Annotated in this window: 96 protein-coding genes, 1 other RNA gene and 1 pseudogene (1 of these 98 running past the window's edge); 26 read left to right on the top strand and 72 right to left on the bottom strand. The window is 62.8% G+C overall.

Annotated elements, in window-relative coordinates:
* Window positions 1-631, bottom strand: the 5' portion of a protein-coding gene (locus tag NCT03_RS06940) for a penicillin-binding protein 1A (RefSeq protein WP_250492330.1). Its footprint begins 1922 nt before the window's first position; 631 of the gene's 2553 nt are visible here — the first part of the coding sequence; the start codon lies at window positions 629-631; its stop codon lies off the left edge, out of view.
* A gap of 547 nt (window positions 632-1178) precedes the next feature.
* Here NCT03_RS06940 and NCT03_RS34365 point away from each other — a divergent pair.
* The 3 genes from NCT03_RS34365 (at window position 1179) to NCT03_RS06925 (ending at window position 3833) form a co-directional block, all read left to right on the top strand.
* Window positions 1179-1568: a plasmid mobilization protein gene (locus NCT03_RS34365; RefSeq protein WP_250509063.1), complete on the top strand. Its 390-nt coding sequence runs from the start codon at window positions 1179-1181 to the stop codon at window positions 1566-1568.
* Between the two features lie 207 nt (window positions 1569-1775).
* Entirely contained in the window at window positions 1776-2456 is a 681-nt protein-coding gene (locus tag NCT03_RS06930; RefSeq protein WP_244825282.1) for a PspA/IM30 family protein, read from the top strand.
* 144 nt (window positions 2457-2600) lie between these two features.
* Entirely contained in the window at window positions 2601-3833 is a 1233-nt protein-coding gene (locus tag NCT03_RS06925; protein WP_250492329.1) for a tetratricopeptide repeat protein, read from the top strand.
* A gap of 507 nt (window positions 3834-4340) precedes the next feature.
* Here the strand turns inward: NCT03_RS06925 and glgX are convergent.
* Complete coding sequence (glgX, locus tag NCT03_RS06920) at window positions 4341-6551, bottom strand: glycogen debranching protein GlgX (RefSeq protein ID WP_250492328.1); 2211 nt, start codon at window positions 6549-6551, stop codon at window positions 4341-4343.
* A gap of 221 nt (window positions 6552-6772) precedes the next feature.
* On the opposite strand from glgX, the gene NCT03_RS06915 reads away from it, so the two are divergent.
* The 4 genes from NCT03_RS06915 to NCT03_RS06900 all read left to right on the top strand — a co-directional run bounded on the left by NCT03_RS06915 (window position 6773) and on the right by NCT03_RS06900 (window position 9971).
* Window positions 6773-8161 carry a DUF2252 domain-containing protein gene (locus NCT03_RS06915; protein ID WP_244825285.1) on the top strand — a complete coding sequence of 463 codons (1389 nt, stop codon included), beginning with the start codon at window positions 6773-6775 and terminating at the stop codon, window positions 8159-8161.
* A 172-nt stretch (window positions 8162-8333) separates the two neighbouring features.
* Window positions 8334-8777, top strand: a complete 444-nt coding sequence (gene mscL, locus NCT03_RS06910; RefSeq protein WP_244825286.1) for a large conductance mechanosensitive channel protein MscL — start codon at window positions 8334-8336, stop codon at window positions 8775-8777.
* Window positions 8778-9095: 318 nt separating this feature from the next.
* The gene (locus NCT03_RS06905; protein WP_250492327.1) at window positions 9096-9587 is read left to right on the top strand and encodes a hypothetical protein; all 492 of its coding nucleotides are present in this window, start codon (window positions 9096-9098) and stop codon (window positions 9585-9587) included.
* Between the two features lie 174 nt (window positions 9588-9761).
* Window positions 9762-9971, top strand: a complete 210-nt coding sequence (locus NCT03_RS06900; RefSeq protein WP_244825288.1) for a dodecin — start codon at window positions 9762-9764, stop codon at window positions 9969-9971.
* Between the two features lie 73 nt (window positions 9972-10044).
* Here the strand turns inward: NCT03_RS06900 and NCT03_RS06895 are convergent, their stop codons facing one another.
* The 4 genes from NCT03_RS06895 to NCT03_RS06880 form a co-directional block, all read right to left on the bottom strand.
* Window positions 10045-11130: a BMP family ABC transporter substrate-binding protein gene (locus tag NCT03_RS06895; protein WP_244825289.1), complete on the bottom strand. Its 1086-nt coding sequence runs from the start codon at window positions 11128-11130 to the stop codon at window positions 10045-10047.
* A 156-nt stretch (window positions 11131-11286) separates the two neighbouring features.
* Entirely contained in the window at window positions 11287-12216 is a 930-nt protein-coding gene (locus NCT03_RS06890; RefSeq protein ID WP_244825290.1) for an ABC transporter permease, read from the bottom strand.
* 13 nt (window positions 12217-12229) lie between these two features.
* Window positions 12230-13336, bottom strand: coding sequence for an ABC transporter permease (locus NCT03_RS06885; protein WP_244825291.1), 1107 nt, complete (start codon window positions 13334-13336; stop codon window positions 12230-12232).
* Window positions 13337-13338: 2 nt separating this feature from the next.
* A complete protein-coding gene (locus NCT03_RS06880; protein ID WP_250492326.1) occupies window positions 13339-14910 on the bottom strand; it encodes an ABC transporter ATP-binding protein in 1572 nt (523 codons plus the stop codon).
* Between the two features lie 280 nt (window positions 14911-15190).
* Between NCT03_RS06880 and NCT03_RS06875 the strand changes: the two genes are divergently transcribed.
* Window positions 15191-16123 carry a LysR substrate-binding domain-containing protein gene (locus tag NCT03_RS06875; RefSeq protein WP_244825293.1) on the top strand — a complete coding sequence of 311 codons (933 nt, stop codon included), beginning with the start codon at window positions 15191-15193 and terminating at the stop codon, window positions 16121-16123.
* A gap of 69 nt (window positions 16124-16192) precedes the next feature.
* Here the strand turns inward: NCT03_RS06875 and NCT03_RS06870 are convergent, their stop codons facing one another.
* On the bottom strand, window positions 16193-17560 hold the full coding sequence (locus tag NCT03_RS06870) for an 8-oxoguanine deaminase (RefSeq protein WP_250492325.1): 1368 nt from the start codon (window positions 17558-17560) through the stop codon (window positions 16193-16195).
* Between the two features lie 485 nt (window positions 17561-18045).
* Between NCT03_RS06870 and uraH the strand changes: the two genes are divergently transcribed.
* From uraH to NCT03_RS06855, 3 genes are all read left to right on the top strand, one after another.
* A complete protein-coding gene (uraH, locus tag NCT03_RS06865; protein ID WP_244825295.1) occupies window positions 18046-18399 on the top strand; it encodes a hydroxyisourate hydrolase in 354 nt (117 codons plus the stop codon).
* A 119-nt stretch (window positions 18400-18518) separates the two neighbouring features.
* Window positions 18519-19712, top strand: a complete 1194-nt coding sequence (locus tag NCT03_RS06860) for a urate hydroxylase PuuD (protein ID WP_244825296.1) — start codon at window positions 18519-18521, stop codon at window positions 19710-19712.
* Window positions 19713-19995: 283 nt separating this feature from the next.
* Window positions 19996-20757, top strand: a complete 762-nt coding sequence (locus NCT03_RS06855; RefSeq protein ID WP_250492324.1) for an SDR family oxidoreductase — start codon at window positions 19996-19998, stop codon at window positions 20755-20757.
* A 90-nt stretch (window positions 20758-20847) separates the two neighbouring features.
* Here NCT03_RS06855 and ltaE read toward each other — a convergent pair whose 3' ends face one another.
* The 28 genes from ltaE to NCT03_RS06715 all read right to left on the bottom strand — a co-directional run bounded on the left by ltaE (window position 20848) and on the right by NCT03_RS06715 (window position 50416).
* On the bottom strand, window positions 20848-21855 hold the full coding sequence (gene ltaE, locus NCT03_RS06850; protein WP_250492323.1) for a low-specificity L-threonine aldolase: 1008 nt from the start codon (window positions 21853-21855) through the stop codon (window positions 20848-20850).
* 126 nt (window positions 21856-21981) lie between these two features.
* On the bottom strand, window positions 21982-22482 hold the full coding sequence (locus NCT03_RS06845) for an ureidoglycolate lyase (protein WP_244828042.1): 501 nt from the start codon (window positions 22480-22482) through the stop codon (window positions 21982-21984).
* Window positions 22482-23492, bottom strand: a complete 1011-nt coding sequence (gene alc, locus NCT03_RS06840; RefSeq protein ID WP_244825299.1) for an allantoicase — start codon at window positions 23490-23492, stop codon at window positions 22482-22484. The genes NCT03_RS06845 and alc overlap by 1 nt, the downstream gene beginning before the upstream one ends.
* 34 nt (window positions 23493-23526) lie before the next feature.
* On the bottom strand, window positions 23527-24048 hold the full coding sequence (uraD, locus tag NCT03_RS06835; protein ID WP_244825300.1) for a 2-oxo-4-hydroxy-4-carboxy-5-ureidoimidazoline decarboxylase: 522 nt from the start codon (window positions 24046-24048) through the stop codon (window positions 23527-23529).
* The gene (puuE, locus tag NCT03_RS06830) at window positions 24045-24992 is read right to left on the bottom strand and encodes an allantoinase PuuE (RefSeq protein ID WP_250464920.1); all 948 of its coding nucleotides are present in this window, start codon (window positions 24990-24992) and stop codon (window positions 24045-24047) included. The genes uraD and puuE overlap by 4 nt, the downstream gene beginning before the upstream one ends.
* Before the next feature lie 146 nt (window positions 24993-25138).
* Window positions 25139-25873: an aspartate/glutamate racemase family protein gene (locus tag NCT03_RS06825; RefSeq protein ID WP_250492322.1), complete on the bottom strand. Its 735-nt coding sequence runs from the start codon at window positions 25871-25873 to the stop codon at window positions 25139-25141.
* Between the two features lie 433 nt (window positions 25874-26306).
* The gene (locus tag NCT03_RS06820) at window positions 26307-27803 is read right to left on the bottom strand and encodes an NCS1 family nucleobase:cation symporter-1 (RefSeq protein ID WP_244825303.1); all 1497 of its coding nucleotides are present in this window, start codon (window positions 27801-27803) and stop codon (window positions 26307-26309) included.
* Between the two features lie 291 nt (window positions 27804-28094).
* Entirely contained in the window at window positions 28095-28856 is a 762-nt protein-coding gene (locus NCT03_RS06815; protein WP_250492321.1) for a GntR family transcriptional regulator, read from the bottom strand.
* A 294-nt stretch (window positions 28857-29150) separates the two neighbouring features.
* Complete coding sequence (ldcA, locus tag NCT03_RS06810; protein WP_250492320.1) at window positions 29151-30074, bottom strand: muramoyltetrapeptide carboxypeptidase; 924 nt, start codon at window positions 30072-30074, stop codon at window positions 29151-29153.
* A gap of 5 nt (window positions 30075-30079) precedes the next feature.
* Window positions 30080-30685 carry a tRNA adenosine(34) deaminase TadA gene (gene tadA, locus NCT03_RS06805; protein WP_502800359.1) on the bottom strand — a complete coding sequence of 202 codons (606 nt, stop codon included), beginning with the start codon at window positions 30683-30685 and terminating at the stop codon, window positions 30080-30082.
* A complete protein-coding gene (locus tag NCT03_RS06800; RefSeq protein ID WP_244825306.1) occupies window positions 30682-31068 on the bottom strand; it encodes a DnaJ family domain-containing protein in 387 nt (128 codons plus the stop codon). Before NCT03_RS06800 ends, tadA begins: the two co-directional genes overlap by 4 nt.
* A 207-nt stretch (window positions 31069-31275) precedes the next feature.
* A complete protein-coding gene (locus tag NCT03_RS06795) occupies window positions 31276-32034 on the bottom strand; it encodes an ABC transporter ATP-binding protein (RefSeq protein WP_250492318.1) in 759 nt (252 codons plus the stop codon).
* Window positions 32031-32897, bottom strand: coding sequence for an ABC transporter ATP-binding protein (locus NCT03_RS06790; RefSeq protein ID WP_370652019.1), 867 nt, complete (start codon window positions 32895-32897; stop codon window positions 32031-32033). Before NCT03_RS06790 ends, NCT03_RS06795 begins: the two co-directional genes overlap by 4 nt.
* Before the next feature lies 1 nt (window position 32898).
* Entirely contained in the window at window positions 32899-33837 is a 939-nt protein-coding gene (gene nikC, locus NCT03_RS06785) for a nickel transporter permease (protein ID WP_502800356.1), read from the bottom strand.
* A gap of 18 nt (window positions 33838-33855) precedes the next feature.
* Window positions 33856-34926 carry an ABC transporter permease gene (locus tag NCT03_RS06780; RefSeq protein WP_250492316.1) on the bottom strand — a complete coding sequence of 357 codons (1071 nt, stop codon included), beginning with the start codon at window positions 34924-34926 and terminating at the stop codon, window positions 33856-33858.
* Between the two features lie 19 nt (window positions 34927-34945).
* On the bottom strand, window positions 34946-36547 hold the full coding sequence (locus tag NCT03_RS06775; RefSeq protein WP_250492315.1) for an ABC transporter substrate-binding protein: 1602 nt from the start codon (window positions 36545-36547) through the stop codon (window positions 34946-34948).
* A 29-nt stretch (window positions 36548-36576) separates the two neighbouring features.
* Entirely contained in the window at window positions 36577-37140 is a 564-nt protein-coding gene (ddpX, locus tag NCT03_RS06770; RefSeq protein WP_250492314.1) for a D-alanyl-D-alanine dipeptidase, read from the bottom strand.
* 145 nt (window positions 37141-37285) lie between these two features.
* Window positions 37286-38479, bottom strand: coding sequence for a cystathionine beta-lyase (locus NCT03_RS06765; protein ID WP_250492313.1), 1194 nt, complete (start codon window positions 38477-38479; stop codon window positions 37286-37288).
* A 120-nt stretch (window positions 38480-38599) separates the two neighbouring features.
* Window positions 38600-39235 carry a hypothetical protein gene (locus NCT03_RS06760; RefSeq protein ID WP_502800355.1) on the bottom strand — a complete coding sequence of 212 codons (636 nt, stop codon included), beginning with the start codon at window positions 39233-39235 and terminating at the stop codon, window positions 38600-38602.
* A 29-nt stretch (window positions 39236-39264) separates the two neighbouring features.
* Complete coding sequence (bktB, locus tag NCT03_RS06755; protein WP_250464941.1) at window positions 39265-40449, bottom strand: beta-ketothiolase BktB; 1185 nt, start codon at window positions 40447-40449, stop codon at window positions 39265-39267.
* Window positions 40450-40478: 29 nt separating this feature from the next.
* Window positions 40479-41405 carry a sugar kinase gene (locus NCT03_RS06750; protein WP_250492312.1) on the bottom strand — a complete coding sequence of 309 codons (927 nt, stop codon included), beginning with the start codon at window positions 41403-41405 and terminating at the stop codon, window positions 40479-40481.
* Window positions 41406-41408: 3 nt separating this feature from the next.
* Window positions 41409-42797 carry a 30S ribosomal protein S12 methylthiotransferase RimO gene (gene rimO / locus NCT03_RS06745; protein ID WP_502800354.1) on the bottom strand — a complete coding sequence of 463 codons (1389 nt, stop codon included), beginning with the start codon at window positions 42795-42797 and terminating at the stop codon, window positions 41409-41411.
* A gap of 355 nt (window positions 42798-43152) precedes the next feature.
* A complete protein-coding gene (gene phaR, locus NCT03_RS06740) occupies window positions 43153-43728 on the bottom strand; it encodes a polyhydroxyalkanoate synthesis repressor PhaR (RefSeq protein WP_244825315.1) in 576 nt (191 codons plus the stop codon).
* 170 nt (window positions 43729-43898) lie between these two features.
* Window positions 43899-44639, bottom strand: coding sequence for a 3-ketoacyl-ACP reductase (locus tag NCT03_RS06735; protein ID WP_250492311.1), 741 nt, complete (start codon window positions 44637-44639; stop codon window positions 43899-43901).
* An 82-nt stretch (window positions 44640-44721) separates the two neighbouring features.
* On the bottom strand, window positions 44722-45903 hold the full coding sequence (locus NCT03_RS06730; RefSeq protein ID WP_244825317.1) for an acetyl-CoA C-acetyltransferase: 1182 nt from the start codon (window positions 45901-45903) through the stop codon (window positions 44722-44724).
* A 55-nt stretch (window positions 45904-45958) separates the two neighbouring features.
* Window positions 45959-48034: a class I poly(R)-hydroxyalkanoic acid synthase gene (gene phaC, locus NCT03_RS06725; RefSeq protein ID WP_250492310.1), complete on the bottom strand. Its 2076-nt coding sequence runs from the start codon at window positions 48032-48034 to the stop codon at window positions 45959-45961.
* A gap of 319 nt (window positions 48035-48353) precedes the next feature.
* Window positions 48354-49187 carry a peptidoglycan editing factor PgeF gene (gene pgeF / locus NCT03_RS06720; RefSeq protein WP_250492309.1) on the bottom strand — a complete coding sequence of 278 codons (834 nt, stop codon included), beginning with the start codon at window positions 49185-49187 and terminating at the stop codon, window positions 48354-48356.
* Window positions 49184-50416, bottom strand: a complete 1233-nt coding sequence (locus NCT03_RS06715; protein ID WP_250492308.1) for an RluA family pseudouridine synthase — start codon at window positions 50414-50416, stop codon at window positions 49184-49186. The genes pgeF and NCT03_RS06715 overlap by 4 nt, the downstream gene beginning before the upstream one ends.
* 292 nt (window positions 50417-50708) lie before the next feature.
* Here NCT03_RS06715 and NCT03_RS06710 point away from each other — a divergent pair, with 292 nt between their 5' ends.
* Window positions 50709-51512, top strand: coding sequence for an outer membrane protein assembly factor BamD (locus NCT03_RS06710; protein ID WP_250492397.1), 804 nt, complete (start codon window positions 50709-50711; stop codon window positions 51510-51512).
* 96 nt (window positions 51513-51608) lie between these two features.
* On the opposite strand, the gene yoaA is transcribed toward NCT03_RS06710, so the two are convergent.
* The 3 genes from yoaA to NCT03_RS06695 all read right to left on the bottom strand — a co-directional run bounded on the left by yoaA (window position 51609) and on the right by NCT03_RS06695 (window position 55047).
* Window positions 51609-53837, bottom strand: a complete 2229-nt coding sequence (gene yoaA / locus NCT03_RS06705; RefSeq protein ID WP_250492307.1) for a DNA repair helicase YoaA — start codon at window positions 53835-53837, stop codon at window positions 51609-51611.
* Window positions 53838-53920: 83 nt separating this feature from the next.
* Window positions 53921-54142 carry a DUF465 domain-containing protein gene (locus NCT03_RS06700; protein ID WP_244825322.1) on the bottom strand — a complete coding sequence of 74 codons (222 nt, stop codon included), beginning with the start codon at window positions 54140-54142 and terminating at the stop codon, window positions 53921-53923.
* Window positions 54143-54186: 44 nt separating this feature from the next.
* Window positions 54187-55047 carry a colicin transporter gene (locus NCT03_RS06695; protein ID WP_250492306.1) on the bottom strand — a complete coding sequence of 287 codons (861 nt, stop codon included), beginning with the start codon at window positions 55045-55047 and terminating at the stop codon, window positions 54187-54189.
* 265 nt (window positions 55048-55312) lie between these two features.
* Here NCT03_RS06695 and NCT03_RS06690 point away from each other — a divergent pair, with 265 nt between their 5' ends.
* Window positions 55313-57661 carry a Tex family protein gene (locus tag NCT03_RS06690; protein ID WP_244825324.1) on the top strand — a complete coding sequence of 783 codons (2349 nt, stop codon included), beginning with the start codon at window positions 55313-55315 and terminating at the stop codon, window positions 57659-57661.
* A 72-nt stretch (window positions 57662-57733) separates the two neighbouring features.
* On the opposite strand, the gene NCT03_RS06685 is transcribed toward NCT03_RS06690, so the two are convergent.
* The 17 genes from NCT03_RS06685 to ndk form a co-directional block, all read right to left on the bottom strand.
* Complete coding sequence (locus NCT03_RS06685) at window positions 57734-59626, bottom strand: potassium transporter Kup (RefSeq protein WP_244825325.1); 1893 nt, start codon at window positions 59624-59626, stop codon at window positions 57734-57736.
* A gap of 279 nt (window positions 59627-59905) precedes the next feature.
* Window positions 59906-60466 carry a phosphoribosyltransferase gene (locus NCT03_RS06680; RefSeq protein ID WP_244825326.1) on the bottom strand — a complete coding sequence of 187 codons (561 nt, stop codon included), beginning with the start codon at window positions 60464-60466 and terminating at the stop codon, window positions 59906-59908.
* A gap of 104 nt (window positions 60467-60570) precedes the next feature.
* Window positions 60571-61917: an adenylosuccinate synthase gene (locus tag NCT03_RS06675; protein ID WP_250492305.1), complete on the bottom strand. Its 1347-nt coding sequence runs from the start codon at window positions 61915-61917 to the stop codon at window positions 60571-60573.
* A gap of 143 nt (window positions 61918-62060) precedes the next feature.
* A complete protein-coding gene (locus NCT03_RS06670) occupies window positions 62061-63212 on the bottom strand; it encodes an ATP phosphoribosyltransferase regulatory subunit (protein ID WP_250464955.1) in 1152 nt (383 codons plus the stop codon).
* A gap of 97 nt (window positions 63213-63309) precedes the next feature.
* Window positions 63310-63495, bottom strand: coding sequence for a DUF2065 domain-containing protein (locus NCT03_RS06665; RefSeq protein WP_244825329.1), 186 nt, complete (start codon window positions 63493-63495; stop codon window positions 63310-63312).
* Window positions 63496-63549: 54 nt separating this feature from the next.
* Window positions 63550-64455 (bottom strand): protease modulator HflC, encoded by a 906-nt coding sequence (gene hflC, locus NCT03_RS06660; protein ID WP_250492304.1) that lies wholly within the window; start codon window positions 64453-64455, stop codon window positions 63550-63552.
* Between the two features lie 13 nt (window positions 64456-64468).
* Complete coding sequence (gene hflK / locus NCT03_RS06655; RefSeq protein ID WP_250492303.1) at window positions 64469-65890, bottom strand: FtsH protease activity modulator HflK; 1422 nt, start codon at window positions 65888-65890, stop codon at window positions 64469-64471.
* Between the two features lie 83 nt (window positions 65891-65973).
* On the bottom strand, window positions 65974-67239 hold the full coding sequence (gene hflX, locus NCT03_RS06650) for a GTPase HflX (RefSeq protein ID WP_250492302.1): 1266 nt from the start codon (window positions 67237-67239) through the stop codon (window positions 65974-65976).
* Window positions 67240-67322: 83 nt separating this feature from the next.
* Window positions 67323-67559, bottom strand: coding sequence for an RNA chaperone Hfq (gene hfq / locus NCT03_RS06645; RefSeq protein ID WP_006999489.1), 237 nt, complete (start codon window positions 67557-67559; stop codon window positions 67323-67325).
* Window positions 67560-67708: 149 nt separating this feature from the next.
* On the bottom strand, window positions 67709-69049 hold the full coding sequence (gene der / locus NCT03_RS06640) for a ribosome biogenesis GTPase Der (protein WP_244825333.1): 1341 nt from the start codon (window positions 69047-69049) through the stop codon (window positions 67709-67711).
* A gap of 399 nt (window positions 69050-69448) precedes the next feature.
* A complete protein-coding gene (gene bamB, locus NCT03_RS06635) occupies window positions 69449-70594 on the bottom strand; it encodes an outer membrane protein assembly factor BamB (RefSeq protein WP_244825334.1) in 1146 nt (381 codons plus the stop codon).
* A gap of 128 nt (window positions 70595-70722) precedes the next feature.
* Entirely contained in the window at window positions 70723-71352 is a 630-nt protein-coding gene (locus NCT03_RS06630; RefSeq protein WP_250492301.1) for a tetratricopeptide repeat protein, read from the bottom strand.
* A gap of 111 nt (window positions 71353-71463) precedes the next feature.
* Window positions 71464-72804 (bottom strand): histidine--tRNA ligase, encoded by a 1341-nt coding sequence (hisS, locus tag NCT03_RS06625; RefSeq protein WP_250464961.1) that lies wholly within the window; start codon window positions 72802-72804, stop codon window positions 71464-71466.
* A 6-nt stretch (window positions 72805-72810) separates the two neighbouring features.
* The gene (gene ispG / locus NCT03_RS06620) at window positions 72811-74139 is read right to left on the bottom strand and encodes a flavodoxin-dependent (E)-4-hydroxy-3-methylbut-2-enyl-diphosphate synthase (protein ID WP_250492300.1); all 1329 of its coding nucleotides are present in this window, start codon (window positions 74137-74139) and stop codon (window positions 72811-72813) included.
* A gap of 150 nt (window positions 74140-74289) precedes the next feature.
* A complete protein-coding gene (locus NCT03_RS06615; protein WP_250492299.1) occupies window positions 74290-75378 on the bottom strand; it encodes a helix-turn-helix domain-containing protein in 1089 nt (362 codons plus the stop codon).
* A gap of 187 nt (window positions 75379-75565) precedes the next feature.
* Window positions 75566-76708 carry a dual-specificity RNA methyltransferase RlmN gene (rlmN, locus tag NCT03_RS06610; protein WP_250492298.1) on the bottom strand — a complete coding sequence of 381 codons (1143 nt, stop codon included), beginning with the start codon at window positions 76706-76708 and terminating at the stop codon, window positions 75566-75568.
* Window positions 76709-76872: 164 nt separating this feature from the next.
* On the bottom strand, window positions 76873-77298 hold the full coding sequence (gene ndk / locus NCT03_RS06605; RefSeq protein WP_244825340.1) for a nucleoside-diphosphate kinase: 426 nt from the start codon (window positions 77296-77298) through the stop codon (window positions 76873-76875).
* Window positions 77299-77654: 356 nt separating this feature from the next.
* Here ndk and NCT03_RS06600 point away from each other — a divergent pair, with 356 nt between their 5' ends.
* Complete coding sequence (locus NCT03_RS06600; protein WP_250492297.1) at window positions 77655-78353, top strand: Bax inhibitor-1/YccA family protein; 699 nt, start codon at window positions 77655-77657, stop codon at window positions 78351-78353.
* 71 nt (window positions 78354-78424) lie between these two features.
* Here the strand turns inward: NCT03_RS06600 and rlmD are convergent, their stop codons facing one another.
* From rlmD to surE, 6 genes are all read right to left on the bottom strand, one after another.
* Window positions 78425-79843 (bottom strand): 23S rRNA (uracil(1939)-C(5))-methyltransferase RlmD, encoded by a 1419-nt coding sequence (rlmD, locus tag NCT03_RS06595; protein WP_250492296.1) that lies wholly within the window; start codon window positions 79841-79843, stop codon window positions 78425-78427.
* Window positions 79844-79908: 65 nt separating this feature from the next.
* Window positions 79909-80685 (bottom strand): 3'-5' exonuclease, encoded by a 777-nt coding sequence (locus NCT03_RS06590; RefSeq protein ID WP_250492295.1) that lies wholly within the window; start codon window positions 80683-80685, stop codon window positions 79909-79911.
* Between the two features lie 45 nt (window positions 80686-80730).
* Entirely contained in the window at window positions 80731-81828 is a 1098-nt protein-coding gene (rpoS, locus tag NCT03_RS06585) for an RNA polymerase sigma factor RpoS (RefSeq protein ID WP_250464972.1), read from the bottom strand.
* Window positions 81829-81839: 11 nt separating this feature from the next.
* Entirely contained in the window at window positions 81840-82781 is a 942-nt protein-coding gene (locus NCT03_RS06580) for a peptidoglycan DD-metalloendopeptidase family protein (RefSeq protein WP_244825345.1), read from the bottom strand.
* Window positions 82782-82786: 5 nt separating this feature from the next.
* On the bottom strand, window positions 82787-83884 hold the full coding sequence (locus NCT03_RS06575) for a protein-L-isoaspartate(D-aspartate) O-methyltransferase (protein ID WP_250492294.1): 1098 nt from the start codon (window positions 83882-83884) through the stop codon (window positions 82787-82789).
* Window positions 83881-84639 carry a 5'/3'-nucleotidase SurE gene (gene surE / locus NCT03_RS06570; protein WP_250492293.1) on the bottom strand — a complete coding sequence of 253 codons (759 nt, stop codon included), beginning with the start codon at window positions 84637-84639 and terminating at the stop codon, window positions 83881-83883. Before surE ends, NCT03_RS06575 begins: the two co-directional genes overlap by 4 nt.
* A gap of 103 nt (window positions 84640-84742) precedes the next feature.
* On the opposite strand from surE, the gene NCT03_RS06565 reads away from it, so the two are divergent.
* Window positions 84743-85717: an NADPH:quinone oxidoreductase family protein gene (locus tag NCT03_RS06565; RefSeq protein ID WP_250492292.1), complete on the top strand. Its 975-nt coding sequence runs from the start codon at window positions 84743-84745 to the stop codon at window positions 85715-85717.
* Window positions 85718-85847: 130 nt separating this feature from the next.
* On the opposite strand, the gene NCT03_RS06560 is transcribed toward NCT03_RS06565, so the two are convergent.
* The 6 genes from NCT03_RS06560 to ffs form a co-directional block, all read right to left on the bottom strand.
* Complete coding sequence (locus NCT03_RS06560) at window positions 85848-87053, bottom strand: CaiB/BaiF CoA transferase family protein (RefSeq protein ID WP_244825349.1); 1206 nt, start codon at window positions 87051-87053, stop codon at window positions 85848-85850.
* A 21-nt stretch (window positions 87054-87074) separates the two neighbouring features.
* Entirely contained in the window at window positions 87075-87299 is a 225-nt protein-coding gene (locus NCT03_RS06555) for a DUF1653 domain-containing protein (protein WP_045450705.1), read from the bottom strand.
* Window positions 87300-87321: 22 nt separating this feature from the next.
* On the bottom strand, window positions 87322-87918 hold the full coding sequence (gene recR, locus NCT03_RS06550; RefSeq protein ID WP_244825350.1) for a recombination mediator RecR: 597 nt from the start codon (window positions 87916-87918) through the stop codon (window positions 87322-87324).
* Between the two features lie 59 nt (window positions 87919-87977).
* The gene (locus NCT03_RS06545; RefSeq protein ID WP_244825351.1) at window positions 87978-88304 is read right to left on the bottom strand and encodes a YbaB/EbfC family nucleoid-associated protein; all 327 of its coding nucleotides are present in this window, start codon (window positions 88302-88304) and stop codon (window positions 87978-87980) included.
* A gap of 118 nt (window positions 88305-88422) precedes the next feature.
* A complete protein-coding gene (dnaX, locus tag NCT03_RS06540; RefSeq protein ID WP_250492291.1) occupies window positions 88423-91554 on the bottom strand; it encodes a DNA polymerase III subunit gamma/tau in 3132 nt (1043 codons plus the stop codon).
* A gap of 185 nt (window positions 91555-91739) precedes the next feature.
* Window positions 91740-91838, bottom strand: an RNA gene (gene ffs / locus NCT03_RS06535) — signal recognition particle sRNA small type.
* Window positions 91839-92185: 347 nt separating this feature from the next.
* On the opposite strand from ffs, the gene trxA reads away from it, so the two are divergent.
* From trxA to NCT03_RS06485, 10 genes and pseudogenes are all read left to right on the top strand, one after another.
* On the top strand, window positions 92186-92512 hold the full coding sequence (gene trxA, locus NCT03_RS06530) for a thioredoxin TrxA (protein WP_008349330.1): 327 nt from the start codon (window positions 92186-92188) through the stop codon (window positions 92510-92512).
* Between the two features lie 240 nt (window positions 92513-92752).
* Complete coding sequence (gene rho, locus NCT03_RS06525; RefSeq protein WP_244825353.1) at window positions 92753-94018, top strand: transcription termination factor Rho; 1266 nt, start codon at window positions 92753-92755, stop codon at window positions 94016-94018.
* A 211-nt stretch (window positions 94019-94229) separates the two neighbouring features.
* The gene (locus NCT03_RS06520) at window positions 94230-95054 is read left to right on the top strand and encodes a M90 family metallopeptidase (protein ID WP_250492290.1); all 825 of its coding nucleotides are present in this window, start codon (window positions 94230-94232) and stop codon (window positions 95052-95054) included.
* 134 nt (window positions 95055-95188) lie between these two features.
* Complete coding sequence (locus NCT03_RS06515; protein WP_016345518.1) at window positions 95189-95443, top strand: type B 50S ribosomal protein L31; 255 nt, start codon at window positions 95189-95191, stop codon at window positions 95441-95443.
* A gap of 256 nt (window positions 95444-95699) precedes the next feature.
* Window positions 95700-97463, top strand: coding sequence for an ArnT family glycosyltransferase (locus tag NCT03_RS06510; protein WP_244825355.1), 1764 nt, complete (start codon window positions 95700-95702; stop codon window positions 97461-97463).
* A 39-nt stretch (window positions 97464-97502) separates the two neighbouring features.
* Complete coding sequence (locus NCT03_RS06505; RefSeq protein ID WP_250492396.1) at window positions 97503-98861, top strand: MATE family efflux transporter; 1359 nt, start codon at window positions 97503-97505, stop codon at window positions 98859-98861.
* 95 nt (window positions 98862-98956) lie between these two features.
* Window positions 98957-104986 carry an Ig-like domain-containing alpha-2-macroglobulin family protein gene (locus tag NCT03_RS06500; protein WP_250492289.1) on the top strand — a complete coding sequence of 2010 codons (6030 nt, stop codon included), beginning with the start codon at window positions 98957-98959 and terminating at the stop codon, window positions 104984-104986.
* A gap of 4 nt (window positions 104987-104990) precedes the next feature.
* Window positions 104991-107213, top strand: a complete 2223-nt coding sequence (gene pbpC, locus NCT03_RS06495) for a penicillin-binding protein 1C (RefSeq protein ID WP_250492288.1) — start codon at window positions 104991-104993, stop codon at window positions 107211-107213.
* A 228-nt stretch (window positions 107214-107441) separates the two neighbouring features.
* Complete coding sequence (locus NCT03_RS06490; protein ID WP_250464988.1) at window positions 107442-108050, top strand: ComEA family DNA-binding protein; 609 nt, start codon at window positions 107442-107444, stop codon at window positions 108048-108050.
* A gap of 136 nt (window positions 108051-108186) precedes the next feature.
* Window positions 108187-108672, top strand: a pseudogene (locus NCT03_RS06485) (YidB family protein); the annotation flags it as partial.
* 178 nt (window positions 108673-108850) lie between these two features.
* Here the strand turns inward: NCT03_RS06485 and clpB are convergent.
* Window positions 108851-111448: an ATP-dependent chaperone ClpB gene (gene clpB / locus NCT03_RS06480; RefSeq protein ID WP_250492287.1), complete on the bottom strand. Its 2598-nt coding sequence runs from the start codon at window positions 111446-111448 to the stop codon at window positions 108851-108853.
* A gap of 188 nt (window positions 111449-111636) precedes the next feature.
* Window positions 111637-112122, bottom strand: coding sequence for an Rrf2 family transcriptional regulator (locus NCT03_RS06475; protein WP_250492286.1), 486 nt, complete (start codon window positions 112120-112122; stop codon window positions 111637-111639).
* 312 nt (window positions 112123-112434) lie between these two features.
* On the opposite strand from NCT03_RS06475, the gene NCT03_RS06470 reads away from it, so the two are divergent.
* Window positions 112435-112977 carry a group III truncated hemoglobin gene (locus tag NCT03_RS06470; RefSeq protein WP_250492285.1) on the top strand — a complete coding sequence of 181 codons (543 nt, stop codon included), beginning with the start codon at window positions 112435-112437 and terminating at the stop codon, window positions 112975-112977.
* A gap of 179 nt (window positions 112978-113156) precedes the next feature.
* On the opposite strand, the gene moaE is transcribed toward NCT03_RS06470, so the two are convergent.
* From moaE to NCT03_RS06455, 3 genes are read right to left on the bottom strand one after another with little or no spacing between them, the layout of a single operon-like run.
* Entirely contained in the window at window positions 113157-113621 is a 465-nt protein-coding gene (gene moaE, locus NCT03_RS06465) for a molybdopterin synthase catalytic subunit MoaE (protein WP_244825363.1), read from the bottom strand.
* A 1-nt stretch (window position 113622) separates the two neighbouring features.
* Entirely contained in the window at window positions 113623-113880 is a 258-nt protein-coding gene (gene moaD / locus NCT03_RS06460) for a molybdopterin converting factor subunit 1 (RefSeq protein ID WP_244825364.1), read from the bottom strand.
* An 11-nt stretch (window positions 113881-113891) separates the two neighbouring features.
* Window positions 113892-115130 carry a molybdopterin molybdotransferase MoeA gene (locus NCT03_RS06455; RefSeq protein WP_350030141.1) on the bottom strand — a complete coding sequence of 413 codons (1239 nt, stop codon included), beginning with the start codon at window positions 115128-115130 and terminating at the stop codon, window positions 113892-113894.
* Window positions 115131-115343 lie beyond the last annotated feature (213 nt).

Genomic DNA, 115343 nt, shown 5'->3' with positions numbered 1-115343 from the left:
AGGCGAGCAGCATCTCGTAGATCTTGCGCGTATAAGTCTTTTCGCTCGACAGAAAGAAGTTGCGCGCGACCTGCATGGTGATCGTACTTGCGCCTTGCGACGCGCCGCCGTGCGTGATGTCGCTTACGCCAGCACGCAGAATGCCGATGAAATCGACGCCACCGTGATCGTAAAAGCGGTAATCCTCGATGGCGAGCACCGCCTTCTTCATCTGGTCGGGAATGTCCTGAAAACGCACGAGGCTGCGGCGCTCTTCGCCGAATTCGCCGATCAGCACGTGATCCGACGTGTAGACCCTGAGCGGCACTTTCGGGCGATAGTCGATCAGCGCATCGAGCGAAGGCAGATTCGGCTCCATCACGACGAGCGCATAGCCGACGATCAGCCCGCCCACCACCACGCCGATAGCCGCGAGCCCCGCCAACCACAGCGCGACGCGCGCGAGCGGCGAGCGTCGGGAATCGCGCCCGTCGCGGCCATTCTTTCCATTGCGGCCGCCATTGCCGCCATCGCGTCCGTTGCCGCCGTTGCGTCCATTGCCGCCGCCGGCGTCGTTGGATGAGTCGTTCCAGCGAGGTTCGCGATTCAGTCGCGATGAATTCGTAGAGTCGGGTCGTTTGATGATAGGCATGACTGGGATCGTTCCGCGCGCCTCGAAGCGCGCGCTCTGTGGCGCCTTGGGTATGTCAGCGCCTGAGCACTTTCAGAAAGACGGGACCAAGCGAATGGGCAGGCCGGCTTCGACCGTATGGGACGGGTAACCGTGAATAACAGCGCATTTTAAAGAATTCGCAGGCGACGCTACAAAACCCGTCGCGATTTTTTGTAAGTAATTGCCGATGTGGCGCCCGAAACCCGGTCTTCGGCGGAAAGGGTCGGGGTTGCACCGGGGTTATCCACCGAAAGTGTTGAGAGCCTTGTGGACAACCGTATGAGAAAATAGCCAAGTGGTTGATCGCAGAGCAGTTTTGCGAAATGCCCGAGGATCGTCGCCATGCGATCGCGGCCGCACGCGCGAGCCCGCGAAACCGATATGATTGGTTTTAAGCCACTTCCAGTGGCGCCAGAAGTTGCGGTAAAGAAGTCGTGCCGTTTGATGATAGGGAACGCGGTTCAAGCGCTCACTCGTGCGTACGCGCTTACGCGCTTACAACCGCCCTACTGTTTGCGAGCTGCTCATGACGACCAAGCCTACCGAACGCATCGTTGTTTTCGTGACCCCGGCGCAGAAACTCGCCATCAGCAACACGGCGGATCAGCTCGGCATCAGCGTGAGCGAGCTGATGCGGCGTGCAGTGCTCAACTTCAACGCGACGAGCGAGCAGATCAAGGCAGCGGGTATCGTCGATCGCCTGCGCGCGCCCAAGGCGCCCGATCCACTGACCGTGGCCTTGCGCAGCGTCGCCGCCAAGGCCGCGGCCCGCGAGGCGCGGGAAGCAGCGGCAAGCGCCACCAAGCGCGCGGCCGCGAAGCCTGCGCACCTTCCTGTGCCCGACGAATCCGCAAGTCCCGACGAACCTCTGGACGACGATGCCTCTCTAACCGACGACGGCCGCGCGGACAACTGAAGCACGCGCTGTATTCCGCTTCGTTCGTTTGCACGACGTTACACTCCTTCACCTTGCTTAAGCCCCGATTAAGGCGCGGCATGCTCTAATAAGCGGGGTAAACCCGGTCGTCATCGGCTGGTCAACGACGCTTGCAATCCTGCGCCATGCGCCTCACATTCGAGCCGCGCGGGCTTGCATGCCGCGGTCTTCATCAAGGAGAAATACATGTCGCTTCTGGATTCCATCACGCGCACGGTCAAAGGTCTGCTCAACGACGCAGCCGACACCATGCAGGACCCATCGCGCGATGCGCGGCAGATCGTGCGCGAGCTCGACGACAGCATCGCCAAGGCTGAGAACTCGCTGATCGAAATCGAGGCGCAGGTCGCCACGCAGCAGAGCAAGCGCGACGTCGCGGCCGAGAAAGCGAAGAAGTACGAAGACGGCGCGAAGCGCGCGCTGCAAACCGGCGATGAAAGCCTCGCGCGCGAAGCCCTCGCCGCGCAAGCCAATGCCGAGACGGAACGCGATGCCCTCGCCGGCGAATTGCAGACACTCGTGCCTTCGGTGGAGCATTTGAAGCAGCAGATCAACGACATGCGTCAACGTCGCAACGACTTGAACGCGCGCTCGAACATTCTGCAGGCCAAGCAGCAGATCGCCACCGCGAAAGACACGGCCGCGACCGCGCTGGGCGGCATCGGCGGCAAGAATCTGTCCGAAGACTTCCAAAAGCTCGAAGACAAGGTGCAATTGGCCAACGCGCGCTCGGACGCGCGTCTGAATTCGGCGGATCAGAAGTCGGGCAAGGCGCTCGACGACAAACTCGCGGCGCTCAATCGCGGTCCGTCCGTGGAAGACCGTCTCGAAGCGCTGAAGAAGCAGTTGAATACGCCGGCGCAGTAATATGTTCGTCAGTGCGCGGCGCGGCCCTGGCGGCTCGCGCGCGCGCCGGACGAATCAGCGGGAATCGCGCTTGCATGCAAGCATTCGCTTTCCCCGATTGCAGCTCAGAAAGGAGACGGGTGCTTATCGCGCCCGGCCTGCAACATGAAAAAGACTCTGTCGGCTCTTGCGCTCTCGCTATCCCTGGCCTTTTGCCTGTCGGTTGCGTCGCCGCTCGCCTTCGCCGTGCCAACCGCGCAGCAAGTCGAGCAGTCGATGACGCAAGGCAACTGGCAAAAGGCCGATTCGCAGTTGAGCGAAGTGCTCGACGCGCATCCGAAGAATGCTCATGCGCATTATCTCTATGCGCAGGTGCTCGATCGCGAAGGCCGCTATAGCGACGCGCTTTCGCATCTTCAACAGGCGCAGTCCATCGATCCGGCGCTTGGCTTCACGACGCCCGCGCGCTTCAACGAAACGCAGGCGCGCATTCAGGCCGATGCGAATCGCGCGAGCATCAGCCCAAACGCCGGTAACGAGACGCGCAGTTCGACCGGCGCGGTCGCGACCAATCCGTTCAATCAGGGCGCACAGGTCGCGCCGCAGAAACATGGACCGTCGATCGGCATGTGGATCGGCTTGATCGTGCTGATCGGTGCGATTGCGCTCGTGCTGCGCTGGGGAATGAAGCGCGCCCGCGTCCGTGACGATGGCCGCGCCGACGACGATCGTCGCACGCAACTCAAGCGCGCGACCGAACTGCTGAACGAAGTGCGTTCGCTCAGGCTCGACGTCCGGCTTTCCACGACGCCTGGGCATGAGGCATTGCTAAAGGAAGTGGAAGGCGCCGAGACGCAATTGCGTGAGATGGTCGAGGCGTTGTCGGATGCCAAAAACCCCGTGCCGCCGTATGCGATTCAGGATTTGGAAAATCAGGTGGCGAGTTTGAAGGCGCGCGCCGAAGGCCGCCCGGACCCGAACGCTGCCCAGGCCGCGGCGCAGGGGCAGTCGGCGTATGCGCAAGAAGCGGAGCGCTTCGGGCGCGGTCAGCAGCAGCCTTACGGGCCGCAGGGGCCTTATCCTCAACAGGGTCCGTATCCGCAGCAAGGGCAACAGCCGCCGGTCGTCATTCAGCAAGGCGGCGGTGGATTCGGCGGCGGCATGGGCGGTTTGTTGACTGGCGTGCTGCTTGGCGAAGCGCTGTCGAACGGACGAGAACGCGTAATCGAGCGTGACGTGCCGGTGGAACGTCGCAACGACAACGGCGGCGGCCTGGACTTCGGCAATGGTGGCGGCGGCGGTGGCGGTCTCGACTTCGGCAACGGCTCGAACGATTGGAGCGATGGCGGTGGCGGCGTAGACCTCGGCAGCACGGATGATAGCTGGCGCGATACGTGATTCGCGCGGTTTGAAACTGGCGTTATGAGCCCCGCTTCGTGCGGGGTTTTTTTTGGGGGCGCTCGCTTGGCTTTTCGGCCGGAACGTTCAGCATGTGGAGCGTGCGCTAGAGCTCGATATTTCGAGCATTAGCAGCTATGGAGACCGACCCAGTCCGGCACATCGACCAGTGTTGCTGCCATAAGCCCGCGCAAAAGCTCAATACATCAGGGACGCAAAAGGCTCACCCCCCGCCACCCAAAAACCGCAACAACGCCCACAAGAACTTGAAGAACCCAACCACGAATTCCCAAATGCGTTCGAGCTGATCCCAAGTTGCAACGCGCATCAACGCTTGCAGCATCATGCGCCAGGCGTCGCGCGAAGTCTTTCATGCAACTGCACAGGGAAAAAGAAGCGAAATGGCATGGTTAAAAAAAGAGGCGGCTCTCCGCCGCCTCGTCGTCATCGAGGGAACTGCATGATAACCGCTTGCGTCCGGTCACTACGCAAGGGTCATCTCATTCCTCACGCGGCCGGCTTGTCTTCCGGCGCATCGGGCGGCACGTCATCCGTCAGCGCTTCTTCCAGTCGCTTGAAGATTCGCCGCGTCGCGCCGCGCGCATGCAAGGCCAACAGCAGCAGCGAACGCCCCGTCACCTGATACACGTTGCCCGAGTCGAAATCTTCCAGTTCCTCGCGAATCGGCGCGTTCGTATCGATGAGGCAACTCCACTGATCCGAGCCCGGGATATCAGGCAGCTTGAAGTCCACGACATCGTGATATGAATTGACGATCAGCAGCAACGTCGCATCGGATGCCGGCTTGCGAATGCCCGTCGCCTGCGCGCGACCGTCGAGCACCATGCCGAAGCAGCGCATGTTCGGGTCGCCCCATTGCTCGTCCGACAGTTCCTGGCCGTCCGGACTAAGCCACTTAACGTCCGCGACTTCGAGATCCTGGCGATACTCGCCCGTCAGGAAGCGCTGACGCCGCAGCACGGGCAGCGTATGACGCAAGGTCGTCAATTTGCGGACGAACTCGGTCAGGGCGCGACCTTCGTCGTCGATATCCCAGTTCACCCAGCTGATATCGTCGTCCTGACAATACGCGTTGTTGTTACCCTCTTGCGTGCGGCCGAATTCGTCGCCGGCCAGGATCATCGGCGTGCCTTGCGAGAACAGGAGCGTCGCGAGCAGATTGCGCTTCTGGCGCTCGCGCAGCGCGCGAATCTCGGGATCGTCGGTCGGACCTTCCACGCCGCAGTTCCACGACTTGTTGTCCGAATGGCCGTCCTTGTTGTCTTCGCCGTTCGCGTCGTTATGCTTGTCGTTATAGGAGACGAGATCGTTGAGCGTAAAGCCGTCGTGCGCCGTGATGAAGTTCACGCTCGCCCACGGACGGCGTCCGCGCTTGTTGAACTTGTCGCCCGACGCGGTCATGCGCGTGGCGAGTTCTGGCGCTTCGCCTTCGTCGCCCTTCCAGAAACCGCGCACGGTATCGCGATAACGATCGTTCCATTCCGCCCAGCCCGGCGGGAAACCGCCGACCTGATAGCCGCCCGGACCGCAATCCCACGGCTCCGCAATCAGCTTCACGGTCGCGAGGATAGGGTCCTGACGGCAGCTGTCGAGGAACCCGCCGCCTTCGTCGAATCCATAGGTCTCGCGTCCGAGAATGGTGGCGAGGTCGAAGCGGAAGCCATCGACGTTCATTTCCGTCACCCAGTAACGCAGGCTGTCGGTGACCATCTGCAAGACGCGCGGATGCGAAAGATTGAGCGTGTTGCCCGTGCCCGTATCGTTGATGTAGTAGCGCGGCTCGTCCGGCATCAGCCGATAGTACGACGCGTTGTCGATACCCCGGAACGACAGCGTCGGCCCGCGTTCGTTGCCTTCGGCGGTGTGGTTGTAGACCACGTCGAGGATCACTTCGAGGCCGGCTTCGTGCAGGCGGTCGACCATCTCCTTGAACTCCGCGATCGCACCCGAACCGCGCGCAAAGAAGCGCGGATCGGCAGCGAAAAAGCCGATGGTGTTGTAGCCCCAGTAGTTCGTGAGTCCCTTGTCGAGCAGGTAGCTGTCGTTGACGAACGCCTGAATCGGCATCAGTTCGACGGACGTTACGCCCAGACTCTTGATGTAATCGACGATTTCCTTCTGGCCGAGCCCTTCGAACGTGCCGCGCATATGCTCGGGAATCGCCGGATGGCGTTTCGTGAAGCCGCGCACGTGGGTCTCGTAGAAGATCGTGTGTTCCCAAGGCACGCGGCCACGTGTCGGGTGCGTCCACGAGAACGTCTGATCGACGACCTGGCACTTCTGCATGAAGGGCGCGCTGTCGCGTTCGTCGAAGGTGAGATCGTCGCCTTCCGCGTTCAGCGTGTAGCCGAACACGGCGGGGTCCCACTTAAGTTCGCCAACGTGCGCCTTGGCATATGGGTCGAGCAGCAACTTGTTCGGATTGAAGCGATGTCCCGCTTCGGGCTCGTACGGTCCGTGCACGCGATAACCATAGACCGCGCCAGGCGCCAGGTCGTTGATGTAGACGTGCCAGACTTCGTCGGTATATTCGGGTAATTCGATGCGATGCGTCTCCTGCTCGCCCTTTTCGTCGAAGAGGCACAGCTCGACTTTGGTGGCGTGGGCGGAAAACAGCGCGAAGTTGACGCCTTTTCCGTCCCAGGTCGCGCCGAGCGGAAAGGGAGAGCCCTCGGCAATGCGGAGTTCGTTCGGCATGAGATGATGAGTTCGAATAGAGTGACGCGTAAAGCGTCGGGATGATGTGTCGCATTGGGCGATTCCAGCGGACATGAGTGAGCACATCGCGTGCCCACGCGCACGCAGGCTCCTCCGGCGTGATGCTTGCTTTAGCGCAAGATTAGATCGACACGCCGACCAAGTGAGTGGACGTGCCTTGTAAAAACTATCGGCGCGCAAGCGTCTGAAGGAGAATTCGCTTGCCCACGCGCCCGAACTCCTTGGCATCGACATCATCCGATACGCTTGGCACGGCCGAGGAAAGCCGCGCCAAGGGCCGCGCGCTACGCGACGCCGTGCCCTTCGAAGCCCACGCGGGCTGGCAGCCCGAAGCCAACCGGCCGAACCCTGTCGAGCGCGTGCTCGCCGTCAACGCCGGCCGTCAGGAGCGGCTCATCCCGCTGCGCATGGCGCGCATGGCCGAGTCGCCGTTCGCGTTCCTGCGCGGGTCGGCCACGGTCATGGCCTGGGATCTGGCGAAGTCGCCCTCGATCGGGCACAACGTGATCATCGACGGCGACGCGCACATCAATAACTTCGGACTCTTTCGCACGCCGCGTCAGGACGTGGTGTTCGACCTCAACGATTTCGACGAAACACTCGTCGGTCCGTGGGAGTGGGACCTGAAGCGCCTCACCGCGAGCATCAACGTGGCCGCGCGCGAAAATGGCGTCGATGCGAGCGGTCGCGAGCGCGCGGTGCGTTCGGCATGCGCGGCGTATCGCACGTCCATGGCTTCGCTCTGGCAGGTGAGCCCCTACGATCTCTGGCAAATGCGCTCATACGCAAGCGCCCTCCATATCGACGCGCCGACCAGGCTCGATGCCAGCGAAAAGGAAACCATCACTAAAACGGTCGAGCGCGCAATGAAGCGTTCGCACGCGACCATGCTCGCCAAGGTCGCCGAACCCGCTGGTAAAAGCTGGCGCTTCAAGGTCGATCCGCCGATTCTCACGCGCCTCGACGCCGCTGAGAAGAATCATGTGGTCGATGGCCTGAAGCCGTATCTGCAAACCATCGCGGGCGAATGGCGCATCATGCTGGAGCGCTACGAAGTCGCCGATGTGGCGCATCGCGTGGTGGGCGTCGGCAGTGTCGGCACACGCGCCTATCTCGTGCTCATGCTCGGCCGGGCGCTCGGCGACCCGCTGTTCATCCAGGTGAAGGAAGGCATCGTGCCGGCCGCCGCGCCCTTCGTCGCGCCGCTCGACGAGACGCAGCAGCATCAGGGGCGTCGCGTCGTGCAAGGGCAAAGGCTCATGCAGAGTTCGTCGGATGCGCTGCTTGGCTGGACCACCATCGCCGGGCGCGATTTCTACGTACGCCAGATGAAGCAGATTCGCGGCTCCATTCCGGTCGACTGGCTGCATGGCGCGACCTTCGATTTCTACGCGTGGTGTCTCGGCCTTCTGCTCGCTCGCGCGCACGCCCGCACGGGCGACGCCGCGCTGATCACGGGCTATTGCGGCACCTCCGACAAGTTCGACGCCGCCTACGCAAGCTGGGCCGAACGCTACGGCGCACAGACCGTCGCGGATCACGCGGCTTTCTGCGCGGCTATCAGCGTGGGGCACGTGAGCACGACCTGAAAGGCATGTCCCGCGCGCCGCGCGCACGTTCATCGAGCGAATTGACTATCATGCTCGTGTCTCCGGACGAAGCGCGCGCCTTATGGCGTTTCGTCTGTGGATCAATGGCATAGCCCTTGCTGCCGCTTTTAGCTCGCAAAAAACGTCTCACACCAACCGGAGGAAGCCGCGCATGAGCATGATCGACGAATTCAAGAACTTCGCCCTCAAAGGCAACGTGATGGACCTCGCCGTTGGTGTGATCATCGGCGGCGCTTTCTCGACGATAGTCAACTCCGTCGTGAAGGATCTGATCATGCCAGTGGTCGGTCTGGCCACGGGCGGGCTCGACTTCTCGAACCTTTTCATACGTCTGGGGCAGATACCGCCCAGCTATAAAGGCAATCCCGATTCGTATAAAGACTTGCAGACCGCGGGTGTCGCGGTGTTCGGCTACGGTTCGTTCATTACCGTGCTGATCAACTTCATCATCCTTGCGTTCATCATCTTTCTGATGGTCAAGTTCATCAACAACTTGCGCAAGCCCACCGAAGCGCCGCCGCCGCCCGCCGCGACGCCCGAAGACGTGTTGCTGCTGCGCGAGATCCGCGACGAACTGAAACGGCCGCGCGTCTGATTCGATCACGGCCGCAAGCCCGGTTCGTCGAGCGCGTGAGCGCATTGCATCCGGGCGCACCCACCCGTCAATTGGTGCGCCCCCCCGCTTTTTTCTTTCTTTAGGCTGTTCGACAGGGCAGCAGCGGGACTATTATTGAGATAGATGCTCAGAGGGATGCCAGCGGGCCGCCAAACGGTCATCGGCATGATTCGTGCGCCACGGGTGTGCACCGGTAGCAGAACCCGGCGTGCATTCAAGTTTGCGAATCACCGTGACCGGATCACATCGATGCGCTATAAAAGATCGACGTGCGGCACGCAAGACGGGAGTGGCCGCATGAGGACGCTGCGTTTCTTGCAAATCTTTTTCAGGCGAGTTTTTATGTCCTTCCCGAAAAAGCGTAAACGTGTGAAAGCTGATGGCGACGAGTCTTTCCTCGCCGTGGTGCGGCATTTCAAGCCGTTCGGTCAGCTCGACACGAAAATTGCACGCGCTCGCTCGCAGGACGAGCCTGTGCTCTACGCGCATGTGCTGCCAGGGCTCGATGTCCTGCTATGCAGCGTGCGCGGCGCTCAACCGCCCTATCCCGCCATCGACGAACTGCACAGGCGCTGCGTAGAGTCGATCACGAATGCGCTCGAACAGCCGCTCGACGGTCTGGAGAACGGCGGCTACTGGTACGAAGCGAACGGCTTCGGCTTCCTCGTGTTTGCGAGCCGCGCTCGCACGCAGATCTTGAGCGAATTCGGCGCGACCGTTTCGGCGCGCAGGCGGCGCGGCGCGCGTCGTCAGGATGCGGGCGACGCCGCATCGCGTCCGCTGCGCTGATTTCCGGCTGAATTCCTTCGATGTTTTCCCCCGCGCCTCGCTCTTTCGCGAGGCGCGCGTCTTTCATGCGTCGGCTGTGTGTTGGCGCACGCCTTGCTGCATCGACACCGCGAGTATTTCGCATTGCACCCGTTCGCCACGAGCGATCGCCATGCTTTTCACAAGGAGAACATCATGACGGAACACGTCTACAAGCAGATCGAACTCACCGGCTCGTCGCAGGAATCGAGCGATGACGCCGTGCGCGTCGCACTGTCGAAGGCATCGAAGACGCTGCGCAACATTCACTGGTTCGAAGTGACGGAAACGCGCGGACATGTCGAAGACGGCAAGATCCAGCACTGGCAGGTAACGATCAAGGTCGGCTTGCGTATCGAAGACTGATTGCTTCAATTAAAAACCGCGCGTCGTGGCAGCACGACGCGCGGTTTTTCGTTTCGCAGCCTGCTCGCGAGGCTTACTTCGGCAGCGAGCCGTCCACACCTTCCACGTACCAGTTGATACGCTGCATTTCCGGGTCGGTCAGCGTCTTGCCGGCCGGCACCTTTTCCGCGCCCGACTGATCCTTGATCGGACCCGTGAACACATCCCACTTGCCCGAGTGCAGATCGTCACGCTTCGCCGACACGGCTTGCATGGCCTTCGGCGGAATCGCGCTGCTGTTCAGGTCCTCGAGGTCCACGGCCTTCTGCGGCATGCCGAGCCACACCGGGTCGTTCTTCCACTTGCCATCGAGCACTTGCTGAATGACCGCGTTGTAGTACACGCCCCAGTGCGCGACCACCGAACCCAGATGCGCGTTCGGTCCGAACTTCTTCATGTTCGAATCCCAGCCGAAGGCGAACACGTGCTTCTCGTTCGCGGTGTTGAGCGTGGCGTTCGAGTCGGTGTTCTGCAAGAGCACGTCCGCGCCCTGACCGATCAGCGTTTCGGCAGCCTGCTTTTCCTTGCCCGGATCGAACCAGCTGTTGATCCAGATGACCTTCGTGTGGACCTTCGGATTCACCGAACGCGCGCCCATCGTGAACGCGTTGATGTTGCGGACCACTTCGGGAATCGGCACCGATGCCACGAAGCCCAACGTATTGCTCTTCGTCACATAACCGGCGGCGACGCCTGCCAAGTACGCGCCTTGATACATCCGCACGTCATACGTGCCAAAGTTTTTGGCCTTCTTGAAGCCGGTGGCCGTGAGGAAAATCGTGTCCGGGAAATCCTTCGCCACCTTCAACTGGAAGTCCTGATAGCCGAAGCTCGTGCCGAAGATGACCTTGTTGCCCTTGTTTGCCAGATCGCGGAACACGCGCTCCGAGTCGGCGGATTCCGGCACGTTTTCCACGCGCGTGATCTTGATCTTGTCGCCGAACTTCGCTTCGGCTTCCTTGCTGCCCGCGTCGTGCGCGAAGGTCCAGCCTGCATCGCCCGGATTGCCGAGATAGACGAACGCGACGCCCGGTGCATCCGCCGCTTGCGCGCTCGCCGTCGCGAGCGTGGCGGACAAAGCGACGGTTGCCGCGATTGCCTTCAGCCATGGTTTATTCATTGTGTTTCTCCTGGTCGATGTTGTTTGATGAGCCACGAAATGGAAAACGACGTGCGCCAGTTTCGTCGGAAAAAAATCGCAACGGAACCGTCTGACGGCGCGCGTGCTGCCTCCCTGCAACAGCGGAGAACCGCGCGCGCGTTGCCAAATCGACGTTCAGCTTGCCGCGAAGAACGGCTTGCCAAGCGATGCGGGCGCGTTCAGCTTGATGGTGTTCGGATTGCGCGAGATCAGCACCAGCACGACGATGGTCGCGATATACGGCAGCATCGCGAGAAACTGCGTCGGCACCGGCACGCCGATGGCCTGCGCGTAAAACTGCAAGGCCATCACGGCGCCGAACAAGAGCGCGCCGATCAAAAGACGCCCTGGCCGCCACGTGGCGAACACGACGAGCGCGAGCGCAATCCAGCCGCGTCCGGACGTGAGCTGCTCCTGCCAGACGTGCAAATAGACGATGGAGTAATAGCCGCCCGCGATACCGGCCATCGCGCCGCCGAAGAGCGTTGCGCCGTAGCGCACGCCGACCACGGGAAAGCCCACCGAGTGCGCGACCGAAGGCGATTCGCCGACCGAGCGCAGCACGAGCCCCGCACGCGTCTTGTAAAGAAACCAGCCGATCACGCCAAACATGATGAACGCAAGATAGCCGAGCGGCGTAAGCGAGAAGATAGCCGGGCCGAGCACGGGAATGCTGGCAAGACCCGGAATCGGCATCACGTCGATGCTCGCGCGCACTGCCGCCGACGTGTACGGCTTGCCTACGTAGGCCGAAAAGCCGATGCCGAAGATCGTCAGCGAAAGGCCGGTGGCGACTTGATTCGCAAGCATGGTGATGGTGAGAAAGCCGAACAGCAGCGCCATCGCGATGCCCGCGAAAATCGACGCGACGATGCCGAGCCACGGATTACCCGTGATCGATGTCACCGCGTAGCCGGTGACGGCGCCCATCAGCATCATTCCCTCGACGCCGAGATTGAGCACGCCGGACTTTTCCGCGACGAGTTCGCCCGCGCCCGCGAACATCAGCGGAATGGCCGCGACGACCGCGCTCGAGGCGAGATTGCTGGCTTGATTGATATCCATGTCGTAGGTCTCGTCAGGAAGCGTGATGCGCGATCGCGCGGCGCCGGATGCGGTAATTGACGAACAGGTCGCAACCGAGGAGGCAAAAGAGCAGCAAGCCCTGGAAGACGCCCGCAAGCGCCTGCGGCAGTTGCAGCGAGGTCTGCACCGCTTCGCCGCCGAGGTAGAGCAGCGCCATCAGGAGACTTGCGAGCACGATGCCCACCGGATGCAGCCGTCCCACGAACACGACGATGATCGCCGTGAAGCCGTATCCCGGCGACCAGCCCGCCTGCAATTGCCCGATAGGCCCGGCCACTTCGCCCATGCCCGCGAGCCCGGCGAGGCCGCCCGAGAGCAGGAGCGAGGTCCAGATGGTCTTCTTGTCCGAGAAACCGGCGTAGCGCGCGGCGAGCGGCGCAAGACCGCCCACGTTCATGCGAAAGCCCGCGAAACTCTTGCGCATGAAAACCCACACGAGCGGCACCGCGATGGCCGTGAGAAACACCGACGCGTTGATACGCGTGCCCTTGAGCCACGTCCAGTGCCAGTCGCCGTAGAGACGCGGGAAGAGCGCGTCGTCGCCGAACATCGCCGAGATGGGGAAGTTCATGCCTTCGGGGTCGCGCCACGGGCCGCTCACGAGATAGATCAGCAACTGCGTGGCGACGTAGGTGAGCATGAGGCTCGTCAGAATCTCGTTGGTGTTGAAGCGGCTCTTGAGCAGCGCGGGAATCGCCGCCCAGAGCATGCCGCCCACGACGCCGCCGAGCATCATCAAGGGCAGCGTCCACCAGCCGGAGGTATCGCCGACATGGATGGCGATGCCGCCCGCGACGATGCCGCCGAGAAGCATCTGCCCTTCCGCGCCGATATTCCACACGTTCGCGCGATAACCGACCGCAAGCCCGAGCCCGATCAGGCACAAGGGCGACGCCTTCAGCACGAGCTCCGACCAGCCGTTCACGTTCGAGAGCGGTTCGACGAAGAACGCGTGCATCGCGCGCAGCGGGTCCTGCCCGACGAGACTGAAAATCAGGAAGCCGATGACGAGCGTCGCCACCGCGGCGACCACGGGCACGGCGAGCTGCATGGCGCGCGACGGTGTCGGGCGCGCTTCGAGTCGATAAGGGAAGATCATCTTTACTTGCTCAATGAGTCGAGTTCGGCTGCGGGCGCGCGCTTTCCGTCGAAGAGTCCGGCCATGAACAGGCCGACTTCCTCCGCGTTGGTTTCGCGCGTCTTGCGCACCGGCGACAGTTTGCCGCGCGCGATCACGGCGAGCCGGTCGCAGATGTCGAACAGTTCTTCGAGTTCCTCGGAGATCACGAGAATGGCGACGCCGCGCGCCGCGAGATCGAGCAACTGCTGGCGGATGAAGCCCGCCGCGCCGACATCGACGCCCCAGGTCGGCTGGGCGACGACGAGCACCTTCGGCTCCTGAAGAATCTCGCGGCCGACGATGAACTTCTGCAAATTGCCGCCCGACAGACTTTGCGCGAACGCGCCGCTGCCGCCGCAACGCACGTCGAAGGCCTTGATGCAGCGATCGGCAAAGCTCTTGACCGCGCGCGAGTTGACCCAGCCGCCGCGCACCATGCTCTGCCGATGCGCGGTGAGCAAGCCATTCTCGGCAAGCGACATGGCCGGAACCGCGCCGCGCCCGAGCCGCTCTTCCGGCACGAACGCAAAGCCCAGACGCCGCCGCGCGCCCGCGGACAGCCGCGCGGCTGGCGTGCCGCAGATCGACACGGCGTCCGTTGCGACATGGGAATCGCGAATCTCGCCCGAGAGCGACGCGAGCAATTCCGCCTGACCGTTCCCCGACACGCCCGCGATCCCGAAAATCTCGCCCGCCTGCACGGCAAAGGAGACGTTTTCGAGCGACGTGCCGAACGGATCGGGACTTGCCACCGAGAGGTTCTTCACCGCGAGCCGCACATCGCCCGGCGTGTGTTGGCGACGCTGATAATCCGGCAGCGAATGGCCGACCATCAATTGCGCGAGCGAGGCATCCGTTTCGTTGCGCGGATCGACATTGCCGGTCACGCGGCCGCCGCGCATCACGGTGGCGTTCTCGCAGAGCGCGCGAATTTCGTCGAGCTTGTGACTGATGTAGAGAATGCTGCACCCTTCCGCCGCGAGCCGTCGCAACACGGTGAAGAGCTTCTTGACCGCTTGCGGCGTCAGCACCGAAGTCGGCTCGTCCATGATGAGCAAGCGCGGGGTCTGCAGAAGACAGCGCACGATCTCCACGCGCTGACGTTCGCCGACGGTGAGACTGTGAACGTGACGTTGCGGATCGACATCGAGCCCGTAGTCCGCCGACACATCGCGAATACGCTTGGACAGCGCTTTCATGTCGAACTTGTCGTCGAGCGCGAGCGCGATGTTCTCGCCAACGGTCAACGTCTCGAACAGCGAGAAGTGCTGGAACACCATGCCGATGCCGAGCTTGCGCGCCGCCGCCGGACTGCCGATTTCGACGACTTCGCCCTGCCAGCGAATCTCGCCTTCATCCGGACGCACCGCGCCATAGATGATTTTCATCAGCGTGGACTTGCCCGCGCCGTTCTCGCCGAGCACCGCGTGAATCTCGCCTGGCTTCACGATGAGGTTCACGCCGTCGTTGGCCTTGACGGACGGGTACTGCTTGCTGATGCCGGATAGCGCCAGGCGCGGTGGCGTATCCGTAGGGGTGATGGCGTTGCCCATGAGTTCACGGAGTGCGCCCGGCCACCGGCAGGCCGAGCTGGAAGAAAAGGACCGCAGACGGGTCTTGTGACACAAAGGTGTCGCATCAAACCATACCGCGGGCAGAATTTACAGAATTCGCGACACGAAGTCGATCTCTCAAAATTCGATGCAATGCGCCGCTCTCCCAGTCTTTGCGGGTAAGCCACACCTTGACGTAATCTCTCCGTCATATTAAAAATGATATGCAACACCCTACGAACGATCAGCCAGAACATATACTGGCTATAGCGGAGATAACATGAGTCAGCAGCGCGAGGCGATCGATACATACTTATTGCGCGTCTTGCACACTTTGCTGATGGAACGCAGCGTCACCCGTGCGGCCGTCAAGCTTAATCAGTCGCAACCTGCCATCAGCGCGGCGCTCAGGCGTCTGCGCGACATCACCGGAGATCCGCTGCTCGTGCGCGGCAAGTCCGGGATGGTGCCCACCGAATACGGTCTACGCTTGCTCGAACCCACGCAGAATGCCTTGCGCGAGATCGAGCGAATCAAGGTGCAGCAGCATAATTTCGACCCTTCCACGTCGGTACGGTGTTATCGCATTGGCTGTCCCGACTATCTGAACGTTCTGTTCGTGCCGACGGTTGTCGAGCGCTTCCGGCAGGCCGCGCCCAATGCAACGCTCGAATTCCATTCGCTCGGACCCGCGTTCGATTACGAACTCGCGCTGGAAGACGGCAAGCTCGATATCGTCGTCGGCAACTGGCCCGAACCGCCGGAGCAACTGCATCTGTCGAATCTGTTCGTCGACAAGATCGTGTGTCTCGTCAGCAATCAACATCCGTTCGCCAAGCGCGGCGGTCTCACGCTCGATCAATATCTCAACGCGCCGCATCTTGCGCCCACGCCTTATTCGGTCGGACAGCGCGGGGCGATCGACGTGCATCTGGCGCGCGAGCGGCTCAAGCGTCATGTCGTGGTCACGCTGCCTTACTTCAATCTCGCGCCTTATGTGCTGATCAAGTCGGATCTCGTCTTCACGACTACCCGCCTTTTCGCCGATCATTACGCGAGGTTCCTGCCGCTTGCCGTCGTTCCGGCGCCGCTCGACTTTCCGCCCATGCAGTACTACCAGTTGTGGCACGAGCGCTGTCATTACTCCGATGAGGTTCGGTGGCTGCGCGGTCTCGTCGCGGAAGCAACGCGCTCGCTTATCGATCAGCCTTGAAAGCGGTTCTTGCGGCTCGGAACGCGCCATCCCGGCGCGTTCCGAGCCGCCTTCCCGCGTTTCTAACGCCTACCCGTGACTCGCCAGTTCACCCGCGAGCCGGTTATGCCGCTCTACCACCGCGCCCAGATCCAGCGTCGTCAGGCGCCCTTCCTTCACTACGATTTTCCCATCGATCACGCTCGTCGATACCTGCGACGGCGCGCAGAACACGAGCGCCGCCACCGGATCGTGCAGCGCGCCCGCGAACGCCGGCTGCGACAGGTCGAACGATACGAAATCGGCCGCCATGCCCGGCGCCAGCGCGCCGATGTCGTCGCGATTGAGCACCTTCGCGCCGCCGAGCGTCGCGATTTCCAGTGCTTCGCGCGCGGTCATCGCGTCAGGGCCGAAGCCGACGCGTTGCAGCAGCAACGCCTGCCGCACTTCGCCGACCATCTGCGCGCCATCGTTCGATGCCGAGCCATCCACGCCCAAACCCACGGGCACGCCCGCGTCACGCATCGCGCGAATCGGCGCAATGCCCGACGCGAGACGCATGTTCGAGCATGGACAGTGCGCGACGCCCGTTCCCGTGCGCGCAAAGAGCTCGATGCCCGGCTTGTCAAGCTGAACGCAGTGCGCATGCCATACGTCGTGACCGACCCAGCCCAGGTCTTCCGCGTATTCGGCGGGCGTCATGCCGAACTTCTCGCGGCTGTACGCCACGTCGTTCACGTTCTCCGCGAGATGCGTGTGCAACGACACGCCGTATTCGCGCGCGAGCAGCGCCGAATCGCGCATCAACTCGCGGCTCACCGAAAACGGCGAGCAAGGCGCGACGACCACCCGCAGCATCGCGTAGCGGCCTTCATCGTGATACGTCTCGATCAGGCGCTGCGAGTCCTTCAGAATGGCATCTTCCTTTTCGACGACCGAATCCGGCGGCAAACCGCCGTCTTTCTGACCGACGCTCATGCTGCCGCGCGCCGCATGAAAACGCATGCCGATTTCGCGCGCCGCCTCGATGCTGTCGTCGAGCCGGCTGCCATTCGGATAGATATACAGATGATCGCTCGATGTGGTGCAACCCGAGAGCATGAGTTCGGCCATCGCGGTCTGCGTCGACACGCCGATCATCTCGGGCGTGAGATGCGCCCAGATCTTGTACAGATTCGTGAGCCAGCCGAACAGCTCGGCGTTCTGCGCGGCGGGAATGACGCGCGTCAGGCTCTGATACATGTGGTGATGCGTATTGACGAGGCCGGGAATCACGAGATGACCGCGCATGTCGAGCACGTCGTCGGCGGTTTGCGGCAATTCGCTCGTCGGGCCAACCGCGACGATGCGATTGCCTTCGATATACAAACCGCCATCGGCGATCTCGCGGCGCGTCTCGTCCATCGTGACGAGCATTCGCGCGTTCTTCACCAGCAGACTGCGGGTTTTCGCTTGCATCTGTTTGCCTCCGAAGTTGGAATCGAAAAAGTAACTGGACCGTGTGTAAAGCCCCGGTTACCCAGCTTCGACGCCGTCTTCGGGACGCGGCATGATAAGCGCGCATCGCCACTTTCCGCAGCCAAAAATATCGCGGCAATGGCACAGCCGGCATAGTCGTCTTCAGGCCCGCAATATATTCGCGAATTTTGGCGCGGTTAGCATCGCCCGATAGCCGTGTGGAAGCGCGGCGCGGGCGTCTCGGAAGAAGAACCAAGCTTACGCGCCGCTGTCATGCGCCGGGCATTATCTTTCCTATCGGGGCCGCACAGCGCGTCTCAAATTTCTACAATGCTGATCACGGCGCGCATCTGAAACGCCGACGGGTATGTAGCCACTGACGTGGAGCCTCGATCCGCCGCCGCCGCACCTCGGACTGAGTCCACGGTGCGGGTTTTTCGGATCGATGCGCGAGCCGGTCATCGCACAACTCAAGGAACATGCGAATGGGCAAGCTCACTACCCACGTCCTCGACACCGCGCACGGACGTCCCGGCGCGAACATCAAAGTCGAGCTCTTCGCGCTCACGAACGACACGCGGCGCGCCATCAAAACCACCCTCACCAACGACGACGGCCGCTGCGACGCCCCGCTGCTCGAAGGCGCCGAACTCGTCACGGGCGAATACGAACTCGTCTTTCACGCTGGCGATTACTTCGCCGCGTTCGGCGTCACGGTGCCCGAACCGCGCTTCGTCGATCGCGTGGTGCTGCGCTTCGGTATCGCGGATGCAGACTCGCACTATCACGTGCCGCTGCTCGTCTCGCCGTGGGCCTACAGCACGTATCGCGGAAGCTGAGCGCGAAGCCCAGCCCCAAGCGAGCGTTGAACAGAACACAACGGAACACACCAGCACATCGCGTTCGTCCCCAGACACGCTGACGATGTGCGCATAACGATTCGGTAGTGGAGGAGTAAATGGAAGGCTTTGTCACCGACTGGCTCAATCTGGCGTTGCGTTGTCTGCACGTCATCGTCGCGATCGCGTGGATCGGCGAGTCGTTTTACTTCGTGGCGCTCGACAACAGTCTCAAACCGCCGCAAGACCCCAACGCCCGCCGACGCGGCGTGTTCGGCGACTTCTGGCACGTGCACGGCGGCGGTTTCTACCACATGCAGAAGTACTCGGTCGCGCCGCAAGACATGCCGGAGAATCTGCATTGGTCGTTCTGGCCGTCCTACACCACGTGGATGTCCGGCTTCGGCTTGTTCTTCGTCTTGTATCTGCTTTCGCCGAGCACGTATCTCATCGACAAGAACGTGCTCGACATGGGACCGGTCGTGGCAGTCTCGGCCGCGCTCGGTTTCTTGATGGCCGGTTGGATCGTCTATGACACGCTGTGCCGCGTCTTCGGCAACAACGATCGGCTGCTCGGTATCTGCGTCGGCATCTATGTGCTGGTCGCCGCGTTCGTCGCGTGTCACGTGTTCGCGGGGCGCGCCGCGTATCTGATCACGGGTGCGATGCTCGCGACGATCATGTCGGCGAACGTGTTCTTCGTCATCATTCCGGGCCAGCGCAAGATGGTCGCCGCGATGCTCAAGGGCGAAACGCCCAACGCCATTTACGGCAAGCGCGGCAAGCAGCGCTCGGTGCACAACACGTATTTCACGTTGCCCGTGGTGTTCGCGATGCTGTCGAATCACTACGCGATGACCTACACGCACAAGTTCAACTGGGTTCTGCTCGTGCTCATCATGCTGGCGGGCGCGTTGATCCGTCAGTTCTTCGTGATGCGTCACCGTGGTCAGGTGCTCTGGTACATGCCGGTCGCGGGTCTCGTGCTGGTGCTCGGCGCGTTCGCGTGGACCATGCCTTCGCCGACGATTCCCGTGGCGCAAGCCGCAGGCGCACCGACGCTCAAGGTCGCCGATATCCAGCCGATCATCCAGCAGCGTTGCGCGACGTGCCACTCCGCGCATCCGACCATGATGGGCAGCGCGCCCGCCGGCGTCCTGCTCGATACATCGGCGGAGATCAAGCAGAACGCGCAGCGCGTGCATCAGCAGGCGGTGACGCTGAAGGCGATGCCGCTTGGCAACGTCACGCAGATGACGGACGCGGAACGGCAGAAGATCGCCGCGTGGTTCGACGGAGGCGCGGTGCAGTAACGCTATCGCCCCGCTCTTCGTTGTCGAGAGATAGCCCGATCGATTCGCTTCGATCGGGCTATTTGTTTTGGTGACGACTTGCCGCGGGCGCTCGAACATATCCACTCCCCTCGCGCGACCCAAAAAATGCCTTTCATCGAAAGAGTTTTTCTAACTCGGACCGGCATTTAATCTGCTTTGCCATAGCTTCGGCGCGTGGTTAATCTTGCGTCTGTTTTCGCGGTCGCGATCGTGCCGCAATCGTCTTTGGTCCGAGTCCACCACCACTTTGAAGGTTCGCTAAATGGCTGACATCACCCAGGCGCCTGTGATTTTGATTACGGGTGGAAGCCGTGGCGTAGGCGCGGCGACTGCGCGTCTCGCTGCCGCGCAAGGCTACGATGTGGCGATCAGCTTCGTGTCGAACGAATCCGCCGCACTCGCGGTCGCGGCCGATGTCGAAGCGCTCGGCCGCGGAGCGTTGGCCGTGCGCGCCGATAGCGCGGACCCCGAGCAGGTCGCTCGGCTCTTTGCGGCGATCGACCGCGAGTTCGGCCGCATCGATGTGCTGGTCAACAACGCCGCAATGCTCGCGCGCCAGTCGCGCCTGGAAGATCTGGACTTCGAGCGGATGCAGCGCATCTTCGCGGTCAACTCCATCGGCCCTATTCTCTGCGCGCAGCAGGCGGTAAAGCGCATGTCCTACCGGCACAATGGACGCGGCGGCGTGGTGATCAACATCTCGTCGGCTTCGGCCCGGCTCGGCAGCCCGAATGAGTACGTCGACTATGCGGCGTCGAAGGGTGCCATCGAAACCTTCACGACCGGTTTTGCCAAGGAAGTCGCGCGCGATGGCATACGCGTCAACTGCATTCGCCCTGGGCACATTTACACGGACATGCATGCCAGCGGTGGCGAACCAGGACGAGTGGACCGCGTAAAAGACTCGATTCCGATGGGACGCGGCGGTCAGCCCGAAGAGGTCGCGCGGGCGATTCTATGGCTGGCAAGCGCCGAGGCTTCGTTCATCACCGGCACGTTTCTCGATGTCACCGGCGGCAAGTGAGCGATGCTCTTCGTCGCATGCGTGTCGCTAGTCTCACGCGCACCGCGCGGCCGGCGCCTGACCCACTTGCCCCGCCGCGCGATCTCACGCTCAATGCGCCGCGAAGTAATCCTTCACCGCGCCGATGAACGTGTCGATGTCCTCGCGCGACACATCCCGATGCGTCACGAAGCGCGACGCATAGAGCATCTGCGTAAGGATGCCGCGTTCCTTGAGATACGCCTCCAGCGGCGCGCAATGCGCCTCCGGGATGCGTGCGAACACCATGTTCGTGGCATGCGACTGAATGCCGATGCCATCGATCTGCTTCAACCCTTCAGCGAGACGTGCGGCGTTATCGTGATCTTCGGCGAGCGCATCTACATGATGATCGAGCGCATAAAGACATGCCGCCGCGATCACGCCCGCCTGCCGCATGCCGCCGCCCAGCACCTTGCGCCAGCGATGCGCCACTTCGATCAACGCACGGCTTCCCACCAGCACGGAGCCGACCGGCGCGCCGAGTCCCTTCGAGCAGCAGATGGACACGGAATCGAACGGTGCCGCAAGTTCGCCCACCGGCTTGCCCGATGCGACCGCTGCATTGAAGACGCGCGCGCCATCGAGATGCGTGGCGAGTCCGCGTTCGCGCACGAGCCGGGTCGCGGCCAGCACGTATTCCGCCGGCAGCACTTTTCCGCCGATGGTGTTTTCGAGCGCAAAGAGACGCGAGCGAGCGAAGTGATCGTCAATGGGTTTGATCGCGGCGATGATCTTTTCGAGCGGCAACGAACCATCGGACGCGTTCTCGATAGGCTGCGGCTGAATGCTGCCGAGCACGGCCGCGCCACCGCCTTCGTACTTGTACGTGTGCGCCATCTGGCCGACGATGTATTCGTCGCCGCGCGCGCAATGCGCCATCAGCGCGGCGAGGTTGCTTTGCGTGCCGCTGGGAAAGAACAGGCCCGCTTCCTTGCCGGTGCGCTCGGCGAGCGTGGCCTGAAGCTTGAGCACGGTGGGATCGTCGCCCCAGACGTCGTCGCCGGTTTCGGCGGCGGCCATGGCGGCGAGCATCGGCTGGCTCGGACGGGTGACGGTGTCGCTACGTAGATCGATCATGCGTGGTTCTCGCTTTTCGTGCGTGTCGGTGTCGGGGCGTATATCTTAGTCCCGCCGGGCGCCGCGCGAAAAAAAAGACCGGTCAAGGGCACCGGTCTTCTTGCTCCGACTGAACGCATGAATGCGTTACCGCATGGCCTCAGCGGTCAGCCAGAGCGATTCCTTCAGGTCCTGCTCGTTGAGATTGCGCCCTTCCCCGCCGCGATCGACGACGATGAAATCGCTGACCTTGTCGAGCGCGAGCAGCGGATGATGCCAGACGCCCTTCGCATAGTTCACGCCTTGCCAGCCCTTCGTGACGAACGCGCGAATCTTCGATTCGTCCAGTTCGCCCGCCGGCGCGACGACGACGAGATACGTGCGGTCGTCGAGCGGCAGGAATGCCTGGCTGCCCAGCGGATGCCGTTCCATCATCTTCACTTCGAAAGGCAGCGTGCGCGGCTGCCCGCGAAACAGATTGACGAGCGTATGGCCGCCTTCATCCGTCACATCGACGCGGCACAGATCGTGAAACCGGATCGTCGTGCCGAGGTTGATCGGAATCTCTTTCGCGCCATCGAGTTCGATGACATCGCCGAAAGGCTCGAACGCAGCGCGCGTCAACGGTTCGATAGCGAGCTTCTTCATCATGCAAGCGTTCCGAAAAGACGCAGACGCGATACGCCGCCGTCTGGGAAAATATTGAAGCGCACGTGCGTCACGGGGCCGAGCGCCGCGAGTTCCGATTCGAAGAAATGCTGCTTGTCCATCGCAAGCTTTTGCTCGCCGAGAAGGACCGGCCAGAACATCGCTTGCGTGACGAGCGAGCTGTCCGTGCCGCCTTTTACGTTGGCTGCCTGCAGCGAGCAGCGATCCGGAAAATTGCCCTTGAAGTGCGCGGTATCCACTTCGACTTTCTTGATGATGCCAGGCTGCGCCAGCGCGACGATACACCAGTCGTTGCCAGGTTCGCGGCGGCGGCGCGTTTCCCAGCCGTCGCCCATGTTGACGCCGCGGCCGGGCATCAGCAGCGTGGAAGCGAGCCCGAAATGCTGGTTGTTCGTGCCGACGAGATACGCGCCGTTTTCCATCGCGGCTAGATCGAATAACTGATTGCGATCCGCGTTGCGCCAGTCGAGTTGCGGCTGACCATAAACACGCAATCGCGCGATGCCGCCATCCGGGTAGACATTCACGCGCAAATGCGTGAACGGCTGCTCGACGGCCACATCCAGATAGTGATGGCTATTGCCCTGCAAGGTCGTCGACGGCACGATTTCCGTCCATTGGGTCGACTGATTCGGGGCACCGTCCGTGACATGCGCGCCTTCAATCGATGCCGCCGGCGGGAAGTTGCCCGTAAAGTGGCTCGTATCCAGATCGATGCCCTTGATCACGCCCGGACGCGCGAGCTTGACCACGCACCAGTCGTAGCCGGTCGTGCGCTTGCGGCGCGTTTCCCAGCCGTCCATCCACTTGCCGTGATCGTCGAACTTGCCGGGGATGAACACGGCGGGCTCGGGGTTCAGCATGCGTTCTTTCGGCGCGAAGAAATCGTCGCTCGCCTCCAGTGCCTGCGCGCCCAGACGCGGGTCCGCGAGATTCACATAACGGCGCGTGAATTCGGGCGCGTTGGGATCGAGTGTCGGAATTGCCATTGTCTTCGTCCTTGTCTTTACGGTGAAATGCGGATCAGTGCTGGATCAGGTCGTCGAGCCTGAAACGCGCGATCCGGTAAATCTGATCGAGACTCGCGCGAAGCTCCTCGGCGCGCTCATGCTGCACACGCTTTTCGAAGTTCGCGATGATGCCGTGGCGGTCGTAACCCCTCACGGCGAGAATGAACGGAAAGCCGAACTTCTGACCGTACTGCTGGTTCAGCGACTGCAGGCGGTCGAACTCGTCCTGCGTGCAGAGATCGAGGCCCGCGCCGCTTTGCTCGCGCGTGGATTCTGCCGTCAGTTCGCCGCGCACCGCCGCCTTGCCCGCGAGTTCCGGGTGAGCGTTGATGAGCGCAAGTTGCTTCTCCTCACCCGCCGTTTCGACGGCTTGCGACATGGTCGCGTGCAGACTGTCGATGTCCGCGAACGGGCGCTTTGCCGCCGCGATTTCCGCAACCCACGGCGAATGTTCGAAGATGCCTGCGAGCACCGTCACGAAAGTGTCGGCGGGCATGGAGTTGAGTTGGTCGAGTGTGTATTGCATCGCCTTCATGCCGCCGTCCCGTTTGTTTGTTGATGAGGATGATGCTCGCGCCAGTGCTTCGCGATATCGACGCGCCGCGAGACCCACACGCGGTCGTGTTTCTCGATGTGATCGAGAAACTTCTGCAGGCCGCGGAAGCGCCCCGGGCGTCCGAGCAGCCGGCAGTGCATGCCGATGGAAAGCATCTTCGGCGCTTCGTCGCCCTCTTCGTACAGAACGTCGAAGGCATCGCGCAGATACGTGAAAAAGTGTTCGCCCGTATTGAAGCCTTGCGGCGTGGCGAAGCGCATGTCGTTGGTGTCGAGCGTGTACGGCACGATCAGATGCGGCTTCTTCTCGCCGCCCGTGACTTCGACTTCGGTCCAGAACGGGAGGTCGTCGCCGTAATAGTCCGAGTCGTAGAGAAAGCCGCCGTATTCCGCCACCAGCCGATGCGTGTTCGGGCTATCGCGGCCCGTGTACCAGCCGAGCGGACGCACGCCGGTGACACGCTCGATGGCTTCCATGCCGAGGCGCATGTGCTCGGCTTCGCGCTCGGGCGACATGTCCTGATAGTGAATCCAGCGATAGCCGTGGCAGGCGATCTCATGCCCCAGTTCGACGAAAGCCCTGGAAAGCTCCGGATGCCGCTCCATGGCCATGCCGACGCCGAAGATGGTGAGCGGCAACCCGCGCTTTTCGAATTCGCGCAAAATGCGCCACACGCCTGCGCGCGAGCCGTATTCGTAGATCGACTCCATGCTCATGTGACGCGACGGATAAGCTGCCGCGCCCACGATTTCCGACAGAAACTGCTCCGAGCCCGGATCGCCATGCAACACGCAGTTTTCGCCGCCTTCCTCGTAATTGAGCACGAACTGCACGGCGACGCGCGCGCGCCCCGGCCAGTTCGCCTGCACGGGATGGCGGCCGTAGCCAATCAGGTCGCGGGGGTAGTTCGGATCGTGTGACATGGCGAGGGATAGTGTCGATGGGCAAAAAATGCGTCGAATCAACGATTCTGCGGTGTTTCAGTGTAACGAAAAGCCCCGGACGCGCCCATACAGCGGCGCAGATAATCCGGGTCACGGCAGGTGTATGTAGATCGGCGTTTTTGCCATCAGCGCAGGCTGAAATCCGACAGCACGCCGTCGTAGCGCTTGGCGAGCGGGCGGGCGAAGTCGCCGCGTTTGGCCGTATGGAGTTTGAGCGCGACGAGCGCTTCCGCCCATTTCACGGCCGCCGTCACGCCTTCCACGACCGGTGCGCCGATCGCATCCTCGACTTCGCGGCAGAACTCGGCCATGCCCGCGCAGCCGAGAACGATGGCGTCCGAGCCGTCTTCGTCGAGTGCGCGCCGACATTCTTCGATGATCGTCTGGCGCGCGGCCGAACCGGGCTCGTCGAGTTCGAGCACGGCGACATCGGTGGCGCGCACGTTCTTGCAGAAGCGTGTCATGCCGTATCGCTCCGCGAGATGCCAGGCCATGCCGCAGGTGCGCTGCAACGTCGTCACGACCGAGAAGCCCGGTGCGATCACGCTCGCGGCATGCATGGCGGCTTCCGCGATACCGATCACCGGGCCGCGCGCAAGTTCGCGTGCTGCATACAGCGCGGGGTCGCCGAAGCAGGCGATCACATAGCCGTCGATACCCTGCCGCTCACCCGCTTCCACTTCGGCGAGAAGTCCGAGCGAGGCGACGGCTTCGTCGTAATAGCCTTCGATGGAAGGCGGGCCCATCGTCGGACTGACCGCGATGATCTCCGTGCCGGGCGCGGCGACTTCGCGGGCGCAACGGCCCATGGCGTCGGTCATGCGCTGGGTGGTGTTGGGGTTGATCAGTTTGATGCGCATTACGGTTCTCCTTGCTGCTTCTGGCTTGCTGCGGTTCTAAGGCTTTGCATCTTGCATCTTGCATGCCTTCGGATGGGATGCGGTCTTTTGCATGCCATCCGAAGGCGTATGGTCTTTTGCATGCTTCGATTGCTTCGCTCGCGGTTTCGACGCTTTGCATCTCGCGTTTTGCATGCCTTCGGTTGGCATGCGGTATTTGCATGCCGCCCGCTGGCATCCGGCATTTGGTCCTTTAGATACAGTCGGCCGGCGTACAGTCCTCTGCATGCTTCGCTTGCTGCGCTCGCGGTTCTAAGGCTTTGCGTCTTGCGTCCTGCAGGCCTTCGGGTGGCATACGGTCTTTTGCATGCCACCCGCTGACATCTTGTCTTTTGCATGCAGCCGGCCGACATACAGTCATTTGCATGCCAGCCGGCCGACATCGCAATACGCGTCAAACCCGCTTCCGATCTGCCAATACGTAATAAAACACCGCCGCCAATCCCGCGCCGATGAACCACGAAAAGTTCGCGGAGCTTTCCAGCGACGGCAGCATCACACAAAGAATCGCGATCACCGCAGCGGGCAACAACGCCATCACCGCGCGGCGATTCACGCCCTTCGTGTACCAGTATCGACCGCTCTCTGAAGTCGTGTAGAGGTCATCGACCACGAGTTTGCCGCGCTTCATCAAATAGAAATCCACGATCAGGACGCCATATAGCGGCCCGATGAAGCTGCCGAGAATATCCAGCGTGTAATGAATCACGGCCGGATTGTTGAACAGGTTCCAGGGCGTGATGAAAATCGATGCCGTCGCGGCCATCATCCCGCCTGCGCGCCAGCTGATCAGACGCGGCGCCACGTTCGAAAAGTCGAACGCCGGCGACACGAAGTTCGCCACGATATTGATGCCGATGGTCGCAATCGTGAACGTCAGCGCGCCGAGAATCACAGCCGTCGGATGATCGATACGGCCGACCGTTTCCACCGGATCGGTGATCAATTGTCCGAACACCGGCAGCGTCGCGGCAGTCGTGACGACGGTCACGAGCGAGAACGCCAGGAAGTTGACCGGCAAGCCCCAGAAATTGCCGCGCTTCACGCTGCGAAAGCTCTTGCAATAGCGCGAGAAGTCGCCGAAGTTCAGCATCGGACCGGAGAAGTAGGAGACCACCAGGGAGATCGCGGTGATCATCACCGGCACCACTTCCATGCCGTGATACTTCACGCCGCCCAGATTCAGCCCAATGTTCTGAATGCCCGCACGCCACACCATGTAGCCCGCAAGAATAAACATCACGACATACACAGCTGGACCGGCGAAGTCGATGAACTTCTTGATCATCTCCATGCCGCGCCAGAACACGATGGCCTGCAGCACCCACAGCAACATGAAGCCCGCCCAGCCGAGCGCGGACAGCCCGACGAAGCCATACCGATGCACATCCGCGTAAGGCATGAGCGAGGGCACGAATTTCAGCACGACGATAACCAGCGCGCTCGATGCCAGATAAGTTTGGATGCCGTACCACGCCACCGCGATCAGCCCGCGAATGACCGCCGGAATATTCGCGCCGAGCACGCCGAAGGTCGCGCGGCACGCAACCGGATACGGCACGCCCGCGACCTGACTCGGTTTCGCGATGAGATTGCACAACACGTTGACGAGCCCGATGCCGATCAACAACGACACGAGCACTTGCCAGCTCGTGAGGCCGAGCGCGAACAGACTGCCCGCGAAAACATAACCGCCGACGCTATGCACGTCCGACATCCAGAACGCGAAGATGTTGTACGCGCCCCAGGTCTGATTTTTTAGCGGAGCGAGGTCTTCGTTATAGAGCCGGTCGCTATAACCGGCAGGCATACCAGAATGGTCGCCGTCTCCTTGAAACTCGCTTTCGTACGGCGGCAGAGCTGAGCTGCCGGATGCACTGAACTGGCCCATGACGTCTCCTTCGATAGGCTGCTTGCGTGATGAAAAAAGGCAAATGCTCGTGCGTGACTGGGATCAGTCGGATACCTTCGCCGGCCTTCGGATTTCACTCGGGCTCTGACGCGGTACTCTTGGGTTTGCTGGTTCGCCGGGAGCGTGATGACAAAAACGCGCGGGCACTTGCCTTCGCGCCTGCCGCCACGGCGATTTTCATTGCGCGCTCGTCTATTTCACGAGCGGTCATTCAGTGCAGCATGACGCGCGTTGGATGGCGCGCGCATTGCAGACTTAAGGCGTTGCTTGCTACCGGTCGACCGGGTCGACGGGGTCGAGAATCGACGCGCTTTCGGCCGGCCGCGCAAAGACTTCTTTCAGATCGACCGCGCCGCGCGCTGGCCGCTCCAACATTTTCAATTCGACATCGCGCAGATGCTGCGCCATCAGATTCGCGGCATTCGCGGCATCGCCGGCGTCGAGTGCGGCGAGAATCGCTTCGTGATCTTCGAACGAGCAAGAACTCCTGCCGAGCGATTCATACAGCGCCGAGATCAGCGTCGAGCGTGCAACGAGTCCGGACAGACATTCGCACAGCACGGTGTTGCCGGTGAGTGCGGCGAGCTCCGTGTGAAACTCGCCGGAAAGGCGAATCCACTGCGAAAAGTCCCGGCTCTCGAACGCACGCCGCTCCCGCCCGATAGTCGTGCTGATCGACTTGAGCCGACGCATGCCGTGCCCCTTGCCGATGCGCTCCACCACCGCCAGTTCGATGATGCGTCGCATCTCGAACACCTCATGCACTTCCTGCAGCGACGGACTCGCGACGAAGGCGCCGCGGTTCGGCTCCAGATCGACCAGTCGCTCGTTCGCCAGTTGCGCGAGCGCCTGACGTACCGTGCCGCGTTTCACATCGAACACTTCGCATAACTGCGCTTCGGTCAGCTTGGCCCCAGGCGCAAGCCGATGCTCGAGGATCGCGGCGCGGATGTTCTCGGCGATCGACTCGGCATTCGCTCCGCCATTCAGGCTCGAAGCGATCGATGCTGCACTCGGTTTGGGTTCGGACATGATGTGCTCGCTTGCATGTTGACCATCTTAGAATCGACATAAAGATTGTCAACAATTTGTTGTAAAAAGCCGCGATGAATCGGGCGTACAGGGACGACCCATTGTTCGCACAGCCGTTTCCCACGGGCCTGAGCGAGGATTCATCGACGTTTTGTCAGCATTGTTCGCACTTTTTTGTCGACAATTGAGCAAAGGAAGTGAGCCGATATCAACTCGCGTGGAAATATAGAAGAGACAGTTAGTTGCGATATGCGTATAAAGAAAGGCGCTATGACAAGCGCCCTCGTTCCCCGATCAAACCAGATGCGGATAATCGGACATCGTCAACTTGAACCCGCGCTCGTTCGATACGAGATGCGCCGACGCGCCGAACGGCAACGTAAGCAGGTTATCGACGTGTCCGAACTGCAAGCCGGTGACGACGGGAATTCCCGTTACTGCTCTCACCTGATCGATCATCGCGTCGAGTGAATAGCCGTTGTCGTATTCGGACAAGCGTCCGCCCGAGAACTCGCCCATCACGATAGCCTGCTGCCGCCCAAGCACGCCCGACTGATGCAGCTGATAAATCATCCGTTCAATGCGAAACGGATGCTCGTTCACATCCTCGATGAACAGAATGCCGTCCTCGACCGGCGGCAGATACGGCGTGCCGACCAGCGACGCAAGTATGGCCAGATTGCCGCCCCACAACATGCCGCTCACATCGACGGATTGATGCTGCGGCTCATGACTCGTCACGGTCAGCGTGGGATGCGAGATCGCCTGCCAGAAGTGCGTCATCGTGAAAATGCTCAGATGCTCCGCGCCGAAGTCGCCCGCGAACATGGGGCCGCCGAAGGTCTTGACGCCCGCTTGCGCAAAAAGCGCGCATTGGATGGCGGTGAAATCGCTATGGCCGACGAGCGCGACAGGTTGATCGCGCAGCCTGTCGCGCAAGCCGTCGTAATCGAGACCATGAAGAATGCGCGACGCGCCATAGCCGCCGCGCACGGCGAGCACCACGTCCGGCAAACGACGCGACGGATTGGCGAGCCGGTTCAAATCGGCCGCGCGCTCGCTGTCGGTGCCGCCAAAACGCTGGAAACGGCGCCGCGTGGCATCGACGTTTTCGAGCTTGTGCCCTTGAGCTTTCAACCTGCCGATGCCGCGCTCGACAGCCGCCGGATCGTTCGGATAGCCCGAAGGCGCGATCAGATCGATGGTGCGTGATTTCACGTTTATCAGTTCGTTTTGTTGAAGGAAACGGCGAACTCGCCGCCCTGCCCGGCTTCGCGCGCGCGCCGCAAATCGCGTTCTTCGCGCGCCAGACGCCTTCGTTCCGCAAAGAAGTTCTTGAGCGACCGGCCGCATTCGTCCGCAAGCACGCCGCCTGTCACGCTGGTGTGATGATTGAGCCGCTCGTTGGCGAACACGTCGACCACGCTGCCGCATGCGCCCGTTTTCGGATCGGCCGCGCCGAACACCACGCGCGCGATCCGAGCATGCATGATTGCGCCCGCGCACATGAGGCACGGCTCGAGCGTGACATAAAGCTCGCAGCCCGGCAGCCGGTAGTTTTCGAGCGATTGCGCCGCCGCGCGCAAAGCGGCCATTTCGGCGTGCGCGGACGGGTCGTGTCCGCCAATGGGATGATTGAAGCCCGTCGCGATGACTTCACCACCACGAACGATCACCGCACCCACGGGCACTTCGCCCGCGCGGCGCGCTTCGTCGGCGGCTTGTTGCGCGAGCGCCATGAAGCGGCGATCGCGTTCGTCGGAGGAATCGACGGATGCGGTGGAAAAGGAAGCGTCGGAAAGGTCGGGAAGATCGGGCGACAAGATCAGCCCATCTCGCTGCGGCCCTGAGCGCGCTCGGACAGCCGCTCGGCAATGCGCCGCCTGTATTCATGCGGCACGCAACCGCCGCCGCGCAAGGATTCGAGCGCCATGTCGAGCGCGAGCATCTTCACCTGAATACGGCAGCGCGCGGCCGGGTCGGTCACGCGGTCCAGCTCGTCCTGAAGCCCGCGCAATGCGCGCAGCTGTTCGACGGCTGGCGGGACGAAACCCGCGTTCTTGAGAATACGATTGGCGACGCGCACTTCCTCCGGCACGAGGAGATCGTCGTCCAAGGCGAGGGGCGCGCCTGCGCCGGGAAGATCGTTGAATTCGCCGCGCGAGGCGGCTTCGTTGATCCGCTGTTCGACCAAAGCATCTAGCAATTTCATCGGGGGATTCGACCGGCTCTCACTGGTTGGCGGGCGCGGTCTGTCGCGATTTCCGTGGGTTAGCCTGAAGTCGGATGGCAGCCGGAAATACCACGCTTGAAGCGCTGTTCGGCAGATCCCGACAATCCAATTCCTATTCTAACAGCGGCTGGCACGCTGTTTTCATCGCGCGGCCAGAGCGCGATCGGGCTGCATTGTATACCGGCTTTATGCGTTATTTTCGCCACATTCGATGGCGTCGTTTCGACGAATGTGCTTGCGCGTATAGCCTTCGGTCGCCCGCATGAGGCTGCGCGTGTATTCGTGCTTCACGTCGCGCGCGCGGACGGCTTCCACATCGAGTTGCTCGACGATCTCGCCATTTTTCATGACCGCGACGCGCTGACACAGAAAACCGACCACGGCGAGGTTGTGACTCACGAGCATCATCGTGAGCTTGCGCTCCGTGTGCAAGCGACGCAGCAAGTTGAGGATTTCGGCTTGCACGGAGACATCCAGCGCGGACGTCGGTTCATCGAGCAAGAGCACGCGCGGACCCACGATCAACGCGCGCGCAATCGACACGCGCTGCCGCTGCCCGCCCGACAATTGATGCGGATACCGAAATCTGAACGCCGGTCCGAGCCCGACCTCGGCGAGCGCGGCCAAAATGCGCGCGTCTTCATCGCCGATACCGTTGATCGCGAGCGGCTCGCGCAAGGTCTTGTCGACCGTGAAGCGCGGATGCAGCGCCGCGTACGGATCCTGAAACACCATCTGCGGACGGCTATCGCTGACTCGCAGGCTTCCGCTCGACAGTGGCACGAGGCCGGCAAGTGCGCGCAGCAAGGTCGACTTGCCGCTGCCCGATTCGCCGACGAGCCCGAACACCTCGCCCTCCTCCACGCGAAAAGTCACGTCGCGCACGGCATCGACGTGACCGGTCTTCGTGCGGAAACGAATGCTCGCGCGGTCGATATCGATCATCGTGCGCTGTCTCCTTCGAACGATTCCGTGAGCCACGCCGGATCGCGCCGCAAGGTCGGCAACTCGGCGGGTGGATCGACGAGCGGCGGATTGGCCGCCAGCAAGCCGCGCGTGTACGGATGCTTTGCGTGCGCGAGATCCGCCGCCGCGCATGTCTCGACGATCCGCCCGCCGTACATCACTGCCACGCGGTCGCAAAACGACATCACGAGCGGCAGGTCGTGGCTGATAAAGACGAGTCCTGTGTCGTGACGCTCGATCATCTCGTCGAGCACGGCAAGCACTTGCATGGAGACGAGCACGTCGAGCGCGCTGGTGGGTTCGTCGGCGATCAAGAGGCGCGGGCCGGCGAAGACCATCATCGCGATCATCACGCGCTGGCCCATGCCGCCCGACAGCTCTTGCGGATACGCATCCGCCACGCGCTCCGGATCGCGGATATGCACCGCCGACAACGCCTCGACGATACGCGCGCGCATGGCCTTGCGGCCGAGGCGTTCGCCTTGCCGCGCGAAGGTTTCGCGCATTTGTTGCGCGACGGTCATGACCGGGTTCAACGAGAATTTCGGGTCTTGCAGAATCATGCTCATCTGCGTGCCGCATAAACGCCGGCGCTCGTTCGGCTTCATCGCGAGCAAGTCCTGGCCGTCGAAACGCAGGGCTTTCGCGGACCACTTCGCCCCTTGCGGCAAGAGACCGAGCAGCGCGCGGCCGGTAAGCGACTTGCCCGAACCGGATTCCCCGACGATACCCAACCGTTCGCCGCGCTCGACCGACAACGAGACGCCGCGCACGGCGGGCATTGGCACGCCGTCGTGGCTGGCGAAAGAAATATCGAGTCCATCGATCTCGCACAAGGACATGTCAGCCTCCGTGACGGGGATCGAAGACATCGCGCAAACCGTCGCCGAGCAGATTGAACGCAAGGCTCACGGCGAGAATGGCGAGGCCGGGAATAGTTGCGACCCACCATGCATCGAGCAGCACATTGCGGCCAGAGGCAACCATGTAACCCCATTCGGGACTCGGCGGCTGCGCGCCCAGCCCCAGAAATCCGAGCCCCGCGACGGCGAGGATGATGCCCGCCATGTCGAGCGTCGCGCGCACGATCACCGACGACGAACACAGCGGCACGATATAGCGCAACAGAATGCGCGCGGGCGACGCGCCCTGCAGACGCGCCGCGTGGATGAAGTCGGCCTGCGCGAGCCGCAGCGATTCGGCACGCGCGAGCCGCGCATACGGCGGCCACGCCGTGATCGAAATGGCGATGACCGCGTTGAGCACGCCCGGCCCGAGCGCGGCCGCGAACGCGAGCGCGAGCACGATCTTCGGAAACGCGAGCGCGACATCGGTAATGCGCATGAGCACGGTATCGACGAAACCGCCGCAATAACCCGCCACCGTGCCCATGAGCAAACCCACGGGCACGACGAGCACCACGACCAGCATGGCGATACTCAACGTGAGCCGCGAGCCGTGCACGAGCCTCGACAGGATGTCGCGGCCGAGTTGATCGGTGCCGAACCAGTGCGCGGCGTTGGGCGGCGTAAGGCGTTCGGCGAGCACCTGCTGCAACGGGTCGCGCGTGACGACGAGCGGCCCGAAGATCGCCACCACGACGAGCAGCACGAGTATTGCCAGACCGAACATGCTGAGCGGATTCGCCGAGAACGCGCGCCAGCGCCGATAAGCGCGCCCGAGCGCCGCCTGACGCGGCGACGCGGGCGTGTCGGTGAGCAACCACGCGCGCCAGTGCACCCGCGCGGGTTTCATCGGCGTGCGCTCGACGGGCGAATGCATCGACAAGCGTCCTCCATGTCAGCGTGCGCGCGGATCGAACACGCGGTAAAGCGCGTCGGTCAGCAAATTGAGCGCAATGAACGTCGCGCCGATCACGAGCGTGCTGCCGAGCACCGCGTTCATGTCCGCGTTCAAAAGCGCGCCCGTCAGATACGAGCCGATGCCCGGCCACGCGAACACGATTTCTGTCAGCACCGAGCCTTCGAGCAGATAGCTGTACGCCAACGCGATCACCGTCAGCAACGGCACCGCGATATTGCCAAACGCGTGCCGCCAGATCACGCGCCGCTCGGACAAGCCCTTCGCGCGCGCGGTCGTCACGTATTCCTGGCTCAGTTGTTCGAGCATGAACGAGCGCGTCATGCGGCTCAGATAAGCGATGGAATAGAACGCCAGCACGCCCGCCGGCAACGCGATATGCGAGAACGCGTTTCTAAAGACGTCCCACTCGCCCGCGAGGAGCGAATCGATTAGTAGGCTGCCGGTGCGCGTATCGACCATGCCGTCGTACATCGGGTCGATGCGGCCCGGACCCGAAACCCAATGAAGGCGCGCATAGAACAGCAACAGACCCATTAGCGCGAGCCAGAATACGGGCACCGAACTGCCCGCGAGCCCGATGAAGCGCGCGATGTGATCGACCATGCGGTTGTGCTTCACGGCCGCAATCACGCCGAGCGGCACGCCGATGGAAACGCCGACGAAAGTGGAGAGCGTCGCCAGTTCGAGCGTCGCGGGAAACACGCGTTTGATGTCGTCGATGACGGGATTCGCCGTCAAGAGCGACACGCCCAGATTGCCGTGCAGGACGTCGCGCGCGTAGATCATGAACTGCTCGATGAGCGGCTTGTCGAGCCCGAGCTGCAAATGCGCCGCCGCATACGCCGCCGCCGATGCGCGGTCGCCGAGAATGGCGAGCACGGGATCGATGGGAATCTTGCGGCCGATGAAGAACGTGATCGCAAGCAGCCCGGTGAATGTTACCGCGAGCATGATGATCCAGCGCACGAGTGCAAGCACGAAGCGCACGCCCCTTCGCCGGCCGCTCGCGGCGCGCATTCGGTCGAAAAACGTGGGCGTGACGGACATTCGGAGGCTGCTTCGCTGGTTATTGCTTTTTGATGTCTTTGTAAGAGACGAGATCGTTGATCGGCCCGACTTCCAGCCCGCTCACGCCCGGCCGCGACGCCACCTGCGACACCTTCTGGAACATGATGACGAAGGGCGACTTCGCGAGCACTTCGCGCTGCATGGTCTCGTAGCTCTGCGCGCGCTTTTTCGTATCGCTTTCGGCGAGCGCGGCGTTCGTTTCCTTCGTCAGTTGCGCAATGTCCCAGGCGTTGCGCCACGCAAGCATTTTGTAGCTCGACGCATCCGAGTTGTCCGGATTCCACACGAAGCCCTGCGCGTTGCTATGCGGATCGATATAGTCCGCCGACCATTCGCCGATATAGATGTCATGCGCGCGCGCCCGGTAGCGCCCGAGCGTCTGCTTGTTGTCGCTCGGCATGAGTTGAACCTTGATGTTGGCAAGCGCGAGGTTCGCCTGCACCGCCTGCGCAATCTCGCTGTATGGATAGTCGTTGCGCACGTCCATCTTCACGGTGAAGCCATTCGCAAGACCGGCCTTGGCCAGCAACGCCTTGGCCTTCGCGACATCCTGGTGATACGGATTGTCATTGAGCGCGCCCAGGAATCCCTCGGGCAGGAAGGTTTCGTGCACCTTGTACGTCGTGCGGATGACGTTCTTCTGAATGCCCTGATAGTCGATCAGCCACTTCATCGCCTCCCAGACTTCGGGCTTCGCCAGATTCGGATTCTTGTTGTTGAGGCCGAGATACATGAGCGTTGCCTGCGGCACGGCGTTCACCTTGATCTTGCCGGCCTTGGCAAGCGTGTCGAGGTCGTCGGGGCTCAGATCGCGTGCCACGTCGATGTCGCCGTTCTCGATCATCAGACGCTGGCTCGCCGCTTCGGTCACATGGCGCAGCACGATGCGCTTCATGGCAAGCGGCGCGCGATACCCGTCGAAACGTTGCAATACGATGCTGTCGTTGGCCGTCCACTTCACGAGCTTGTAAGCGCCCGAACCGGCCTCGTTCGTCTTGAGCCATTCGTTGCCGTAGTCGCTGCCCTTCTGATGCGATTCGAGCAGCTTGCGATCCACCACCGACGCCGGCCACGAGCCGAGCACGTTCAACACGAAAGTCGGCGCGTAGCGTTGATCGGTGGTTATGGCGACGGTCGTATCGTCGATCTTCTTCACGTTCTGCAGCGCGTTGGCCTTCGTGAGCCCGATGCCCGCAAGCACGGCGGCCGCACCCTTGTCCAGCAACGCGGTGCGCTGGATGGACCAGGCGACGTCGTCAGCGGAAAGCGGATTTCCTGAGTGGAACTTGAGGCCGGGGCGAATCTTGAACGTGAACGTCAGACCGTCCTGACTGACCGACCACGACTGCGCGACGTCACCGTTGAACTTCGACGGGTCTTTCAGATCGACGCGCACCAGCCGGTCGTACGTGTTCGCGACGTATTCCTCGGGCACGAGTTCGTAGATTTCGCCGGGATCGAGCGAGGTGAACTCGTCGAGCAGCGTTGCCATGACGAACATGTCCTTTGGCGTGGCGGCCTGCGCGAGTGTCAGTGTTCCCGCGCCCGCCAAAACCAGAGCCGTTGCCAGTGCCGCCGCGACTGCCTTGCGCAAGACCATGTGTTTTTCCGTTCGAAGTGAGGTTGGGTTCACATCAGCCGCAACGGGCCGCTTTCTTCGTTGTCGATGAGAGCAAGTTCGCGCGAGCCCGGCAATTCGTAATGCCACCACTCGCTGGGAATATGCGCGAAGCCCGCGCCGTGCATCACGCCGAGCAGCAGCGTGCGGTTGTGCTGTACGTGCCTCGGCAAACCCGCGTGAAAGTGCGCGGACTCGGGGACCATTGCGTCGAAGCCCGTGCCCATGTCGAGCTCGCTGCCGTTTTCATCGACGAGCGTGAGGTCTACTGCCGTGCCGCGGCTGTGATTCGAGCCGCGCTTGAGATCGGCGATGAAGGTCGGGTCGGGCAGAAAGTCCCAGAGCACCTGCTGCGCTTGCGGCGGCCGATAGGCGTCGAAAATCTTGAGCGTCATGCCGAAGCTTTGCGCGATGGCGACCGCGCGGCGCAAGGCCGCCTCGGCGGGTTCGAGCAGCAGACAATGCTGCGCTTTGTAGATGGGTTTGCCGGTGAGATTGCGATCGGTCGCGTAGACGAGATCGATCTCCACCTGATGCGTCCGTGGCGTGATGTGCAGCAAGGAGAATCGAGTCATGTTTCTGGATGCGGGAGCTGCGGTCCGTTTCATTCCGATAGACGAACCTTAACCCGATAGAAAAATCCGCGAAACTGTTTGTTTGGGTGGTTTTGTTTCGGCCGACGGGTTGGGTCAGGCGAGCAAGCGCCACCGGGCGAGCATCTCACCCCAACGCCTTCTCCAACGCCCTTTCCACGTCCGCCCTCAGATCGCTCTCGCACTCCAGCCCGATATAAAGCCGCACCAGCACGCCCTCATGCGGCCACTTCGACGCCGTGCGCATCGACCGGATGTCGTAGGGCATCGCAAGGCTGTGCGCCCCGCCCCAGCTCCAGCCGATGGAAAAAAGCTCGAGCGCCTCGACGAACGCATCGACTTGCGCCGCGCCATGGCGCGCGTCGAACACGAACGAAAACAAACCGCCCGCGCCGCCCGAAAAGTCGCGCTTAAAGAACTCGTGGCCAGGACAATCGTCCAGCGCCGGATGCAGCACCGCCGCGACTTCCGGGCGCGTCTTCAGCCATTTCGCCAAAGCAAGCGCGGAACGGTCATGGGCCTCGTAGCGCAGTTGCATCGTCGGCAAGCTGCGCAACACGAGCGATGCGTCGTCGGACGACACACCCACGCCCACCCGCATGCGCGCGCGCTTGAGCTTCTTATGCAGCTCGAAATCGCGAACGATGGTCGCGCCCATCAGAATGTCGCTGCCGCCCGACTGATATTTCGTCAGCGCCTGCACCGAGATATCGACGCCATGTTCGAACGGCTTGAACGCGAGCCCCGCCGAATACGTGTTGTCGATCGCCGTCACGATGCCGCGCGCGCGCGCCACGGCAACCATGGCCGGCACGTCCTGAACTTCCATCGTCACCGAGCCGGGCGCTTCGAGCCAGATGAGCTTCGTGTTGTCACGGATGTCATCGGCAATGCCCGCGCCCTTCATCGGATCGTAGTAGGTCACCTCCACGCCGAAGTCGCTCGCGAGCCAGTCTGCGTGATCGCGATTCGGTCCATACACGTTGTCCGGCACGAGCACGTGATCGCCCGACTTGACCAACGCGAAGTACACGTTCGAAATGGCCGCGAGCCCGGACGGTTGCAACAGTGCGTGCTCGCCGCCTTCGATCGTCGCAAGCCGCTGCGCAAGCGCGACCGTCGTAGGCGTGCCGTGCAGCCCGTAGCGCCATTTCGAATCGTCGCTCCAGACGAGTTCGCGCATGGTGGCGAGGTCTGGAAACACCACGGTCGAGGCGCGCGTAACCGGCACTGAAAAGGACTCGAAGCCCGGCGTGATGCGGTCATCTGGCTGGACGATACGGGTTTGCAGGTCGCGTTCGGAGTTGCTTGAATCGGTCATGTCGAAGCAGAGTTGAGTGGTTGATGCGCGGGAGTGTCGCCAACGCTCGGCCGAGGAATAGAAGTGGGAAGGTTCGCAATGGGCGTCGTGTCGAGCACTGACGCCCGCTTCGAACGACCATCACTCACCGATGATCACGTTGCTCGTCCCGCCCACCGCATTACGCGGCGGCGCAGGTTCGAGCGAAGGCGCGGGCGGCGCACTGCGCGTGAGAGGCGCACCCTGCACAGCGGGCAGCGTCGCTCCCGCCACTGCGGGACGAAGATCGAATGGCCTGGAATTGGAATCGTCCGGGTCCATGCGCTCGCCCGACACGCTGCCGTCCGCCGCGAACTTTCCCACCCAGTTGCCAGTGATATGCGTGCCGTCGTTCGATTCCTCGATCTCCAGCGTATCGCCATCGCGATCGCCAGCAACGAGGATCACCGACGGGCTGTCCGCGAACCGATACTCGCCATGCACGCCCGAGGGATCGTCGGTCTTCGCGCCGAGCCTCATTTCGATTTGCCGGTCGCCGAGCGTGCCGACATAACGCGGAAAGCGCGCGTATTCCGGGTTCGGCGTGAGCGGCTTTTGCGGTGGCAAGGCAAGCGTTTCGATAGCCTGCTGCGCGCCATGCGACTCGCCCTTCACGCTGACAGGCGCATTCGCCGCGGCCGTCGACGCATCCGGCGGCATTGGAGAATTACAGCCGGCAAACGCGAATGCGGCGCCTGCGATCGTCGCCCAGTGCAAGCGCTTCATTGTTTCGATCATCCTTCGTTCCTTGACCCAAGCTCCGAGCGTCAGATGCGCTCGAAAATCGCCGCGATACCCTGACCGCCGCCGATGCACATCGTCACGAGCGCATACCGCCCGCCAATGCGCTGCAACTCGTACAGCGCCTTCACGGTGATGAGCGCGCCCGTCGCGCCGATCGGATGCCCAAGCGAAATGCCCGAACCGTTCGGATTGACCTTCGCCGGATCGAGCTTCAGTTCCTGCGTGACCGCGCAGGCTTGCGCGGCGAAGGCTTCGTTCGCTTCGATCACGTCGAGATCGGCGACGCTCAGTCCCGCGCGCTCCAGCGCCTTTTGCGTGGCGGGGACGGGGCCAATGCCCATGATTTTCGGATCGACGCCCGCATGCGCGTAAGCGACGAGGCGCGCGAGCGGCTTCACGCCGCGCTTCTCGGCGACGCCGCGCTCCATCAGCACGACGGCCGCGGCCGCGTCGTTGATACCCGATGCATTGCCCGCCGTGACCGTGCCGTTTTCCTTCGCGAACACAGGACGCAGCTTCGAAAAATCTTCGGCCGTCGCGTTCATGCGCACGTGCTCGTCGCGATCGAAAACGGTGTCGCCCTTCTTCGATGCCAGCGTGATCGGCAGAATCTGTTCCTTGAAGTAACCGGCTTCGATAGCTCGCGCCGCGCGCCGGTGCGATTCGAGCGCGAGCGCGTCCTGCGCCTCGCGCGTGATGCCGTACTTGTTCGCGACGTTCTCGGCCGTCACGCCCATGTGGATCTTGTCGAACGGGTCGTTCAACGCGCCGAGCATCATGTCGACGACGCGTGCATCGCCCATGCGCTGGCCGAAGCGCGCGGCGGGCATGACGTAAGGCGCGCGGCTCATGCTTTCCGCGCCACCGCCGATGGCGATCTCGGCGTCGCCCAGCAAGATGGATTGCGACGCGGACACGATGGCCTGCAAGCCCGAGCCGCACAGACGGTTTACCGTGAGCGCGGGCGCGTGTTGCGTCACGCCACCGTCGAGCGCGGCCACGCGCGCGAGATACATGTCACGCGGCTCGGTCTGGATCACGTTGCCGAACACGACATGGCCGACCTCGTCGCCCTGCACGTTTGCACGCGACAACACTTCGCGCACCACGCGCGCGCCGAGATCGGTCGGCGTGAAATCCTTGAGCGCGCCGCCGAAGTCGCCGATTGCCGTGCGTACACCGCTTACCACCACTACTTCTCGCGTCATGTCTTGTCTCCTGAGTTTGCGTGGGTCTTTTACTCCGCGAGCGCGGACTCCACTGTCTTTCTGGTCGGAATGGGGGCTACCGCGCCGAAACCTTGCGTCGATAACGCCGCCGCCACGTTGGCATAACGCGCCGCCATAAAAGGATCGTCACCCGCGACGATACGCGCGATGAACGCGCCGCCGAAGCAATCTCCGGCGCCGGTGGCATCGACCGCATTCACGACGCGGCCCGGCACCACGCGCCGCTCATTGGGTGTCGCGATATACGCGCCTTCCCGGCCGAGCTTGAGCGCGACGACTTTCGAGCCGAGCGCGAGCAGGAAGTCGACGATGGCGTCCTTGTCTTCATGGCCCGTGATGACGGTCACGTCGTCCCAGCTCGGCAGGCAGATGTCCGTCATGCGCAGCGCTTCGAGCATCACCGCGCGGGCGCGCGCGAGCGGCCACAGCTTCAGGCGCAGGTTCGTGTCGAAACTCACCTTTGCGCCGTGCGAGCGCGCGTGATCCATCGCGGTAAAAGCGGCATCGCACGCGGATACGCCGATTGCGAGACTGATTCCCGACAGATGCACGACCTTCGCCGCCGCGATCGCGTCGAGCGGCAGATGCGCGCTCGCATAACGGCTCGCCGCCGAACCCGCGCGCAAGTAATCGAAGCGATGCCCGCTCTCGCCGTGCGACACGAAATAAACGCCCGTGGGCGCGGTATCGTCGATACGCACCGTCGATGTATCGACATTCTCCGTGCGCCAGAGATCGAGCAGCAGTTGCCCGAACTGGTCGTTGCCGACGGCGGACACGAAGCCCGTCGACGCACCTTGCCGCGACGCCGCGATCAGAAAGTTCGAGACATCGCCGCCGAAGCCTTGCAGATAGTTCGGCTGATTTCGCGTCGACTGGTTGAACTCGATCATCGCCTCGCCGAGCGCGAGCACCGAAGGCATGGAATGCGCCATGACTTATACCTCGCCCCAGAGATCGTGGCCGTCCGCGCCGGTGATCTTGACGGAGACGAAGTCGCCGGCCTTGTAGCGCTTCGACGCCTTCGTCGCGGGCGCGATATACACCACGCCGTCGATTTCCGGCGCATCCGCCGCCGTGCGGCCAACGCCGCCGTCCGTGCTCACTTCATCGACGAGCACGCGCAGCGTCTTGCCGACTTTCCTTTTCATGCGCGCGGCCGACAGTTCCTCGGCCAGTTCCATGAAGCGCGCGCGGCGTTCCTCGCGGACTTCGTCGGGCAGCGCGCCATCGAGTTCGTTGGCCGTTGCGCCTTCGACCGGCGAATACGCGAAGCAGCCGACGCGGTCGAGATCCGCCTCGCGGATAAAGTCGAGCAGCGTTTGAAACTGCTCCTCGGTTTCGCCCGGAAAGCCCGCGATAAAGGTGCTGCGGATGGTCAGATCGGGGCAAATCTCGCGCCACGTCTTCACGCGTTCGAGCACTTTCTCCGCATTGGCCGGGCGCTTCATGCGCTTCAGGACTTCGGGATGCGCATGCTGGAACGGCACATCGAGATACGGCAGAACGTGGCCGCGCAGCGGGCCTTCGGCCATCATCGGGATGACTTCGTCGACGCTCGGATACGGATACACGTAATGCAGACGCACCCACGCGCCGTATTGCGACGCGAGCTCACCGAGCGCGCCGACGAGTTCGGTCATGCGCGTCTTGATAGGCTTGCCGTCCCAGAAGCCGGTGCGGTATTTGACATCGACACCGTACGCGCTCGTGTCCTGCGAGATGACGAGCAGTTCCTTCACGCCGGACTTGAACAGATTTTCGGCTTCGAGCATGACTTCGGCGATGGGGCGCGAAACGAGATCGCCGCGCATCGAGGGAATGATGCAGAACGTGCAGCGATGATTGCAGCCTTCGGAAATCTTGAGATACGCGTAATGACGCGGCGTGAGCTTGATGCCCGCGGGCGGCACGAGATCGGTGAACGGATCGTGCGGCTTGGGCAGATACGAGTGCACGGCGTTCATCACTTCGTTGGTCGCGTGCGGACCGGTGACGGCGAGCACTTTCGGATGCACTTCCTCGATGAGCCCCGTGCCGCTCGCGCTCTTTTTCGCGCCCAGGCAGCCCGTCACGATGACCTTGCCGTTCTCGGCGAGCGCTTCGCCGATGGCGTCGAGGCTTTCCTGCACGGCTTCGTCGATGAAGCCGCAGGTGTTGACCACGACGAGGTCGGCGCCGTCATAGGTGCCGGAGATTTCGTAACCTTCGGCGCGCAGCTGAGTCATGATCTGCTCGGAATCGACAAGGGCTTTCGGGCAGCCGAGACTGACCATGCCGATGCGCGGCGCGGGCGTGCTAGTGCTTGATTTCAAAGAAGTATTCACGGGGACATCCGGAGAAAGACGCGCGCGGGCGACAGCGCGTGCCTCGGTCGAGGCGAATCTCGTATTTTAACCGGTTGTGGGGTGGGAGATCACTGACGGCCGGCCGCATACATCTTCACGGACGATTTCTCCCACGCGCGTATTAGCTGGACGGGCGAGATTCCTGCCTGCGCCGAGAAAAGCGATTTCCTCAAGCGCGCGTTGCGCTGTCCGGTCAATGACGCACGATGGCGCCAGCACGCAGTCAACCGCGGCGGCTTCATGGCATTCAGCGAAGTCTCGACGGATTTTCAAGCGCATCCGCCGCTCGGCGCGGCGGTGGCTGAGTCGGCCCGTGCGCTCGGGCCATGAGCGCCTACTTCTTCTCGGTCGTCGGCGGCACGACAGGCGTCGGAAACGGAAACGTGTTGAACATCGTTTTCGCCTGGGTCTGCATCTGCTCCTGCATCTGCACGAACATGTTCTTCGACTGCTCGATGTAGCTCGTCATCATGCCCTGCATCATCGGCGCCTGCATGTTCATGAATTGCGACCAGACTTCCGGATTGAGCGCGTTGCCGTCGTAGATGCCCTTGCTCTGTTCGGACAGCTTCTGCTGGATGTCGATGAACGCCTGGATATTCTTCTCCAGATACGTGCCCATCATGCCCTGCATGGCATGGCCGTAGAAGCGGATGATCTGCGAGAGCATCACCGATGAAAACATCGGCAAGCCGCCGCTCTCTTCCTCGAGAATGATCTGCAGGAGAATGCTGCGCGTGAGGTCGTCGCTCGACTTCGCGTCCAGCACTTTGAATTCTTCCTGATCGAGCACGAGCTGCTTCACATCCGACAACGTGATGTAGGTGCTCGTTTCCGTGTCGTAGAGCCGCCGGTTAGGATATTTTTTGATGAGTCGTTCGGCGGATTTCTTTGTAGTAGTGGTGGTCATTTAACGCCTTTAAACGCAGGACTTTACTGCGGTGCCAGCCGCCACGGCTTGCATTGTCGCAATAAAGCGTTGCCGCCAGTTCGCCGCGTCGTTGATCTATCCGGCAAGCAGCAGCGTCCCTCTTCACGCCTTCACGCCTTCGCGCCTTCCGTGAGGAACGCCGCCGCCCGTCAGCCCATGTGCAAGCCGCCGTTCAGCGAGAAATCCGCGCCGGTGGAGAATCCCGATTCATCGGAAGCGAGCCACGCGACGATGGAGCCGATTTCATCCGGCGTGCCGAGCCGGCGCACGGGAATGGTCGCCACGATCTTCTCCAGCACTTCGGGGCGAATGGACTTCACCATCTCCGTGCCGATATAACCCGGCGACACCGTGTTGACCGTCACGCCCTTGGTCGCCACTTCTTGCGCCAGCGCCATCGTGAAGCCGTGAATACCGGCCTTCGCGGTGGAGTAGTTCGTCTGGCCGAACTGCCCTTTTTGACCGTTCACCGACGAAATATTGATGATGCGCCCGAAGCCGCGCTCGACCATGCCGTCGATCACCTGCTTCGTCACGTTGAAAAGACTCGTCAGGTTGGTGTCGATGACCGCGGTCCAGTCTTCATGCGTCATCTTCCGGAACACGACATCACGCGTGATGCCCGCGTTGTTCACCAGCACGTCGACTTCGCCGACTTCCGCCTTGACCTTGTCGAACGCGCTCTTGGAAGACTCCCAGTCGCCCACATTGCCTTCCGACGCGATGAAATCGAAGCCGAGCGTCTTCTGGTCTTCCAGCCATTTCACCCGGCGCGGCGAGTTCGGGCCGCAGCCCGCGACGACCGTGAAGCCATCCTTATGGAGGCGCTGGCAAATGCTTGTGCCAATTCCGCCCATCCCGCCGGTTACATACGCTACGCGCTTTGTCATTCCTCACTCCATTTTCGTTATGCGGAACGGCGTTCGAACGACGCCTTCCGCTTGGCCCTTCCCATGCCTTCAGGTGTTGCGCTCAGTCACGCTCGAGCGCAAGCGCCACGCCCATGCCGCCGCCGATACACAGCGACGCCAGACCCTTCTTCGCGTCGCGCTTCTGCATTTCGTGCAAGAGCGTCACGAGAATGCGGCAGCCCGATGCACCGATCGGATGGCCAATGGCGATTGCGCCGCCGTTCACGTTGATCTTCGACTGATCCCAGCCCATTTGCTTATGCACGGCAAGCGCCTGCGCGGCGAAGGCTTCGTTGATCTCCATCAGGTCGAGGTCGTTCACCGACCAGCCCGCGCGCTCGAGACAACGCTTCGATGCAGGCACGGGACCCATGCCCATGACCTTGGGATCGACGCCCGCATTCGCATAAGCCTTGATGCGCGCAAGCGGCGTGAGACCGAGCGCCTCGGCCTTCTTCGCCGACATCACGACGACCGCGGCCGCGCCGTCGTTGATGCCCGATGCGTTCGCCGCCGTCACCGTGCCTTCCTTCGAAAACGCGGGCTTGAGCGTGGAAAGCGCTTCGGCCGTGACGCCGTGGCGCACGAATTCGTCGGTGGCAAACCGCAGCGGCTCGCCCTTGCGCTGCGGAATGGACACCGGCACGATCTCGTCGTCGAAGCGCCCTTCCTTCTGTGCCTTCTCGGCCTTGTTCTGCGACAGCGCCGCGAACTTGTCCTGGTCTTCGCGCGAGATGCCGTATTCCTTCGCGACGTTCTCGGCGGTCGTGCCCATGTGGTAGTTGTTATAGACGTCCCACAGGCCATCGACGATCATGGAGTCGATCAGCTTGGCGTCGCCCATGCGAAAGCCGTCGCGCGAGCCCGGCAGCACGTGCGGCGCCGCGCTCATGTTTTCCTGACCGCCGGCGATGACGATATCCGCATCGCCCGCGATGATCGCGTTGGCCGCGAGCATCACCGCCTTCAAACCCGAGCCGCAGACCTTGTTGATCGTCATGCCCGGAACCATGTCGGGCAACCCTGCCTTGATGAGCGACTGGCGCGCCGGATTCTGTCCCGAACCCGCGGTCAGCACCTGACCCAGAATGACTTCGCTCACCTGATCCGGCTTCAGTCCCGCACGCTCCAGCACCGCGCGAATCACCGTTGCCCCCAGTTCCGGCGCCGCGATCTTCGCGAGCGAACCACCGAACTTGCCGACCCCTGTACGCGCGGCCGATACGATCACTACGTCAGTCATTTCAGTTTCCTTTGGCATCAAATGAATTCGGTTATGCGTGCGACTTCGCGCCGTGTCAGAAGTCGCGCTCCAGCACGTAGCGTCCGGGCGCGGGCTCGATCACCGGATAAGTCTTCGAGCCTTGCGACGCGCCCGCCTTCACTTCCTCGCCCGCGTTTTGCGCGAGCCATGCGGACCACGTCGGCCACCAGCTTCCCGGATGTTCCGTGGCTGCCTCGAACCACGCGTCGGCGGTTTCGGGCAGGCGCTCCTCATGGCTGTCGAGCATCCAGAAACTGCGCTTGTTCTTCGACGGCGGATTGATCACGCCCGCGATGTGCCCCGACGCGCCAAGCACGAACTTTTGCGGGCCCGTGAGAATGGGCGCGGATGCATACGCGGACTTCCACGGCACGATATGGTCTTCGCGCGAACCGTAGATGAAAGTGGGCAACGAGAGCGTCGACAGATCGATCGCCTCGCCGCACACGGTCAGCGCGCCCGGCTCGCGCAGCTTGTTCTCCAGATACGTGTTGCGCAAATACCAGACGCACATCGGACCGGGCAAGTTGGTCGAGTCGCTGTTCCAGAACAGCAGGTCGAAGGCTTGCGGCGTGCGTCCCTTGAGATAGTTGTCGACGACGTAATTCCACACGAGATCGTTCGGCCGCAGATACGAGAACGTATTGGCGAATTCGATCCCGCGCATGAGCCCGGCGGGCGCGCCGTTCTTGCCGCCGATCGACTGCTCGCGCATCTGCACGTGTGCTTCGTCGACGAAGACGTCGAGCACGCCGGTGTCGGAGAAATCGAGCATCGAGGTGAGCAGGGTCATCGACGCGGCCGGCTCTTCGCCGCGCGCCTTCGCTACCGCGAGCGCCGTCGCCAGAATGGTTCCGCCGATGCAGAAGCCGAGCGTGTTGATCTGCTCCTCGCCCGTGATGTCCTTGATGACGCCGATGGTTTCGAGCACGCCCTGTTCGACGTAATCGTCCCATTCCTTCGCGGCGAGCGATTGATCCGCATTGCGCCACGACAGGATAAAGACTTGCTGCCCTTGTTCGAGCGCATAACGCACGAGCGAGCTTTCAGGCTGAAGATCGAGGATATAAAACTTGTTGATGCAAGGTGGCACGATCAGCAAAGGCCGCGCATAAACCTTCGGCGTGAGCGGCTTGTACTGGATCAGTTGCACGAGTTCGTTCTCGTACACGACCGAGCCTTCCGTCGAACCGATGTTCTTGCCAACCGCGAAGCGCGACTCGTCCGACTGCGAAATCTTGCCGCGCTGCAAGTCGTTGAGCAGGTTGAGCATGCCCTGGCGCAAGCTCTCGCCCTTGCTTTCGATGAGCGTCTTCTGCGCTTCGGGATTGAGCGCGAGATAGTTGCTCGGCGAAGCCGCAGCCGCCCATTGCTGCACCGTGAAGCGGATGCGTTCGCGCGTCTTGGGATCGCTCTGCACGGCGTCCGCGAGTTCTTGCAGATAACGCGCGTTCAGCAAATACCAAGCGGCCGTGAAGGCATATGCCGGCGTGTTCTGCCATGTGGTGTCGGTGAAGCGACGGTCCTTGAGCGATGCAGGGTCGATGCTCTGCTCGCCCGCCTGCTTGAGCAATGCGGCGGCATCGCGCGAATAATTGCTTTGCAGTTGTTGCAGACGCTCGGGCGCGATGGCTGCCGTCGGAATCTTCGGCAACGTAGGCAAGCCCTGCATCGACGCGCCGAAGCCCGGCATGCTGCTCGCGAGCTTGGCGAATTCGGCCAGGCCGTTCATCTTCGCGAAGTCGGGCATTTGCGGCATGACGGTTGGAACCGCGCCGAATGCATTCGGAAATGCACCGGGCAAACCCGCACCGGACAAACCCGGAAACGCGCCCATGGGAAACGAACCGAACGAACCGAACGCTCCGAACGGCGGCGCGCTCGCGCTATTCGCAGCGGCTCCGTCATTCGTCTGCGCGTTGGTTTGCGCGTTGGTCTGGGGATTGAATTTCGCCCATTGCGCGGGATCGGCGACCGAGCGCCACGCGTTGAGCCATTGATCGAACGCTTGCTGTACGCCTGTCGGATCAGCGGGAACTTCAGCCGTCGAACTGCTGGCAGTACGGGAGCGGGCGGAGGACGCAGAGGAGGAACTAGATTTGGAAGCCATACCCGCTTTTGACCTGTAAGTCTCGCAAGACTGATTGCTGATGCAGGCATCGCCGGGCTTGTCTCAACCAGCGCGCAAGTGTCGATGCGCACTATGCGCGCCACAAGAGTCACCTAGCTACGCCGTGCACGATTGAATGAATTCCGGGAACATTCTTGCTCTTAGGACTCAGGCATGTCAATGCTTCACCTGATTTTGCCGCAGTGCGATATTTTTTTAATTATCGTTTTCCCCATGCGAGATATTGCATTCGCATGGGCTTGCGCAAGTTCCTGCGACTTAAAGCTGGCAGTTGTCGCTGAATGCAGATGACGAGCAGTTAATCGCCAAGCCAGATCATGGCGGCCATGCGCCCTGTCACGCGATCGCGACGATACGAATAGAAGCGTTCTCGCTCGCTCACCGTGCAGTGCGTACCGCCATGAACGCGCTTCGCTTCCACGCCGATATCGGCTAAACGCAAGCGCGCAAGCGTATAGATGTCGGCGAAGTATTTGCCTTGTGCGCCGGTCGGCTTGAACGCTGCCGCGGTGAGGTCGCGTTGATCCGCATTCGCGATCGACACGAAGGCATCGAGCACGTCCTCGCCCACTTCGAATGCAGCGGGACCAATGGCCGGACCGAGGTAAGCATTGAGGCGCGATGTTGGCACGCCCGCGAGTTGCGCCACCCGCGCGCCCGTCTTCTCGACGATACCGCCCGCAAGACCTCGCCAGCCCGCATGCGCGGCGCCGACCGCGCGGCCTTCGTCGTCGCAGAAGAGGACCGGCAAACAGTCCGCCGTCATCACCACGCAGACGACGCCCGGCCGGTCGGTCACGCTCGCATCGGCGCGCGTCGGACCGGCTGCGCGGCGCTCGATGACCGCGTGCGCATCTTCAACCGTCGTGCCGTGAATCTGTTCGAGCCACGCGGCTTGTCCGATGCCCGTCAACGCCAGCGCGCGACGGCGATTTTCAGCGACGGCATCCGGCGCATCGCCGCTCGACAAGCCAAGATTGAGACCGCCCGCGCCCGGCGTGCCGCCACCGAAAGGCGCCGCGCTCACGCCGCCCGCGCGCGTCGTCACGAACGCATGCACGCGCGGCGAGACGCGCCATTGCGGCCACACGCAATCATCCGCGCTCAATGTGACGTCAGTGCGCTGGGTCATGCTTCGTCGTCCTCGGCATCGGCATCGTGTTCGCCTTCTTCGTCGTCGTATTCGTCGTCCCAGTCTTCGCCGTCGTCCATTTCATAGACTTGCGGGAAGTCGTCGTCTTCGTCGAGTTCGACTTCGTCGTCGCGCCCGAAGCCGAGTTCCGTGGCGAGCCTGGCGAGATCCTCGGGCACGTCCGCGCGCCAGTGCGCTTGCTTGCCCGTTGCCGGATGAACCAGACCGAGCCGCCACGCGTGCAGCGCCTGACGCGCGAAGCCGTCGGGCAGCGGCGTCACCGAACGCCGGCCGCGTATGTGACCGTAGACCGGATCGCCCAGAAGCGGATGGCCGCTCGCCGCGCAATGCACGCGAATCTGGTGCGTGCGGCCGGTTTCTAGATCGCAATGGATCGCGCTCACGGGCTGCCCGTTCCACTGCGTCCGGTCGATGGTGCGAAAGTGCGTGCGCGCCGGTTTCCCCGATGCGCCTTGAACCACGGCCATGCGCGTCCTGTCGCGCGAATCGCGGCCGATGGGCGCGTCGATGGTGCCGTCGTCCGGCATCCTGCCCCACACGAACGCGACATAGCGGCGCTTCACCGTGCGCGCCTGCAACTGCCGCACGAGGTCGGTCTGGGCTTCGAGCGTGCGCGCGACGACCATCAGCCCCGAGGTCTCCTTGTCCAGCCGATGTACGATGCCCGCGCGCGGCAGCCCAGCGGCCGCATCGCCATAACGATGTAGGAGACCGTTGAGCAAGGTGCCGCTCCAGTTCCCCGCGGCGGGATGCACGACCATGCCGGCGGGCTTGTTGATGACGACGAGCGTTTCGTCTTCGTACACGATGTGAAGCGGCACCGGCTCGGGCGTGAACGCGAGTTGCTCGGGCAACAGGTCGGGCACGAGCGCGATGGTCGCGCCAAGCGGCACGGGCTGGCGCACCTTGGCGCTGGCGCCATCGACGAGCACGCGCCCTTCCTCGATCCAGCCTTGCAGACGGCTGCGCGAAAACTCGGGGAAGATCTTGGCCAGCACCTTGTCGAGCCGCTCGCCTGCGAGTTCGTCCGGCACGCGCGCCTCGCGCGGCGCTTCCTCGTTGCGATGCCGCGCTTCCTTGCCGCGATGCGGCGTGCCGGCATCGGGCGCATGCGCGTCCGAATCGGTAGAAGCTGCGTCGTCGGGCTTGGCGCTTCGGCTATAATCTTTGGGTTGGTCTTTGGTACGGCGTGTACTTGAGCGGGTCATTTGAACGGGATATCGGGTTGTACCCGGTGAGTCAGTCTTCATCTCGGGCTGCAGTTCGGGACATTGCGCAAGACGTTCTTTACAGCGCGCGACACTGCCGGGCAAACTTCAATGCAGGCAACGCAAGGAAGCCGCGCCAGACCGTTGCGGACCGGGAAACCGGGCGGAATTCGAGGGATATTCAAACGGAAAATCCCGAGCGAAAACCGCACCGGACACACAGCTAGACATAGCGAGATTCAGCCAGGAACAGCAAGCACTAATGCGAGCCTTCAACACCATTCATCAATCGATGCAGCAATCGATCAAGTATCTGGCGCTGGGCGCGAGCGTCGCCATTGTCACGGCCTGCCACGGCTTGCCGGAGAAGACCGACGAAACGGCTACGTGGAACAACAACAAATTATATACGGAGGCCCAGGACGCGCTTTCAGGCCGCGACTGGGGCAAGTGCTCCAAGTATTTCGAAGCGCTCGAAGGCCGCGATCCGTTCGGTCACTTCGCGCAGCAGGCGCAGATCAACGTGGCTTACTGCAACTGGAAAGACGGCGAGACCGCATCGGCGGATCAGGCTATCGACCGGTTCATCAAGCTGCACCCGGATCATCCGGACATCTCGTATGCCTACTACCTGAAAGGCATGATTCACTTCAACGACGACCTCGGACTCTTCGGCCGCTTCTCCGGCCAGGACATGAGCGAGCGCGACCCGAAGTCGCTGCGCGAGTCGTATGACGCGTTCAAGGTCGTGGTCGATAAATATCCGCAAAGCAAGTATGCGCCCGACGCCGCGCAACGCATGCGCTATATCGTGAACGCGCTCGCTTCTCACGAAGTCCACGCGGCGGATTACTACTATCGTCGCGGCGCGTATGTCGCGTCCATTAACCGGGCGCAACTCGCCATTCGCGAATACAAGAACGCGCCGGCCACCGAAGAAGCGCTGCATCTCATAATGCTCTCATACGAGAAGCTCGATCAGCCGCAACTCGCCGACGACACCAAACGCGTGCTTGCCGCCACGTTCCCCGACAGCCCGTATGTCACGGGCAAGCGTCGCGCGAGCGCGGAAAAGGCGTGGTATCAGATCTGGTAAGCAGAACGCGAGATCGTTCCGCTGGTCAGGCAAAAATGGGCGCTTCGGCGCCCATTTTGTTTGTCGATCAACCGCTCCCGCGCACTGTTGCAAGCCCTACTCGGCAAGCTCCGCCGACGCGTCCGCCGCTTCGCCGAAAAACGCCCGCGCGACTTCCAGTTCACGCGTGCGCTTGAACGGCGGCAGGCTTTGCCAGATGCGTCGGCCGTATGGTTTATCGACGAGCCGCGTGTCACAGATCATGAGCACGCCGCGATCCGTCTCCGCGCGAATCAGCCGCCCCGCGCCCTGCTTGAGCGTGATGACGGCCTGCGGCAACTGATGCACGGCGAACGGGCTCAAGCCTTTCTTCGTGAGCGCGTCGAGGCGCGCGGCAAGCACGGGATCGTCGGGCGGCGCGAACGGTAGTTTGTCGATGACCACGAGCGAAAGCGCATCGCCACGCACGTCGACACCTTCCCAGAAGCTCTGGCTGCCGACGAGAATCGCATTGCCATACGCGCGGAAACGGTCGAGCAACTCGGTACGGCTCGCGTCGCCTTGCACGAGCAGCGGATTGTCCCAGCCGCGCCGCTCGATCACGTCGCGCAGACGCTGGGAGATGCGATCGACCGCGCGCAGCGTCGTGCACAGCATGAACACGCCGCCACCCGATGCCTCGATCACCGGCAACGCAGCGTCGAAGACGGCGTCGGTGAACTGCGGCGAGGACGGCTGCGGCAGATTGCGCGGCACGTACAAAAGGCCCTGCGACGGGTAATCGAAGGGACTCGGCAAGGTCATCGAGCGGCGCGCGTTCAAACCCATTTGCGCCGCGTAATGCGTGAAATCGCCACGCACCGAAAGCGTCGCGGAGGTGAAGATCCAGGCACGCGGCACGCCCGCGCGCTGCTTCGCGAAGATCGGCGCGACCGACAGCGGCGTCTCGTGCAGTTGCACCGTGTGCGAGAACACTTCGATCCAGCGCACCATCTCGTTGGGCTCGTCGCGCGCGGCTTCGGCGGCGGTATCCGCGTCTTCGACCACTGCACGTTCGAGCGCGGTCGGCGGCTTGGTCCAGCCGGACAAAAGCCCTTGCAATTCGCGCGCGCGCCGCACCAGCGCCTGCAGCGACTCCGCGCGCTCGCCGTGTGCGCCGAGCGCGGCCGTGAGTGCATCGAGATGGGTTTGTAGCGTGTCGAGCGCTTCGAAAAGCGGATGTCCATCGGCGAGCTGGCCGAGCGAGAGGCGAATCGAATCTTCCCGGAATGCGAGCCGCAGGTCGCGCGCCGCGCGTTCGAGCGCCGCGCCGAGCTTGGTCCAGTCGGCGGCGTCGCGAGCGTGGGACAAACCTTCGGCCACCGCATCGCGGGCGAGTTCGAGCAGTTGCGTGGTCGAAAGCGTCTCGCCGAAAAAGAGCGTCGCCGTCTCGGGCAACTGATGCGCCTCGTCGAAGATGATGGTGTTCGCCATCGGCAAGAGTTCGGCCATGCCGGTGTCGCGCAGCATTACATCGGCGAAGAACAGGTGATGGTTCACCACCACGATGTCCGCCTGTTGCGCTTCGCGGCGCGCCTGCATCACGAAGCAATCCTTGTAATGCGGGCAATCTTGTCCAAGGCAATTGTCGCGCGTGGACGTGACCATCGGCCAGACGGGCGAGTTCTCGGGGACACTCGCAAGTTCGGCCTTGTCGCCCGTGCGCGTGATCTTGGCGAAGCGCACGATCTCCTGCAGATGCGACGTGTCCTGACGCGTCGGCAGCCGCCCGTTGTCGGCGGTGCGTTCGAGATAGTAGTGGCAGAGATAGTTGGCGCGGCCCTTCAGCATCGCGACGGTGACCGGCACGGCGAGCGCGTCGCGCACGGTCGGGATATCGCGCTGAAAGAGCTGATCCTGCAAGTGTTTGGTCCCGGTCGAAACGATGACCTTGCCGCCCCACAACATGGCCGGAACGAGATAAGCGTAGGTCTTGCCCGTGCCCGTTCCCGCCTCGACGATCAGCGTGTTCTCGCCGCCATCGACGGCGCTCGTCGCGGTGGCGATACCCACGTCGTCGGCGGATGCCTCGTCTATCGCATGCGGCTTGTCCGATGGCCCGAGCTTGCGCGCCGGGCGGCGCTGCAATTCGAACATCGCGGGTTCGGGCATGGCGCGGCCGGACGCTTCCATCGCGGCGGCGACGGAGCGCGCCATGTCGATCTGCGACGCGCGCGGCCGATAGCCGTCGATCGCGCGCGCGAGAAGGCCTTCGGCGGAAAAGATGGCGTCGAGTTCCGTGCGGCGCTTGTCCGTGAGTTCGAGCGCAGCGCTTGCGCTGTCGCGGGGTTGTGCGGGTAAGTTCAAGGCGGGGCTAGATCCTGCGGTTGCGGTCACGGCGCATGGCGGCGCTTTGCTGCCTCAAGCGCCTCGACCCGCGTCGATGCGCTTCAATGCGCGTCGCCGTCGAGCTGCAGTTGCAGCAGAAGTATGGTGTCTTTCACCTTGAGCTTGCGCTTTTTCAAGCGCCTGAGCTCGAGGTCGTCGATACCGCCCATCTTGTCGATGAGCGTGGACAAGCCGTGATGCTCTTCCTGCAATTGCGTGATGCGATCGCGGAGCACGGTGGCATCCACGGCGGGTTGTCGGGGTGCGTTCAAGCGCTGCTGCATGCTCGCCTCCTTTCATCCTCATCGCCCGGGCGGTGCCTTGGGCGTCACTTACCTGGTTGCTGCTGTTGCTGCTGTTGCTGCTGTTGCGCCTGCTGGGCTTGCTGTGCCTTTTCCTGCTGCTTGCGCGCGGCTTCTTTCTGACGCGCCTCGACTTCCGCGCGATGCTGCGCGGCATCGCGTTGTTTCTGTTCGTAACGGTCCGCCTTCTGCTCGCGGTCCTGCGCGTCCTGCACGCCGCGTGCGCGCGCCTCTTCGAGTTGTCGCTGATAGTCCGCCTGCTTGCGGTCGTACGCGGCCTGATTGGCCGCGCGCTGCGGCGCCTCGGCCTGACGTTGCGCGGCGGACAGCGCGTTCTGACGCTGCTTTTCCTCGTAGGACTGCTGGCTCGACTTTTCGCTGGCGGCGCGTTGCGGCGCTTCCGCATCGTATTGTGCCTGCTTGAGCGCGGTCTGTTCGTCGCGCTGCTTCGTGCGCTCGGCACGTTGTTCGTCGTCGAGTGCGAGCTGCTGCTGGCGAAGCTGCTTGCGCTCTTCACGCATGGCCGTGCGCGCGTTGTCGAGACAGTGGTTCACGAAGAACTTGCCGTAGCAGTCGTGTTCCTTGACGCCGTATGCGTAGTCGTTCTGCGCGGTGCGTTTGTCGAGCGCCTTTTGCCGGCGCGCATTGTCGGCCTTGAGCGCGTCTTCGGCGCTCGGCTCGGCACTGACCATGGCGGATGAGGCATCGCCGAGCGGCGTGGCGCGCACCGACGTGGTGGGGTCGATGCCCTTGGGCGTCTGCGCGATGGCATTCGGCGCGAGAACGAGCGTGCACAGAAACGCGCACGCCGCGCAAATGGACGCGAGCGGGGAAAGGCGAAGTTTGGGCAAATGAATGGACGGCAACGTGATAAAGACCCGATGCATTAAGCGATGCAACGACAGACGCAATGCAGCCTGCGCGATGCCGAAATTCTATCACCGTGAACCGGAGCCCTTCTCCATTTATGGCAAAATCCCCCGCTCAAGCAACCCGGCCGCAACCGGCAGCACGCCCGCTTTGCGAGGCGCAAGAAGTAGTCAGCGCGCACCAAGCGGGACACAGGGCGTAAAGCGCGCAACGCGTCGCACGAGATGCGCGCCCTGCGTCTTGCCGTTGCACAAGGCCAGCAGAGAGCAGACAGCGCAGACCATGACGCAAACCGTAGCACTCAAGATCGTACAGCGAATTGCCACCGAGCTTACCGTGCAGCCGCGCCAGGTGGCCGCCGCCGTGCAGCTTCTCGATGAAGGCTCGACTGTCCCGTTCATCGCTCGGTATCGCAAGGAAGTGACCGGCAATCTCGACGACACGCAACTGCGCACGCTCGAAGAACGCCTCCTGTATTTGCGCGAACTCGAAGACCGGCGCGCCACGATTCTTTCGAGCATCGACGAGCAAGGCAAGCTCACCGACGAACTGCGTACATCGATCGAAGGCGCGGACAGCAAGCAGGTGCTGGAAGACCTGTATCTGCCGTATAAGCCGAAGCGCCGCACGCGCGCGCAGATTGCTCGCGAAGCCGGTCTGGAACCGCTTGCACAGGCGCTCCTCGCCGACCCGACGCTCGATCCGCAGAGCGAAGCCGCGAAGTTCGTCGATACCGAAAAAGGCGTCGCCGATACCAAGGCCGCGCTCGACGGCGCACGCGATATCCTGTCCGAGCAGTTCGGCGAAACGGCCGAGATTCTCGGCAAGCTGCGCGAGCATCTGTTCAACCAAGGGCTTGTCATGTCGACCGTGGTCGAGGGCAAGCAAGGCGAGGAAGGCGAAAAATTCCGCGACTACTACGACTACAGCGAAACCATCCGCACGGTGCCGTCGCATCGCGCGCTCGCGCTGTTCCGCGGCCGTAACGCGGGCGTCCTGAGCGTGAAACTCGGGCTCGGCGAGGAACTCGACGCACAAACGCCGCATCCGGGCGAAGTGATGATCGCGCAGCACGTGGGCATCGCCAATCGCGGCCGCGCGGGCGACAAATGGCTCGCCGACGTGTGCCGCTGGTGCTGGCGCGTCAAGGTGCAGCCGCATATCGAAAACGAACTGCTCACCAAGCTGCGCGAGGAAGCCGAGCACGAAGCCATTCGCGTGTTCGCGCGCAATCTGAAGGACTTGCTGCTCGCCGCGCCCGCTGGCCCGAAAGCCGTGATTGGCCTCGATCCGGGTCTGCGCACCGGCGTGAAAGTCGCCGTCGTCGATCGCACGGGCAAGGTGCTGGCCACCGACACCATCTATCCGCACGAGCCGCGCCGCGATTGGGACGGTTCGCTCGCGAAGCTCGCGCGCATTGCCAAGGCGACGCAGGCAGAGCTCATTTCCATCGGCAATGGCACGGCATCGCGCGAAACCGACAAGCTCGCGAGCGAGCTCATCGCGAAGCATCCCGAACTCAAGCTGCAGAAGATCGTCGTGTCCGAAGCGGGCGCGTCGGTGTATTCGGCTTCCGAACTCGCGGCAAAGGAATTTCCGGACCTCGATGTTTCACTGCGCGGCGCGGTTTCCATTGCGCGCCGTCTGCAGGACCCGCTCGCGGAACTCGTCAAGATCGACCCGAAAGCGATCGGCGTCGGCCAGTACCAGCACGACGTGAATCAGCGCGAACTCGCACGCTCGCTCGATGCGGTCGTCGAAGATTGCGTGAACGCCGTCGGCGTCGATGCCAACACGGCTTCGGTCGCGCTGCTTGCGCGCGTTTCCGGTTTGAACGCGACGCTTGCGCGCAATATCGTCGATTATCGCGATGCCAACGGGCCGTTTGCGTCGCGCGAGAATTTGAAGAAGGTGCCGCGTCTCGGCGACAAGACGTTCGAGCAAGCCGCGGGTTTTCTGCGTATTAACAACGGCGAGAATCCGCTGGATCGCTCGTCGGTGCACCCGGAAGCGTATCCGGTCGTCGAGCGCATTCTCGCGAAAATCAAGAAGCATGTCGGCGATGTGCTCGGCAAGCGTGAAGCGCTCACGGGCCTTTCGCCCACCGAATTCGTCGATGACCGCTTCGGTCTGCCGACCGTGCGCGACATCCTCGCCGAACTGGAAAAGCCGGGCCGCGACCCGCGTCCGGAGTTCAAGACGGCGACGTTCCGCGAAGGCATCGAGAAGATCGCGGATCTCGAACCGGGCATGGTGCTCGAAGGCGTGGTGACGAACGTCGCGGCGTTCGGCGCGTTTGTCGATATCGGCGTGCATCAGGACGGACTCGTGCACGTTTCCGCGCTGTCGACGAAGTTCATCAAGGACCCGCATGAAGTCGTGAAGGCAGGCCAGGTCGTCAAGGTGAAGGTGCTCGAAACGGATGTGAAGCGGCAGCGCATCTCGCTGACCATGCGTCTCGACGATGACTTCGCGCCGGCAGCGGCAGGCAGCGGCGCGCCTTCGCAACCGCGTGCAGGCCAGCAGGACCGGCGCGCGGGCGGCGGGCGCGATGCGCGTTCGAATAATCAGCGCCGCGAGCCGGAACCGGGTGGCGCGATGGCTGCTGCTTTCGCCAAGCTCAAACGCTGACAGCCGGCACGCTTCAAACAAAAAACCCACGCTTTGCGGCGTGGGTTTTTTGTTTCCGGAAGCAAGCGCTCGTCAGATTTCGATCTTCGTGCCCAACTCCACGACGCGATTGGCCGGAATGCTGAAGAAGTCCGTCGGCTTCGCGGCGTTCTGATGCATCCACGCGAACACGCGCTCGCGCCACACCGACATGCCCGGCAACTCGGTCGGCACCACCGTTTCACGCGCCATGAAGAACGACGTGTCCATGAGTTCGAACGTCATTGCGTGCGTGCGCGTGATCTGTTCGAGCACGGCTTTCACGTCCGGCGTTTCATTGAAGCCATACGCGGCCTTCACGAGAAAGAGCCCGCCGCCAACGTCCTTCACTTCCATGCGATGCGCGCCATCCACATACGGGATATCGCGCGTGATGAAGTTCAGGAAAATGGTGCGCTCGTGCAGCACCTTGTTGTGCTTCAGGTTGTGCAGAAGACTCACGGGCACGAGCGAATCGCTGCCTGTCAGGTAGATCGCCGTACCCGACACGCGATGCGGCGGATGCGCGAGCAGCCCTTGCAGGAACGGCATGAGCGGAATACCGTCGGCGGCCGTGCGATCCTTCACGATCATGCGGCCTTTGTACCAGGTCATCAGCAGGAAGAAGAGTATTCCGCCGATGCACAGCGGCAGCCAGCCGCCCTGTCCGATCTTCAACAGACTCGCGCCGAAGAAGCCGATGTCGATCGTGAGCAGCACCGCGATCAACGCGCCGACGAGCCAGCGGTTCCAGCCCCAGAGATTGACCATCACCACCGAGAGCAGGATGGTCGTGACGAGCATGGTCGCGGTCACGGCCAGTCCATAAGCCGCCGCCAGATTCTCCGAACTCTTGAAGCCCACCACGATGCACAGAATGATGAAGAGCAGCATCCAGTTGACGAGCGGAATATAGATCTGCCCGATCGCCAGTTCCGACGTATGCAGGATCTTCATGCGCGGCACGTAACCGAGCTGAATAGCCTGACTCGTCAGCGAATACGCGCCCGAAATCACTGCCTGCGATGCAATCACCGTGGCGACGGTGGAAAGGATCACGAGCGGGAGCAAGGCCCAGTCTGGCGCCAGCAAGAAGAACGGACTTTCGATGGCCGACGGCGTATGCATGAGCAACGCGCCCTGCCCGAAGTAATTCAGCAGAAGCGACGGCATGACGAGCGCGTACCAGCCGCAGCGAATGGGCTTCGCGCCAAAGTGGCCCATATCGGCATAGAGCGCTTCCGCGCCGGTCAGCACCAGCACGACGGAGCCAAGCACGATATACGCCTGCAACACGTGCGAGGCCATGAAGGAGATTGCATAGTACGGGTTGAGTGCGACCAGCACGCCCGGTGCGAGCACGATGTGATAAGCGCCCAGCACGGCGAGCGTGATGAACCACACCAGCATGATCGGGCCGAACAGCTTGCCGACCACTGCCGTGCCATGGCGCTGAATCCAGAACAGCAGGACCAGGATGACCATGGTGATCGGCAGCACGTAAGGCGACAGCTTCGGTGCGGCGAGTTCCAGCCCTTCCACCGCCGAGATGACCGACATGGCGGGCGTGATGACCGCATCGCCATAGAACATGCAGGCGCCGAAGATGCCTAGCATCAGCAGCACGCCCGACATGCGGCCCGGCTCCTTCACGCTGCGCAGCGCGAGCGTCATCATGGCGAACACGCCGCCTTCGCCGTTATTGTCGGCGCGCATGACGAAGAGCACGTACTTGACCGCGACCACCATGACAATGGCCCAGAAGAGCAAGGAGATGACGCCGAGAATGGACGCCTCGGAAAGCGCGATGCCGTGCGACGGGCTGAAGGCTTCCTTCAGGGAATAGAGCGGACTCGTACCGATGTCGCCAAAGACGACGCCAATGGCGGCGAGCGCAAGAGATGGCAAAGGCTGTTTATGCTCTTGCGCGTGAGTCATGTTAGTCATAAAAGCGAGATGTCCGTCCAGGGCGGAAAGAAACGAACGCCATTCTATCTAACGTCGCGTGCAAAAACGCTGCCTCTCGTATTGCCCGATTGCCCGGCAACACGCGTGTGTGAGTTTAGCATCGCGTTTCGTGCGCGTCGGCTGAACGATTCAGGGCGCTTGGCCGCATCTGTGAAATTAGGTGACCCAAAGCAAAAACGCCGTTGCGCCCGGCATGAAGCGGGACGAACGGCGTCTTGCCCGTTATCGGGCAGCAAGAACGAGGCGACGAAGTGGCGCTCACTCGCGGCTGTTCTGCAGGCCCCGCTTGATCCAGGCGCCGAGATTGTGCGGCCGTACCGTGTCCCACTCCTCGAACGGTTGATGAATCCACGGATTGGTTTCGAGAAACTGCACGTGATAGTCGGGCGTAACCTTCGAGCACGCCTTGTACCAGAGCACGGCCGAGCGCACCGCCGTAATGGCCGGATAGCGCTCCTTCAGATGCTCCTGCACGCGCGCGAGCGTAACGCCTGAGTCGACCAGATCGTCCACCAGCAAGACGTTGCCGGACAACTCGCCGCGCGTCATGGTGATGTACTGCGCGATGTCGAGATCGCCCTGCTCCGTGCCCGCGGCTTCGCGATACGAACTCGTTGCGAGAATGGCGAGCGGCAAGTCGTAAATGCGCGAAAGTTGGTCGCCGACGCGCAGCCCGCCGCGCGCCAGACACAGGATCTTGTCGAACTTCCAGCCTGAGTCGTGTACTTTGAGCGCGAGGACTTCGATCAACCGGTGATATTCATCCCAGTTGACCCAAAGATTTTTGTCGTCGTTGCGCGGGTCCGTCATCGCGATCATGGTAAGACTCTTTCAAATACGTACTACGGGTTATATATGAAATGTGGCCGCAAGGTAGCGGCCACATTCTTTACAGCGTCCGGCTCAGGTTGAAACGCTCGCGCTCAGACCTTGAACGGATGACGCAACAGGATGGTTTCATCGCGGTCCGGTCCGGTCGACACCATGTCGATGGGCACGCCGGCAACTTCCTGCACGCGCACGAGATAAGCACGCGCGTTCTCGGGCAGACTGTCCCATTGCGTGATGCCGATGGTGCTTTCCTTCCAGCCGCCGAAGGTCTCGTAGACCGGTTCGCAACGCGCCACTTCCGAGGCGCCGCGCGGCAGGATATCGACCTCTTTGCCGTCGAGTTTATAGCCTACGCACAGCTTCACTTCTTCGAGACCGTCGAGCACGTCGAGCTTGGTGATGCACAGCCCCGAAATACCGTTGATCTGAATGGAGCGGCGCAGCGCGGCGGCGTCGAGCCAGCCCGTGCGACGCGGACGACCCGTGACCGAACCGAATTCCTTGCCGACGGTCGCCAGGTTCAAGCCCACCTGGTCCTGACGTTGCGCGTTGTCGGCATCGTACAGTTCGCTCGGAAACGGGCCCGAACCGACGCGCGTGCAATACGCCTTGGTGATGCCGAGAATGTAGTTGAGCCGTTGCGGACCGATACCCGCGCCCGAAGTCGCCGCACCCGCGACGCAGTTGCTCGACGTGACGAACGGGTAAGTGCCGTGATCGACATCGAGCAGCGTGCCTTGCGCACCTTCGAACAGCAGATTGCGGCCAGCGTGGTTTTCGTCGTACAGACGGCGCGAGACGTCCGTGACCATGGGTTCGAGACGCGGCGCGTAACCGAGCATGGTGTCGAGCGTTTGCTGGTAGTCCACTTCGGCCGCGCCCAGATACTTGCTCAGCACGAAGTTGTGGAAGTCCAGCACTTCGCGCAGACGTTCGGAAAACACCGGCACGTCGAAGAGGTCCTGCACGCGCAGCCCGCGACGGCCGACCTTGTCTTCGTATGCCGGACCGATACCGCGCCCCGTGGTGCCGATCTTGCCCGCGCCGCGACGCGCTTCGCGCGCCTGATCGATCGCGACGTGATATGGAAGAATGAGCGTGGCGGCTTCGGAAATGAACAGGCGTTTCTGAACGTCGATGCCCGCGGCTTCGAGCTCGTCGATTTCCTTGAACAAAGCTTCCGGAGACAACACGACGCCATTGCCGATATAGCAGGCCGTGCCCGCGCGCATGATGCCCGAAGGGATGAGGCGCAGAATGGTTTTCTTGCCGCCGATGATGAGCGTGTGGCCGGCGTTATGACCGCCCTGGAAGCGCACGACGCCCTGGGCGTGGTCCGTCAGCCAGTCGACGATCTTGCCCTTGCCCTCATCACCCCACTGGGTGCCCACCACGACGACGTTGCGCCCCGGGTTCACATTCACTGCACTGGCAGACATGTTGATTCGTTAGCTGGTTAAAAACGTATTTTACCTATGTTCGCCACAGGTTCCGAATTTTTCGGGATACGTCGGGGTTAGGAAATCGGCATCCATTCGTATGACGCGCGGCTCACTTCATGCGCCGCGCTTAGGCGCCGCGTTCAGGCGCGCGCTTCGACGATCCATTGGCCGTCGCGCTCGATGAGTACGCGGTCGAAGGCGAATTCGTCGAGATCGTGCTCGTGACCCGGCAGCGCCTGAATGACCACTTCGCCGGCATCGCGCAATGCGGCGACGGCGGCGCGCAGCGTGTCTTCGTGCTTCCACGGTGCAAGGATCGCGCTGCCGCGGGCATCGACGGGAGAAATGCGCGCGACTTCACGCAGGTCCAGCGAAAAGCCCGTTGCCGGACGCGCACGTCCGTAGGCGAGCCCGACATCGTCGTAGCGGCCGCCATGCGCAACCGCGTTGGGCACGCCGTCGACATAGGCGGAGAACATCACGCCGCTGTGATACGCGTAGCCGCGCAAATCGGCGAGATCGATCATGAGTTCGGCGCCGTCGACCTGGCTTGCGAGAAACGCGAGATCGTCGAGCGCACGCGCGATGACCGGCAGATTCGGCAGACGGCCGCGCGCGGTTTCGAGCACCGAGGCGTCGCCGTAGAGCGTAGGCAGCGCGCGCAACGCTTCGCGCGGCACCTGGCCGAGATGCGCCGTGAGTTCGTTGATACGCGGCACGTCCTTGCTCGCGAGCGCCTCATAGAGCGCTTCGCCAAGCGATGCAGCCGCCGGTTCCAGTTCCAACAACGCGGCGAGCACGCCCGCGTGGCACAGATCCAGACGCACTTTCGTGAGACCCGCGAGATGCAGCGAATCGAGCATCAGTTGCTGGATTTCGAGGTCCGCTTCGAGCCCCGCGTGGCCGTAGATTTCCGCGCCGATCTGAATCTGCTCGCGCGTCGCGTGCAGGCCGCGCGGACGCGTGTGCAGCACGTTGCCCGCATAGCACAGACGCGTCACGCCATGCCGGTTCAAGAGATGCGCGTCGATGCGCGAGACCTGCGGCGTGATGTCCGCGCGCAAGCCGAGCGTGCGCCCGGACATCTGATCGACAAGTTTGAAGGTGCGCAGGTTCAGATCGCTGCCGCCGCTCGTCAGAAGCGATTCGAGATACTCGAGCATCGGCGGCATCACGAGCTCGTAACCGTACGAACGGAAACGATCGAGCAGACGGCGTCGCAACTCTTCGATCTTGCGGGCTTCCGACGGCAAGACGTCGGCGATATTCTCGGGAAGTAACCAGGTGGACATCGATACGTTTCCTACGGGGCGCGCGGCGCGGCGTGACGCGGCGCGCTTTGACGAACGGATTTAAACAAGATAGGCCAATTGGCGCATCACGGTGTGCTCACGTTGCGATGAGCAGCAGGATGAGCCCGAGCACCATCGCGATCAGTCCGCCGATGCGGATGTGATGCGTCGGGCGCTCCGCGATGCGGCGAAAGGTATCGCGCCACGCGGTCGGAAAAACGAAGGGAAACATTCCTTCGATGATCAGCATCAACGCAAGTGCGAGCAGTAACGTCTCGGCCATGTTCCAAGGGAGAAAGGCGAAAGCGCGAACGGATCGCGCTTTCGCGGGGCACGATCAGCGCTTGGCCGTGGCAGCCGCGGAAGAAACATCCGCGCTGCCGCCGTTCGGGCCGCGCATGAAGCGGAAGAAATCGCTGCTCGGGTCGACCACCATCACGTCGCCTGGCTTGAAGGTCTTCTTATACGCTTCGAGGCTCTGATAGAACTGGTAGAACTGTGGATCGCGTCCGTAGGCGTCCGCGGCTATGGCTGCCGCCTTGCTGTCTCCTTCGCCCTTGATGGACTGTGCCTGACTGTATGCATCGGCGAGAATCGCCTGTTGTTCGCGCTGGGCGTCCGCCTTGATCTTGTCGGCGTCCGCCGTGCCCTTTGCGCGCTCGATGGCGGCGGCCTGCTGACGCGCCGCGATCATGCGTTTGTAGACGGAGTCGGCTACCACGGACGGAAAGTCGATACGCGTCATCTGCAAATCCACGAGCTGCACGCCGAAGGCGGCCGCCGCGTCTTCCACCGACTTCTGCGCTTCGCTTGCGAGCGTTTGCTGGCTGCCGAGCGCGTCCGTGAGCGAACGCTTCGCGAACGCACTGGCGAGCGACGTGCGCGCGAGCCCGACAATGCGCTCCTGCGCGGTCTGCGTGTTCTTCTCGTTGCTCTCGAACAGTTTGAGCGGATCGGCCACGCGATACTTGATGACGGTATTCACCAGCACGTCGGTCTTGTCCGACGTGGCGAAGCGGTCCGCGCCCGCTTCGTCGATGGTGAGCGTGCGGGTATCGACGAGCGTGAGCGTCTGGAACGGCGCGGGCAGCTTGAAATGCAGGCCCGGGCCGTCGAGTTTCGGTTCGCCGTCACCGTGGGAAGCCACGACGGCAGCATGCCGTTCGTCGACCGTGAAGATCATCGATGAACCGATGAACAGCACGATCACGACAGCGACCACAAGCGCAATGATTCGATTCATGTTCTCGCGCTCCTTATTGCAGGTCGTCTTGACGATTGCGCGAGCGGAAAGCATCGCGGGAGCGCAACGGGTCGCTTGCACTGCTTGCGGCACTGGCCGCGCTGGCCGCACTGGCTGCAGTCGTCGCGCTGGCCGCGCCGTTGATCGCTCCGTTGGCCGGCGCGCTCACCACGGCCGGCGACGACGCCACGCCCGGCGCACGCGCCTGTGCGCCATCGCCAGCGGGCGCGCTTGCGGCTGCGGCGGCACTGGCGGCATCGGCTTCTTTCACCTGCTGACGATTCGCCTCGACGAGCTTGTCCAGCGGCAGGTACACCACGTTATTGCCTGCCTTGCTGTCAACGAAGACCTTCGTGGTACGCGAATAGATTTGCTGCATCGTGTCCAGGTACATGCGCTGACGAATGACCGCGGGCGCTTTCGAGTATTGCTCGTAGACCTGCTTGAAGCGCTCGGCGTCGCCCTGTGCTTCGGTGACCTGGCGATTGCCGTAGGCCGTGGCTTCGTCGACGAGACGCGCCGCGTCGGCTTTCGCACGCGGCAGCAGCTGATCGGCATAGGCTTGCGCGGTGTCGCGAGCGCGCTCGTTGTCCTGACGCACGCGCGATGCTTCCTCGAATGCCGCCTGCACTTGCGTCGGCACCTGCACGCTTTGCACGGTCACGCCCGTCACCTGCAAACCGGTGCGGTAGAGATCGAGCGAGCGCTGGATAGATTCAGTTAGACGCGCGCGCAGCGCCTCGCGATCCTTGTAGAGCATGTCGTCCGTGCTGATAGACCCGGCGATCTCGCGGACTGCCGCCTGCGACGCCTGCGTGACGCTCTGGTCGGGATCGAGATTGCGGAACAGGAAGTCGGTCGGCGACTTGATCTGATATTGCACGGCGAAGCGCACGTCGACGATATCGGCGTCGTTCGTCAGAACCGAGGCATCGCGCACGTTGCCTTGCGCGAGCGCGGTGCCGCGACCCACTTCGACCGAGCGGACCTGCGAGATGTCGACGATATCGTGCGACTGAAACGGATACGGCAGGCGCCAGTGAATGCCTTGCGCCACCGTTTGCCGATATTTGCCGAACTGCGATACCACGCCGACGTGACCGTCCTGTACGACAAACACGCCGCTGCCGAGATAGATGGCGATCAGCACGCCAATGACGATGCCAAGCCCGATGCGCGTGCCGCGGCCGTTCTCGCGCGGCGCACCGCCGTTGGGCTTGCGCCCGAACAGACCGGCGATGCGACGGTTGAAGTCGCGCCACATCTCGTCGAGATCGGGCGGGCCTTCGTCCTTGCCGTTCGGGCGCTTGCCGTCTTGCGGACGCTTCGAGTCGTTCTTCACGCCGTTGCCTTCGCCCCGCCCCCAGCGCGGATCGTTGATCGAAAAGGCGGCATGCATGCGCTGCCTGTTAGTCCGCTCGTTGTAGTCGTTCACTCGGTGATTCACCATTAGACAGCCGGGGGTAGACATCCAGACAGATAAGCCCGGGCGATGCAATCCGGAGTTCCGCGAGCCGATCAGTGACCGTGCTCGGAAACCTTGTGGTCACGTTGTTCGGTCAGCCGGTGGTCTTCCGGCTGCGCGTTCGTGTCGTGTGTTTCGTTTGACCCGGACAGCGGGGATTGCGTTGCATCGGGCTCGAGTTGCGGCGCTTCGATTTCAGCGAGCACGCTCGGTAAGGCCTCTTCGCTTTCGTCCGTTTCCGCAGCAGCGATTTCGGCGATGGCAGCGCGCAGCGCATCGAGCCCCTGGCCCGAGCGTGCACTCAAAAAGACGCGCGAAATATTACCATACTCGTCCCTTTCAACCGCTTCGCCACGGGCCGCCAGCTCAGGCACCGCGTCGATCTTGTTGAAGACGAGAACCTGCCGGATGGAATCCGCGCCGATGCCGCGCAATACCTCGTTCACCTGATCGATCTGATCGAGGCGCACGGCGCTCGATGCATCGACCACATGCAGCAGCAAGTCTGCGTGGATGGTTTCCTCGAGCGTGGCGCGAAAGGCCGCGACGAGCTGGTGAGGCAATTCGCGGATGAACCCGACCGTGTCCGATACCACCACGTGCCCCGCTTCCTCGCCGAGATAGACGCGACGTGAGGTTGTGTCGAGCGTGGCGAAAAGCTGGTCGGCGGCGTAGGCCTGCGCCTTCGTGAGCGCATTGAACAGCGTGGACTTGCCCGCATTCGTATAGCCGACGAGGGACACCGACATCGTGCGGTTACGCGTGCGCTGACGACGCTGCGTACCATGCTGACGGCGCAACTTCTCGAGCCGGGTCTTGAGCGCCTTGATACGCTCACCGATCAGCCGGCGGTCCGTTTCGAGCTGCGTTTCGCCCGGACCGCGCAGGCCAATACCGCCCTTTTGCCGTTCCAGGTGAGTCCACGCGCGAATGAGCCGTGTCGACAGATACTGCAGCTGTGCGAGTTCGACCTGCAATTTGCCTTCGTGGCTGCGGGCGCGCTGCGCAAAGATGTCGAGGATGAGGCTCGTGCGGTCCACCACGCGGCGGTCGAGCGCGAGTTCGAGATTGCGCTGCTGCGCGGGCGCGAGTGCGTGATTGAAGATGACGAGTTCGACGTCGTTCGCTTCGCAAGAAAGGCGCAGTTCTTCAACCTTGCCGCTGCCAATGAACATCTTGGCGTCCGGAGCCGAACGGCGGCCGGTTAGCGTGACGGCGGGATGGGCGCCTGCACTTTGTGCGAGCAGGCTGAGTTCTTCCAGACTGGCTTCGAAATCGATCTTGCCGAAGTCGATGCCGACGAGCGCTGCATTGATCAAATTGATATTTTTCGGTTTTTGAAGCGACCGGCGAATTGTTTGATGTTCGCTTTTTGTGAAAACAGCGCCGGTCGCGACGAGGTTTAGGACGATTCAGCGTCCGGGTGGAAATTCACCGGACGGGCCGGCACGACGGTGGAAATGGCGTGCTTGTAGACCATCTGTGTGACCGTATTTCGGAGCAACACGACATACTGGTCGAACGATTCGATGTTTCCTTGAAGCTTGATGCCGTTGACCAAATAGATCGACACCGGCACGTGCTCTTTACGCAGCGCGTTCAAAAACGGGTCTTGTAACAATTGCCCTTTGTTGCTCATAGCAAACTCCGTGTTTTTTTGCAGGTTGGATTTATTGTCGGCGAAGAAAAAGAGATCCGCCGACAATCGCTACACTATAGCTGATTTTCGTTTCCGCACCAGCCTGGCCAAATGGCCGACCGGCCTGAAACGCTTGACTCACGCGGCTTTCAGCCTTTGTCCGCGTATGGGTTATGGCTCGACCGGAACTCTATGCGCAGTGGCGTCCCGACCAATCCGAAAGTTTCTCGGAAGCGCCCTTCCAAATAGCGTTTATAAGTCTCGGTAATGGCGTCGAGCGCATTGCCGTGCACCACGATGATCGGCGGATTTTGTCCGCCCTGGTGGGCATAACGCAGCTTCGGACGAACCGGACCGCGACGGCGCGGCTGCTGAAACTCCACCGCGTCGATGAGCGCGCGCGTGAGCTTCGGTGTCGGCAACTTGGCCATGGCGGCGGCGTAGGCTTCATCGACAGACTTCATCAATGGGCTGATGCCGCTCTTCTCCAGCGCCGAGACGTAGTGAAATTTAGCAAAGTCCAAAAACTTGAGCTTGCGGGTGAGATCCGCCTTCGTGCGCTCGCGCACATGCGAATCCAGACCGTCCCACTTGTTCACGCCGACCACGAGCGCGCGGCCCTGTTCGACCACGAAGCCCGCGATGTGCGCGTCCTGATCCGAGATGTCCTGCTGGGCGTCGAGCAAAAGGATCACGACGTTGGCATCGGAAATGGACTGCAAGGTCTTCACCACCGAAAACTTTTCGATGGCCTCGAACACCTTGCCGCGACGACGCAAGCCCGCCGTGTCGATAAGCGTGTATTTGCGGCCTTGTCGCTCGAAATCAATATAAATCGAATCGCGCGTGGTGCCGGGCATGTCGAACGCGATCACGCGCTCCTCGCCGAGCAATGCGTTCACGAGCGTCGACTTGCCAACGTTCGGACGTCCGACGATGGCAATCTTCACGCCGTGCTGCGCCTTCTCTTCTTCGCTCTCCTCGGGCTGACCGGCATAAGCGATGTCGAGCGCGTCGTTGATCATCTCGGTGACGCCGTCGCCGTGCGCAGCCGAGATCGCGCGCGGATCGCCGAGACCGAGTTCGTAGAAGTCGGACGCGACGGCCGAATACTTCATGCCCTCGGCCTTGTTCACGACGAGAAAAAGCGGTCGGCCGGTCTTGCGCAGATAGTCGGCAATCGCCTTGTCTTGCGGCGCGAGCCCGTTGCGTCCATCGACGATGAACACGACGATGTCTGCCTCTTCCACCGCCTGACGCGTCTGCCGCGCCATTGCGTGCAGGATGCCGTCTTTCGCGACCGGCTCGAAGCCGCCCGTATCCACGACGAGATACGGCCGCTCGCCGCCCACACGGCCTTCGCCGTAGTGGCGGTCGCGGGTGAGGCCGGGCAGATCGGCGACGAGTGCATCGCGCGAACGCGTCAGCCGGTTGAATAAAGTGGATTTCCCCACATTGGGGCGCCCGACAAGGGCAATCACGGGTTTCATCAGATGTTGTTCAAGGTTGAACGCAAGACGGCACACGAGGCGTGCGAACGAGACCTCTCGTTCCGCTCATGCCGCGCCACGGCTGCGCTTGTCGAAAATTAGCATGGATTCGGCTTGCGGCACGCGCGACGCGTCACGGCGTCAGTGTGTCAAGCCTGCGGCGCTGGGACGCCGCTGCGCCTCGTCAGAGGCAGTTTTGGCGCGCCGCCTTCGCGCGACACGCTTTGATTCTTGCAGCCCACCGCGCGTTTTGCGTTCCGCTGGCAGGCTCTCGGGAGTGCGCGCGATTGCCGCGCCTCCTGCTTTCTCTTGCGGCCCGGTTCTGGCCGGACCTGCCGCGCGATCGGCTTCGAGCGCGCAATACCGCGCACACCGCTCGATCAGACGATCACGCGCGTGTTAGTTGCTGGGACGGAAGCCGTAGATGCCGCCGTCGTGCGTCAGGACCACGAGCGTGTTGCCGGCGAGCACGGGCGGCGCGGTGATCGCGCTGCCGTCGGTCTTGGCGCGGCCGACGAGTTCGCCGTTATCCGCGCTCAGGAAGTGGACGTAACCTTCGAAGTCGCCAACAACGACCGCGCGACCGAGAATATACGGCACGCTGACCTGGCGGTTCTTCAGCTTGTCCGTTTTCCAGAGCTGCGAACCGTCCGAGGTGCGGAACGCATTTACGACCGACCAGTCGTCGCCGGCTGCGACCAAGTCCGAATCCTGCGCAAGACCGCTGTCGGACGAGAAGCTCTTTTCCCAGTCCGGACGGCCGGAATTTGCATTGAAGCAGCCGATGCGGCCCTGGAACGTCACCGCGCAGCTCTGCGCGCCGACGAGTCCCGGTGCGCCGGTCACGTCGTTGATGCGCTCGACTTCGGTCACGCCCTTCGGATATGAAACCGGCGTTTGCCAGAAGGCATCGCCCGTTTGCAGGTTGATTGCCGCGAACGTGCCGCCCGGGAACCCAGCAAGCACGGCCTGATTGCCGGCGAAGGTCATGCCCGCCGCGACGCGCAGATTCAGCGGCACCGCGCGCAATTGGAAGACCCACTTTTGTTCGCCGGTCTGCGCGTTGAAGGCCACGACCTTGCCGTCGATGGTACGCACGATCACGAGGTCGTTGCCGACGAGCGGCGGAGAGATCAGTTCGCCCGGCGCGACTGCCGTCCACAACTGCTTGCCGTCCGGTCCGAGCACGTAGACCGAACCCTTCAGACCGCCGACCGCAGTCAGATTGCCGTCGCTGCCGACGCCCGCCGACAGATCGTCCTTGAGCTTGATGCGCCAGACATCCTGACCCGTTTTCGCGTCGATCTTCACGACCGAGCCGTTCTCGCCTGCGGCAAAAATTGCGTCGCCCACGGCAACCGGCGCGAACAGATAGCGGCCTGCCTTGCCGACGCTCGCCTTCCACGCCTGGGAGACGTTGAGCACCGGCTTGAACTCGACGAGCGGTGTCGGCACGCGGCGTTCATCCTTGGTGGATGAGCAAGCCGCGAGCAAGGCGGTCATCGCGCAGGCAAACGGCACGGCGTAGCGTTTCAAAAAAGTCATCGGTGGACGCAACATGAATTATCGGATTCGGTTGATCGGCGCCCGGCCGCGCCTTCGCCTTCAAGGCGTTGCGCGGCCGGGCGGCCTGATTGTTATATGGCTCGGTCGATTGCGGCGGCGCGCGCTGATCAGCCGCCGAGCGCGTCGAGCTTGAACTGGACCAGTTGCCGCGCGGAGGTATCGTTCGCGGGCAGCGCGCCGAGCGCCAGCTTGTAGGATGCGCGGGCGTCGTCGCGCTTGCCTTGCGCCGCAAGCAGATCGCCGCGACGGTCCGCGATCACACCCTTGTAGGCGTCGAGCGGCGCATCCGCGAGCAGCTTCAGACCCGCGTCGTAATTTTTCTCGTCGAGCAGCACCAGCGCGAGACGCAGCTTCGCGACTTGCTTGTACTCGTCGTCCTTCGCGTGATCGATGGCCCATTGCAGTTGCGCTTTCGTGCCGGCGGTATCGCCCGCCGTGTAAAGCGACTTGGCCGCGGTGAGCGCGCTCATCTGAGCGTAGGCCGTGCTGCCGAACTTGTCTTCCATGTCCGTCGCAATACGGCTCACCATTTTCTGATCATTGCCGGTGACGGCCTGCTGAAGCTGGTCGTACAGCACGGAAGCTTCGGCCGCCTGATGACGCTGCCAGTAATTCCAGCCGTTGTATCCGGCTGCGATTACAAGCGCCACGAGGATGATCCACGTCGTGGAATTACCCCACTTGGCCCACCAGGCTTTCAAACTTTCCAGTGATTCTTCTTCGTCGTGATAGCTCATCGTCCAGCTATTCCTTCCTGCGTTTCATTGCACTTCGAGTGCCGTGCGCGATGCCGGACAGTTCACTCATCCAGCGCGATGCCCACGGCCATTGCCCGCGTGTCGGGCCGCCTAGTCTTCGGCGGATGCCACCATCGCATTGATTAGGTATTCGGTCAAGTCTTCCGCCGGAACGTTGACCTGCTCGTTCTTTTGCGCGTCCGACGTTTCGGCGCCCGCGCGGCGCAGCGGCTTCACGCCGATCGTGCCCTGCGCGAGTTCGTCTTCGCCCAGCACGACGGCAAAAGCCGCGCCGCTCGCATCGGCTTTCTTCATTTGTGACTTGAAGCTGGCAGGCGCGCCGTCCGGGCTGCAATGCAGGATCACGTCGAGGCCCGTGTCGCGCAGACGCTCCGCCACGATGAACGCCTGCTCGGCGGCAGCTTCTCCCTGATGCACTACGTAGACGTCCGTACCTTCCGCTTCCGGCACGAGATTCTCTTCTTTCAGCAACTCGAGGATACGCTCGACGCCCATCGCCCAGCCGCACGCGGCCGTGGGCTTGCCGCCAAGTTGCTCGATGAGCGGGTCGTACCGGCCGCCGCCCGCCACCGTGCCTTGCGCGCCGAGCTTGTCGGTCACCCACTCGAACACGGTGAGGTTGTAATAGTCGAGACCGCGCACGAGACGCGGATTGATCTTGAACGGAATGTTGTTGGCCTTCAGCAGCCTTTGCACGCCCTCGAAATGCTTGCGCGATTCTTCGCCCAGGAAGTCGGTGAGCTTTGGCGCGTTCTGCGCGATTTCCTGCAGCGCGGGATTCTTCGTGTCGAGCACGCGCAGCGGGTTGGTGTAGAGACGGCGTTTAGCTTCTTCGTCGAGCGCGTCGACGTGCTGCTCCAGATACGCGATCAGTTCCTTGCGGTGCGCCGCGCGCTCGTCAGGCTGGCCGAGCGAATTCAGTTCCAGGCGAATGCCGGTCAACCCAAGGTCGTCCCACAGGCGCTGACACATCATGATGATTTCGGCGTCCGTGTCCGGTCCCGCGAAACCGAGTGCTTCCACGCCGACCTGATGGAACTGGCGATACCGCCCGCGCTGCGGACGCTCGTGACGGAACATCGGGCCGATGTACCACAGGCGCTTCGGGCCGTCGTACAGCAAGTTGTGTTCGATGCTCGCGCGCACCACCGCCGCCGTGTTTTCGGGGCGCATGGTGAGATGTTCGCCGTTGAGCGAATCGGTGAAGCTGTACATCTCTTTCTCGACAATATCCGTCACTTCGCCGATCCCGCGCGTGAACAACTGCGTATGCTCGATGATCGGCGTGCGGATGTTCTGATAGCCGTATGCGCGCAGCATCGACTTCACCGTGGATTCGAAGAAGTCCCACAACGCGGCGTCCTGCGGGAGGATGTCGTTCATGCCCTTGACGCCGGTCAGCTTGCCGAGCCGTTTCTTCTGTTCAGTCATCTGTCTTTAAAGTGTTGCCGCGGACGTTTCTTCGCGCTTGCCGGTTTCTTGCCCGTAGGTGCGCTCGACGTAGTCGCTGACGATTTGCTGGAATTCCTCGGCGATACGCTCGCCACGCAAGGTCTTCACCTTCACGCCGTCGATAAACACGGGCGCGGCGGGATTTTCGCCCGAACCCGGCAAACTGATGCCGATGTTCGCGTGTTTCGATTCGCCCGGCCCGTTGACGATGCAGCCCATCACCGCGACGTGCATCTTCTCGACGCCGGGGAACTGGTCGCGCCACACGGGCATGGAGTTGCGCAAATAGCTTTGGATCTGCGACGCGAGTTCCTGGAACAGCGTGCTGGTCGTGCGCCCGCAGCCGGGACATGCAATGACCATGGGCGTGAAGGAACGCAAGCCCATGGTCTGGAGGATTTCCTGGCCGACGACCACTTCGCCCGTGCGCGCGCCGCCTGGCTCAGGCGTCAGCGAAATACGGATGGTGTCGCCGATGCCTTCCTGCAGCAGCAACGACAGCGCCGCCGTCGAAGCGACGATGCCCTTCGAGCCCATGCCCGCCTCGGTCAGCCCGAGATGCAGCGCGAAGCTGCAACGTTTAGCGAGTTCGCGATAAACGGCGACCAGATCCTGCACGCCGCTCACCTTGCACGACAGGATGATCTTGTCGCGACCGAGGCCGAGTTCGACCGCGCGTTCCGCCGAGCCGACCGCCGACTGGATCAGCGCTTCATACATCACGCTTTGCAGTTCCCACGGCGCCGAGCGCGCGGCGTTTTCGTCCATCATGCGCGCGAGCAGGTCCTGGTCGAGACTGCCCCAGTTCACGCCGATGCGCACCGGTTTGTCGTACTTGATCGCGGCTTCGATCATCTGCGCGAATTGCGTGTCGCGCTTTGCGCCCTGTCCGACGTTGCCGGGATTGATGCGGTACTTCGACAGCGCTTCGGCGCATGCCGGATGATCGCGCAGCAGCAGATGCCCGTTGTAATGGAAGTCGCCGACGAGCGGCACGTACACGCCCATGCGGTCGAGTTGATCGCGGATGTGCGGCACTTCCGCCGCCGCTTCCGGCGTATTCACCGTGATGCGCACGAGTTCGGAACCCGCCTGCGCCAGTTCCTTGATCTGGATGGCGGTTCCGATGGCGTCGGCGGTGTCGGTGTTGGTCATCGACTGCACGCGCACCGGTGAGTCGCCGCCGATGGTGACGAGCTGACCGCCCCAGCGCACGTCCACCGCATGCGATGCACGACGCTTCGACGAGCCGCCGAACACCGGTTCGGTCGAACAGATCTTGCTGCTAATCAGGGATTGAGCTTCGGATTGCATCGAAAAACCCTTTGGCCACCAGGCGCCGCGTGCAAGCGGCGCGACGGTGCGAATATGGAACCTTGAACGGGCATCACGGCAAAAGCCGGAATGCCCATGACTTGCACGCGCGCTGAACCTCCGACTCCGACACCGCTACGCGCCGCCCGTTCAGGGCAGCGTGAAGCGCGCGACGTTGCCGCGTGCGGAAACGTATTTCTTGGCGTCGACCGGTTGATCGTCAAACGAGATGGAATCGACGCTCTTCGCGTTGCCGACGGTCACCTTGAACGGCGCTTCGCCCTGCACGCGTTGCGTGCTTCCCGCGTGGACGAGACCGGAGAAAACCTCCTTGCCGTCCTTGCCGCGCACGCTGAACCAGCTATCTTCCTTCACTTTCAATTCGACTGCGCTTGCGCCCGTGCCGGCGACGACCGGCGCGGATGCGGCAGCGCCGGCGGCCGGCGCCTGCTTGGCTGCGGCCGACGCGCTTGCGCCCTGCAACGCCGCAATGGTCGACGACGAGGCCGGCAACGCGTTCGTGCCGAGCGGACGTGGCATCGGCTGTTCGCCCGGCGCGGCGGCCACTTCGGGCAGCGAGGCGGCTTCGCCGGTGTTCGCTGCGGCGGCTTCATCAGGCGTGGAAACGACGGAAGCGGACACCGTGTCGCCCGGCGCAGCCGTGCCAGCGCGCGTGCTCGACTTGAGGCGCGCGAGCCACGCCGACGAATCGCCGCCGGTATGCCACATCACGAGCGCGGCCAGCACCACGACGACCGCCGCGATGCCCCAGAGCCACGAGCGTTTCTTGCCCGACGAACCACCGAGTGGCACCGACACGCGCTGTCGCGGCAGACCCGCACCCGCCGAAGCCGGCACTTTCAGATTTTGCCCGACCGCCGCGCCCTCGCGACGAAACGCCTGCGTGAAAGGCGCGGGATCGGTACCGAGAACCTTGGCGTAGCTACGCACGATACCCGCTGCGAACGTGCGATCGGGCAATTGACTGATGTCGCCCGCTTCGAGCGCGAGCAGCTTATTCGGCGACACCTTGAGACGCGCTGAAATATCGTCGATCGACCATGACTTCGCGTGACGAAGCTGCGCGAGCCGCGCGCCGACGGCGGCAATCGAATCCAGAGGCCCCGTCTGGCTCGCGTTCGATGCCGCCCCGCCAGTGCCCGCCTGACTGTCATGCTCATTGACAGGAAGACCCCCGGTATGACTGCCAAAAGGCGTCGGGTGCTGCGGCTCACTCATCCCAATTTCCTCGCATCGATTCTTTTATATAGCGCGGCTAAGCCGGCGGATTGCATCAAAACGTGAACGATACAGCCCCGGCAATGTTGCAGACCGCTTTATAACAAAATGTTCGGCTTTGCGCGCCGGCCTGGCGCGACTTCCGTCTTTTCGGACTTGTTTTTCTTCGCTGTACGGCGGCAATGCGTCAGACCGCGCGCACCTCGATCACCTTGCCTGGCGCGCGACCCATGCGTTCCACGAGGCGCGTGCGATCCTTCACCTCGCCCGCAAGCTGCCCGCAAGCTGCGTCGATGTCGTCGCCGCGCGTCTTGCGCACGGTGGTGACGATGCCCGCGTCCATCAGAACCTGCGCGAAGCGCTTGATCTGCTCGTTCTTCGAGCGAGTCAGACCTGATTCCGGGAACGGATTGAACGGAATGAGGTTGAATTTGCACGGCACGTCGCGCGTGACGGCCAGCAGTTCGCGCGCATGGGCTTCGGTGTCGTTGACGCCGTCGAGCATGCAGTATTCGAACGTGATGAAATCGCGCGGCGCAACCTTCAGATAGCGCTGGCACGCAGCCATCAATTCACGCAGCGGATACTTCTTGTTGAGCGGCACCAGCATGTCACGCAGCGGGTCGTTCGGCGCGTGTAGCGACACGGCAAGCGCCACTGGCAGATCCGCGGCGAGGCGGTCCATCATGGGCACGACGCCGGAAGTGGATAGCGTCACACGACGGCGCGACAGGCCATAGGCGTTGTCGTCGAGCATCAGACGCATGGCGGGCACGACGGCGTCGTAATTCAGCATGGGCTCGCCCATGCCCATCATCACGACATTGGTGATGACGCGCTCGCCCTTTCCCGGGCCGCCGACTTCGCGCCCGAGCGACTTGCGCAGCGCGAATTCGGCCATGCGCAACTGCCCGATGATCTCGCCAGTGGTCAGATTGCGGGAAAATCCCTGCTTGCCTGTGGAACAGAACCGGCAGTTCACCGCGCAGCCTGCCTGCGAGGACACGCACAACGTGCCGCGCGTCTCTTCGGGAATGAACACGGTTTCGACCGCGTCGCCGTTGCCTACGTCGATCAGCCACTTGCGCGTGCCGTCGGTGGAAACGTGATCGCGAGAGATTTCGGGCATCGCCAAACTGGCGCGACCCTTGAGTTTTTCGCGCAGCGATTTGGCGAGGTCCGTCATGCCGTCGAAGTCGTCGACGCCATATTGGTGGATCCAGCGCTGCAATTGCTTGGCGCGAAACGGCTTTTCGCCAAGGCTGTCGCAATAAGCGACGAGCCCGGCGGCGTCGAGATCGAGAAGATTGACGGTGCTGCTGTTCGTCATGTCGAGTCCTGCCATTTCAGATTGCGAAGCTCGGGAGCTTTTGCCCGAGACCGTTCGCGCCAATTCCTGCATGTTCCAGCTTTTCAAGCGATGCCGGCGCGACAGCCGCATGATCCGGCGCACTTCCTCGGAGGCGCGGACCGATGCGGCAACCAACGCGCGACTTAACGCGAGTAGACGTTCACTTGCGGGAAGAAGAACGCGATTTCCTGCGCTGCCGTTTCCGGAGCGTCGGAACCATGCACGGCGTTTGCATCGATGCTGTCCGCGAAATCAGCGCGGATCGTGCCCTTGTCTGCCTTCTTCGGATCGGTCGCGCCCATCAGGTCGCGGTTCTTGATGATCGCGCCTTCGCCTTCCAGCACTTGAATCTGCACCGGACCGGAGATCATGAATTCCACGAGGTCCTTGAAGAACGGGCGTGCAGCGTGCACTGCGTAGAACTTTTCCGCGTCCGCGCGCGACAGATGCACCATGCGCGAAGCAATGATCTTGAGTCCAGCACTCTCGAAACGGCTGTAGATTTGGCCGATAACATTCTTTGCCACTGCGTCCGGCTTGATAATCGACAGGGTGCGCTCGATTGCCATGAAAAACTCCAAAAAATTAACGGTTTACGGATTAAAAGGAATCGACAATTGTAGCATGAAGCAGGGTATGATTGCGATTGAAACCTTACGGCGCCGTAAGGGTCGAACCGCCATACGTCAGCGTGCCTCAAGCGTGTATCTCGCCGAGAAACGTCGGCGCCATTGATTTCGGACCGTGCGGCAGTCATATTGGAGTCGAGCCGCGCTTTGCAACCGCCTCGCGACGTCAGGCGCTGCACGAAACCGGAATGGCGCGGGCAACGGCCTCATAATCGCTTAAGTATTCCTACCGTATCATTCGTGTATGACGGATGTAGCGCGGGTCGACGACAGACAATTTGAAGCAAGGAGAAACCATGAACGAATCACCCTACAGTTTTGGACGCAACGGCAGCGTCACTTCGGTCGAGGTGCGCAACCGCGTGCTACGCAACACTTACTGGCTGCTGGCGCTTTCCATGGTGCCGACGGTGCTCGGCGCGTGGGTCGGCGTCGCGACGGGCTTTTCCCTGTTCGCGGCCACCAGCCCGGCAATGAGCTTCATCGCGTTCATGGCGATTGCGTTCGGCTTCATGTTCGCCATCGAGAAAACGAAAAACAGCAGCATGGGCGTGGTCGTCCTGCTCGGCTTCACGTTCTTCATGGGCCTGATGCTCTCGCGTCTTCTGAGCTTCATCCTCGGTTTCTCGAATGGGCCGCAGCTCATCATGATGGCCTTTGGCGGCACGGGCGTGATTTTCGCGGCCATGGCGACCATCGCCACGGTCAGCAAGCGTGACTTTTCGGGCCTCGGCAAGTGGCTGTTCATGGGCGTGATGGTCATTCTGCTGGCTGCAGTCGCGAACATTTTCCTGCAACTGCCGGCGCTCATGCTGACGATCTCCGTGCTCGCCATCGTCATCTTCTCGGCTTACATGCTGTTCGACGTGCAGCGCGTTGTGAATGGCGGCGAGACGAACTACATCAGCGCGACGCTCGCCATCTACCTCGATCTGTACAACGTCTTCACGAATTTGCTGGCACTGCTCGGCATCTTCGGCGGCAACCGGAACTGATCGAACCGGTGCTTCAAACGAAAAACCGGCCTTCGGGCCGGTTTTTTTGCGCCTTCTTAAATAAAAGCGCTTCAGTCGCGTTCGAACAATGCAATGGATTCGACGTGCGACGTATGCGGGAACATGTTGACGACGCCCGCTCCCTTCATCCAATACCCCGCCTCGTGGACGAGCAGGCCGGCGTCGCGCGCGAGCGTCGCCGGGTTGCACGACACATAGACGATGCGCTTCGGCAGCGAACCCTCGCCGCTCTGAGCGATGTCCGCAAGCGCCTTCGCCACTGCGAGCGCGCCCTCGCGCGGCGGATCGATCAGATATTTGTCGAAGTGCCCGAGCGCGCGCAGATCGTCGGCAGTCACTTCGAACAAATTGCGGCAGGCAAACGACGTATGGCCGTCCACGCCATTGGCCTGCGCGTTTTCCAGCGCGCGCGTGGTCAACGCTTCGCTTCCTTCGATACCCACCACTTCGCGCGACACGCGCGCAAGCGGCAGCGTAAAGTTGCCGATGCCGCAAAACAGATCGAGCACGCGATCGTTCGGTTCCGGCGCGAGCAGGCTCAACGCGCGCGCCACGAGCACGCGGTTGATCTGATGGTTCACCTGCGTGAAATCAGTCGGCTTGAATGGCATGCGGATGTGAAACTCCGGCAGCGTATAAGCCAGTTCGCTCTCGAGCGGATAAAACGGATAAACCGTGTCGGGACCTTTCGGCTGCAGCCAGAATTGCACGCCGGCGTGTTCGTCGGCAAAGGCGCGCAAAAGCGCTTCGTCGGCGTCGTTGAGCGGTTCGAGAATGCGCAACACCAGCGCCGTCACGTCCGCGCCAACCGCAAGCTCGATCTGCGGCATGCGGTCACGAATGGACAAACCGGCTACCAGATGCCGCAGTGGCACGAGCATGGCGGAAACGTGCGGCGGCAGCACCTCGCAGCTCGTCATGTCGGCGACATAGCTGCTCTTGCGTTCATGAAAGCCGACGAGCACGCCGCCCTTCTTCTCTACGTGCCGCACCGTCAGGCGCGCGCGATAGCGATAACCCCACGACGGTCCGTGAATCGGCCGGAACATGGTTTCCGCGCGCAGTTTCGACAAATGCTGAAGATTGTCCTCGAGCACGCGCTGCTTCACGGCAATCTGCGCGCGCACGTCGAGATGCTGCATGGAACAACCGCCGCACGTGCCGAAGAACTGACACTTCGGCTTCGTGCGGATGACCGCTTCGCGCAACACGTTCACCACTTGCGCCTGCTCGAAACTCGGCTTCTTGCGATAGCTCGAATAGCTCACTCGTTCGCCGGGCAGCGCGCCTTCGACGAAGATCACCTTGCCCGGCTCGCCGTTCTCGTTGACCGTGCGGCCGACGCCGCGCGCGTCCATGTCGAGTGACTCGATTTCGATTTCGGGCGCGACGAATGACGGATCGGGCGTAACGGTTTTGGCCGGCGCGGCGCGGCGGCGATGCGAATTTTTTCGAGCGGCTTCAGACACCTGCGTACTTCCTGACTGACGTGTTGGCAAAGGCGAGATTGTAGACGAACGTCACGGCCTCGCACTCACCGGCCGAATGCGGTGAGATATTCGGCCCAATGCGGCGACGCTTCCAGCGCGAGCGCGTTCTTCACGAAGTTGATCTCGTCCGCGTACTCGTCCGGCGTGAGTCCGCCACGCATCATCTGAAAGCGGCAATACATGAGGTAAGTGTTGACGACATCCGTTTCGCAATAGTTACGGATCTCGTCGATCTGACCATCGCAATAGGCGTCCCACACCTTGCCGCCGTCCATGCCCAGCTTGCCTGGGAAGCCGCACAGTTTGGCGAGTGCATCGAGCGGCGCGTTGGCGCGCGCCTGATACATCGCGAGCACGTCCATCAGGTCGAGATGCCGCATGTGATAGCGGCTGATGTAGTTGTTGAACCTGAACTCGCGATCGTCCTGGCCCAAGTCCCAGTAACGCGGCGCCGCGATGCCATGCACGAGCGCACGATAATGAAGCACGGGCAGATCGAAACCGCCGCCGTTCCACGAGACGAGTTGCGGCGTGTATTTCTCGATCACGCGATAAAACGACTGGATCAGCGATGCCTCGCCATCCGTCTTCGTGCCGAGCGAGCGCACGCGAAAACCGCTGTCGTCGCGAAAGACGCAGGAGATGGCGGCAATGCGTTGCAGATGATGCGGCAAGAAGTCGTTGCCTACGCGCTCGCGGCGCGCGGCGAACGCGTGTTCGGCGACTTCGCGCGCGGACAGATCGTCGGGTAAGTCTTCGAGACGGCGAATGCCGTCGACATCGGGAATGGTCTCGATGTCGAATACGAGAATCGGTGTCATTGAATTCTGGAAACGCGGCGCTCTTTCGAACGCCGCTTTGGAGCGTTAAAGCACGGCGTCCTTTCGCACGCCGTTCGAGGCGAAGAAGCGTTTGAGCCGCACGAGCGCCTCTTGCTGGATTTGCCGTACGCGTTCGCGCGTGAGGCCCATTTCATCGGCCAGTTCTTCGAGCGTGGCGGGTTCGATATGGTTCAGCCCGAAACGCCGTTCGATCACATGCCGATGTTTGTCCGACAGACGCGAAAGCCAGAGCCGCGTGAGCGTTTCCAGTTCGCGGTGCTGAACTTCGGCATCCGGCGACTGGCTTTGATCGTCCGAAAGAAGATCGAGCAAGCTGCTGCCGGGGTCGAGGTCGAGCGGCGCATCGAGCGAAGCCGTGTGTTCGTTGAGCGCGAGGATATCGGTGACTTCCTCCGGCGTCTTGCCGGTGAGATACGCAATATCCTCGATGCTCGCGTCGCGGCGCTCGGGCGCGACGGGATCGGTGGAATTCGCCGAGTTCTTTTCCAGATGACGCTTCGCGCGCAACACTTGATTCAGTTCGCGAATCACATGCACCGGAAGGCGCACCGTGCGCGCCTGATTCATGATTGCGCGCTCGATGCTCTGGCGAATCCACCACGTGGCATAGGTCGAAAAACGAAAACCGCGCGTGGGATCGAATTTTTCGATTGCGTGCATGAGACCGAGGTTGCCTTCCTCGATCAGATCGAGCAAAGGCACGCCGCGATTGAGATAACCCTTAGCGATACTCACCACCAGCCGCAAATTGCGCTCGATCATGACCTGGCGCGCCTCGAACTCGCCCGCCTTGGCAAGACGCGAATAACGCTGCTCTTCCTCGACGGTGAGCAGCGGCTTCACGCTGATGCGATTGAGGTAATGCTGAATGGTGTCGGCCGTCAGTTCGGCCTGCAAAAGAGAGCGAAAGTCGTCGGGTTCGGGCGCGGAATCGTTTGCGCCTTCTCCCGACTCGTCGCCGCCCTTTTTACGGTTTTCGCCTTCTTCGTCGGAATCGATATCGACGTCGATGTTTTCGGCATCGTCGTCTCGGGTCGAAGCACCGTCTTCCACCGACACTTGCAACGGTCGGCTGATGGTCTCAGTCTCGGCTTGCGGCTGGCGGCGCTTCGTTTTTTGCATGATGGCTCGCTTTATTGCGGCGGCAAATACTTCAGTGGGTCAACAGGTTTTCCCTGCCGGCGAACTTCGAAATGCAACATCACACGGTCTGAATCGCTGTTACCCATTTCGGCGATTTTTTGACCTTTGGTCACCGCGTCTCCTTCTTTTACCATCAAAGCGCGGTTGTGTGCGTACGCAGTGAGAAAAGTCGCGTCGTGCTTGATGATGATGAGATTCCCGTAGCCGCGCAAGCCATTTCCGGAGTAGACGACCCTGCCATCCGCCGATGCATTGACTGCATCTCCCGGTGCACCGCCAATGTTCAAACCTTTGTTCTTCGCGTCGTCGAATGTGCCTAGAATCGGACCACGCGCCGGCCAGATGAAAGCCGGTTGAGCCGTTGCCGCGCTGTCCACGCCCGGCGCCGGCGTGGTGCCCGCGAGCGCACCCGATGCAGCGCCCGGCGCCGCGCCCATGCCCGACGACGGACCGTAGTACGGCGGCTGCGTCGTTGCACCCGACTGCGGCGTGCCATAGACCCCCGCGCCGCCGTTAAGCGGTTGCGTAGCCACCGCGCCACCCGCGATCGGTGCGGTCGACACGCCCGGCGTCGCCGCTGCCAGATTCGCACCCGGAGGCGCCACGCGCACCAGTTGACCGACTTCGATCTGGTTCGGGTTCGTCAGGTTATTCCACGTTGCGATGTCGTGATAATTCTGACCGTTTTCCAATGCGATCCGATATAGGGTGTCGCCCGGTTTCACGCGAATATAGCCAGGCGGCGGCGGCTGGTTGGCAAGCGCGGCGGCATCTGTGGCGATAGGCGCGCCCGTTCTGTCGACCACCGGCGCTGAATCCATCCGCGACGCACAGGCCGCCAGCATGGACAGCGCAAGGACGCACACACCGCGCTGCGCCGCCGTCAGGCGAACGTCCGCACGCGTTTCTCGCAAAGCACGCAAGATACTCATCGGTTTCAAATCACTCCGGATTTTAAAGGTACAAAAAAAACGCGATCGAGCTGCGACTCCCGCCATTGCGTGGCCGACACGCGCGTGACGAGCGTGAGCACCTGCGACTGCGCGGCCTGCGAGCCCACCGGCGCGACGAGCCTGCCGCCTATCGCCAGTTGTTCGAGCAAGGCCTGCGGCACGTCGAGTCCCGCGCACGCGATCACGATGGCATCGAACGGCGCCGCGGCAGCCAGTCCGAGCCGCCCGTCGCCGTAATGCAGCCGGATGTTCGGCACACGCAGCGGCCGAAGATTGAGCTTGGCGCGTTCGGACAACGGCCGCACGCGCTCGATCGAATAAACCTCGGTTGCGACCTGCGACAGCACCGCTGCCTGATAGCCGCAACCGGTGCCGATTTCCAGCACCTTGTCCAACGTGCGCCCGGCCGCGACCAGTTCGATCATGCGCGCGACGACCGACGGCTTCGAGATGGTCTGATGGTGACCGATCGGCAGCGCGGCATCTTCGTAAGCCTGCGCGGCGAGGCCGGGGTCGACGAACATATGGCGCGGCACGACCGACATGGCGTTCAACACGCGCGGGTCGGTCACGCCGTTCGTGCGCAGGCGTTCGACCATGCGCTCGCGCACCCGTTCCGAGGCGAGCGTCTGCGTGCTGGCGAATGCCACGTTGGGCGCGCCCTTTTTCGTGGCCGTCGATGCCGCGTTCAGATCGCGTCCGGCGGGACGCTGCGCGGTGCGCAATGCACTCGTTCGGGGATGCGGCGCCTGGGCCGGACTGCGATTCGCGCCCGGAACCGGTTTCGCGGTTCCACTTGCCGGTTTGGCAGCGGCCTTGGCGACGGACTTGACGACAGGCTGGGCTACCGAGCGCACCGGAAAAACCGTGGTCGCGGACTTGGCAGATGCCGCCGCGCTCACCGGATTCTTGAGCGCTGAAGCCGCGCCGCGCACACTGCCCGGCTTCGCGGCAGCGGCTTTCGTGGTCGATACCGCCACCGACTTGGCGCGCGCGTCCTGCGTGCGGCCGGCCGGCTTGCGCGGCTCGCGCACGAGGTCCGCGAGCGCCAGCGGGAAGCGCTTGGCGCGCTCGTCGCTCATGAGCGACGGCTCCCGGCTTGCGCCCATTCGCGGGTCTCGGCCATGAGTTTCGTGTGAGTCAGGTCGAGCTGCAGCGGCGTGATCGAAACGAAGCCGTTCGCGACTGCGTGAAAGTCGGTGCCTTCGCTGGCGTCGAGCGCGTCGCCCGACGGGCCGATCCAGTAGATCGGGTTGCCGCGCGGGTCGGTCTGGCGAACTACCGGCTGCGACGGATGCCGCTTGCCCAGACGCGTGACCTTCCACTCGCGCAGTTGGTCGTACGGCAGGCTCGGAATATTGACGTTCAGAAGCGGATGACCCGGCATGGGGTGATCCAGAAAGTGCGCGACGATTTCGGCGGCCACGCGCGCCGCATCTTCTAGATGCAGCCAGTCACGCCCGACGAGCGAAAACGCGATAGCCGGAATGCCGAACATGAAGCCTTCGGTGGCGGCCGCGACCGTGCCGGAATAGAGCGTGTCCTCGCCGACATTCTGGCCGTTGTTGATCCCTGACACGACGAGATCGGGCCTCGTTTCGAGCATGCCGGTGAGCGCGATATGCACCGAGTCGGTTGGCGTGCCGTTCACGAAGTTGAAACCGTTAGCCGACTGATGCACGCTCAATGGCCGCGACAACGTGAGCGAGTTGGACGAGCCGCTGCAGTTCTGCTCCGGCGCCATCACCGTTACTTCGCCGAGCGGCTGCAAGGCGTCGTGCAGCACGTTGATGCCGCGCGCCAGGTAGCCGTCGTCGTTGCTGAGTAGGATTCGCATCCGGCGATTGTAACCGAGGAAACATGACGCGCCCACGCTTTGCGGGGTCGCGCACAGACAGCCGTCTGCCCTACACTTGGCGCCAGCCCATCAAGGAGGACACATGCGCGCCGTTCGATGCAACCAACACGGATTACCCGATACGCTCACCGTCGAAACGCTGCCGGATTTGCACCCCGAAGCCGGGGAAATCGTCATCGATGTGAAGGCCGCGAGCGTGAATTTTCCCGATGTACTGATCATCCAGAACAAGTACCAATTCAAACCGCCGCTGCCATTTACGCCGGGTGCGGAACTCGCGGGAATCGTGCGTGAGGTGGGTGCGGGCGTCACGCGCGTGAAACCTGGCATGCGCGTCGCGGCTTACACCGCGCAAGGGGCATTCGCGCAACAGGCGCGTGCTCGGGAAACGGATTGCGTCGTGCTGCCTGACGACGTCGACCTCGCGCTCGCCGCGGCCTTCACGCTTGCCTACGGCACGTCCTATCACGCGCTCGTGGATCGCGGCGCGCTCAAGTCGGGCGAGACGCTCCTCGTGCTCGGCGCGGCGGGCGGCGTCGGCGTCGCGGCCATTCAGATCGGCAAGATTCTCGGCGCGCGCGTGATCGCGGCGGCATCGAGCGCGGAAAAGCTCGCGTTCTGTCGCGAGCAAGGCGCGGATGAAATCATCGACTATCGAAACGAAGACTTGCGCGAGCGCGTCAAGGCGCTCACCCATGGCCAAGGTCCCGATGTCATATTCGATCCGGTGGGCGGCGCCTATGCCGAACCGGCGTTTCGCAGCATCGGCTGGCGCGGGCGTTATCTCGTGGTCGGCTTCGCCAACGGCGAGATCCCGAAGCTGCCGCTCAACCTCGCGTTGTTGAAGGGCGCGAGCATCGTCGGCGTGTTCTGGGGCGATCACATGCGCCGCGAACACGCGATCGCCGATACCGAATTTGCCACCATGGTGGACTGGATCAAGGACGGCAAGTTGCTGCCGGTGGTGACCAAACGCTATCCGCTCGATGCAACCGCGCAAGCCCTCGATGACATGATGAACCGGCGCGTGACGGGGAAGATCGTGATCGAGCCTTGAGGCGCTTCGAAGGTTGGTCGTGGGCCACGGTGCATGCGCGACGCCCTGCCCCATGCGCAAGCCGGCACCGGTGTCGCGGCCATCTTCGGGCCGCCGCGAGAGTTCGCGTTTTTTACGCGTAACGACTTCCTCAGATCACGTTCGCCGCACGCAACCGCGCGATGTCGTCCTCGGCATACCCAAGCGACCGAAGCACTTCGTCCGTATGTTCACCGAGTTGCGGCCCGAGCCAGCGCGTCTCGCCAGGCGTCTCGGACAGCTTCGGCGTCACGTTGGGCAGCGTGATCTCACGGCCGTCCTGCCACGGAAAACGCTGCAGCATTTGACGCGCGATGTACTGCGGATCGGTGAACATGTCGGCCACGCTGTAGATACGGCCAGCGGGCACATCGGCGGCGTTGAGCACGGCGAGTGCCTCGTCGATACTGCGCGTCGACAACCACGCGGCGATGGCATCGTCGATTTCCTGCGTGCGCGGCACGCGGCCATCGTTCGAAGCGAGCGCGGGATCGTCGGCGAGATCGGCGCGGTCGATTGCCGTCATCAACCGCTTGAAAATGGGATCGCTATTGCCGCCAATGACGATGCTGCCGTCGCGGCACGGATAGGTATTCGACGGCACGATGCCCGGCAGCGACGCGCCGGTGCGCTCGCGCACCATGCCATAGACGCCGTACTCGGGCACCACGCTTTCCATCATGTTGAAGACGGCTTCGTAGAGCGCGACATCGACCACCTGCCCTTTGCCGCCATTCACCTGCCGATGATGCAGCGCCATCAACGCGCCGATCACGCCGTGCAGCGCGGCAATGGAGTCGCCAATGGAAATGCCGATGCGCGGCGGCGGTAACTCGGGATAGCCCGTGATATGACGCAAGCCGCCCATCGATTCGGCGATCGCGCCAAAGCCCGGTCTGTCGCGATACGGCCCGGTCTGGCCGTATCCCGAGAGCCGCACCATCACGAGACCGGGGTTTTCGGCAGAAAGCACCTCATAGCCGAGCCCAAGTTTTTCGAGCAAGCCCGGCCGAAAATTTTCGACGACGATATCCGCTTCTTTCGCCAGCCGCCGCACGATCTCCTTGCCCTCTTCGGCCTTCAGATTGATCGTCACGGACTTCTTGTTGCGCGCCTGTACCGCCCACCAGAGCGACGTTCCGCCCACTTCGGGATACAGCTTGCGCCACTTGCGCAGCGGATCGCCGCCCTTCGGATCTTCGATCTTGATGACATCCGCGCCGAATTCGCCCATGAAGCGCGCCGCGAACGGTCCCGCGATGAGCGTGCCGAGTTCCAGCACCTTGACGCCGGCAAGCGGGCCCGTCGATGCGGTCATGTCGTTCGTCTCCGCCAATTTTTAAAGTGGGATGTCGAGTGGCTTGAAGCGCGGCGTGCCGTCGGCGAGCGTCTCGTTGAACATCGCGGCGGGCCGCACCCACAAACCGCGATCATGCGGCCAGAGATGCTCGTAGACGATCATGGCTTCCTCGGTTTCCGAGTGCCGCGCGACGCCGATCACGCGATACAGCCCGCCCTTGTAATGTCGATGCGTCGCGAGCGCGAGTGCTTCGGTTTCTGTCATCGATGCAGTCCTTGATCTTTTCTCACACCGAGCGGCGGTCGAGCATCGCGCGGGCGATGGTGCCGGCATCGACGTATTCGAGTTCGCCGCCCACCGGTACGCCGCGCGCGAGCCGCGTGACCTTCAGCCCTTTAGACTTGAGCGTCTGTGCCAGATAGTGCGCGGTCGCCTCGCCTTCGTTGGTGAAGTTGGTGGCAAGCACCACTTCATTCACGGTGCCGTCGAGCGCGCGGTTGATGAGCCGCTCGAAGTGAATTTCCTTCGGCCCGATGCCGTCGAGCGGACTCAGCCGGCCCATCAACACGAAGTAGAGCCCGCGATACGTGAGCGTCTGCTCCAGCATGATCTGATCGGCCGGCGTCTCGACGACGCATAGAAGCGCGGAATCGCGTTCTTCGTCGCTGCATACTTCGCAGATGTCGGCTTCGGTGAAGGTATTGCACTTCTCGCAGTGCTTCAGATGCCCGGTCGCGAACAACAGCGCGTTGCCGAGTTTGTCGGCGCCCGCGCGGTCGTGCTGCATCAGGTGATACGCCATGCGCTGCGCCGACTTCGGGCCGACGCCGGGCAGCGCACGCAGCGCTTCGACGAGCGCCGACAAGGCGGATGGTTGTTTCATGTGTCCTCATGGGCGGGCCGAAAGCGCGGCAAACGCCGCGTGCGCCTTCGGCCACGCGCTTAAAACGGCAGCTTGAAGCCGGGCGGCATGGGCATGCCGGCCGTCATGCCGCCCATCTTTTCCTGCGTGGTGGCTTCGGCCTTGCGCACGGCGTCGTTGAACGCGGCGGCAACCAGGTCTTCGAGCATGTCCTTGTCGTCGGCGAGCAGGCTCGGGTCGATCTGCACGCGGCGCACGTCGTTCTTGCAGGTCATCGTCACCTTGACGAGACCGGCGCCGGACTGGCCTTCGACCTCGATCAGCGCGAGCTGATCCTGCATCTTCTTCATGTTTTCCTGCATTTGCTGAGCTTGCTTCATCAGCCCGGCGAGTTGGTTCTTCATCATGATTCGGCTCCTTGAAACGGATAGTGCGTATGACGGGCAGACGCTCAGGCGAAAATGCCCGTGCGCCCGGTTGATTCGTTCGCGGCGCGGCTTCTGACGGCGCGCCTCGCGGGATGGCTTATCTTACAGAAGACGCGCCCGAAGGATTCGCGCCCGTTGCGGCAACCGGCTTGATCGATCCCTGCACGATGCTCGCGCCGAAATCGCGAATGAGCGATTGCACGAACGGGTCTTGCCTGATTTCCTGCTCGGCTTGCTGCTGGCGTTTAGCGCGTTCGGCGGCGTCGAGCGCGGCGGCGGTGCGGCGTGCGGGCGCAACCGACACATTGACCTCGAGCGCGCGGCCGAGTTTCTCCGTGAGCGCGGTCTTGAGCTTGGCGACTTGCGCGGCGTCCGCGTATTGCGGCACGGGAACGACGAGCGTGAGCGAACTGGCGTCGCAGGCGGTCAGTTCGCTGTTGAACGCGAGCTGGTATGCGATGCCCTTGAGCGGCAGATCGACCGCGAGCGTCGCCCATTCTCCCGCGATGCCGATAGCGTCGAGCGGCACGGCGGGCGGCAGCGGCGTGGCGTCGATCTTCGGCGCGGGCTTCGCCGCGGGCGCGGGTTCGTTGCCGAAGCGCATGTCGTCCGGTGCGTTATCGAACGCGGGCATGTAGCCGTCGTCGGGAGCGGCGGAGAAGTATTCATCCTCCGATCCGGGTGGCGGGTAGTCGTCGGGCGGCATGTCTTCCCAAGGAGGGATGACCTTGGGGATTGCTTTCGCGTTGGCGTCATTGCCGGCGCGAGCGGTATTGTCGACGCTGGCGTTCGTGTTGGTGTTGGCGCTACCGTTGCCCTTGCTGTCGACGCGAACGTTGCCGCCCACGCCGGCGCTGCGCCCGCGAACGCCATTGTCGAGGCCGACGTTGCTCCCGCCAATGGCATCAGCACCCGCGTTGTCTGCCGCGGGCGTCGCCTGTAAGTCAGAGCCCGCGCTGGCGCGCGGCGCGACGCGGCGCGGCGTCGGCACGGGAACCGAGGGCTTCGGCACGGCAAGTTTCGTTGCAGCAGGAGCGCCCGCTGGCGCGGCCGCCGCGCCTCTTCCACCGCGATCCGATGAAAGTCGCATGCCCGCACTACGCAATACTTCGAGCGCATCCCTCGCGCCACCTGCGGCGCTGCGCGGCGCGACTGATCCGGCAGACGGCGACGCGGTTTCGGACGCGCCATTATTAGAAGCCTCGTCTACAGCTTGCCGAGCCGCGGCAGACAGCGGCGCCGATGCGACTGGCACTTCGTCGGACACAACGTCTCGTGCATTCCCGACAGCAGATGGCGTATTGGCCTGAACGATCTGTCCTGTGCCTTGCGCGAGCGGCGATTCGGCGGCCTCAGCTACAGAAGGCGACTCGGCAGAGTCGGCCTTCCGCACATCTGAAGATGCGGCGCTCGGCGTGGCCGAATCGAAGTCTTTCCGCGCCACTGGTGCATCGCTTGAAGATGCGATGGTGTTCAGAGGCGCGGCCGAATCGGCAGCGGCAATATCCCGTGCGCCTGAAGGCGTGGCGCTATCTGCAACAGGAGCGGGATTGGCAGTGGCCGTCTGCGCGCCTGAAGATGCGGCGCTGTCCGACACTAAAGCTGAATAACCGACGTCCGCTCTCGATGCGCTTGACAAGCCAGCCATGTTTGCAAGCGCAGTCGAATCGCCAGAGGTCGCGTTCTTTGCGCCCGAAGGAGCGGCACTTCCTCCGTCCCGCAAGTCCGCGGAACCGGCGTAAGCCGCACGCGATGCCGCATCCGCCATCGCCGATTCTCGTGCATCGGATGCGCCGACTGGCTTCGCGACTGATTCAGCCGATTCGACGCTGCGCTTCGCTTCAGCGCCCGCAAGCTCGTCGGATGCGTCACGTGGCCCGACCTTCGCCGAGCTCGCAGACCGTGCGCCGTGCTTATCCAATGTCGAAACAGCCGCTTCACCCCACTCAGCCAACTTCTCAAAAGAACGGTCGCTAATCTGGTGCCGCGCGCCCGCTCGATCCGCCAAAACTCCATCGCGAGCCACCGGTGCCGGCGCCACGGCCCGCTCCGCCATAGCTCCCGCGAGCGCCGCATTGCGCGCGCCCTTCACGCTTTGCGGCGCGCTCACCACGAGCCCGCCACCGCCACCTCCGCCCGGCCCGCCAGCGGGTTCGAACGCGAGCATGCGCAGAAGCGTCATGGTGAAGCCCGCGTATTCATCCGGCGCGAGGCCCAGCTCGCTGCGCCCGACGGTCGCGATCTGATAGAACAACTGAACCTGTTCGGCCGACAAGCCCTCGGCGAATCGACGAATATCTCCCGCCTCCGGCCACTCGTCCAGCACCGATGCCGGCGCGAACTGCGCCCACGCAATCCGATGCAGCAAGCTCGCCAGATCCTGCAACGCGGTCGAGAACGATAGACTGCGCAAAGCCATTTCATCGGCGATGGCGAGCACGCCCGCGCCATCGCTTGCGGCGAGGGCATCGAGCAGGCGGATCAGATAGCTTTGATCCAGCGCGCCGAGCATGCCGCGCACGGCTTCCTCGGTCACCTGATTGGCCGAATAGGCGATAGCCTGATCGGTCAGCGAAAGCGCGTCGCGCATGCTGCCGTCCGCCGCGCGCGACAACAACCGCAGCGCCTGCACTTCGAAAGCAATGCTCTCTTGCTGGAGGATGTTCTCCAGATGCGACACGATATGTCCCGCGGGCATCTGCTTCAGATTGAACTGGAGGCAGCGCGACAGCACGGTGACCGGAATCTTCTGCGGATCGGTCGTGGCGAGAATGAACTTCACATGCGGAGGCGGCTCTTCCAACGTCTTCAACATGGCGTTGAACGCGTGGTTCGTGAGCATGTGCACTTCGTCGATCATGTAGACCTTGAAGCGCGCGTCGACCGGTGCATAAACCGCGCGCTCGAGCAGCGCCGCCATTTCGTCGACACCGCGATTGCTCGCCGCATCCATTTCGACGTAATCGACGAAACGGCCTTCGTCGATTTCCCGGCAAGCGCGGCACACGCCGCACGGCTTCGAGGTCACGCCGGTTTCACAGTTGAGCGCTTTTGCAAAGATGCGCGAAAGCGTGGTCTTGCCGACGCCGCGCGTACCCGTGAAAAGATACGCGTGATGCAGGCGGCCACCGTCGAGCGCGTGCGTGAGCGCACGAACGACGTGCTCCTGGCCGACGAGCGACTCGAACGATTTCGGCCGCCATTTGCGTGCGAGAACTTGATAGGTCATGCGCGAAATTGTATCAGCAACGACTAGCGGCAAACGCCGCCGAAAGCGGCTGTCCGGCGCATCCGGAGCACGCGTGAAGATGCGGATTCAAGTCGCGTAGATGCGAGCGAATCGACTAAAAACCAGAGGAGAGTGAAGCAGGAAACCGCGGAGATTGAAGCCGGAAAAACGCAAATAAAGCGGAAGGTGACGAGCCCGACCCTCGGCACTGGTGGAAAGCGGCTGTGGCTGCTTCGTTCCCGACCTGACCAGGTTGACCGCGCCACCATGCGAGGAGGCCCGTCACGTCGAATCATATCACGCCGATAGCCGCGCCCGATAGACCTCGCGAGCACGTCGCCGACTGCATGCGGCTCCGCTCTTGCATTGCCCGAATGCGCCTCCAGTTGAGCAATGAAGGGCTGCGCGACGGCGCCTATCGGCATCGGCGACAGATAGCAAATTAAGCTAAGATGAGCGTTGAATCACGTGCGGCGCATGCTTCATCGTCCATGCGGCCAGTCCGCAAGGCTCGTCAGACGTGGTAAGCCGGCTTCGTCTCGCCCAAGCGGCGACGAAAATCTTTTACTGTTTTGGTGTATCGTGGCGAGCATTCAAACGCGGGCCTCGAATCAATAGAGGTATTCAGACAATGAGCGAATCAATCAAGCACATCAGCGACGCATCTTTCGAACAAGACGTCGTCAAGTCGGACAAACCTGTTCTGCTCGATTTCTGGGCCGAGTGGTGCGGTCCGTGCAAGATGATTGCCCCGATCCTCGATGAAGTCGCAAAGGATTACGGCGATCGCCTGCAAATCGCGAAGATCAACGTCGACGAGCATCAATCGACGCCGGTGAAGTTCGGCGTGCGCGGTATCCCCACGCTGATCCTGTTCAAGAACGGCGCAGTGGCCGCGCAGAAGGTCGGCGCGCTGTCGAAGTCGCAGTTGACCGCGTTCCTGGACAGCAACCTGTAATAGCTCGACCGGTTCGGAGCCAGCATCGTCGGCCTTTGAACCGCGCTTGAACCACAGCGCCGATGTTGTCCACCGACAACATCGGCGCCAAAGCCCCGCCCCCGGCCAACCTAAGGCTCGCGTCGCGTGTGCTATGCTAGAATTACAAGAGTTCAAGAAGTACTAAGTCCTAGAGCGGTTCCGCTCACCTCTTCTCCCAAATCTTTCTGTCGTACCTCTTCTCCCTGGCGGGAAATCCGTATGCATTTATCCGAGCTCAAGTCTCAGCACGTGTCTGCACTGATCGAGATGGCCAATGGCCTCGAGATCGAAAATGCGAACCGCCTGCGCAAGCAGGAACTCATGTTCGCCATACTTAAAAAGCGCGCCAAGGGTGGCGACACGATTTTCGGCGACGGCACGCTTGAAGTGCTGCCCGACGGCTTCGGCTTCTTGCGTTCACCCGAGACTTCGTATCTCGCGAGTACGGACGACATCTATATCAGCCCGTCGCAGATTCGCCGCTTCAATCTGCACACCGGCGACACCATCGAAGGCGAAGTGCGCACGCCGAAAGACGGCGAGCGCTATTTCGCGCTGGTGAAGGTCGACAAAGTCAACGGGCAGCCGCCCGAGGCCTCGAAACATAAGATCATGTTCGAGAACCTCACGCCGCTGCATCCGAATAAGCCGTTGCCGCTCGAGCGCGAAATGCGCGGCGAGGAAAACGTCACCGGCCGGATCATCGACATGATCTCGCCTATCGGCAAGGGCCAGCGCGGTCTGCTCGTGGCGTCGCCGAAGTCGGGCAAGACGGTGATGCTTCAGCACATCGCGCATGCCATCAAGTCGAACCACCCGGATATCGTGCTGTTCGTGCTGCTCATCGACGAGCGTCCGGAAGAAGTCACGGAAATGCAGCGTTCGGTCAAGGGCGAAGTGATCGCTTCCACCTTCGACGAACCTGCCGCGCGCCACGTCCAAGTCGCGGAAATGGTGATCGAAAAGGCCAAGCGCCTGGTCGAAATGAAGCACGATGTCGTGATTCTGCTCGACTCCATCACGCGTCTCGCACGCGCCTACAACACGGTCGTGCCGGCCTCTGGCAAGGTGCTGACGGGCGGTGTCGACGCCAACGCGCTGCAGCGTCCGAAGCGCTTCTTCGGCGCCGCGCGCAATATCGAGGAAGGCGGGTCGCTCACGATCATCGGCACCGCGCTGATCGAAACCGGCAGCCGCATGGACGACGTGATCTACGAAGAGTTCAAGGGCACCGGCAACATGGAAGTGCACCTGGAACGGCGTCTCGCGGAAAAGCGCGTGTATCCGTCGATCAATCTGAACAAGTCGGGCACGCGCCGCGAGGAACTGCTGATCAAGCCGGACCTGCTGCAAAAGGTTTGGGTGCTGCGCAAGTTCATTCACGACATGGACGAAGTTGAAGCCATGGAATTCCTGCTCGACAAGATCCGTCAGACGAAGAGCAATTCCGAGTTCTTCGACTTGATGCGGCGTGGTGGCAGCTGATTTGCCATTCGCTTCTGCGTCGAGAAAAAACCGCCTGCCTTCGGTCAGGCGGTTTTTTTATGTCGTCACTGTCGGCTGATGTCGATTCGCGTTTGCCGGCCCCTCTATCCGCGTGGCGACAGCTCCAGCCGATCCCGCAAGCAGCGCATTTTGCCCACGGTCGTCCCCCATCCGTACAATCCGGTCTATCGCGCTTCCAACGCCTCAATCGATGACCAATCCCTTCACCCGCTGGTTCGGCGCGCAACGCCGCGAGCGCACGCTGCGCAAATACGCGATCGACGAAAGCCTGTGGCGGCGCACCCTCGATGCGTATCCGTGCTTCGGCCACCTGAATCCTGCCGACCTCGAACGTCTGCGCGAGACCGCGAGTCTCTTCATCGCGCAAAAGGAATTTTCGACCGCGCACGATCTCGAACTGACCGACGCCATGATCGTCTCCATCGCCGCGCAAGCCTGCCTGCCCGTCCTCAACCTCAGTCTCGACCTTTATCGCGGCTGGGTCGGCGTGATTGTCTATCCGGGCGAGTTCGTCATCAAAAAGACGGTGGAAGATCAGGACGGCGTCGTGCACGAAGTGGAACACGATGCCAGCGGCGAAGCATGGGAAGGCGGCCCGGTCGTGCTCTCGTGGGAAGATGCCCAGATGGCCGATGGCGCCGACGCCTACAACGTGGTGATCCACGAATTCGCCCACAAGATCGACATGGTGAACGGCGAGGCCGATGGTCATCCGCCGCTCTATCGACGCTGGCACGCGCCGCTCGACTCGACCGCATGGGCCGATGTCTTCGATAACGCCTATGACCGATTCTGCGCCCGCGTCGACGCGGTGCCGCAGCGCCGTTTCGGCCGCTTCGAGCGCGAATCGCTGATCGATCCCTACGCGACGGATCATCCATCCGAGTTTTTCGCGGTCTGCAGCGAGGCGCTGTTCGTTACGCCGAAACCCTTCGAAGCGGAGTATCCCGAGTTGTATCGCCTGCTTGCGCGCTATTACCGGCAGGACCCGGCGGGTGTCGACGCCCTCGTCTAAAGCTTCCCAAAAAGATGTCAAGGGTCTGATTTTCTGGCATAATCGCCGTTTTTCGACCCTAGGCAAGTGACTCGCACGAGCGCCTTGAACCCAAGACGCAACGGGTTGGCTACCGCCAGATACCAGGAAAGACCATGAAAGAAGGCATTCACCCGAATTATCGCGAAGTTTTGTTCGTCGACATGTCGAACGACTTCCGTTTCGTGACCCGCTCGACCATCCAGACGCGCGAAACCGCCGAATTCAACGGCAAGTCGTACCCGCTCGCGAAGATCGAAGTGTCGTCGGAATCGCATCCGTTCTACACCGGTCAGCAAAAGATCATGGACACGGCAGGCCGCGTCGAGAAGTTCAACAACAAGTTCGCTCGCTTCTCCACCAAGAAGTAAGACGGACCACCGCTTCAGCAAAAAGGGCAGCTCTGGCTGCCCTTTTTTGTCTCTGCCGTTTCCATGATGCTGCACGGCAAAACGGTAAGGGTTGTTGCACGGCGTTACCGCGAGCCCGTCGACACTGACGCACTCCGAGGCGCGCGTCTACAATGCCGGATGCTCTGGCCCCCGCCGCGCTTGCACGCACCTGGCAACCTACCCGCACGCACCAACGCACGGCGCACTGCCCGTTTCTCTCGATAAGCCCTCACGCATGCGATCTGTCGTTCGTCTGACCGCCTCCGCCACCAGCGCCCTGCCGCGCTGGCTGCTGCTCGCCATCTGTATCGTCTACGCGTCGTTCGGGCTGTTCGGCCGCGACCCGTGGAAGAACGAGGACGCGGCGGGCTTCGGCGTGATGTGGACGATGGCCAACGGCGACGCGCGCGACTGGCTGCTGCCCAATCTCGTCGGCAAGGCGCTCACGGGCGACGGCCCGCTGATGTACTGGCTCGGGGCATCGTCGATCCGGATCCTGAGTCCGTGGGTCGATGCCAGCAACGCCTCGCGCGTGGTCACGGGCCTGCTCTTCACCATCGCGTGCGCGTTCGTCTGGTACACGGCCTATCTGCTTGGCCGGCGCGACGAAGCCCAGCCATTCAAATACGCGTTCGGCGGCGAACCCGAGCCGCGCGACTACGGCCGCACGCTCGCCGACGGCGCCTTGCTGATTCTCCTTGCCTGCTTCGGGCTCGCCGAGCGCGGTCACGAAACCACGCCGCAGCTCGCGCAGTTCGCCGGCACCGCGATGCTCATCTACGGCCTCGTTCGCAGCATCGACAAGCCGATTCACGGTGCGCTCGTGTGGGGCGCGGCAATCGGCGTGGTCGGCTTGTCGAGCTCGCCCGTGCTGGTGTTCGCGCTTTTGCTATGCACGCTTGCAATGACCATCATCGTGCGTCAGGTGCGCGCCGCGCCGCTGCTGATCTACGGCCTGCCCGTCGCCGTCGTGCTGATCGCCGTGTGGGTGCTGCCGACGCTGCATTTCTTCCCCGACGACGGCGAATGGTGGCTGCGTCAATGGTGGCGCAACAGCTTCGATACTTTCTCCGGGCCGCCGTCGCTCGTGTTCGGCTACGCGATGAAGAACCTGCCGCTCTTCACCTGGCCCGCCTGGCCGCTTGCAATCTGGGCCTTCGTGAGCTGGGGCGGCATGCGCCGCTCGCCGCACGTCGCCGTGCCCTTGTCCGTGATCGGACCGCTGCTCGTGCTCGTCGTGCTGCAGGCGCGCGAAACCAATCGCCTCTTCTTGCTGCTGCTGCCGCCGCTGTCCGTGCTCGCGACTTTCGCGCTGCCGACCTTGAAACGCGGCGCGATCAACGCGATCGACTGGTTCGCCATGCTCAGTTTCACGATCATCGGCACGCTCGTCTGGCTCGTGTGGACGGCCGGCATGTTCGGCTTTCCCGCGCCCATGGCCCGCAATCTCGCGCGCCTCGCGCCCGGTTTTCATCCTGAATTCAAGCTCATTTCGTTCGTCTGCGCGGTCGCGGTGACGGCGTGCTGGTTCCTGCTCGCGCGCTGGCGGCTTGCACGCCATCCGAAGGTGCTGTGGCGCAGCGTCGTGCTATCGAGCGCGGGCACCACGCTGATGTGGGTCTTGCTCATGACTTTATGGCTGCCGGTCGTCAACTACAGCCGGACGTATCGCGATGTCGCGGAGCAGATTGCCGATCATCTTCCGCCCGACTACAACTGCATCTCGCCCGCGCGTCTCGGCGACGCGCAGATCGCCACCTTCGCGTACTTCGGCGGCATGCACTTCGCGTTCGACGAAGATTGCGACGTGGTGCTGCGTCAGGATCGCGCGGATTACGGCGATCCGCCGTCCATCTCGGCGTTCGAATGGAAGCTCGTCTGGGAAGGCCGGCGCGTGGCCGACCGCGACGAGCGCTTCCGCCTCTACGTGCGCATTGCGCGCCCCACGCCGCCGGTCAAGAAGCCGCTGCGTCCGAAAAGCCTGCGCCGGGTGCAATAACGCATGGGCGCCGCCGTGTCTTCCAAAGCCGCCACGGGCATGCTGAGCGATGTCCGCAAGATCGGCGCGCTTGCCTGGCCCGTGCTGATCGGCCAGCTTGCGGTGATCGCGTTCGGCGTGATCGATACCGCGATGGTCGGCCGCTTCTCCGCCACCGATCTCGCGGCGCTCGGGCTCGGTTCGTCCGTCTATATCTCGGTGTATATCGGCTTGACGGGCATTCTCGTCGCGCTCCAGCCGATTGCCGGGCAACTCTTCGGCGCGGGCCGCGAGGCGGAAATCGGCGAGGAAACGCGGCAGGCGCTGTGGCTCGCTTCGGTACTCATGGTGATCGGCTTCGTGCTGCTCTACTTTCCCGAACCGCTGCTGAGTCTCGCGAAAGCGCCGCCCGCGCTGCATGACCGCACGGTGGACTACTTGCGCATTCTCTCGTTCGGGCTGCCCGCGAGTCTCGTGTTTCGCGTGTATAGCTCGCTGGCGAACGCGGTCGGCAAACCGCGGCTCGTGATGTTTCTACAAGTCGGCGGGCTCGTGCTCAAGTTTCCGCTCAATACCTGGTTCATCTTCGGCGGTTTCGGCGTGCCCGCGCTCGGCGGTCCCGGCTGCGCGCTTGCGAGCACGCTCATCAACTGGGCGCTCGCCATCGGCGGAATCACGGTGCTGCTGCGCGTGGAATTCTTCCGGCCGTTCGGCATCTTCGCGCGCTTTTGCTGGCCCGTGTGGAAGCGGCAGATGGCGCTGCTGCGTCTCGGCATTCCGATGGGGCTTTCGTATCTCATCGAAGTGACGTCGTACACGTTCATGGCGCTCTTCATCTCGCGCTTCGGCACGACCACGCTCGCGGGACATCAGATCGCGGGCAACCTCGGCGCGGTGCTCTACATGACGCCGCTTGCCATCGGGATCGCGTCGTCGACGCTGGTGTCGCAGGCGCTCGGCGCAAAGCGTCTGGACGACGCGGCCTCGATCTCGCGGCACGGCATCGGCATGGCGTGCGTGCTGGCGCTGGTGTACGGCGTGATCCTGCTTGCCGCGCGGCCGCAGATCATCGCCGCCTACACGCCCGACGCCCACGTGATCGCCGCCGCGATGCCGCTCGTCTTCATCATCTTCTTCTATCACCTCTGCGACGCGCTGCAGATCACCACGGCGTTCATCCTGCGGGCCTACAAGGTCACGCTCGTGCCGACCGTCATCTACGCGATCGCGCTGTGGGGCATCGGCCTCGGCGGCGGCTATCTGCTCGGCTTCGATGTCGGCGGCATGGTGCCCGAGTGGCTGCAAGGCGCGCGCGGCTTCTGGATAGCCAATACGGTGAGTCTCGGCGTGGCGGGCATCGGCCTCTTTCTGTACTGGCGGCGCGTGAGTACGCGGCATCGCAACTTAGCGACGCGCTGAGAATCGTCGAAATGCGTCAACGCAACCGATTCGTCGCAAGAATGGCGTAGGGCTCCAGTAGAATCGCGCGGACAAGAATTACTCGGAACGAGTGGATGAGCCGCGTCATGAAAAAACAAAAATGGATTCTGGCCGCAACCACCCTCATCGCCGCATTCGGCATGAGCGTCGCGATGTATCGGGCCGATGCCGCGCGCGTCGTGACCGTGTCGCCACAAGGCAAGGTCGCGCAAGTGCGTCAGGTCGTCGTGAAGTTCGACGAAGCCATGATCGCGTTCGGCAGTCCGAGCGCCGCCGCGCCCGGCAAGCTCGCCTGTAGCGGCGCGCCCGCCGCAGCCACCGCCGGCGGCGCGCGCTGGATCGACGAAAAAACCTGGGCCTACGATTTCAACGCGGACTTGCCGCCAGGAGTGCGCTGCGGCATCGACCTCAACAGCGGCCTGAAATCCAGCGCGGGCAACGCGCTGTCCGGTCCCAGCCACTTCGCGTTTCAGACGGGCGGGCCATTCGTTACGCGCGTCGAGCCGAGTTACGGCGATATCGAGGAAGACCAGACCTTCGTGCTGCGGTTGAACGGCCCGGCCACGCAAGCGTCGGTGCTCGATCACGTCTGGTGCGAATCGAGCGCACTCGGCAACCGCATTCCCGTAAGGACGGCCGACGACGCCACGCGCGGCGCGCTTCTCAAACACTTCGGACTCGCTAGGGAAAGCGACCGCGTGCTCACGCTCGCATGCGGGCAAACGTTGCCGTCCGGCTCGAAAATGCAGCTCGTCTACGGCGCGGGCGTCACCGGGCCGAGCGGCATGCCCAACGATGTCGAGAAGCGCTTCGACTACAAGGTGCGCGATCCGTTTTCCGCGAGCTTCACGTGCGAACGGGAGAACGCGAACGCGCCCTGCACGCCGCTGCGCCCGCTCAGGCTCATGTTCACCGCGCCGATCAGCCGCGCCGACGCCCAGAAGTTCGCGTTGCGTGGTCCCAAAGGCACGGTCGCGCCGCACTTCGATGAAGACAGCAAGGACGCGGAAGTCGAAGCAGTAGAATTCGCCGCGCCGCTGCCGGAGCGCACCGATCTCACCATCGAGGCGCCCGCCAATCTCAAGGACGTGAGCGGCCGTACGCTCGCCAACGCCGACTTCTTCCCGCCCAAGACCGCGACCGCGCCCATGCCGCCGCTCGCGAAGTTCTCGTCGGGCACGTTCGGCATCATCGAGCGCTTTGCAGAGCCGGACATGCCCGCCATGTTGCCGGTCACGCTGCGCCATGTGGAAGCCGACCTGCACGTGCAAGGGCTCGACTCGGGCACCTCGCAGATCACCAAGCTCAGACTCGACGCCGATACCGACATCCGCCAATGGATGCGCAACGTCGATTTGTTCGACGGCATCGGCATGTCGCGCTCGTCGATCGAAGCGCGCATGCCCTCGCTTTTGAAGAACGGTATCGCGCCCGTCATCGTGCCGGAATCGGACGGCACCGTGAGCCGCGATCCGACCATCGACATTCGCTCGCTTTCGCTCTTGAGAAAGCGCGCGGGCGTCGAAACGCTCACGCTGCCCGCCGCCGATCCCAAGGCGCTGCGTCCCTTCGAAGTCGTCGGCATTCCGCTCGCGAAGCCGGGCTTCTATGTCGTCGAACTGGCGTCGCCGGCGCTCGGCGCGTCGTTGATGGGTCGGAACAAGTCGATGTTCGTGCGCACGTCGGTGCTCGTCACGAACCTCGGCGTGCACTTCAAGCAAGGGCGCGAGAACAGTCTCGTCTGGGTGACGACGCTCGACAAGGGCAAGCCCGTCGCCAATGCGGATGTACGCGTCACCGACTGCAACGGCGATCAAGTGGCCACCGGCAAGACCGATGCGCAAGGGCTCGCGACCATCGACAAACCGCTCGCGGCCATCCGCGAATGCAACGAGAACAGCTTGTCGTACGGCGGCTTCTTCGTCTCGGCGCGCGTTACCGATCCGGTCACCGGACCCGACATGGCCTTCGTGACCTCGGACTGGAATCGCGGCATCGAATCGTGGCGCTTCAACGTGCCGACCGACATGAGCACGAGCCGCACGGTACGCGCGCACACCATTTTCGATCGCACCTTGCTGCGCGCGGGTGAAACGGTGTCGATGAAGCACCTGATGCGCGTCGAAACGCTCAAGGGTTTCGGCTTCCCGCCGAAGTATCCGACGCGCGTGACGATTCGTCATATCGGCAGCGGACAGACGTGGCACATGCCGCTCGCGTGGAGCGCCGATCACAGCGCCGACTCGAGCTTTGCCATTCCCGCCGCGGCCAAACTCGGCGAATACAGCGTGACGCTCGATAACGGCGCGGCCAGCGACACCAACGACGCGAGCGACGACGGCGGCGAAGGCAGCAATGTCACGCAGTCGTACGAGACAGGCAGCTTCCGCGTCGAGGAATTCCGTCTGCCGGTGTTCAAGGGCACGGTCTCGGCGGGCGACAGCAAATCGGCCGGTCTGATCGCCGCGCAAGAAGCGCCGGTCGATGTCCACCTCGAATATGTGCAAGGCGGTCCAGCATCGAACCAGCGGGTGCAAGTGTCGGCGCTCGTGCGCGACACGTCGCCGCCCTTCGCTTCAGACTACGATGCATTCAGCTTCTCGCCGTATCGCAAACCCGTGGACGATGGCGCGAGCGCGCCCGCCGAGGACGAGGACAGCGAGCAGCAAACGGAGACCACGACGAAACTCGTCGCCGACAAGCTGCGCGTGACGCTCGATCGCAATGGCGACGGCAAGCTGATCGTGAAGCCGTTGCCCGCCGTCGATTCGCCCAAGCGTCTCGCGCTCGAAGCGAGCTTCGCCGACCCGAACGGCGAGATCCAGACCATCAGCGGCAGCGCCACGCTCTGGCCCGCCGCGGTCGCCGTGGGCGTGAAGGCGGCGCATTGGGCGTCGGTCGGCGGTTCGGTGCCGGTGCAAGCGCTTGCGCTCGATTTGCAGGGCAAGCCGCGCGCGGGCGTATCGGTCGAAATCAAGGGCATGGCGCGCGTGATGTCGAGTTCGCGCAAGCGCATGGTCGGCGGCTTCTACGCCTACGACAACCATTCCGAAACGAACGACCTGGGCACGCTTTGCAGCGGCAAGAGCGACGATCACGGCATCGTCTCGTGCGATGCCAAGCTCAAGACCGCCGGCAATATCGATCTGATCGCCGTCGCGAAAGACGGCGATGGCCGCACGGCCAACGCGAGCACGTCGGTCTGGGTCACGCGCGAAGACGAACTCTGGTTCGGCGGCGAGAACACGGACCGTATCGACGTGCTTCCGGAAAAGAACAGCTACGAGCCCGGCGAGACCGCGCGCTTCCAGGTGCGCATGCCCTTCCGCTCGGCCACTGCGCTCGTCGCGGTGGAGCGTGAAGGCATCATCGAAACCCATGTGGTCGAACTGAACGGCAAGGACCCGACCGTCGAACTGAAGGTCGAGCAAGCGTGGGGGCCGAACGTCTACGTGTCGGTGCTCGCGTTGCGCGGACGTATCCATGAAGTGCCGTGGTATTCGTTCTTCACGTGGGGCTGGAAAGCGCCGGTCGAATGGGCGCACGCGTTCTGGTATGAAGGCCGTCAGTATCAGGCGCCGACGCCGCTCGTCGATCTCTCGAAGCCGGCGTTTCGTTACGGGCTGGCATCGATCAAGGTGGGCACGGCATCGCACAAACTGGTGGTGAGCGTCACGCCGGACGCGAAGTCGTACTTGGTGCGCGCCAAGGCGCATGTGAAGGTCAAGGTCGCGTTGCCTGACGGCAAGCCCGCGCCCGCAGGCACGCAGATCGCGGTCGCGGCCGTCGATGAAGCCCTGCTCGAACTCATGCCCAACCAAAGCTGGAACGTGCTCGACGCGATGTTGCAGCAGCGCGCCTACGGCGTGGAAACATCGACCGCGCAGATGGAGATCATCGGGCGGCGGCACTTCGGACGCAAGGCGGTGCCAGCGGGCGGCGGCGGCGGACATAGCGCCACGCGCGAACTCTTCGATACGCTCCTGCTGTGGAATCCGCGCGTTACGCTCGATGCGAACGGAGAAGCATCCGTCGATGTGCCCCTGAACGACGCGCTCACGCGCTTTCGTATCGTCGCCATCGCGGCGGTGGGCGCGGGACGCTTCGGCACGGGCAGCGCATCGATTCAAAGCACGCAGGACTTGCAACTCATCTCCGGGTTGCCGCCGCTCGTTCGTGTGGGCGACGCATTCCATGCGCAGTTCACGCTGCGCAACACGACGCGGCGCACCATGCGCGTCGTCGTCACGCCGCACGCCGGTTCGCTCGCGCTCGATGCACGCACGGTGGAACTCGCGCCGGAATCGTCGCGGGAAGTTGCTTGGGACGTGACCACGCCCGACGTGCTCGGCATGAACGCATCGGCGAGTCTCGCCTGGGACGTGAGCGCGGTGGAGCAAGGCAGCGCTTCGGCCACGAAGCCCGCGAGCGATGCCGTCAAGCTGCAGCAGCGCGTCGTCGCGGCCATTCCGGTCACGACGCAGCAAGCGACCATCGCGCAGGTGGACGGCACGTTCAGCGTGCCCGTCGCGCCGCCCGCCGATGCGAGCACGTCGAGCAACGGCGCCGTGCGCGGCGGTATCGCGGTGTCCTTGCAGCCGAAGCTCGCGGACGGCTTGCCCGGCGTGCGACGCTGGTTCGAACGCTATCCGTATAACTGCCTCGAACAGCAGACTTCGCGCGCGCTCGGCCTCATGGACGCAGCGCAATGGCAAGCCGTGCTCACGCGCATGCCGTCGTATCTGGATCGCGACGGTCTCGCGAACTACTTCCCGCCCTACGACGACGAACGTCCGACCGGCAGCCCGACGCTCAGCGCGTACTTGCTCGCGGTATCGGACGAAGCGTCGAAGCTCGACCGCCGTTTTGCAATGCCCGCGGAATTGCGCGATCAGCTCGCCGCCGGTCTCGCGAATTTCGTCGACGGCAAGCTCGAACGCAAGTTCTGGGCGCCGCGCAACGACCTCGACTTCGAAAAGCTCGCCGCCATCGAAGCGCTTTCGCGCTACGGTCTCGCGCAGCCGCGCATGCTCGCTTCGATCACCGTCGCGCCGGATCAATGGCCGACCTCGGCCGTGCTCGACTACTACGCGATACTTTCGCGCGTGGACGGTATCGCCGATCGCGAAGCGAAGCGAGCGCAGGCCGAGCAGATCATCCGTGCGCGGCTCACGTATCAGGGCACGCGTCTCACGTTCTCGACCGAACGCGACGACGATCTCTGGTGGCTCATGACTGGCAGCGAAACCAACGCCGCGCGCACCGCACTCATCTTCGCAAACGCGCCCGCGTGGAAGGACGAGATGCCGCGCCTCGTGGCCGGCCTCCTCGCGCTGCAGAAAAACGGCGCATGGCAGACCACGACCGCCAATCTTTGGGGCTCGCTCGCGGTGGGACGCTTCTCGCAAATTTTCGAAAGCACGCCGGTCACGGGACGCACGAACATTGCGCTGGGCGCGGCGACGCAGAGCGTGGACTGGAGCGCTGCCGCGCCTGCATCGGCGTTGTCGTCGGCGACCCCGATCACTAAGAGTGTCAACACGCGCAGCAGCTTGCTGCCGTGGTCGACCGGCTCACTCACGTTGACGCAAGACGGCACGGGCAAACCTTGGGCGACCATCGAAAGCCTTGCGGCCGTTGCGTTGAAGGCGCCGTTCGCGGCGGGCTATCGCATCGTGAAGACGTTGACGCCGGTCGATGCCGCCGTGAAGGGCGTGCTCTCGCGTGGCGACATCGTGCGCGTGCATCTCGACATCGACGCGCAAAGCGACATGACCTGGGTCGTCGTCAACGATCCGATTCCCGCTGGCGCGACCATTCTCGGCTCCGGCCTCGGACGCGACTCGGAAGCGGCGACTTCCGGCGAGCAGCCGGATCGCGGTTCGTGGCCTGCCTTCGTGGAACGCGGTTTCGAAGGGTATCGCGCGTATTACGACTATCTGCCGAAGGGCAAGCTGCAAGTCGAATACACGATGCGGCTGAATAACGCCGGTTCGTTCGGCCTGCCGCCGACGCGTGTGGAAGCGCTCTATGCGCCGTCGTCGTTCGGCGCATTGCCAAACGCGACGGTCGTCGTGAAGCCGCTCGCCGCCAGCGCGAAGTGACGCCGTGAAGCGCGCCTTGTGCTTTCTGATCGGCTGCGTCGTGGCAACGGCGGCGTGCGCGTCGCCGAGCTTCGACGAGGTGCGCGCGAACTGGCGCAGTTCCGACTGGGTGCTGTTGTCGCGCGATGGCGAACCGCTGCAACGCACGCGTGTCGATACGCACGCGCGGCGCGGCGACTGGGTTGCGCTTGCGGATGTCTCGCCCGCGTTGCGTGAGGCCATCGTGGTTTCGGAAGACAAGCGCTTCTACGACCACGCGGGCGTCGACTGGCGCGGCGCGGCGGCGGCGGCATGGGCGAATCTTTGGAACACGCGCACGCGTGGCGCATCGACGGTGACGATGCAGCTCACCGGACTCATCGACGACGATAACGGCAAGCCGAACGGCCGCCGCAATATCGGCGAAAAAGCGCAGCAGACAGTAGGCGCGCTATGGCTCGAACGGAGCTGGCGCAAGGACCAGATTCTCGAGGCGTATCTGAATCTCGTGCCGTTTCGCGGCGAGATCGTGGGTTTATCGGCGTTGTCGCGGACGCTTTTCAACAAGGCGCCGTCCGGGCTCGATGAACGCGAGGCCGCGCTCGCCGCCGCGCTCGTGCGCGCGCCGAATGCGCGTTATGACAAGGTCGCGTCGCGCGCCTGCGTCATCTTGCGCGACATGCAGGCTTTGCATACGAGCGACAAGACGCACGCGAACGACCCGTGCGTCAACCTGGACAGCTATGTGCAACTGACGCTCACACGCACCGCGTCGACGCCGGGCTTCGCACAAGGCGACGACGCGCTCGCGCCGCATTTCGCGCGGCGCGTTGCAAGCGAAACGCATCCCAAGGCGGGCGATCGCGTGCGCTCGACGCTCGATGCGCATGTGCAGCGCTTCGCGCGCGACACGCTCGCGCGCACGCTTGCCGAACTCAACGCGCGGGCTCATCCGCGCAATGTGCACGACGCGGCGGCGGTGGTGATCGACAACGCATCCGGCGATGTGCTCGCGTGGGTCGGTTCGGCGGGCGGCTTGTCGAACGCGCCCGAAGTCGATGCGGTGCTCGCCGCGCGGCAGGCCGGCTCGACGCTCAAGCCGTTTTTGTATGCGCAGGCCATCGACGAAAAACGCCTGACCGCGGCCACGCTGCTCGACGACGCGCCGCTCGATCTCGCCACCGGCGGCGGCCTCTATATTCCACAAAACTACGATCACGACTTCAAGGGCTGGGTGAGCGTGCGTACGGCGCTCGGGTCGTCGCTCAACGTACCGGCAGTGCGCGCGCTCGTGCTCGTCACGCCGCATCGCTTTGCAAAGACGCTGGTCGCGCTCGGTCTGCCGCTTACGCAAGCGGGCGATTATTACGGCTTCAGCCTCGCGCTCGGCAGCGCGGATGTCACGCTGGCCACGCTTACCAATGCGTATCGCGCGCTGGCCAACGGCGGTGTCGCGCGGCCGTCGTTCGATCTTGCGAGCCACGCTGCCGCGCCTGCGGGAAAGCGCGTGTTCAGCCCGGAGGCGAGTTTCATCGTCACGGACATGCTCGCCGACAACAACGCGCGCACGCGCACCTTCGGTTTCGACAGCGTGCTCGCCACGCGCACTTTCAGCGCGGTCAAGACCGGCACCAGCAAGGACATGCGCGATAACTGGGCCGTCGGTTTCACTTCGCGATACACCGTCGGCGTGTGGGTCGGCAATGCCGATGGCGCGCCTATGTGGGACGTCTCCGGCGTCACCGGCGCGGCGCCCGCGTGGAATGCGCTCGTCGGCTATCTGCATCGGCGAGCCGCCAGCCACGCGCCGACTGCGCCGTCGGGCGTGATCGAAACGCAGGTCGCGTATCAGAACGATATCGAACCGAAGCGCGGGGAATGGTTCGTGCGCGGCACGCAGATGAGCGCTATCGGCATCACGGCGAACGCGGCGGGCTCAAGCGGAGCGAGCGGCAAAGGGGACAGCCAGGCGGCGCGCATCGGAGCGCCGACCAATGGCACCATCTTCGCGCTCGACCCCGACATTCCGCCCGCGCGCCAGCGCGTGTGGTTCGAACGCTCGGGCAATGGCGCGCTCGCCTGGCGTCTCGACGGCAAGCCGTTCGGCCGCGATGCGCGCGTCGCCTGGCTGCCATGGCCGGGACATCACGTCCTCGAACTCGTCGATGCGCGCGGCAACGCGGTCGATTCAATCGCCTTCGAAGTGCGCGGCGCGTTTCTCAAGACTGCTCAAAGGCCGTCGCGGTGAGGCCGAAGCATGCCTTGCAGCATGCAAAATATTGATGCGTCATCCAATCTGCATTGCGCGACGTTAAAGATTGTGCGCTCGTGTGGTGCGCGCGGCGGGGTCGTGCACAATGCGAGCCGTCATCGTTCGGGACTTGTTTTTGCCCTATGCTTAACGGCAAAGTCGTTATTCTGTCGTAAGCCCGGACGCATCGATTCATCATTCTTTTCCATTGCCTGGAGTGCCGTCATGCTGAAAAAGCTGCTGATGCTGTGCTTTGCGTTGATGCTGTCCGTCGGAACCGCGTTTGCCGCGGTCGATGTCAATACGGCCGATCAAGCCGCGCTCGATTCCGTGAAGGGCTTGGGTCCGGTGAAGTCGAAAGCGATCGTCGACGAGCGCGCGAAGAACGGCCCGTTCAAGGACGCCGACGATCTCGCGACGCGCGTGAAGGGTCTTGGAACGAAGTCCGTGGCCAAGCTCGAGGAGAACGGCCTGACCATCGGCGGATCGTCGCAGCCGCCCACGGGCAAGACCACGAAGCCCGCCGTGAGCAGCACGCAAGGCGCCGCGCCGTCCAACTCGACGGTCAAATCGTCGACAGCGGCCACGGCGGCGACCTCGCCCGCGGCCACCACCGCGCAAACGCCAGCCGCCACGCCGCAAGCGCCGGCTACCGCCACACCTGCTTCGGCTACGAAAAAGAGTTCGCGCAAGTCCAAGGCCGCAAGCGCGGCGGCGGCTGCAAGCGCGGCACCGGCAGCGACGACGGCACCCGCCGCGGCAAGCGATGCGAAGCCTTCGAAGCGCAAGAGCAAGAAAGACAAGGCCGCGAGCGCTGCGGCTGCCAGTCAATAAAAGTTAGAAAAGATCGAGGCGAGCAGGCGACGGCCAACCGCATCATGCCGTCGCCCTTCAACCTCAAGTACTTCGTCTCAAAGCTCGCGTTTCGCTCTTTTCGCACGATGCAAGCGCGTCACGCGAGCCACCCCACCCCGCAACTTCTCGTAGTGAGACTGCCATGAGCCTAATCGATATCCTCGCCTCCACCCTCGGCAACTCGTCGCAACAAGGCGGCCAACCCGGTCAATCCGGCCAGGCTGCGCTGATCACGGCGGCGCTCGAATTCGTCAACAACCAGCCGGGCGGTATCGCGGGGCTGATCCAGCGCTTTCATCAGGCGGGCGCGGGCGACATCGTGTCGTCATGGATCGGCACGGGCGAAAACAAGCCCATCAGCCCGGACACGCTGAACAACGCGCTCGGCTCGGACAACGTCGGTGCGCTCGCGCAGAAAGCCGGCGTGTCGAGCGATCAGTTGTCGGGCATGCTCGCGGCGGTGCTTCCGCATATTGTCGATCGCGCGACGCCGAACGGCGAAGTGCCCGCCAATGGCCAGATGGATCTGTCGAGTGTGCTCGGATCGCTAGGCGGCCTGGCGGGTCTCTTCGGCAAGAACGAAGCGCCGAAACAAGGCTGAGTCTGATTCATCGCGTTTGTGTTGGACCCCGCGGGCGGTCGCCTTGCGGGGTTTTTGTTTTGCGGGCCGCGGCGTTGGCGTCATCGATCGTTCCCGCTGCCGCCAAACAAAAAGGGCGATGGATCACCCATCGCCCTTTAGAAATCGCCGCCGAAGAACAAGCAGCGATCAACCGCCTTTAGTGCACTACGCGGTCGAACACGAACTTCCCGTCCTTGATATCGACCGGAATGACGTCCTTCGGTCCGAACCTGCCAGCCAGAATCAGCTTGGCGACCGGATTCTCGATCTCCTGCTGAATGGCGCGCTTCAACGGCCGCGCGCCGAACACTGGGTCATAGCCGACCTTGCCGATCTGTTCGAGCGCCGCATCCGACACGTCGAACTGCATGTCGAGCTTGGCCAGGCGGTCGTGCAGACGCTGCAACTGAATCTTCGCGATCGATTCGATATTCGCGCGATCCAGCGAGTGGAACACCACCACGTCGTCGATCCGGTTCAGGAATTCCGGCCGGAAATGCAGCTTCACCTCTTCCCAGACGGCGTCCTTCACCGCTTCGTGCGGTTCGCCGACCATGCTCTGGATGACATGCGAACCGAGGTTCGACGTCATCACGATCACCGTGTTCTTGAAGTCGACGGTGCGGCCTTGTCCATCGGTCATGCGGCCATCGTCGAGCACTTGCAGGAGCACGTTGAAGACGTCCGGATGCGCCTTCTCGATTTCATCGAGCAGGATCACGCTGTACGGCTTTCTACGCACGGCTTCGGTGAGATAACCGCCTTCTTCATAGCCGACGTATCCCGGCGGCGCACCGATCAGACGCGCGACGCTGTGCTTCTCCATGAACTCGCTCATGTCGATACGAATGAGATGATCCTCCGAATCGAACAGGAACGCGGCCAGCGCCTTGCACAGTTCCGTCTTGCCGACGCCCGTCGGCCCCAGGAACAGGAACGAGCCATACGGACGGTTCGGATCGGACAGACCCGCGCGCGAACGGCGGATCGCGTCGGCCACCGCGCCGATGGCTTCGTCCTGACCGACCACACGCTCGTGCAGCTTGCCCTCGATCTGCAACAGCTTCTCGCGCTCGCCCTGCATCATGCGCGACACCGGAATGCCCGTGGAACGCGACACCACTTCCGCGATTTCCTCGGCGCCCACTTGCGTGCGCAAAAGACGCGGACGCGTCGGGTTGTTCTGCTCCTGCGACTCGGCCTGCGTCACTTGCTTGAGACGCGCTTCGAGTTCGGGCAGCTTGCCGTATTGCAGTTCGGCCACTTTCTCGAGCTTGCCTTCGCGCTGCAAACGCGCGATGTCCGCACGCGCCTTCTCGATCTCTTCCTTGAGCTGCGCGCTGCCCTGCACGGCGGCCTTTTCGGCGGTCCAGATTTCCTCGAGATCCGAATATTCGCGATTGAGCCGGTCGATTTCTTCCTCGATGAGTTGCAGACGCTTCTGCGATGCCTCGTCCTTCTCCTTCTTCACGGCCTCGCGTTCGATCTTCAACTGGATGAGACGGCGGTCGAGCTTGTCCATCTCTTCGGGCTTCGAATCGATTTCCATCTTGATGCGCGACGCCGCTTCGTCGATCAGATCGATCGCCTTGTCCGGCAGAAAGCGGTCCGTGATATAGCGATGCGACAACTCCGCCGCCGCGACGATAGCCGGGTCCGTGATCTCCACGCCGTGATGCAACTCGTACTTTTCCTGCAAGCCGCGCAGGATCGCGATGGTCGCTTCCACCGAAGGTTCGTCGACCAGCACTTTCTGGAACCGCCGCTCGAGCGCCGCGTCCTTCTCGATGTATTTGCGATATTCGTCGAGCGTGGTCGCGCCGATGCAATGCAATTCGCCGCGCGAAAGCGCCGGCTTCAGCATGTTGCCCGCGTCCATTGCGCCTTCGGCCTTGCCCGCGCCGACCATCGTATGAATTTCGTCGATGAAGACGATGGTCATGCCTTCGTCCTTGGCGATATCGCTCAGCACGGCCTTCAGCCGCTCCTCGAACTCGCCGCGATACTTCGCGCCCGCGAGCAGCGCCGCCATGTCGAGCGACAGCACGCGCTTGCCCTTGAGCGTTTCGGGCACCTCGCCGTTGACGATACGCTGCGCCAGTCCTTCGACGATAGCCGTCTTGCCGACGCCCGGTTCGCCGATCAGCACCGGATTGTTCTTGGTGCGGCGTTGCAGAATCTGGATCGAGCGGCGGATTTCGTCATCGCGGCCGATCACCGGATCGAGCTTGCCTGCGCGGGCGCGCTCGGTCAGGTCGACGGTGTACTTCTTGAGCGCCTCGCGCTGACTTTCGGCGTCCTGGCTATCGACCTGCGCGCCGCCGCGAACCGCGTTGATCGCGGCTTCGAGCGCCTTGCGCGTAAGACCATGCTGGCGGGCCACGCGGCCCACTTCGCCTTTGTCGTCCGCGACCGCGAGAAGATACATTTCGCTCGCGATGTAGGTGTCGTTGAGTTTCTGTGCTTCTTTATCGGCGTTGTTGAGCAGGCCCGCGAGATCGCGGCTGACCTGCACGTTGCCGTCCGTGCCTTGCACTTGCGGCAAACGATTCATCGCGTCGTTGAGCGCGTTTTGCAGTGCCTGAACCTGCACGCCCGCGTGCGACATGAGCGAGCGCGCGGAACCGTCCTGCTGCGCGATCAGCGCGGCAAGCAAGTGAACCGGCTCGATATACTGGTTGTCGTGACCGACCGCCAGACTTTGCGCGTCTGACAGCGCTTCTTGAAATTTGGTGGTGAGTTTGTCGATTCTCATTATTGAAAGCTCCAATTCGAATACGACCAAAATGAGGCGCTTTTGGTCGGTTTCAAGCCTTGTTTAGCCGTTTGCGCGCACTTTTTCGCTTGATTTCGAGAAAGCCCGCGCGAGCGTCGGCGCATGAGAATGACCTGTCCGTCCGGTTTTCGTTCACCGTCCGGCCGCGTGCAGGACTTAACCGCGCGTCAGGCAGACGAGCTTTGCATGCGCTCGACCGATACCGGAATCACGCTCACGATGCCAAGCAACTGCGAGAGCTCATCCGCCGGACGCGCGAGTTCGCCGACCGTATGCTTGTCGAGTTCCGCAAGGAAGGCATCGCGCGCCGTCGCGAATACGCCGCGCAACAAGCAGGCCGACTGAATCACGCATTGCCGGTGTGCCTTGTCGCGCGAAAAACAACCGACGATGTCGAAGTCGCTTTCCATTGTGCGCACGATCTCGCCGATCGTCAGATAAGGCGTGCGCTCGCCAAGCCGCAGTCCGCCATGACGCCCTCGAACGGTTTCCACCCAGCCGAGTTCGCCCAATTGCTGGACTATTTTCATCAGATGATTTCGCGAGATGCCATACGCCTCGGATATCTCGCCGATGGTCGAAAGGCGGGACGGGCGCACGGCAAGATAAAGCAGGACGCGCAGGGTGTAGTCGGTGTAGTCGGTCAGTCGCATGATGTCACGATGATTTTGTGCGCGGAACACGCGCATCGAGAACAACGAAGCCAGAGGCACGCGGGCAAACGAAGAGCAGACGGCGAAAGCGGCGCGACGCGGGATGCGCGGAAAAACACCGCGCGTGCGCCAGCGACAACGACCTCCGCGCGCACATAAGGTCTAACATCCTGACGCGGCCTACCACGAAAAATTGAACGACCGGTCGGATTATCGCTGTTCAAGACGCGACATTTTGCGACAAAACAGCACCTATCGTCAGCATAATGTGCTGACGCTTGCGTGTAAGCATCCGCATAACATTTATTTGCCATGACCCTTCACGAATCATCTGCCCGCCCGGCTCGCCTTGCGGAACCGGACGAAGCCAACATCCGGACGCTCGTGGAGACGTTTTATCGCCGTGTCGATGACGATCCCCTGCTCGGCCCGATCTTTTCGCGCGAACTGACGGGCCGCTGGGACGAGCATCTCGCCAAAATGACGACCTTCTGGTCGAGCCTCGTGTTGGGAACGAAGCAGTATCGCGGGAATGTGCAAGAGGCGCATCGGCCGCTCGAAGGTATCGCGCCCGAGCATTTCGCACGCTGGCTCACGCTTTTTCTAGACACCGTAAACGCGCGTTACGAGCCGGCCGCCGCCGTGCAGTTCATGGAACCGGCGCTGCGGATCGCGCACAGTTTGCAATTAAGCAGGTTCGGCTGGAATTACAAGATTCCCGACGCGCAGCAGGAACTTCTCGCGGCGCTCAAACGGCAGCGCACCGGCGGCCGGGAAGAGCCGCGTTTCGCGGCGCAGCCATCGGCGGAAGCGTTTCCAGCGAGATTCGTGGGACGTTCGGCGGATACGGAGTGACGCTCGCGGCGTTCTTCCTCGCCGATCACGCTTGTCTTGCCGCCCAAGATTTTTGGCTTTTACCCGTTTGCGAGCGCTCTTAGCGCGATTTCGCGTGCCGCTTTTGTCTCGCTAGTCACGCGGTAAGCGGTTTGACTTGTCCGCGGATCGTCGCCTTTTCCTACGACCATCGCCGCGCTTTAGCTTTTCGGCTTTTGCCAGCGAGCCAGCGCCGTATCATCCGATTCGCGCGCATCGACCCAGCGCTCGCCCGCGTCGGTTTTTTCCTTCTTCCAGAACGGCGCCTGCGTTTTCAAGTAGTCCATGACGAAGGCGCACGATTCGAACGCCTCGCCGCGATGCATCGCCGTGGTTGCGACCAGCACGATCTGATCGAGCGGCTTCAGTTTTCCCACGCGATGCACGATCAGCACGTCCGACCCAGGCCACCGCGCACGCGCCGACTCGGCAATCTCGTGCAGCGACTTCTCCGTCATGCCGGGATAGTGCTCGAGCTCCATCGTCTCGACCGCGCTGCCTTCGTTCAAGTCGCGCACCGTGCCGACGAAGCACGCCACCGCGCCCACTTTCGGATTGCCCGCTCGCAGCGCGGCGACTTCCGCGCCGAGATCGAAATCCGCCTCCTGTACGCGCACGATCGTCATGTTAACCGCCCGTGACCGGCGGGAAAAACGCCACTTCGCAGCCATCCGTGATGCGCTGCGACGGGTCCGTCATGACGTGATTGCAGGCCATGCGCAACGCACGGCCTTCGGCGAGCGTTTCGGCCCACGCGCCGCCGCGCATGCGCAGCCAGGCGCGTACATCGCCGACATTCACGACGGTGTCCGGCACGCTGACCGTCTCGTTCGCGACACCCAGCGCTTCGCGCACGCTCGCAAAAAATCTCAGTTCGATATGCATTTGATGGCCTTCTACCGCATCAACTCTGAAAAGGGAATGAAGCGCACCGTCTCGCCCGCGCGGATGGCGTGATCCGGCGGATTGTCGATGAGGCCGTCGCCCCACACGGTCGAAGTCAGCACGGCGCTGCTTTGATTGGGAAAGAGATCGAGGCCGCCCGCGTCGTTCACGCGCGCGCGCAGGAACTCGTTGCGGCGGTCGCCCTTCTTCTGGCTGAAGTCGGCACGCATCGAGTAGACGCGCGGCGCGACGTCGCTCGCGCCTGCCAGCCGCAGCAGGAACGGCCGCACGAACAGCAAGAAGGTGCAAAAGCTCGACACCGGATTTCCCGGTAGGCCGATGAAATATGCTTCGCCGAGTGCGGCATCCGAACGTCGCACGTTGCCGAACGCGAGCGGCTTGCCGGGCTTCATCGCGATCTGCCACATGGCGATGCGTCCTTCGGCTTCCACCGCCGGTTTCACGTGATCTTCCTCGCCGACCGATACCCCGCCGCACGTCAGAATCAGATCGTGTTCCCCGGCCGCGCGGCGCAGGGTTTCGCGCGTTGCGTCGAGACGATCCGGCACGATCCCGAGGTCGGTCACGTCGCAACCGAGTTTCGCAAGCAGCGAGCGCAGCACGAAGCGATTCGAGTTGTAGATGGCGCCGGGCGCGAGCGGCTCGCCGGGCATGCGCAGTTCGTCGCCGGTAAAGAAGATGGCGACGCGCACGCGCCGCACGACATCGAGCGCGCCGCAACCGACCGATGCCGCGAGACCCAAAGCTTGCGGCGTGAGGCGCGTGCCCGCAGGCAGGATCACCGAACCGCCGCGGATGTCCGCGCCTTGTTGGGTGATCCATTCGCCGGCTGCGGGCGCGTGCGCGAACGCGACGCTGCCGTCGTCCGCCGCACGCGCCATTTCCTGCATGACGACGGTATCGGCGCCCGGAGGCACCGTCGCGCCGGTGAAGATGCGCGCGGCCGTGCCTGCCGTGAGCGGCGTGGCGGCGTGGCCAGCCGGAATGCGTTGCGACACTGGCAGCGCGCGCGGCGCGGCCTCGCTCGCGCCGGCGAGATCGGCGGCGCGGACGGCGTAACCGTCCATCGAGCTAGTGTGCATTGGCGGAACGTCTAGCGGCGACGTGACATCGGCGGCGAGAACGCGGCCGAGCGACGCCGCGGCATCGAGCGTATCGATGCGCTCGGTGCCATCGACCCGATGCGCGGCGTCGAGGAGAAGGCCGAGCGCTTGCGCGGTCGCGAGCATCGGGGGACGAGGAGAAGTGGACATGGAGTTCGTACGGAGCGATGCGCCCGTCAATCGTGAATGGGGAGTAGCTGGCAACGTCAGTCAACCATTGTAGCGAGATGGGCGGTGAGGCGAAGCGCTCTGGCGTTTGCGGGGGACTGTCAGATTTTTTGTGTTTGAGGCAGTTAAGGCAACCCGCTTTTCAGCGGGTAGCGGTTTGAGGATCTTTCA

This window comes from Caballeronia sp. GAWG1-1 (assembly GCF_023631465.1).
Taxonomy (GTDB): Bacteria; Pseudomonadota; Gammaproteobacteria; order Burkholderiales; family Burkholderiaceae; genus Caballeronia.
Note: the sequence above shows the minus strand (reverse complement) of the source record. Positions and strands in the feature narration are given on the sequence as shown.

Excerpts from the sequence above, each read along its gene's own strand:
- NCT03_RS06930 (WP_244825282.1), top strand. The coding sequence starts at position 1,776 with ATGTCGCTTCTGGATTCCATCACGCGCACGGTCAAAGGTCTGCTCAAC.
- phaR (WP_244825315.1), bottom strand. The coding sequence starts at position 43,728 with ATGACCACCACTACTACAAAGAAATCCGCCGAACGACTCATCAAAAAA.
- NCT03_RS06600 (WP_250492297.1), top strand. The coding sequence starts at position 77,655 with ATGAACGAATCACCCTACAGTTTTGGACGCAACGGCAGCGTCACTTCG.
- clpB (WP_250492287.1), bottom strand. The coding sequence starts at position 111,448 with ATGAGAATCGACAAACTCACCACCAAATTTCAAGAAGCGCTGTCAGAC.
- rpoS (WP_250464972.1), bottom strand. The coding sequence starts at position 81,828 with ATGCAAAAAACGAAGCGCCGCCAGCCGCAAGCCGAGACTGAGACCATC.
- NCT03_RS06455 (WP_350030141.1), bottom strand. The coding sequence starts at position 115,130 with ATGCTCGCGACCGCGCAAGCGCTCGGCCTTCTCCTCGACGCCGCGCAT.
- der (WP_244825333.1), bottom strand. The coding sequence starts at position 69,049 with ATGAAACCCGTGATTGCCCTTGTCGGGCGCCCCAATGTGGGGAAATCC.
- NCT03_RS06715 (WP_250492308.1), bottom strand. The coding sequence starts at position 50,416 with ATGACCCGCTCAAGTACACGCCGTACCAAAGACCAACCCAAAGATTAT.
- NCT03_RS06675 (WP_250492305.1), bottom strand. The coding sequence starts at position 61,917 with ATGTCTGCCAGTGCAGTGAATGTGAACCCGGGGCGCAACGTCGTCGTG.
- NCT03_RS06895 (WP_244825289.1), bottom strand. The coding sequence starts at position 11,130 with ATGAATAAACCATGGCTGAAGGCAATCGCGGCAACCGTCGCTTTGTCC.
- phaC (WP_250492310.1), bottom strand. The coding sequence starts at position 48,034 with ATGGCTTCCAAATCTAGTTCCTCCTCTGCGTCCTCCGCCCGCTCCCGT.
- NCT03_RS06505 (WP_250492396.1), top strand. The coding sequence starts at position 97,503 with ATGCTGAGCGATGTCCGCAAGATCGGCGCGCTTGCCTGGCCCGTGCTG.
- NCT03_RS06700 (WP_244825322.1), bottom strand. The coding sequence starts at position 54,142 with ATGCAGCAGCGCTTGAACGCACCCCGACAACCCGCCGTGGATGCCACC.
- NCT03_RS06730 (WP_244825317.1), bottom strand. The coding sequence starts at position 45,903 with ATGACTGACGTAGTGATCGTATCGGCCGCGCGTACAGGGGTCGGCAAG.
- NCT03_RS06880 (WP_250492326.1), bottom strand. The coding sequence starts at position 14,910 with ATGGGCAACGCCATCACCCCTACGGATACGCCACCGCGCCTGGCGCTA.
- NCT03_RS06760 (WP_502800355.1), bottom strand. The coding sequence starts at position 39,235 with ATGATCGAAACAATGAAGCGCTTGCACTGGGCGACGATCGCAGGCGCC.
- NCT03_RS06695 (WP_250492306.1), bottom strand. The coding sequence starts at position 55,047 with ATGCATCGGGTCTTTATCACGTTGCCGTCCATTCATTTGCCCAAACTT.
- NCT03_RS06470 (WP_250492285.1), top strand. The coding sequence starts at position 112,435 with ATGACCCTTCACGAATCATCTGCCCGCCCGGCTCGCCTTGCGGAACCG.
- surE (WP_250492293.1), bottom strand. The coding sequence starts at position 84,639 with ATGCGAATCCTACTCAGCAACGACGACGGCTACCTGGCGCGCGGCATC.
- uraD (WP_244825300.1), bottom strand. The coding sequence starts at position 24,048 with ATGAAGGCGATGCAATACACACTCGACCAACTCAACTCCATGCCCGCC.
- NCT03_RS06555 (WP_045450705.1), bottom strand. The coding sequence starts at position 87,299 with ATGACAGAAACCGAAGCACTCGCGCTCGCGACGCATCGACATTACAAG.
- NCT03_RS06560 (WP_244825349.1), bottom strand. The coding sequence starts at position 87,053 with ATGACCGCATCGACGGGCCCGCTTGCCGGCGTCAAGGTGCTGGAACTC.
- NCT03_RS06580 (WP_244825345.1), bottom strand. The coding sequence starts at position 82,781 with ATGAGTATCTTGCGTGCTTTGCGAGAAACGCGTGCGGACGTTCGCCTG.
- moaD (WP_244825364.1), bottom strand. The coding sequence starts at position 113,880 with ATGCATATCGAACTGAGATTTTTTGCGAGCGTGCGCGAAGCGCTGGGT.
- NCT03_RS06690 (WP_244825324.1), top strand. The coding sequence starts at position 55,313 with ATGACGCAAACCGTAGCACTCAAGATCGTACAGCGAATTGCCACCGAG.
- moaE (WP_244825363.1), bottom strand. The coding sequence starts at position 113,621 with ATGACGATCGTGCGCGTACAGGAGGCGGATTTCGATCTCGGCGCGGAA.
- NCT03_RS06870 (WP_250492325.1), bottom strand. The coding sequence starts at position 17,560 with ATGCAAGCGAAAACCCGCAGTCTGCTGGTGAAGAACGCGCGAATGCTC.
- NCT03_RS06515 (WP_016345518.1), top strand. The coding sequence starts at position 95,189 with ATGAAAGAAGGCATTCACCCGAATTATCGCGAAGTTTTGTTCGTCGAC.
- NCT03_RS06765 (WP_250492313.1), bottom strand. The coding sequence starts at position 38,479 with ATGACCGATTCAAGCAACTCCGAACGCGACCTGCAAACCCGTATCGTC.
- ltaE (WP_250492323.1), bottom strand. The coding sequence starts at position 21,855 with ATGATCGATCTACGTAGCGACACCGTCACCCGTCCGAGCCAGCCGATG.
- dnaX (WP_250492291.1), bottom strand. The coding sequence starts at position 91,554 with ATGACCTATCAAGTTCTCGCACGCAAATGGCGGCCGAAATCGTTCGAG.
- NCT03_RS06575 (WP_250492294.1), bottom strand. The coding sequence starts at position 83,884 with ATGAGCGACGAGCGCGCCAAGCGCTTCCCGCTGGCGCTCGCGGACCTC.
- bamB (WP_244825334.1), bottom strand. The coding sequence starts at position 70,594 with ATGACTTTTTTGAAACGCTACGCCGTGCCGTTTGCCTGCGCGATGACC.
- NCT03_RS06670 (WP_250464955.1), bottom strand. The coding sequence starts at position 63,212 with ATGTCCACCTGGTTACTTCCCGAGAATATCGCCGACGTCTTGCCGTCG.
- NCT03_RS06885 (WP_244825291.1), bottom strand. The coding sequence starts at position 13,336 with ATGATCTTCCCTTATCGACTCGAAGCGCGCCCGACACCGTCGCGCGCC.
- NCT03_RS06815 (WP_250492321.1), bottom strand. The coding sequence starts at position 28,856 with ATGTCCGAACCCAAACCGAGTGCAGCATCGATCGCTTCGAGCCTGAAT.
- NCT03_RS06855 (WP_250492324.1), top strand. The coding sequence starts at position 19,996 with ATGGCTGACATCACCCAGGCGCCTGTGATTTTGATTACGGGTGGAAGC.
- NCT03_RS06790 (WP_370652019.1), bottom strand. The coding sequence starts at position 32,897 with ATGTCCTTGTGCGAGATCGATGGACTCGATATTTCTTTCGCCAGCCAC.
- hflC (WP_250492304.1), bottom strand. The coding sequence starts at position 64,455 with ATGAATCGAATCATTGCGCTTGTGGTCGCTGTCGTGATCGTGCTGTTC.
- NCT03_RS06500 (WP_250492289.1), top strand. The coding sequence starts at position 98,957 with ATGAGCCGCGTCATGAAAAAACAAAAATGGATTCTGGCCGCAACCACC.
- NCT03_RS06820 (WP_244825303.1), bottom strand. The coding sequence starts at position 27,803 with ATGGGCCAGTTCAGTGCATCCGGCAGCTCAGCTCTGCCGCCGTACGAA.
- pgeF (WP_250492309.1), bottom strand. The coding sequence starts at position 49,187 with ATGACCCAGCGCACTGACGTCACATTGAGCGCGGATGATTGCGTGTGG.
- NCT03_RS06890 (WP_244825290.1), bottom strand. The coding sequence starts at position 12,216 with ATGGATATCAATCAAGCCAGCAATCTCGCCTCGAGCGCGGTCGTCGCG.
- ispG (WP_250492300.1), bottom strand. The coding sequence starts at position 74,139 with ATGCAATCCGAAGCTCAATCCCTGATTAGCAGCAAGATCTGTTCGACC.
- NCT03_RS06845 (WP_244828042.1), bottom strand. The coding sequence starts at position 22,482 with ATGAAGAAGCTCGCTATCGAACCGTTGACGCGCGCTGCGTTCGAGCCT.
- nikC (WP_502800356.1), bottom strand. The coding sequence starts at position 33,837 with ATGCATTCGCCCGTCGAGCGCACGCCGATGAAACCCGCGCGGGTGCAC.
- NCT03_RS06630 (WP_250492301.1), bottom strand. The coding sequence starts at position 71,352 with ATGAGCTATCACGACGAAGAAGAATCACTGGAAAGTTTGAAAGCCTGG.
- trxA (WP_008349330.1), top strand. The coding sequence starts at position 92,186 with ATGAGCGAATCAATCAAGCACATCAGCGACGCATCTTTCGAACAAGAC.
- NCT03_RS06565 (WP_250492292.1), top strand. The coding sequence starts at position 84,743 with ATGCGCGCCGTTCGATGCAACCAACACGGATTACCCGATACGCTCACC.
- NCT03_RS06780 (WP_250492316.1), bottom strand. The coding sequence starts at position 34,926 with ATGTCCGTCACGCCCACGTTTTTCGACCGAATGCGCGCCGCGAGCGGC.
- glgX (WP_250492328.1), bottom strand. The coding sequence starts at position 6,551 with ATGCCGAACGAACTCCGCATTGCCGAGGGCTCTCCCTTTCCGCTCGGC.
- NCT03_RS06685 (WP_244825325.1), bottom strand. The coding sequence starts at position 59,626 with ATGACTAACATGACTCACGCGCAAGAGCATAAACAGCCTTTGCCATCT.
- NCT03_RS06875 (WP_244825293.1), top strand. The coding sequence starts at position 15,191 with ATGAGTCAGCAGCGCGAGGCGATCGATACATACTTATTGCGCGTCTTG.
- NCT03_RS06775 (WP_250492315.1), bottom strand. The coding sequence starts at position 36,547 with ATGGTCTTGCGCAAGGCAGTCGCGGCGGCACTGGCAACGGCTCTGGTT.
- NCT03_RS06615 (WP_250492299.1), bottom strand. The coding sequence starts at position 75,378 with ATGAGTGAGCCGCAGCACCCGACGCCTTTTGGCAGTCATACCGGGGGT.
- recR (WP_244825350.1), bottom strand. The coding sequence starts at position 87,918 with ATGAAACAACCATCCGCCTTGTCGGCGCTCGTCGAAGCGCTGCGTGCG.
- puuE (WP_250464920.1), bottom strand. The coding sequence starts at position 24,992 with ATGTCACACGATCCGAACTACCCCCGCGACCTGATTGGCTACGGCCGC.
- uraH (WP_244825295.1), top strand. The coding sequence starts at position 18,046 with ATGGGCAAGCTCACTACCCACGTCCTCGACACCGCGCACGGACGTCCC.
- NCT03_RS06905 (WP_250492327.1), top strand. The coding sequence starts at position 9,096 with ATGAGGACGCTGCGTTTCTTGCAAATCTTTTTCAGGCGAGTTTTTATG.
- rlmN (WP_250492298.1), bottom strand. The coding sequence starts at position 76,708 with ATGACGAACAGCAGCACCGTCAATCTTCTCGATCTCGACGCCGCCGGG.
- NCT03_RS06490 (WP_250464988.1), top strand. The coding sequence starts at position 107,442 with ATGCTGAAAAAGCTGCTGATGCTGTGCTTTGCGTTGATGCTGTCCGTC.
- NCT03_RS06800 (WP_244825306.1), bottom strand. The coding sequence starts at position 31,068 with ATGAAATTGCTAGATGCTTTGGTCGAACAGCGGATCAACGAAGCCGCC.
- NCT03_RS06520 (WP_250492290.1), top strand. The coding sequence starts at position 94,230 with ATGACCAATCCCTTCACCCGCTGGTTCGGCGCGCAACGCCGCGAGCGC.
- NCT03_RS06900 (WP_244825288.1), top strand. The coding sequence starts at position 9,762 with ATGACGGAACACGTCTACAAGCAGATCGAACTCACCGGCTCGTCGCAG.
- ndk (WP_244825340.1), bottom strand. The coding sequence starts at position 77,298 with ATGGCAATCGAGCGCACCCTGTCGATTATCAAGCCGGACGCAGTGGCA.
- NCT03_RS06510 (WP_244825355.1), top strand. The coding sequence starts at position 95,700 with ATGCGATCTGTCGTTCGTCTGACCGCCTCCGCCACCAGCGCCCTGCCG.
- NCT03_RS06665 (WP_244825329.1), bottom strand. The coding sequence starts at position 63,495 with ATGGCCGAGACGTTACTGCTCGCACTTGCGTTGATGCTGATCATCGAA.
- NCT03_RS06680 (WP_244825326.1), bottom strand. The coding sequence starts at position 60,466 with ATGATCGCGATGACGGACCCGCGCAACGACGACAAAAATCTTTGGGTC.
- NCT03_RS06750 (WP_250492312.1), bottom strand. The coding sequence starts at position 41,405 with ATGGCGCATTCCATGCCTTCGGTGCTCGCGCTCGGCGAGGCGATGATC.
- NCT03_RS06475 (WP_250492286.1), bottom strand. The coding sequence starts at position 112,122 with ATGCGACTGACCGACTACACCGACTACACCCTGCGCGTCCTGCTTTAT.
- ddpX (WP_250492314.1), bottom strand. The coding sequence starts at position 37,140 with ATGACTCGATTCTCCTTGCTGCACATCACGCCACGGACGCATCAGGTG.
- NCT03_RS06545 (WP_244825351.1), bottom strand. The coding sequence starts at position 88,304 with ATGATGAAGAACCAACTCGCCGGGCTGATGAAGCAAGCTCAGCAAATG.
- alc (WP_244825299.1), bottom strand. The coding sequence starts at position 23,492 with ATGGCAATTCCGACACTCGATCCCAACGCGCCCGAATTCACGCGCCGT.
- NCT03_RS06795 (WP_250492318.1), bottom strand. The coding sequence starts at position 32,034 with ATGATCGATATCGACCGCGCGAGCATTCGTTTCCGCACGAAGACCGGT.
- rho (WP_244825353.1), top strand. The coding sequence starts at position 92,753 with ATGCATTTATCCGAGCTCAAGTCTCAGCACGTGTCTGCACTGATCGAG.
- NCT03_RS06735 (WP_250492311.1), bottom strand. The coding sequence starts at position 44,639 with ATGACAAAGCGCGTAGCGTATGTAACCGGCGGGATGGGCGGAATTGGC.
- bktB (WP_250464941.1), bottom strand. The coding sequence starts at position 40,449 with ATGACGCGAGAAGTAGTGGTGGTAAGCGGTGTACGCACGGCAATCGGC.
- NCT03_RS34365 (WP_250509063.1), top strand. The coding sequence starts at position 1,179 with ATGACGACCAAGCCTACCGAACGCATCGTTGTTTTCGTGACCCCGGCG.
- NCT03_RS06925 (WP_250492329.1), top strand. The coding sequence starts at position 2,601 with ATGAAAAAGACTCTGTCGGCTCTTGCGCTCTCGCTATCCCTGGCCTTT.
- hisS (WP_250464961.1), bottom strand. The coding sequence starts at position 72,804 with ATGACTGAACAGAAGAAACGGCTCGGCAAGCTGACCGGCGTCAAGGGC.
- mscL (WP_244825286.1), top strand. The coding sequence starts at position 8,334 with ATGAGCATGATCGACGAATTCAAGAACTTCGCCCTCAAAGGCAACGTG.
- hfq (WP_006999489.1), bottom strand. The coding sequence starts at position 67,559 with ATGAGCAACAAAGGGCAATTGTTACAAGACCCGTTTTTGAACGCGCTG.
- NCT03_RS06860 (WP_244825296.1), top strand. The coding sequence starts at position 18,519 with ATGGAAGGCTTTGTCACCGACTGGCTCAATCTGGCGTTGCGTTGTCTG.
- NCT03_RS06825 (WP_250492322.1), bottom strand. The coding sequence starts at position 25,873 with ATGCGCATCAAACTGATCAACCCCAACACCACCCAGCGCATGACCGAC.
- NCT03_RS06710 (WP_250492397.1), top strand. The coding sequence starts at position 50,709 with ATGCAGCAATCGATCAAGTATCTGGCGCTGGGCGCGAGCGTCGCCATT.
- NCT03_RS06590 (WP_250492295.1), bottom strand. The coding sequence starts at position 80,685 with ATGACACCGATTCTCGTATTCGACATCGAGACCATTCCCGATGTCGAC.